102 protein-coding genes, 1 tRNA gene and 1 pseudogene (1 of these 104 running past the window's edge) are annotated in these 113,530 nt (G+C 69.2%); 51 read left to right on the top strand and 53 right to left on the bottom strand.

Features of this window, described 5'->3' with window-relative positions:
* On the bottom strand, positions 1-514 hold the 5' portion of the coding sequence (locus tag NUG20_RS07145) for a DUF2314 domain-containing protein (protein WP_263397682.1). Its footprint begins 302 nt before the window's first position; the window shows 514 of its 816 coding nt (coding positions 1-514); its start codon is at positions 512-514; the stop codon falls past the left edge of the window.
* Positions 515-654: 140 nt separating this feature from the next.
* Positions 655-2,034: a signal recognition particle protein gene (gene ffh / locus NUG20_RS07140; RefSeq protein ID WP_009583057.1), complete on the bottom strand. Its 1,380-nt coding sequence runs from the start codon at positions 2,032-2,034 to the stop codon at positions 655-657.
* A 232-nt stretch (positions 2,035-2,266) separates the two neighbouring features.
* Here ffh and ccsA point away from each other — a divergent pair, with 232 nt between their 5' ends.
* Positions 2,267-3,061 carry a cytochrome C assembly family protein gene (gene ccsA, locus NUG20_RS07135; RefSeq protein ID WP_263397681.1) on the top strand — a complete coding sequence of 265 codons (795 nt, stop codon included), beginning with the start codon at positions 2,267-2,269 and terminating at the stop codon, positions 3,059-3,061.
* Between the two features lie 150 nt (positions 3,062-3,211).
* On the opposite strand, the gene NUG20_RS07130 is transcribed toward ccsA, so the two are convergent.
* On the bottom strand, positions 3,212-4,264 hold the full coding sequence (locus NUG20_RS07130; RefSeq protein ID WP_263397680.1) for an aldose epimerase family protein: 1,053 nt from the start codon (positions 4,262-4,264) through the stop codon (positions 3,212-3,214).
* A gap of 599 nt (positions 4,265-4,863) precedes the next feature.
* Between NUG20_RS07130 and NUG20_RS07125 the strand changes: the two genes are divergently transcribed.
* Positions 4,864-6,456: an alpha-N-arabinofuranosidase gene (locus tag NUG20_RS07125; protein ID WP_263397679.1), complete on the top strand. Its 1,593-nt coding sequence runs from the start codon at positions 4,864-4,866 to the stop codon at positions 6,454-6,456.
* Between the two features lie 101 nt (positions 6,457-6,557).
* On the opposite strand, the gene NUG20_RS07120 is transcribed toward NUG20_RS07125, so the two are convergent.
* Positions 6,558-7,034 (bottom strand): hypothetical protein, encoded by a 477-nt coding sequence (locus NUG20_RS07120; protein ID WP_263397678.1) that lies wholly within the window; start codon positions 7,032-7,034, stop codon positions 6,558-6,560.
* A 129-nt stretch (positions 7,035-7,163) separates the two neighbouring features.
* Positions 7,164-9,227, bottom strand: coding sequence for an elongation factor G (gene fusA / locus NUG20_RS07115; protein WP_263397677.1), 2,064 nt, complete (start codon positions 9,225-9,227; stop codon positions 7,164-7,166).
* A gap of 710 nt (positions 9,228-9,937) precedes the next feature.
* Between fusA and NUG20_RS07110 the strand changes: the two genes are divergently transcribed.
* Positions 9,938-11,074 (top strand): DJ-1/PfpI family protein, encoded by a 1,137-nt coding sequence (locus NUG20_RS07110; protein ID WP_263397676.1) that lies wholly within the window; start codon positions 9,938-9,940, stop codon positions 11,072-11,074.
* Between the two features lie 76 nt (positions 11,075-11,150).
* Positions 11,151-12,242, top strand: a complete 1,092-nt coding sequence (locus NUG20_RS07105; protein WP_263397675.1) for a GlxA family transcriptional regulator — start codon at positions 11,151-11,153, stop codon at positions 12,240-12,242.
* A gap of 47 nt (positions 12,243-12,289) precedes the next feature.
* Here NUG20_RS07105 and NUG20_RS07100 read toward each other — a convergent pair whose 3' ends face one another.
* Positions 12,290-13,450, bottom strand: coding sequence for a dipeptidase (locus NUG20_RS07100; protein ID WP_263397674.1), 1,161 nt, complete (start codon positions 13,448-13,450; stop codon positions 12,290-12,292).
* Positions 13,451-13,689: 239 nt separating this feature from the next.
* Between NUG20_RS07100 and NUG20_RS07095 the strand changes: the two genes are divergently transcribed.
* Positions 13,690-14,958 (top strand): cation:proton antiporter, encoded by a 1,269-nt coding sequence (locus NUG20_RS07095; protein ID WP_263397673.1) that lies wholly within the window; start codon positions 13,690-13,692, stop codon positions 14,956-14,958.
* A 21-nt stretch (positions 14,959-14,979) separates the two neighbouring features.
* Here the strand turns inward: NUG20_RS07095 and NUG20_RS07090 are convergent, their stop codons facing one another.
* Positions 14,980-15,912 (bottom strand): LysR family transcriptional regulator, encoded by a 933-nt coding sequence (locus NUG20_RS07090; RefSeq protein ID WP_263397672.1) that lies wholly within the window; start codon positions 15,910-15,912, stop codon positions 14,980-14,982.
* Between the two features lie 142 nt (positions 15,913-16,054).
* On the opposite strand from NUG20_RS07090, the gene NUG20_RS07085 reads away from it, so the two are divergent.
* On the top strand, positions 16,055-16,321 hold the full coding sequence (locus tag NUG20_RS07085; RefSeq protein WP_263397671.1) for a DUF2798 domain-containing protein: 267 nt from the start codon (positions 16,055-16,057) through the stop codon (positions 16,319-16,321).
* Positions 16,322-16,428: 107 nt separating this feature from the next.
* On the opposite strand, the gene NUG20_RS07080 is transcribed toward NUG20_RS07085, so the two are convergent.
* The 10 genes from NUG20_RS07080 to araD1 all read right to left on the bottom strand — a co-directional run bounded on the left by NUG20_RS07080 (position 16,429) and on the right by araD1 (position 29,184).
* On the bottom strand, positions 16,429-17,148 hold the full coding sequence (locus NUG20_RS07080; protein WP_263397670.1) for a DUF4261 domain-containing protein: 720 nt from the start codon (positions 17,146-17,148) through the stop codon (positions 16,429-16,431).
* A gap of 97 nt (positions 17,149-17,245) precedes the next feature.
* Entirely contained in the window at positions 17,246-17,866 is a 621-nt protein-coding gene (locus tag NUG20_RS07075; protein WP_263397669.1) for a glutathione S-transferase family protein, read from the bottom strand.
* Positions 17,867-18,105: 239 nt separating this feature from the next.
* A complete protein-coding gene (locus NUG20_RS07070) occupies positions 18,106-20,097 on the bottom strand; it encodes a glycoside hydrolase family 97 protein (protein WP_263397668.1) in 1,992 nt (663 codons plus the stop codon).
* Positions 20,073-22,028 carry a glycoside hydrolase family 127 protein gene (locus NUG20_RS07065; protein ID WP_263397667.1) on the bottom strand — a complete coding sequence of 652 codons (1,956 nt, stop codon included), beginning with the start codon at positions 22,026-22,028 and terminating at the stop codon, positions 20,073-20,075. Before NUG20_RS07065 ends, NUG20_RS07070 begins: the two co-directional genes overlap by 25 nt.
* Entirely contained in the window at positions 22,025-23,053 is a 1,029-nt protein-coding gene (yjfF, locus tag NUG20_RS07060) for a galactofuranose ABC transporter, permease protein YjfF (protein WP_263397666.1), read from the bottom strand. Before yjfF ends, NUG20_RS07065 begins: the two co-directional genes overlap by 4 nt.
* A complete protein-coding gene (locus NUG20_RS07055; protein ID WP_263397665.1) occupies positions 23,050-24,105 on the bottom strand; it encodes an ABC transporter permease in 1,056 nt (351 codons plus the stop codon). Before NUG20_RS07055 ends, yjfF begins: the two co-directional genes overlap by 4 nt.
* Positions 24,102-25,616 carry a sugar ABC transporter ATP-binding protein gene (locus tag NUG20_RS07050; protein WP_263397664.1) on the bottom strand — a complete coding sequence of 505 codons (1,515 nt, stop codon included), beginning with the start codon at positions 25,614-25,616 and terminating at the stop codon, positions 24,102-24,104. Before NUG20_RS07050 ends, NUG20_RS07055 begins: the two co-directional genes overlap by 4 nt.
* 13 nt (positions 25,617-25,629) lie before the next feature.
* Positions 25,630-26,622 (bottom strand): ABC transporter substrate-binding protein, encoded by a 993-nt coding sequence (locus NUG20_RS07045; RefSeq protein WP_263397663.1) that lies wholly within the window; start codon positions 26,620-26,622, stop codon positions 25,630-25,632.
* A 97-nt stretch (positions 26,623-26,719) separates the two neighbouring features.
* Positions 26,720-28,159 carry an aldehyde dehydrogenase family protein gene (locus NUG20_RS07040; RefSeq protein ID WP_263397662.1) on the bottom strand — a complete coding sequence of 480 codons (1,440 nt, stop codon included), beginning with the start codon at positions 28,157-28,159 and terminating at the stop codon, positions 26,720-26,722.
* Positions 28,160-28,176: 17 nt separating this feature from the next.
* Positions 28,177-29,184: an AraD1 family protein gene (gene araD1, locus NUG20_RS07035; protein ID WP_263397661.1), complete on the bottom strand. Its 1,008-nt coding sequence runs from the start codon at positions 29,182-29,184 to the stop codon at positions 28,177-28,179.
* Positions 29,185-29,336: 152 nt separating this feature from the next.
* Here araD1 and NUG20_RS07030 point away from each other — a divergent pair, with 152 nt between their 5' ends.
* The gene (locus NUG20_RS07030; protein WP_263398408.1) at positions 29,337-30,332 is read left to right on the top strand and encodes a LysR substrate-binding domain-containing protein; all 996 of its coding nucleotides are present in this window, start codon (positions 29,337-29,339) and stop codon (positions 30,330-30,332) included.
* A gap of 384 nt (positions 30,333-30,716) precedes the next feature.
* Here NUG20_RS07030 and NUG20_RS07025 read toward each other — a convergent pair whose 3' ends face one another.
* Entirely contained in the window at positions 30,717-31,514 is a 798-nt protein-coding gene (locus NUG20_RS07025) for an SDR family NAD(P)-dependent oxidoreductase (RefSeq protein WP_263397660.1), read from the bottom strand.
* Between the two features lie 173 nt (positions 31,515-31,687).
* Between NUG20_RS07025 and NUG20_RS07020 the strand changes: the two genes are divergently transcribed.
* Positions 31,688-33,412, top strand: coding sequence for an IlvD/Edd family dehydratase (locus NUG20_RS07020; RefSeq protein WP_263397659.1), 1,725 nt, complete (start codon positions 31,688-31,690; stop codon positions 33,410-33,412).
* Positions 33,413-34,323: 911 nt separating this feature from the next.
* Here the strand turns inward: NUG20_RS07020 and NUG20_RS07015 are convergent.
* On the bottom strand, positions 34,324-34,710 hold the full coding sequence (locus NUG20_RS07015; protein WP_263397658.1) for a DUF805 domain-containing protein: 387 nt from the start codon (positions 34,708-34,710) through the stop codon (positions 34,324-34,326).
* Positions 34,711-34,822: 112 nt separating this feature from the next.
* On the bottom strand, positions 34,823-36,208 hold the full coding sequence (gene radA / locus NUG20_RS07010) for a DNA repair protein RadA (protein ID WP_263397657.1): 1,386 nt from the start codon (positions 36,206-36,208) through the stop codon (positions 34,823-34,825).
* 522 nt (positions 36,209-36,730) lie between these two features.
* On the opposite strand from radA, the gene NUG20_RS07005 reads away from it, so the two are divergent.
* The gene (locus NUG20_RS07005) at positions 36,731-37,156 is read left to right on the top strand and encodes a hypothetical protein (RefSeq protein WP_263397656.1); all 426 of its coding nucleotides are present in this window, start codon (positions 36,731-36,733) and stop codon (positions 37,154-37,156) included.
* A 202-nt stretch (positions 37,157-37,358) separates the two neighbouring features.
* On the opposite strand, the gene NUG20_RS07000 is transcribed toward NUG20_RS07005, so the two are convergent.
* Both NUG20_RS07000 and NUG20_RS06995 read right to left on the bottom strand, forming a co-directional pair.
* On the bottom strand, positions 37,359-39,245 hold the full coding sequence (locus NUG20_RS07000; protein WP_263397655.1) for a M61 family metallopeptidase: 1,887 nt from the start codon (positions 39,243-39,245) through the stop codon (positions 37,359-37,361).
* A gap of 291 nt (positions 39,246-39,536) precedes the next feature.
* Positions 39,537-40,034: a MarR family winged helix-turn-helix transcriptional regulator gene (locus NUG20_RS06995; RefSeq protein WP_263398407.1), complete on the bottom strand. Its 498-nt coding sequence runs from the start codon at positions 40,032-40,034 to the stop codon at positions 39,537-39,539.
* A gap of 60 nt (positions 40,035-40,094) precedes the next feature.
* Between NUG20_RS06995 and NUG20_RS06990 the strand changes: the two genes are divergently transcribed.
* Positions 40,095-40,976, top strand: coding sequence for an SDR family NAD(P)-dependent oxidoreductase (locus tag NUG20_RS06990; RefSeq protein WP_263397654.1), 882 nt, complete (start codon positions 40,095-40,097; stop codon positions 40,974-40,976).
* A 172-nt stretch (positions 40,977-41,148) separates the two neighbouring features.
* On the opposite strand, the gene NUG20_RS06985 is transcribed toward NUG20_RS06990, so the two are convergent.
* The 6 genes from NUG20_RS06985 to NUG20_RS06960 all read right to left on the bottom strand — a co-directional run bounded on the left by NUG20_RS06985 (position 41,149) and on the right by NUG20_RS06960 (position 47,346).
* The gene (locus tag NUG20_RS06985; RefSeq protein WP_263397653.1) at positions 41,149-41,835 is read right to left on the bottom strand and encodes a class I SAM-dependent methyltransferase; all 687 of its coding nucleotides are present in this window, start codon (positions 41,833-41,835) and stop codon (positions 41,149-41,151) included.
* Positions 41,836-42,277: 442 nt separating this feature from the next.
* Entirely contained in the window at positions 42,278-42,616 is a 339-nt protein-coding gene (gene cyoD / locus NUG20_RS06980) for a cytochrome o ubiquinol oxidase subunit IV (protein ID WP_263397652.1), read from the bottom strand.
* The gene (cyoC, locus tag NUG20_RS06975) at positions 42,616-43,239 is read right to left on the bottom strand and encodes a cytochrome o ubiquinol oxidase subunit III (RefSeq protein ID WP_263397651.1); all 624 of its coding nucleotides are present in this window, start codon (positions 43,237-43,239) and stop codon (positions 42,616-42,618) included. The genes cyoD and cyoC overlap by 1 nt, the downstream gene beginning before the upstream one ends.
* A gap of 3 nt (positions 43,240-43,242) precedes the next feature.
* Positions 43,243-45,243, bottom strand: a complete 2,001-nt coding sequence (gene cyoB / locus NUG20_RS06970) for a cytochrome o ubiquinol oxidase subunit I (RefSeq protein WP_263397650.1) — start codon at positions 45,241-45,243, stop codon at positions 43,243-43,245.
* Positions 45,243-46,184 (bottom strand): ubiquinol oxidase subunit II, encoded by a 942-nt coding sequence (gene cyoA / locus NUG20_RS06965; protein WP_263397649.1) that lies wholly within the window; start codon positions 46,182-46,184, stop codon positions 45,243-45,245. Before cyoA ends, cyoB begins: the two co-directional genes overlap by 1 nt.
* Positions 46,185-46,572: 388 nt before the next feature.
* Positions 46,573-47,346 (bottom strand): helix-turn-helix transcriptional regulator, encoded by a 774-nt coding sequence (locus NUG20_RS06960; protein WP_263397648.1) that lies wholly within the window; start codon positions 47,344-47,346, stop codon positions 46,573-46,575.
* A 259-nt stretch (positions 47,347-47,605) separates the two neighbouring features.
* On the opposite strand from NUG20_RS06960, the gene NUG20_RS06955 reads away from it, so the two are divergent.
* From NUG20_RS06955 to NUG20_RS06910, 10 genes are all read left to right on the top strand, one after another.
* Complete coding sequence (locus tag NUG20_RS06955; protein WP_263397647.1) at positions 47,606-49,198, top strand: S10 family serine carboxypeptidase-like protein; 1,593 nt, start codon at positions 47,606-47,608, stop codon at positions 49,196-49,198.
* Positions 49,199-49,201: 3 nt separating this feature from the next.
* Positions 49,202-50,716, top strand: coding sequence for a S10 family peptidase (locus NUG20_RS06950; RefSeq protein ID WP_263397646.1), 1,515 nt, complete (start codon positions 49,202-49,204; stop codon positions 50,714-50,716).
* 80 nt (positions 50,717-50,796) lie between these two features.
* Entirely contained in the window at positions 50,797-53,040 is a 2,244-nt protein-coding gene (locus tag NUG20_RS06945) for a TonB-dependent receptor (RefSeq protein ID WP_263397645.1), read from the top strand.
* Between the two features lie 58 nt (positions 53,041-53,098).
* Positions 53,099-54,583, top strand: a complete 1,485-nt coding sequence (locus NUG20_RS06940; protein ID WP_263397644.1) for a S10 family serine carboxypeptidase-like protein — start codon at positions 53,099-53,101, stop codon at positions 54,581-54,583.
* Positions 54,580-56,610 (top strand): amidohydrolase family protein, encoded by a 2,031-nt coding sequence (locus NUG20_RS06935; RefSeq protein WP_263397643.1) that lies wholly within the window; start codon positions 54,580-54,582, stop codon positions 56,608-56,610. The genes NUG20_RS06940 and NUG20_RS06935 overlap by 4 nt, the downstream gene beginning before the upstream one ends.
* The gene (locus NUG20_RS06930) at positions 56,607-57,131 is read left to right on the top strand and encodes a RidA family protein (RefSeq protein ID WP_263397642.1); all 525 of its coding nucleotides are present in this window, start codon (positions 56,607-56,609) and stop codon (positions 57,129-57,131) included. Before NUG20_RS06935 ends, NUG20_RS06930 begins: the two co-directional genes overlap by 4 nt.
* Positions 57,132-57,159: 28 nt before the next feature.
* Positions 57,160-58,437: an aminotransferase class V-fold PLP-dependent enzyme gene (locus tag NUG20_RS06925; protein WP_263397641.1), complete on the top strand. Its 1,278-nt coding sequence runs from the start codon at positions 57,160-57,162 to the stop codon at positions 58,435-58,437.
* On the top strand, positions 58,434-58,874 hold the full coding sequence (locus tag NUG20_RS06920; RefSeq protein ID WP_263397640.1) for a RidA family protein: 441 nt from the start codon (positions 58,434-58,436) through the stop codon (positions 58,872-58,874). The genes NUG20_RS06925 and NUG20_RS06920 overlap by 4 nt, the downstream gene beginning before the upstream one ends.
* Positions 58,871-60,574 (top strand): M61 family metallopeptidase, encoded by a 1,704-nt coding sequence (locus NUG20_RS06915; protein WP_263397639.1) that lies wholly within the window; start codon positions 58,871-58,873, stop codon positions 60,572-60,574. Before NUG20_RS06920 ends, NUG20_RS06915 begins: the two co-directional genes overlap by 4 nt.
* 33 nt (positions 60,575-60,607) lie before the next feature.
* Positions 60,608-62,335, top strand: a complete 1,728-nt coding sequence (locus NUG20_RS06910) for a M61 family metallopeptidase (protein ID WP_263397638.1) — start codon at positions 60,608-60,610, stop codon at positions 62,333-62,335.
* Between the two features lie 94 nt (positions 62,336-62,429).
* On the opposite strand, the gene NUG20_RS06905 is transcribed toward NUG20_RS06910, so the two are convergent.
* From NUG20_RS06905 to murJ, 8 genes are all read right to left on the bottom strand, one after another.
* Positions 62,430-63,728 (bottom strand): SMODS domain-containing nucleotidyltransferase, encoded by a 1,299-nt coding sequence (locus tag NUG20_RS06905; RefSeq protein ID WP_263397637.1) that lies wholly within the window; start codon positions 63,726-63,728, stop codon positions 62,430-62,432.
* Entirely contained in the window at positions 63,725-64,324 is a 600-nt protein-coding gene (locus NUG20_RS06900) for an SLATT domain-containing protein (protein WP_263397636.1), read from the bottom strand. Before NUG20_RS06900 ends, NUG20_RS06905 begins: the two co-directional genes overlap by 4 nt.
* Before the next feature lie 152 nt (positions 64,325-64,476).
* A tRNA-Thr gene (locus tag NUG20_RS06895) sits at positions 64,477-64,552 on the bottom strand.
* Positions 64,553-64,587: 35 nt separating this feature from the next.
* The gene (gene ispH / locus NUG20_RS06890; protein ID WP_263397635.1) at positions 64,588-65,538 is read right to left on the bottom strand and encodes a 4-hydroxy-3-methylbut-2-enyl diphosphate reductase; all 951 of its coding nucleotides are present in this window, start codon (positions 65,536-65,538) and stop codon (positions 64,588-64,590) included.
* Positions 65,539-65,545: 7 nt separating this feature from the next.
* Complete coding sequence (lspA, locus tag NUG20_RS06885) at positions 65,546-66,049, bottom strand: signal peptidase II (RefSeq protein ID WP_263397634.1); 504 nt, start codon at positions 66,047-66,049, stop codon at positions 65,546-65,548.
* Positions 66,050-66,146: 97 nt separating this feature from the next.
* Complete coding sequence (ileS, locus tag NUG20_RS06880) at positions 66,147-68,978, bottom strand: isoleucine--tRNA ligase (protein ID WP_263397633.1); 2,832 nt, start codon at positions 68,976-68,978, stop codon at positions 66,147-66,149.
* A gap of 6 nt (positions 68,979-68,984) precedes the next feature.
* Positions 68,985-70,013, bottom strand: a complete 1,029-nt coding sequence (locus NUG20_RS06875) for a bifunctional riboflavin kinase/FAD synthetase (RefSeq protein ID WP_263397632.1) — start codon at positions 70,011-70,013, stop codon at positions 68,985-68,987.
* Positions 70,014-70,230: 217 nt separating this feature from the next.
* Positions 70,231-71,823, bottom strand: a complete 1,593-nt coding sequence (gene murJ, locus NUG20_RS06870; RefSeq protein WP_263398406.1) for a murein biosynthesis integral membrane protein MurJ — start codon at positions 71,821-71,823, stop codon at positions 70,231-70,233.
* Positions 71,824-71,939: 116 nt separating this feature from the next.
* Here murJ and rpsT point away from each other — a divergent pair, with 116 nt between their 5' ends.
* Positions 71,940-72,212, top strand: coding sequence for a 30S ribosomal protein S20 (rpsT, locus tag NUG20_RS06865; protein ID WP_003469619.1), 273 nt, complete (start codon positions 71,940-71,942; stop codon positions 72,210-72,212).
* Between the two features lie 124 nt (positions 72,213-72,336).
* Here the strand turns inward: rpsT and cgtA are convergent, their stop codons facing one another.
* The 3 genes from cgtA to rplU all read right to left on the bottom strand — a co-directional run bounded on the left by cgtA (position 72,337) and on the right by rplU (position 74,239).
* Positions 72,337-73,407: an Obg family GTPase CgtA gene (gene cgtA / locus NUG20_RS06860; RefSeq protein ID WP_263397631.1), complete on the bottom strand. Its 1,071-nt coding sequence runs from the start codon at positions 73,405-73,407 to the stop codon at positions 72,337-72,339.
* Positions 73,408-73,630: 223 nt separating this feature from the next.
* Positions 73,631-73,906, bottom strand: a complete 276-nt coding sequence (gene rpmA, locus NUG20_RS06855; RefSeq protein WP_263397630.1) for a 50S ribosomal protein L27 — start codon at positions 73,904-73,906, stop codon at positions 73,631-73,633.
* 12 nt (positions 73,907-73,918) lie between these two features.
* Positions 73,919-74,239, bottom strand: a complete 321-nt coding sequence (gene rplU, locus NUG20_RS06850) for a 50S ribosomal protein L21 (RefSeq protein ID WP_145701260.1) — start codon at positions 74,237-74,239, stop codon at positions 73,919-73,921.
* Between the two features lie 294 nt (positions 74,240-74,533).
* On the opposite strand from rplU, the gene uvrA reads away from it, so the two are divergent.
* From uvrA to NUG20_RS06825, 5 genes are all read left to right on the top strand, one after another.
* Positions 74,534-77,500, top strand: a complete 2,967-nt coding sequence (gene uvrA, locus NUG20_RS06845) for an excinuclease ABC subunit UvrA (protein ID WP_263397629.1) — start codon at positions 74,534-74,536, stop codon at positions 77,498-77,500.
* Positions 77,497-77,928 carry an acyl-CoA thioesterase gene (locus NUG20_RS06840; RefSeq protein ID WP_263397628.1) on the top strand — a complete coding sequence of 144 codons (432 nt, stop codon included), beginning with the start codon at positions 77,497-77,499 and terminating at the stop codon, positions 77,926-77,928. The genes uvrA and NUG20_RS06840 overlap by 4 nt, the downstream gene beginning before the upstream one ends.
* Positions 77,929-78,230: 302 nt before the next feature.
* Positions 78,231-79,010: an enoyl-CoA hydratase/isomerase family protein gene (locus tag NUG20_RS06835; protein ID WP_263397627.1), complete on the top strand. Its 780-nt coding sequence runs from the start codon at positions 78,231-78,233 to the stop codon at positions 79,008-79,010.
* A gap of 72 nt (positions 79,011-79,082) precedes the next feature.
* The gene (gene tesB / locus NUG20_RS06830) at positions 79,083-79,994 is read left to right on the top strand and encodes an acyl-CoA thioesterase II (protein ID WP_263397626.1); all 912 of its coding nucleotides are present in this window, start codon (positions 79,083-79,085) and stop codon (positions 79,992-79,994) included.
* Between the two features lie 10 nt (positions 79,995-80,004).
* Positions 80,005-80,529, top strand: coding sequence for a putative signal transducing protein (locus NUG20_RS06825; RefSeq protein WP_263397625.1), 525 nt, complete (start codon positions 80,005-80,007; stop codon positions 80,527-80,529).
* A 473-nt stretch (positions 80,530-81,002) separates the two neighbouring features.
* Here NUG20_RS06825 and NUG20_RS06820 read toward each other — a convergent pair whose 3' ends face one another.
* Complete coding sequence (locus NUG20_RS06820) at positions 81,003-81,611, bottom strand: EF-hand domain-containing protein (RefSeq protein WP_263397624.1); 609 nt, start codon at positions 81,609-81,611, stop codon at positions 81,003-81,005.
* 217 nt (positions 81,612-81,828) lie between these two features.
* Between NUG20_RS06820 and NUG20_RS06815 the strand changes: the two genes are divergently transcribed.
* From NUG20_RS06815 to NUG20_RS06785, 7 genes are all read left to right on the top strand, one after another.
* Positions 81,829-82,590 (top strand): arginyltransferase, encoded by a 762-nt coding sequence (locus NUG20_RS06815; RefSeq protein WP_317852736.1) that lies wholly within the window; start codon positions 81,829-81,831, stop codon positions 82,588-82,590.
* Between the two features lie 141 nt (positions 82,591-82,731).
* Positions 82,732-83,973, top strand: coding sequence for an endonuclease/exonuclease/phosphatase family protein (locus NUG20_RS06810; RefSeq protein ID WP_263397623.1), 1,242 nt, complete (start codon positions 82,732-82,734; stop codon positions 83,971-83,973).
* A 131-nt stretch (positions 83,974-84,104) separates the two neighbouring features.
* Positions 84,105-84,488 (top strand): roadblock/LC7 domain-containing protein, encoded by a 384-nt coding sequence (locus NUG20_RS06805; protein ID WP_309912508.1) that lies wholly within the window; start codon positions 84,105-84,107, stop codon positions 84,486-84,488.
* A 10-nt stretch (positions 84,489-84,498) separates the two neighbouring features.
* Positions 84,499-84,999: a PAS domain-containing protein gene (locus tag NUG20_RS06800; protein ID WP_263397621.1), complete on the top strand. Its 501-nt coding sequence runs from the start codon at positions 84,499-84,501 to the stop codon at positions 84,997-84,999.
* Positions 84,996-85,751, top strand: a complete 756-nt coding sequence (locus tag NUG20_RS06795; protein WP_263397620.1) for a PhnD/SsuA/transferrin family substrate-binding protein — start codon at positions 84,996-84,998, stop codon at positions 85,749-85,751. Before NUG20_RS06800 ends, NUG20_RS06795 begins: the two co-directional genes overlap by 4 nt.
* Before the next feature lie 10 nt (positions 85,752-85,761).
* Positions 85,762-86,406, top strand: coding sequence for a hypothetical protein (locus tag NUG20_RS06790; protein ID WP_263397619.1), 645 nt, complete (start codon positions 85,762-85,764; stop codon positions 86,404-86,406).
* Positions 86,403-87,023, top strand: coding sequence for a hypothetical protein (locus NUG20_RS06785; RefSeq protein WP_263397618.1), 621 nt, complete (start codon positions 86,403-86,405; stop codon positions 87,021-87,023). The genes NUG20_RS06790 and NUG20_RS06785 overlap by 4 nt, the downstream gene beginning before the upstream one ends.
* A 66-nt stretch (positions 87,024-87,089) precedes the next feature.
* Here the strand turns inward: NUG20_RS06785 and purT are convergent, their stop codons facing one another.
* Positions 87,090-88,277: a formate-dependent phosphoribosylglycinamide formyltransferase gene (gene purT / locus NUG20_RS06780; RefSeq protein WP_263397617.1), complete on the bottom strand. Its 1,188-nt coding sequence runs from the start codon at positions 88,275-88,277 to the stop codon at positions 87,090-87,092.
* Between the two features lie 141 nt (positions 88,278-88,418).
* Between purT and NUG20_RS06775 the strand changes: the two genes are divergently transcribed.
* The 10 genes from NUG20_RS06775 (at position 88,419) to NUG20_RS06730 (ending at position 95,105) form a co-directional block, all read left to right on the top strand.
* The gene (locus NUG20_RS06775) at positions 88,419-89,303 is read left to right on the top strand and encodes an SPFH domain-containing protein (protein WP_263397616.1); all 885 of its coding nucleotides are present in this window, start codon (positions 88,419-88,421) and stop codon (positions 89,301-89,303) included.
* A gap of 58 nt (positions 89,304-89,361) precedes the next feature.
* On the top strand, positions 89,362-89,541 hold the full coding sequence (locus NUG20_RS06770; protein WP_263397615.1) for a type II toxin-antitoxin system antitoxin: 180 nt from the start codon (positions 89,362-89,364) through the stop codon (positions 89,539-89,541).
* Positions 89,538-89,714, top strand: a complete 177-nt coding sequence (locus NUG20_RS06765; protein WP_263397614.1) for a DUF4177 domain-containing protein — start codon at positions 89,538-89,540, stop codon at positions 89,712-89,714. The genes NUG20_RS06770 and NUG20_RS06765 overlap by 4 nt, the downstream gene beginning before the upstream one ends.
* Before the next feature lies 1 nt (position 89,715).
* A complete protein-coding gene (locus tag NUG20_RS06760) occupies positions 89,716-91,011 on the top strand; it encodes an alpha/beta hydrolase (RefSeq protein ID WP_263397613.1) in 1,296 nt (431 codons plus the stop codon).
* A gap of 5 nt (positions 91,012-91,016) precedes the next feature.
* Positions 91,017-91,574 carry a PH domain-containing protein gene (locus tag NUG20_RS06755; protein ID WP_263397612.1) on the top strand — a complete coding sequence of 186 codons (558 nt, stop codon included), beginning with the start codon at positions 91,017-91,019 and terminating at the stop codon, positions 91,572-91,574.
* A 15-nt stretch (positions 91,575-91,589) separates the two neighbouring features.
* Entirely contained in the window at positions 91,590-92,396 is an 807-nt protein-coding gene (locus tag NUG20_RS06750) for a M15 family metallopeptidase (RefSeq protein WP_263397611.1), read from the top strand.
* Positions 92,393-92,977: a hypothetical protein gene (locus NUG20_RS06745; RefSeq protein WP_263397610.1), complete on the top strand. Its 585-nt coding sequence runs from the start codon at positions 92,393-92,395 to the stop codon at positions 92,975-92,977. Before NUG20_RS06750 ends, NUG20_RS06745 begins: the two co-directional genes overlap by 4 nt.
* A 50-nt stretch (positions 92,978-93,027) precedes the next feature.
* The gene (locus NUG20_RS06740; protein WP_263397609.1) at positions 93,028-94,461 is read left to right on the top strand and encodes an FAD-binding oxidoreductase; all 1,434 of its coding nucleotides are present in this window, start codon (positions 93,028-93,030) and stop codon (positions 94,459-94,461) included.
* Between the two features lie 105 nt (positions 94,462-94,566).
* Positions 94,567-94,767, top strand: a complete 201-nt coding sequence (locus tag NUG20_RS06735) for a hypothetical protein (protein ID WP_263397608.1) — start codon at positions 94,567-94,569, stop codon at positions 94,765-94,767.
* Positions 94,746-95,105: a hypothetical protein gene (locus NUG20_RS06730; protein ID WP_263397607.1), complete on the top strand. Its 360-nt coding sequence runs from the start codon at positions 94,746-94,748 to the stop codon at positions 95,103-95,105. Before NUG20_RS06735 ends, NUG20_RS06730 begins: the two co-directional genes overlap by 22 nt.
* Positions 95,106-95,145: 40 nt before the next feature.
* Here NUG20_RS06730 and NUG20_RS06725 read toward each other — a convergent pair whose 3' ends face one another.
* From NUG20_RS06725 to NUG20_RS06700, 6 genes and pseudogenes are all read right to left on the bottom strand, one after another.
* Positions 95,146-95,826, bottom strand: coding sequence for a DNA-3-methyladenine glycosylase family protein (locus NUG20_RS06725; RefSeq protein ID WP_263397606.1), 681 nt, complete (start codon positions 95,824-95,826; stop codon positions 95,146-95,148).
* Positions 95,827-95,830: 4 nt separating this feature from the next.
* Positions 95,831-96,202 carry a DUF423 domain-containing protein gene (locus NUG20_RS06720; RefSeq protein ID WP_263397605.1) on the bottom strand — a complete coding sequence of 124 codons (372 nt, stop codon included), beginning with the start codon at positions 96,200-96,202 and terminating at the stop codon, positions 95,831-95,833.
* A 99-nt stretch (positions 96,203-96,301) separates the two neighbouring features.
* On the bottom strand, positions 96,302-97,474 hold the full coding sequence (locus tag NUG20_RS06715) for a polyketide cyclase (protein ID WP_263397604.1): 1,173 nt from the start codon (positions 97,472-97,474) through the stop codon (positions 96,302-96,304).
* A gap of 470 nt (positions 97,475-97,944) precedes the next feature.
* Positions 97,945-98,013, bottom strand: a pseudogene (locus tag NUG20_RS06710) (DNA-binding response regulator); the annotation flags it as partial.
* A gap of 236 nt (positions 98,014-98,249) precedes the next feature.
* The gene (locus tag NUG20_RS06705; RefSeq protein ID WP_003465620.1) at positions 98,250-98,891 is read right to left on the bottom strand and encodes a response regulator; all 642 of its coding nucleotides are present in this window, start codon (positions 98,889-98,891) and stop codon (positions 98,250-98,252) included.
* Positions 98,891-100,081 (bottom strand): sensor histidine kinase, encoded by a 1,191-nt coding sequence (locus NUG20_RS06700; RefSeq protein ID WP_263397603.1) that lies wholly within the window; start codon positions 100,079-100,081, stop codon positions 98,891-98,893. The genes NUG20_RS06705 and NUG20_RS06700 overlap by 1 nt, the downstream gene beginning before the upstream one ends.
* 139 nt (positions 100,082-100,220) lie before the next feature.
* On the opposite strand from NUG20_RS06700, the gene NUG20_RS06695 reads away from it, so the two are divergent.
* From NUG20_RS06695 to NUG20_RS06675, 5 genes are all read left to right on the top strand, one after another.
* Positions 100,221-100,814, top strand: a complete 594-nt coding sequence (locus NUG20_RS06695; protein WP_263397602.1) for a GNAT family N-acetyltransferase — start codon at positions 100,221-100,223, stop codon at positions 100,812-100,814.
* Between the two features lie 2 nt (positions 100,815-100,816).
* Positions 100,817-101,569, top strand: a complete 753-nt coding sequence (gene minC / locus NUG20_RS06690) for a septum site-determining protein MinC (protein WP_263397601.1) — start codon at positions 100,817-100,819, stop codon at positions 101,567-101,569.
* Between the two features lie 35 nt (positions 101,570-101,604).
* Complete coding sequence (gene minD, locus NUG20_RS06685) at positions 101,605-102,414, top strand: septum site-determining protein MinD (protein WP_185813539.1); 810 nt, start codon at positions 101,605-101,607, stop codon at positions 102,412-102,414.
* Between the two features lie 2 nt (positions 102,415-102,416).
* Complete coding sequence (minE, locus tag NUG20_RS06680; RefSeq protein WP_263110481.1) at positions 102,417-102,674, top strand: cell division topological specificity factor MinE; 258 nt, start codon at positions 102,417-102,419, stop codon at positions 102,672-102,674.
* Between the two features lie 259 nt (positions 102,675-102,933).
* A complete protein-coding gene (locus NUG20_RS06675) occupies positions 102,934-103,425 on the top strand; it encodes a hypothetical protein (RefSeq protein ID WP_263397600.1) in 492 nt (163 codons plus the stop codon).
* Between the two features lie 314 nt (positions 103,426-103,739).
* Here the strand turns inward: NUG20_RS06675 and NUG20_RS06670 are convergent, their stop codons facing one another.
* Positions 103,740-105,035, bottom strand: coding sequence for a sensor histidine kinase (locus NUG20_RS06670; RefSeq protein WP_263397599.1), 1,296 nt, complete (start codon positions 105,033-105,035; stop codon positions 103,740-103,742).
* Positions 105,025-105,726 carry a response regulator transcription factor gene (locus NUG20_RS06665; protein ID WP_263397598.1) on the bottom strand — a complete coding sequence of 234 codons (702 nt, stop codon included), beginning with the start codon at positions 105,724-105,726 and terminating at the stop codon, positions 105,025-105,027. The genes NUG20_RS06670 and NUG20_RS06665 overlap by 11 nt, the downstream gene beginning before the upstream one ends.
* A gap of 236 nt (positions 105,727-105,962) precedes the next feature.
* Here NUG20_RS06665 and NUG20_RS06660 point away from each other — a divergent pair, with 236 nt between their 5' ends.
* The 3 genes from NUG20_RS06660 to NUG20_RS06650 all read left to right on the top strand — a co-directional run bounded on the left by NUG20_RS06660 (position 105,963) and on the right by NUG20_RS06650 (position 110,506).
* Positions 105,963-106,739 carry a phosphatase PAP2 family protein gene (locus tag NUG20_RS06660; protein WP_263397597.1) on the top strand — a complete coding sequence of 259 codons (777 nt, stop codon included), beginning with the start codon at positions 105,963-105,965 and terminating at the stop codon, positions 106,737-106,739.
* Positions 106,736-108,424 carry a phosphoethanolamine transferase gene (locus tag NUG20_RS06655; RefSeq protein ID WP_263397596.1) on the top strand — a complete coding sequence of 563 codons (1,689 nt, stop codon included), beginning with the start codon at positions 106,736-106,738 and terminating at the stop codon, positions 108,422-108,424. The genes NUG20_RS06660 and NUG20_RS06655 overlap by 4 nt, the downstream gene beginning before the upstream one ends.
* A 108-nt stretch (positions 108,425-108,532) precedes the next feature.
* Positions 108,533-110,506 carry a M2 family metallopeptidase gene (locus tag NUG20_RS06650; RefSeq protein WP_263397595.1) on the top strand — a complete coding sequence of 658 codons (1,974 nt, stop codon included), beginning with the start codon at positions 108,533-108,535 and terminating at the stop codon, positions 110,504-110,506.
* 59 nt (positions 110,507-110,565) lie between these two features.
* Here the strand turns inward: NUG20_RS06650 and NUG20_RS06645 are convergent, their stop codons facing one another.
* The 4 genes from NUG20_RS06645 to NUG20_RS06630 all read right to left on the bottom strand — a co-directional run bounded on the left by NUG20_RS06645 (position 110,566) and on the right by NUG20_RS06630 (position 113,425).
* Positions 110,566-111,087: a tetratricopeptide repeat protein gene (locus tag NUG20_RS06645; RefSeq protein WP_263397594.1), complete on the bottom strand. Its 522-nt coding sequence runs from the start codon at positions 111,085-111,087 to the stop codon at positions 110,566-110,568.
* Between the two features lie 85 nt (positions 111,088-111,172).
* Complete coding sequence (locus tag NUG20_RS06640) at positions 111,173-111,703, bottom strand: GNAT family N-acetyltransferase (protein ID WP_263397593.1); 531 nt, start codon at positions 111,701-111,703, stop codon at positions 111,173-111,175.
* A gap of 4 nt (positions 111,704-111,707) precedes the next feature.
* Entirely contained in the window at positions 111,708-112,121 is a 414-nt protein-coding gene (locus NUG20_RS06635; RefSeq protein ID WP_263397592.1) for a hypothetical protein, read from the bottom strand.
* A 53-nt stretch (positions 112,122-112,174) separates the two neighbouring features.
* A complete protein-coding gene (locus tag NUG20_RS06630) occupies positions 112,175-113,425 on the bottom strand; it encodes a multidrug effflux MFS transporter (RefSeq protein WP_263397591.1) in 1,251 nt (416 codons plus the stop codon).
* Positions 113,426-113,530: the final 105 nt, after the last annotated feature.

Here is a 113,530-nt window from a genome sequence, read left to right as displayed (position 1 = left end):
TGCGGCCGAGCATGCCAGCGAACAGCCCGCGCTTGGGCGCCGGCACCAGCCGCACCTGCCCGGGCGTGCCGAATTCCAGGCCCCAGGCGGCGTCGTGCGCGGCGCGCTCGGCCGCCGACATGCCGCGACGCATCGCGTCGATGGTATAGCCGCCATAGACCTTGCCGTCGATGACGTACATCCAGTCCTCCAGCTCCGCGACCGGCGCGGCGACCGCGGCGCCGGCCTGCAGCGACGCGATGTGGTCCGGATCGTTGAGCAGCGTGCCGGAGACGGTGTCCCCGTCGAACTGCACATCGCCGACCCACATGTGTTCGACCGGCGGCGCGTCGTGGCCGGCGGCATCGGTCGCGAACGCCAGCTTCACCGCCGCCATGTCCAGTCCCGGCACGATGCGCCGGTATTCCCAGGACATCTCGCGCCAGAAGAACTTGAAGGTACCGCGCGCGGCGACGTACGCCGCCTGCATCGCGGCGTCTTCGCCGCCCACGAAATAGGCCGAATCCTCACTCATCGCACTGGTTTCCTCGTTGAGAACAGATCGCCGCCGACGCGGTCGCGGCGCAGCAACGGTTCGCCACGACGCGCCGGGCGCAGGAGCACAAGGCGCGACCGGGGGCGGAGCGCTGCGCGCATGCGCGCAGCAGGCCAGGCTTAGCGGAACGGCAGGCCGCCGCGGCCGCCCATGCCGCCCATCATGCCCTTCATGCCGCGCATCAGGCCCTTCATGCCGCCGCCGGCCATCTTCGACATCATTTTTTCCATTTGCTGGTACTGCTTCATCAGCTTGTTGACGTCGGCCGGCTGGGTGCCGGAGCCGCGCGCGATGCGGGCGCGGCGCGAGCCGTTGAGCAGGGTCGGATTGCGCCGCTCCTTCTTGGTCATCGAGCCGATGATCGCGATCATCCGCGGCACGTCCTTGTTGCCGGCGACCTGCTGCTTGAGGTGCTCGGGGATCTGGCCCATGCCCGGCAGCTTGTCCATCAGCCCGGAAATGCCGCCCATGTTCTGCATCTGCTCGAGCTGGTCGCGCATGTCGTTGAGGTCGAACTTCTTGCCCTTGGCGACCTTCTCGGCGAGCTTCTGCGCCTTGTCCTTGTCGACCTGGTGCTCGACCTGCTCGACCAGCGACAGCACGTCGCCCATGTCCAGGATGCGGCTGGCCAGGCGGTCGGGATGGAACACGTCCAGGCCGTCGGGCTTCTCGCCCACGCCGATGAACTTGATCGGCTTGCCGGTGATGTAGCGCACGCTCAGCGCGGCGCCGCCGCGGGCGTCGCCGTCGGTCTTGGTCAGCACCACGCCGGTCAGCGGCAGCGCCTCGCTGAACGCCTTGGCGGTGTTGGCCGCGTCCTGGCCGGTCATCGCATCGACCACGAACAGGGTTTCGGCCGGGTTGATCGCGGCGTGCAGCGCCTTGATCTCGGTCATCATCGCCTCGTCGATGGCGAGGCGGCCGGCGGTGTCGACCAGCAGCACGTCGACGAAGGACTTGCGCGCATCGGCGATTGCGGCACGGACGATGTCCACCGGCTGCTGCGAGGCCTCGGACGGGAAGAACAGCACCCCGACCTGCTCGGCCAGGGTCTTGAGCTGCTCGATCGCCGCCGGACGGTAGACGTCGGCCGAGACCACCATCACTTTCTTCTTGCGCTTTTCCTTCAGGTGCTTGGCCAGCTTGCCGACCGTGGTGGTCTTGCCCGCGCCCTGCAGGCCGGCCATCAGCACGATCGCCGGCGCCGGCACGTTGAGGTTGAGGTCGCTGGCGGCCGAGCCCATCACCGTGGTCAGCTCGTCGCGCACGACCTTGATCAGCGCCTGGCCCGGGGTCAGGCTCTTGAGCACTTCCTGGCCGACCGCGCGCACCTTGATGCGCTCGATCAGCGCCTGCACCACCGGCAGCGCGACGTCGGCCTCGAGCAGCGCAATGCGCACTTCGCGGGTGGCTTCGCGGATGTTCTCCTCGGTCAGGCGGCCGCGGCCGCGCAGGCGCTGCATGGTGCCGGAGAGGCGTTGGGTGAGGGATTCGAACATGCGGGCGGGTCGCAGACGGGAAACGGTCGTCGATTATAGCCGCGCCGGCCGGCGATCCCGGAGACGGCGGCCCGCCCCGGCGCCGGCGCGCCAGGCCGGCGCCCGACCTGGCGCCGCTGGCCGAAGGCGTCGCCGCGGACGCGCAGCGCACGCCGTGGACGCGGCGCCGGCAGCCGCGTCCGGCCAACCGGCCGCAAACACCAGCCCTGGCCCGATATGCGAAACTGGCCCGATGCTCCTGGTCCTCGTCGCCACCCTGCTGTACCTCACCGCCACCGGCCTGCTGGTCGGCTCGGTGGTGCGCGATCGGGTCGAGCGCAGCCGCGGCTGGCTGTGGGCGGCGTTGCCGGCGGTGGCGCTGCATGCCGGCTACCACGTGCAGGTGGCGCTGCACACCGCTGGCGGGCCGGACATGCACTTCTTCGCCGCGCTGTCGCTGGTCAGCCTGGGCATGGCGCTGATGACCGCACTGGTCGGCGCCAGCGGACGCATGGCGGCGCTGGGCGTGGTGGTGTTCCCGCTGTCGGCGGCGCTGCTGCTGGCCTACCACTCGCACGGCCACGAACCGGCGCCGATGCTGGACTGGCGGCTGCAGCTGCATGCGTGGATGGCGCTGCTGGCCTACGCCACGCTGGGCATCGCCGCGCTGCTGGCGGTGATGCTGTGGCTGCAGGAGCGCGCGCTGCGGCGCCGCGACTTCCACCCGTGGCTGCGCGCGCTGCCGCCGCTGACCGCGCTGGAGACGCTGCTGTTCCGCACCATCGTGGTCGGCTTCATCCTGCTGACCCTGACCCTGCTGACCGGGGTGCTGTTCGTGCAGGATTTCCTGGCGCAGCGGCTGGTGCAGAAGACCGTGCTCAGCGTGCTGTCGTGGATCGTGTTCGGCGCGCTGCTGTTCGGCCGCTGGCGCTACGGCTGGCGCGGGATCAAGGCAGTGCACTGGACACTGGCGGCGATGCTGTTGCTGCTGCTGGCGTTCTTCGGCAGCAAGTTCGTGATCGAACTGGTGCTCGGGCATCCGCAGTAACGATTGCGGGTTGGCCTTCGGGATGCCAATGCATCCCCTGTAGGAGCGGCTTCAGCCGCGACACCGGCGCCGAGGAAATGTCGGCTGCGGAAACATTCTGTCGCGGCTGAAGCCGCTCCTACAGGGATTGCGCTGTTTGCCCTGTATCGCTCAATCGGCCAGCGCCGCCTCCACCGCTTCCCAGTCGGCATCCGCGCCGACCTCGGCGAAGCGGTATTCGATGCGGTGCCGGTAGACCTGCCCGGGACGCAGGATGGTGTCGGGGAAGCCGGGCTGGTTCGGTGCGTCCGGATAGCCTTGCGGCTCCAGGCACACGCCGCGGCCCAGGCCCGGATGCTGGCGGTCCAGCCAGTGCCCTTCGTACAGCTGCAGCGCAGGCATCGCACTGGCGATGCGCATGGCCACGCCGCTGTGCGGCGAATACAGCACGGCGCTGCAGTCGCGCGGCTCGGCCAGCACCAGACAATGGTCGTAGCCGCCGCTCAGGCGCAGCTGCGGATCGGCCGCGTTGTCCTTGTCGGCGACCGCGCGCGGCGCGCGGAAGTCGAACGGCGTGCCGGCCACGCTGGCGATCTCGCCGCTCGGCAGCAGCGCCGCGTCGCTCACCGGCAGGTAGCGATCCGCCGGCACCCGCAGCCGCTGTGCGGCGGCGGCCACGCCGCGGTCGCCGGCCAGGTTGAAGTACGGATGGTGGGTGAGATTGAGCGGGGTCGGCGCGTCGGTCTGCGCGGCGAACTGCAGTTCCAGCGTGCGGCCGTGCAGGGTGAACTCGGCGCTGACCCGCACGGTGCCCGGATAGCCCTCCTCGCCGGCCGGCGAGTCGTACCCCAGCTGCAGGCTGTGCCCGGACTGCGCCTGGACCGTCCATACCCGGCGCCCGAATCCGAGCGCGCCGCCATGCAGGTGGTTGGCGCCCTCGTTGGCGGTCACCGCGTAGCGCTGGCCGTCGACGTTGAACGCCGACCCGGCGATGCGGTTGCCGAAGCGGCCGACCAGCACCCCCAGGTAGGCCGGATCGTGCAGGTAGGCGTCCAGCGTCGGCAGCCCGAGCACCAGTTCGGTGCGGCCTTGCGCGGTGTCCAGGCTGAGGCTGCGCAGCAGGCCGCCGTAGGTCAGCAATTCCGCGCGCAGACCTTCGCCGCTGTCCAGGACCAGGCGGTGGATGGCGGTACCGTCGGGAAGCTGGCCGAAGATCGATGACATGCGGGAAGTCCTGGTTGGGTGCGGTGGGCGGACGCGTTTTTTCGCACGGGCCGCGCAGCATAACCAGCGCAGCCGGTCGCAAGCCATCGCCGCGAAGCACCGCAGCGATGCGCTACCAAGCCACGCTGCGCTTACGATTGCACGACGCCGCGAAGAGCGTGCCGTGCAACACAGAATGCCTGGATCTGCGGCATCGCATCATTGCAATCCCCGTATCGATTCGCCCATTTAAATCATTGGTCGGCCATCCACCGCTCCCCTATCTTCGATCTGCGCATCGGGGAGCGCCACGGCAGCAGCAATGCGCATCGGCTATAGCAGCGAGGATTTACGTCATTGGTCGTACCGCACCGGCCCGCCTATGCTCGAACCGATGCCGGGGACCCGCGATCGGCCGCCGTGCCGCTGCATCACCACCGATCACAAGGACTGCGATCTGCGCCGATACCGCCACCTGCCGCGTCCCGCTACCGGCGATGCCGCTGGTGGCCATGTTCGTACCACCTTGCGACGTCCCGCCGCCGCATGCGGTCATGCTCGCTCCCACCGACACGGTGCCTGTACCCGCGCCGTCATCCCATCCGCCTAGGAGACCCTCGATGCTCTCGACCCGCTCACTGAAGAACGCTGCACTGCGCTGGCGGCACCGCCTGCCGCTGGCAGTCGCCGTGGCCGCGCTGACGCTCGGCGCCGGTCTGGCGCAGGCCGCCGACGTCGAGGTGCGCGGCACGCTGCGTGCCGACCAGCCGGGTCCGCAGGTCTCGCGCAACCTGTTCGGCCAGTTCGCCGAACACCTGGGTACCGGCATCTACGGCGGCGTGTGGGTCGGGCCGGACTCGAAGATCCCCAACACCCGCGGCTACCGCAACGATGTGGTCGCGGCGCTGAAGGCGCTGGAGGTGCCCAACATCCGCTGGCCCGGCGGCTGCTTCGCCGACGAATACCACTGGCGCGACGGCATCGGCCCGCGCGCCAAGCGCCCGATCAGCATCAACAGCCACTGGGGCGGCGTCGAGGAACCCAACAGCTTCGGCACCCACGAATTCATGGACTTCACCGAGCTGGTCGGCACCCAGGCCTACGTGGCCGGCAACGTCGGCGACGCCGCGCCGGACGAGATGGCGCAGTGGGTCGAGTACATGACCGCGCCGACCAAGTCCACGCTGGCCAACCAGCGCCGCGGCAACGGCCGCGATGCGCCGTGGAAGGTGCCGTTCTTCGGCGTCGGCAACGAACTATGGGGCTGCGGCGGCAACATGCGCGTGGAATACGCCGCCGACGTGTATCGCCGCTACCAGACCTTCGTCAAGGCGCCGGCCGGACAGAAGATCATGAAGATCGCGCCCGGCCCCAGCGATGCCGACTACCACTGGACCGAGGTGATGATGCGCGAGGCCACCAAGTTCATGGATGGGCTGAGCATGCACTACTACACCATCCCCGGCGGCTGGCCGCCGCGCGCCTCCTCCACCGATTTCGACGAGACCGCGTGGATCGAGACGCTGTCGCGCACGCTGCTGATGGACGAACTGATCAGCAAGCACAGCGCGATCATGGACAAGTACGACCCGGACAAGAGGGTCGCGCTGGTGGTGGACGAATGGGGCACCTGGTACAGCGGCCTGCCCAACGTCAACCCGGGCTTCCTGCGCCAGCAGAACACGCTGCGCGACGCGCTGGTGGCCTCGCTCAACCTGGATATCTTCGTCCAGCACGCCGAGCGCGTGCGCATGGCCAACATCGCGCAGATGATCAACGTGCTGCAGGCGATGATCCTCACCGACGGCGACAAGATGCTGCTGACCCCGACCTACCACGTGTTCGCGATGTACAAGCCGTACCAGGACGCGACCGCGCTGCCGCTGCAGATCAAGACGCCGGACTACAAGCACGGCGAGTACACGGTGCCGTCGGTGCACGGCTCGGCGGTCAAGGCGAAGGATGGCCATGTCTACGTGGCGCTGACCAACCTGGACCCGAACCGCGCCGCGGAGGTCGAGGTCAAGGTGGACGGCGTCAAGGCCAGCAGCGTCAGCGGCCAGATCCTCACCGCGCCGAAGATCACCGCGCTCAACACCTTCGAGCAACCGCAGGCGGTGAAGCCGGCCGCGTTCGGCGGCGCCAGCCTGCAGGGCGGCACGCTGAAGGTGGCGCTGCCGGCCAAGGCGATCGTGATGCTGAAACTGCAATAGTCGGCGGACGCCGTCGCGCCATCCCCTCCCGCTGCAGGCGCGGGCAGGTCGTCCGCACCACGCCGACGCAGGTCGGCGTGGTTTTTTTGCGCCTGCGCCCGCTAGTCCCGCGCTTCGGACAGCAGCGCGAACAGCGAGTCGCCGTCCGGGGAGATCAGGTCGCTGACCGCCCAGCAGCCGTTGCCGCGGCGCCGCAGTTCGATCTTCAGCGAACCCGGTTCGCTGGCCGCGCCCAGCGCCAGCCGGTAGTCCACGCGGACCTCGAGCACGGTGGCCAGCGAGCCGCCGGACACCAGGGTGAAGCGCGGCTTGCCCTGGATGTCGCCGTCCTGCGCATTGGTCCAGGGGTCGTAGTCCAGGCGGCAGATGCCCTCGCGCTCGGCGCAGGCGATCTCCGCCTGCACCGCATGCGCGAAGGCCGGGGTCAGCAGCCCGTCGAGGTTCTGCGGCCGCCAATAGAAATCGCGCGCCTGGTACAGCCGCTCGGCCACCTGCAGCGGCGTCGCGCACGGCGGCGCCTGCGCCGCGGCGAGCGCCGGCAGCACGGCGAGGATGGCAACGGCAACGAGTCGGCGCATGCACGATTCCTGGGTCGGAGGGCGCCTATGAAGCCCGGATCGCGGCCCGCGCGCAAGCGCCGGACAAAAAAAGAGGAGCCGGCGAACCGGCTCCTCGAGCGCGTGCAATGTCTTCCGCTGGCGGGCGGTCTACGCCGCCCTGACCGCTTCGTAGCCGTCGAAGGTCATGCTCGCCGACGCGCGTCCCTGGGTCAGCGAACGCAACGCGGTGGTGTAGGCCTGCAACTGCGCCAACGGCGCGTGCGCGACCACGTCCGCACGCGTGCCGTGTTCGGCGATCGCCACGACGCGCCCGTCGCGCCGCTGCAGGTCGCCGAGCACGTCGCCGACGCTGGCCGCCGGGGTGTCGATCGCCAGCGCCATCACCGGCTCCAGCAGCAGCGTGCCGGCCTGCGCCAGCGCCGCCTTCACCGCCTCCGACGCCGCGCGCTGGAACGCCATGTCCGACGAGTCCACCGCATGCGCCTGGCCATCGACCAGCGCGACCTCCACGCCGACCACCGGGTAGCCGAGCGGACCTTGCGCCAGCGCCGCGCGCACGCCCTTCTCGGTCGCGGCGACGAAGGCCTTCGGCACCACGCCGCCGCGGCTGCGGTCCACGAACACGACCTCGCCGTCCGCGCGCGGCACCAGGTCCAGCACCACCTGCGCGAACTGGCCATGGCCGCCGTTCTGCTTGGACAGCCGCCCGACCACGCCGGCCGCCGCCGCACGCAGCGTTTCCTGGTAGGCCACGCGCGGCGCGCCGGTGCGCACGTCCACGTGCCACTCGCTGCGCAGGCGCTCCACCATCACCTCCAGGTGCAGCTCGCCCATGCCCCAGACCAGGGTTTCGCCGGTCTCGGCATCGCTGTCGACGCGGAACGAGGGATCCTCCTGCGCCAGCCGCGCCAGTCCCTGCCCCATCCGCACCAGTTCCGCGGCATTGGCCGCGCCCAGCCGCCACGCCAGCACCGGCGGCTGCGTGCGGATGCTTTCCAGCACCCAGCGCGCGTCGCCGCCGCTGAGCGTTTCGCCGCTGGCCGCGTCCTTCCAGCCGAGAATGGCCACGATCTCGCCGGCAACGGCCTGCGTCACGTCGTGGGTGCGCTGCGCCTGCACCACCGCCAGCCGCCCGACCCGGCGCAAGCGCCGCGCCTGCGACGTCCACACCGTGTCGCCGACGCGCAAGGTGCCGGCATACACGCGCACGAACGCCAGCGGTCCCTGCGCGGTATGCGCGACCTTGAACACCAGCGCCGCCAGCGGAGCGGACGGATCCGGCGCCAGTTGCGTGGCGTGCGCGGCATCCGTGCCGCTGGCGTCATCTGCGTCGCGCGTCGCCGGCACCGGCGGGCGGTCCAGCGGCGACGGCAGCCAGTCGACGATCGCGTCCAGCAACGGCTCGATGCCCTTGCTCTTGAACGCCGAGCCGGCCAGTACCGGCACGCCGGCACCGGCCAGGGTGGCGCGACGCAGCGCGGCGCGCAGCGCGTCGTCGTCGATCGCCTGCTCTTCCAGATAGGCCTGGGCCAACGCGTCGTCGTGGTCGGCGACCGCGGCGATCAACCGCTCGCGCGCCTCGGCGAACGCGGCAGCGTCGTCCGTCGTCCACGCACGCGCGGACATGCGTCCATCGCCGTCCCACGCCAGCACGCGGCGGCCGACCAGGTCGACCCAGCCGTCGAAGCCGGACTCGCCCGGCAGCGGCACGCCGACCGCCCACACCGTGGCGTCGAGCTTGCTGCGCAGCTGCGCCAGCACGCCTTCGAACGAGGCGCCGGCGCGGTCCATCTTGTTGACGAACGCGAGCAGCGGCACGCCGTGCCGGCGCGCCTGGCGCCACACGGTTTCCGATTGCGGCTGCACGCCGTCGACCGCAGAGAACACCGCGACCGCGCCGTCGAGCACGCGCAGCGAGCGTTCCACCTCGATCGCGAAATCGATGTGCCCGGGAGTGTCGATCAGGGTCAACCGATGCGCCGGCTGCCCGCGCGCGGACCACTGCGCCTGCACCGCGGCCGCGCCGATGGTGATGCCGCGGGCGCGTTCGATGTCGGAGAAGTCGGTGGTGGCGGCGCCGTCGTGGACTTCGCCGACGCGATGGATCGCGCCGGTGGCCCACAGCAGGCGTTCGGTGAGGGTGGTCTTGCCGGCGTCGATGTGGGCGATGATGCCGAGGTTGCGCCAGCGGGAAAGGGTTTGGGTGTTCATGAGATGGGTTCCAGTGCCAACAACGGGGAGGCCGCATGCCCCGGTTGGCGCGTGGGCATGCGGCTAGGGTTTCGGTTCGGCGGCGTAGTGCATGGCACGTTCTCCTTCGCGTTTCGGAGGTGGGACAGCTGGAAAAAGGCAATAAAAAAGCACCCATCGGGTGCTTGTCTGCGCGGATCGGCGGCGGCGGAGCGCTACGGCTCGGCGTTGTCCATCCCATCAGGCAGGCGCACCCGGCCTGCGCTGGCGCGCAGGGTGTCGGTCGGCAATATCAGCAGCGGCGCGTGCGGCATGGGAGGGCGAGCGATACGGTGGATGAGGGCGCAAGTCTGGACCTGCTCCACAGCCGGGTCAATGCATTCGGCGCCACGCCACTGGAACACTCCGGCGCGGCGCGTGCAACGACGCGCCTGCCGCTTGCCAGTGTTGCCGCGGCGCGCGTCAGGCGGCCATGATCGGCCGGCTGCGCTGGCGGCGGTCCTCGATCAGAACGCAGCATGTCGATGTCCACCCCCGCCCTTGTCGGCCAACGCGGTCGCGCTTGCTGCCCGGATGCGCGAACACCGCGCTGCAGCCGGCATGGGCGACAGCCGGAAGGGAAAGAGTTCCGGCCCCTTGCTTCCCTTCTTGGCAGAAAATGAAGGAAGATCGACCTTTAAGCCAAGCGTGAATCCCGAGACAGTGGGAGCCCGACCACACCGGATCTCACCATGTCGCAACGTCTCCGTCTCCGCTTCCGCATCGCCCTTCTCGCCGTCGCCGGCCTCTTCGCTGTGTGCGGGTCGATTGCCGCCGCCGGCTCCCCGGCGACACGGCAGCCAGAGAATGCTCGGGTGACGGGCTTGCCTATCGTCCACATCCGCCAGCATCCGGACGCGCTCCCCGTGGTGGCCGTGGTCGCCCAGGACACGACCGTGCTGTCGGACTTCGTCGTGCCATACGGCGTGCTCGCGCAATCCGGCGCGGCAACCGTGATCGCCCTGAACATGACGGACCACCCGTTGAAGGCTGGCCCGCTCACGCTGTTGCCCGACATGACCGTTGCCGCGTTCGACAAGGTCTACCCCGATGGCGCCGACTACGTGATCGTACCGGCGACAGCGGACAAGCACGCCGAGGAAACGACCTGGTTGCGGGCGCAACGCGCGCACGGCGCCGCGTTGGTGTCGATCTGCGACGGCGTCGAGCTGCTGGCGGAGATCGGCGCGCTCGACGGTCGCCACGCCACGGGCCACTGGGCCTCGCTGGGCGATCGTCGCAAGCAATACCCGCAGGTCGCCTGGCTGACGAACCTGCGCTATGTGGCCGACGGCGACGTCGCCTCGAGCGCCGGGGTCTCTGCCGCGCTGCCGATCAGCCTTGCGCTGGTCGAGACGATCGCGGGACCGCAAACGGCGCACGCGACTGCCGACCGCCTGGGCGTTGCGTCATGGGAAGCCGCACACGACAGCGACATGTTCAAGGTTCTGCCGACGGACCGGGCGACGCACCGCGCCAACATGCGCGTCAAGCGCGAAGATGTGGTGGCGCTGCAGGTGCAAGACGATGACGACGAGGTGGCGCTGTCGCTGCACGCCGAGGCATGGTCGCGCACGATGCGCAACGAAGTACGCCTTGTCTCCGACACGGCCGGCCCGGTACGGCTGCGCGGCGGCCTGCGCGTGCAGGCACAGGCGACGTCGTCCTCGACTCCGGACGTGCGCATCGTAGTGGCCGAGGCCGCCCCTGCCGGCAAGGCGTTCCCTGCCGCGTTTGATCTGATCGCCCAGCGCTATGGCAGCGGCACCGCGCGTCTGTCCGCGCTTGGCATGGAGTATCCGTGGGGCGACCTGAAGGCGGCACGGTGACCTTCGCGCTTCCCTCCCTTGGCGCGATCCAATCCAGGGCACACAGTGGCCACATGCCGCGATCGGACGATAGCCCATGACGTCTTTGCCAGCTCGGTGTGTTCCAGCTTCCCTGGATGGAAAGCCCATCGGCATCGATCTCGCGCGACAGCCGCCGGGACCGCTGTGCGTGGTGCTTCTGGCCTACGACGGAATGAACCTGCTTGACCTCGCTGGTCCGTTGCAGGCGCTGGCCACGGCCAACCGGAGCGCGGAACCGGGGGCACCGGCACGGTATGACCCGATCGTGGCATCGGCACAGGGCGGCCCGATCGTCACCGGGTCGGGCTTGCCCGTGGTCACCGTCGCGGTCTCCGCGCTGGCGAACGTCGCGATCGACACGTTGATCGCACCGGGCGGCTGTGCGGGCGAGGAGTTCGAGGTCACGCCCGCGTTGCGCGATTTCATCGCCGCGCGCGCCGGATCGGTGCGCAGGCTCTGTTCCGTCTGTACGGGCGCGTTCCTTCTGGCAGCCGCCGGCCAGCTCGATGGCCGGCGCGTGGCGACGCACTGGGCCTGGCTCGATAAATTGAAGCGCCGGCATCCGCAACTGAATGTCGATCCGGACAGCATCTTCATCCGCGATGGCAATCTCTGGACCTCGGCCGGGGTGAGTTCGGGAATCGATCTCGCGTTGGCGCTGATAGAGCAGGACTATGGCCCGCGTATCGCGATCGATGCGGCCAGGCACATGGTGGTGTTCATGAAGCGCGCAGGCGGGCAATCGCAGTTCAGCGTGCCGTTGGCGGCGCAGACGCGGGATCATGCCTTCGTCGAGCTGCACGCGTGGATGGCTGCGAATCTGGGCGCGGACCTGTCGGTCCCGCGGCTCGCCGAGCATGCAAACATTGCGCCGCGAACCTTCGCGCGCATCTATGCTGCCAAGGTAGGGCGCACACCTGCCAAGACGGTCGAGCTGATGCGACTGGAGGCGGCGTGCCGCATGCTGGAGGAAACCGAGCTGCCCTTGAAGAGCATCGCCTTGCACGTGGGCTATGGCGACGAACAGAAGCTGCGACGCGCGTTTCGACGCCAGTTCGGCACCAATCCAGGCACGCATCGCGCGCGCTTCTCAACGCACCTCGTCGGCATCGAAGCGGAGGAACGCGGCAGTGTTGAGGAACGATGAGAGCAGGCACGAACGCCTGAAAGACGGCACATGCCTAGCGGCGCGCGTCAGGCCGCCCAGATCTCGCCGAACACCCGGTCGAAGTTCAGCCCCAGCACCTTCTCGGCCACCCGTGCGCCGTAGCCGTGGCGCAACAGCGCATCGGCCACGCGTTCGAGCTTGCGCGGGGTGTTGACGTCGGGCAGGTACGGCGTGCGGTTCTCGCCCGGCGCGCCGACGCCGTCGCGGCGGCGCTGCTGCATCAGCAGGTCCATGTCGCGCACGTCCTGCGCGGTGACCGGGAAGAACAGCGAATCGGTGCCGATGCCGACGTGATCCTCGCCGCACACGTCCAGCGCATGCCGCATGTGCTGGATGTAGTCGGCCAGCTGCGGCTGGCGGCGCTCCTCGGTCAGGAACGGCAGCATGTAGATGCCCATCACCCCGCCCTTGTCGGCGAGCGCGCGCATGTCGCGGTCGCGCTTGTTGCGCGGATGCGCGAACACCGCGCTGCAGCCGGCGTGGGTGATCACCGGCGGGCGCTGCGACAGCGCGATGCCGTCGCGGGTGGTCTGCGCATTGGCGTGGCTCAGGTCCAGTGCCACGCCGAGCCGGTTCATCCGCGCGATCGCCTCGCGCCCGAGCGCGGTGACGCCGCCGGTATCGCCGTCCAGGCAGCCGATGCCGAACGGCGAGGCGCGGTTGTAGGACAGCTGCATCACGCGCACGCCGAGGTGGCGGAACAGGTCGATGCGCTCGGGCTTGTCCTCCAGCATCGAGGCCGATTCGAAGGAAAAGATCAGCGCGATCCGGCCCTCGCGCTTGGCCCGCTGCAGGTCGTCGTGCTGCACTACCTTCAGGAAGTGCTGCGGCTGGTTCTCGACCAGCGCCTGCGCGGCGGCGATGTCGCGCACCGCCGCCTCGAAGTCGCCGTCGGCGTCGCCCAGCGTGGTCTTCAGCGCGCTCACCCCGGACGCGCGCAACTGGCGCAGCCGCGCGGTGTCGTCCGCGCTGCCGAACACCTGGCCGATCGACGCCAGGGTATTGGCGTCGAGCACCAGCGCGCGCCGGTACAGCGCCGCGGCCTCGCTCGCGTCCTCGTCCTTCGCCGCGGGTGCCGCGGCCGAGGCCGCAACCCGGCCTGCCGGCGCCGTGCCGGGCAGCAACCCGGCGAGCAAGGCGCTGCCGGAGAGCCCCAACCATCGCCGCCGCGTCCATGCCTCGCTCATCGCTCTCTCCTGCAATCGGGGTGGGTGAGTCGCCCCGCGGCCGCCACGGCCGGATGCGCCTGCGCGCATAGCACTGCATCCGGCGCGGCGCGATCAGTGCCGAAAGTACCGCCGCCGCCCGCCTGGACGCCCGCGCCGGCCCGCGGCCGCGCCAGCCGGTGTGCGGAGGGGGGCCGGCATGCGTGGATTTCCTGGCGCCGCGCTCCTATCATCCGCCGACCTATCAAGGATGTGCGCCCATGACCACCCCGCAGATGTCGGTGTATTTCTTTCTGCAGGCGGCGGCGATCCTGCTGGTGTGCCGGCTGGTGGGGCTGCTCGCCAAGCGCGTGGGCCAGCCGCAGGTGGTGGGCGAGATGATCGCCGGCGTGGCCCTGGGGCCGTCGCTGTTCGGCCTGGTGCTGCCGGACGTGCAGCAGGCCCTGTTCCCCAAACAGACCCTGGACATGCTGTACGTGGCCGCGCAACTTGGCGTGGGCCTGTACATGTTCCTGGTCGGCACCGACTTCCGCGGCGACCATTTCCGCGCCCGCTACCGCAGCGCGATGACCGTATCGCTGGCCGGCATCGCGGTGCCGTTCGTGCTCGCGTTCGCGCTGGTGCCGTGGCTGCTGCACACCCCCGGCCTGTTCTCGGCCAAGGCCAAGGTCCTGGAAGCCTCGCTGTTCCTGGGCGCGGCCATCGCCATCACCGCCTTCCCGATGCTGGCGCGGATCATCCACGAGCGCGGCCTCACCGGCAGTCCGCTCGGCACCCTGGCGCTCACCGCCGGCGCGGTCGACGACGCCGCGGCCTGGTGCATCCTGGCCATCGTGCTGGCCAGCTTCGGCGGCAGCTGGAACAGCGCCTATCTGGCGATCGGCGGCGGCGTGGGCTACGCGCTGTTCATGATGCTGGTCGGCCGCCACTGGCTGCGGCGCCTGGCCGACCACGTGCGTCCCGACCAGCCGCTCAGCGCCAGCGTGCTGGCGGTGGTGCTGATGCTGTTCTGCCTCAGCGCCTGGGCGATGGACGCGATCGGCATCCACGCGGTGTTCGGCGGCTTCCTGCTCGGCGCCTGCCTGCCCAAGGGCGCGCTGACCGAGAAACTGCGCGAACAGCTGCAGCCGTTCGTGGTGGTGTTCCTGCTGCCGATGTTCTTCACCTTCTCCGGGCTCAAGACCCAGCTCAGCGTACTGCTGGACCCGCAGATCCTGATCGCGGCGGTGGCGATCCTGCTGGCCTCGTTCCTGGGCAAGGGCATCGCCTGCTGGGCCGCGGCGCGCGCCAGCGGCGAGAACAACCGCGACGCGATGGCGATCGGCGCGCTGATGAACGCACGCGGGCTGATGGAACTGATCATCATCAACATCGGCCTGCAGGCCGGGGTCATCGAACAGGGCCTGTTCTCGATCCTGGTGCTGATGGCGATCGTGTCCACGCTGATGGCCACGCCGCTGTTCAACTGGGTGATGCGCCGCGCCGCGGCGCGCGAGGCGGCGCCGGCCGTGGCCGGCGGCAGGCCGTAACGCGCTGCCTGTCGCGCGGAGCTAGGCGCTCGCCACGCGCCATGCCGGCGGCAGGCCGGCGACGATGTGTTCCTGCAAGGCACGCACCTTCGGCGTGAAATCGCGGCGGTCGGCGACGCACAGGTACAGCCGCATCGGCTCGGGCGCGGCGTTGACCGCGCCGGTGGCGTCGTACTCGAACAGGGCGCGCAGCGCACCGCGCTGCAGGTAGGGCTCCGCCACGAACGCAGCCAGCCGGGTGATGCCGCCGCCGGCCGCGGCCATGCCGGCGAGCGCGTCGATGTCGTCGCCGACCAGCGCCGGCGTCACCTCCGCGTCGAACCGCACGCCGTCGCGGACGAAGCCCCAGCGCAGATAGCGGCCGTCCACCGCCCAGCGCAGCAGCAGGCAGGCGTGGCCCTTCAGTTGCTCCGGCGTCGTCGGCGTGCCGGCACGCGCCAGATAGTCGGGCGCGGCGCAGAACACGAACGGCACCGCGGCGATGCAGCGCGCGACCAGGCCGTCCTGCAGCTGCGGCGCGATGCGGATGCTGACGTCCACGCCTTCCTGCGCATGGTCGACGCGGTGATCGGCGCTCAGCAGCTCGATCGACAGGCGCGGATGGCGCGCCGCCAGCGCCGGCAGCAGCGGCGCCAGCACATGCCGGCCGAACGCGGCGGTGCTGGCCACGCGCAGGCGCCCTTCCGGCTCGGCATGCGGGTCGGCGACCGATTGCCGCGCGCGCTCCAGATCCTGCTCCACCTGCCTGACCTGCTCCAGGTACAGCGCGCCGCGCTCGGTCAGCGCCAGGCTGCGCGTGCTGCGGTTGAGCAGGCGCACGCCCAGGTGCGCCTCCAGCCGCGCGATGTTCTGGCTCACCGCCGCCGCGCTCACGCCCAGCGTCTTGGCGCCGCCGGCGACGCTGCCGGCCTCCACGGTGTGGATGAAGCTGCGGATGGACTGAAGGAGATTCACTGCGAGAGCCGATATACGCGATGCATTCGTAAGTTGCAGTTTACAAAGTCGCAAGCCGCCCTCGCCTACTGGCGCTGCGATCGGCTTGCTAACGTGCCGCCTCCCGAGCCGTTCGGCCGCAACGACCACCGAGGTATCGCCCATGCAGGATGTCGACATCGCCGCGCCACGCCGCCCGAAACTGGGCGTGCGCACCACCCCGTTCGTGTTCGCGTTCTACATGGCCGCGATCATGGCCATGCTGATGTGCCTGGTGATCACCGCGGCCAACGCCGGGCTCGGCGACGGCTATCTGCAGCGCGTGCTCGGGGCGTACCGGCTGGCGATGCCGACCGCGTTCTGCTGCATCCTGGTGGTGCGGCCGCTGGTGATGCGGCTGGTGGCAGCGACGGTGCATCCGTCGCGCTGAGGGTTTCGGGTGCTATAGCGCGTGATGCAGCAATGGCGGCGCTGGGCTCCCTGTCGCGGCTGAAGCCGCTCCTACAGGAGGGCGTGCACGGAGGCGAAGGTGCCGGCTCACAACGGCGTCAGCCGCCATAGCCCGTAGGGATTGGCGAACAGGTCGCCGGGCTGGAACTGGGCGCTGGGTTCGGCCTCGAGCCGATAGCGCGGCGCATCCTCCGCGACGGCGAAGGTGTGGCCCTCGCGTATCGGAGGCGCTTCGGTGAACAGATACCAGGTGAAGGTGTGCAGCAGCGCCACCGGGTCGTCTGCCGCTTGCGCAGCGACGATCGCGTCCTTCATGCCGAAATGGTGCATGCCGCAGGAATGCACCTGCTCGCCGGTGAGGTTCAATACATAGGCACGATGGGCGCTGAAAAAGCCCAGGTCCGCGCACAGCTGGCGCCATGCCCCTGGGCCGTGCGCGACGCCGCTGCTCTCGACCTTCACTCCGAGGCCGCCGGCGTCCAGCAGCGCCGCGGCCGCCAGCATCATCGCCTCGGCGCGCACCTTGGAACCGCCATCGCCGATCAGGTACACCACCGAGACATGCGCGTGGATGCGCGCCATCTCCTCGGAATCGAGCCAATGCGGCCCGGCGGCGACGAACGCCGCGGCCATGCGCGGGTCGTGCGGCTCGTATTGCAGCTCGAACGCGTCGCCGCTTTGCGTATGCAGCAGGACCCGCCCGGCGAACAGATACCCGCCGCTGTCGCGGACGATGCGCGCAACCAGATCCGAGCGGTCCTGCCACGGACCGGGAATGCACAACACGATTTTCGGGGTTTCGATCAAGCTGGCGGCTCCTTGCCGTCGGATGTCGGGAGTGCGCTACCGGAACGGCCGCCGCCGTGAACACGGCGCGGCGCGGCGGCCGCGGACGAGGCCATGCTCAGGTCAGCGGCGTCATCACGCCCTTGCGGTAGGCCGGACGCTGTTGCAGGCGCGCGTACCAGTCCTGCAGATGCGGCAGCGCGGGCCGCTCGATCGGCATCTCGAACCACGCGTAGACGAAACTGCCCAGCGGAATGTCGCCCATTGCGAACTGCGCGCCCGACAGCCACGGCTGCTGCGCCAGCGCCGCATCGGCGAGCGCCAGCAGTTCGCCCGAGCGCGCCAATGCGGCGGCGATCCTGGCTTCGTCGCGCGCTTCGGGCGCGGTGCGCAGCGTGCCCCAGAACAGATCGCGGAACGGGCCGGCGAAGGTCGAGGTGGTCCAGTCCATCCATCTGTCGCCGAGCGCGCGCGCGGCCGGATCGCCGGGGTACAGCGTGCCCGAGGCATAGCGCGCGGCCAGGTAGCGCACGATGGCGTTGGATTCCCACAGCGCCAAGCTGTCGTCCTCGATCGCCGGCACCAGGCCGTTGGGATTCATCGCGCGGTAGTGCGGATCGTCGGTCCCGCCGAACGCGCCGCCAACCTGGATCGACGCATAGGGCACCCCGGCTTCCTCGGCGCACCACAGCACCTTGCGCACGTTGCTCGAATTGTGTCGTCCCCAGATCTTCAGCATGGCAGCGCTCCTGTCGCGAGCGCCAATTCTATGCTGCCGCCTGCGTGCAGCGACGCCGATGCGTGCGATTGCGGCTGCGATGGCGCCAGCGCAACGGCGCCGATCCAGTCCGGGACCGGTTCGCATCGACAGCGGGCCTCCCTATCGGCAGCGCCAGGCGCCATTGCCGCCGTGCCCGCACGCAGATCGCCGGAGATTCCGGAATGCGCCGCTGCCGTGCACGGCAGCGGCAAGCGCGCTCAGTCGAACTGCAGCACGAAGCCGCCGCGCGCGGGCAACTGCAGTTCGACGGTCTGCGCCGGCGTCACCTCGATGCGGCGGCTGGCCAGGCCCAGCGGGCCGTCGCCATCGACGATCAGGCGCGCGCCGCGTCCGGCCACGCCGAGCTCGGCCAGGTTCAGCCGCAACGTGCGCGGTTGCGCATCGGCATTGATGCCGGCCACGTACCAGCGCGCGCCACCGCGCCGCGCGAACACCGCGAAGCGCCCGGGGTAGCCGTCCACATAGCGGCTGTCGTCCCACACCGACGGCAGTTCGCGCAGCAGCGCGCGCACCTCCGGCGCGGCCTTTTGCAGAGTCTCAGGCGTCTCGGCGTAATGCTGGATGCCGGACACGAACAGCACCGTCTCGGCCAGCTCGAATCCCGGCGTGGTGCGGCGCTGCACCTTGTCGTTGAGCTTGACCAGGGCCAGCGGGGTGAAGTCCATCGGGTCGAACACGTTGCGCGCGAACGGCAGCATCGCCGCATGCGCCGGCACCTGGTCGGCATTGGATTGCTCGAAGGTGGCGAATTCCAGGCCGCGCACCGCCTCCATCGTCATCAGGTCCGGCCAGGTGCGCTGCCAGCCGCGCGGCAAGGTGGCGCCGTGGAAGTTGAGCATCAGTCCGTACGGCGCGGCGTCTTCCATGATGTCCAGGTAATAGCCGATCATCGACTGCCCGTCGCCGCCGAAGAAATCGATTTTCACCCCGGCCACGCCCATCGCCTTGAGCCGCGCGAACTCGCGCACACGGCTGGCGTGGGTCAGCATGCGGTCGCGCGGGGTCTGCGGCGCTTCGTTCCAGCTGCCGGCCGAGTTGTACCAGAGCAGGATCGCGACCTGCTTGCCGCGCGCGTAGGCGATCAGTTCGCGCAGCTTGTCCTCGCCGATCTGCGTGTCCCACAGGGCGTCGATCAGGGTGTAGCGCCAGCCCATGCGCGCGGCGAAGTCGATGTAGCGCTTCTGCACCTCGAAGGTGGTGGCGCCGTCGCCGAGCAGCGGCCAGCTCCACGACGCCTTGCCCGGTTGCGGCGGCGCGATGGGCGGCGCCGCGGGCGGATCGGCCAGGTCGGTGCCGAGCGTGGACTCGGCGATGGTCTTCAGGCTGCCGACCGCGACGATGCGCCACGGCGAGCGCCACGGCAGCGCGAAGCGCGGATTGGCGGCGCCGCCGGGCAGCACCTCGCGCGGATCGGGCATGCCGATCGCGTACGCGCCGGACTCCCGCGCCACGTCGCGCAGGCGGCTGCCGGCATGGCCGCGGCCGAGCGAGCCTTCGCTGAGCAAGGCCCAGTCCTCGCCTTGGCGGAACAGCGCCGGATACACCCAACCGGCGGCGAGCGGCGAAGGCGTGCCGACCGCCACGTCCTGCAGGTAGTACTCCTCGTACGAGGGATTGGTGTTGCCGAATCCGGTCTTGGCCGGCGACATCGGCTGCAGCCAGGCGCGTGTCTGGGCCGCGAAACGGAACGTGGTGGCGTCCTCGCGCAGCTGGCGGATCTTCGCGTCGCGCTGCGGGAATTCGTAACGGAACGCGACGCCGTCGTCGGAGACCTGGAATTCGATCTGCAGGCGTTCGCCGCTGGCGCCGCGCCAGGAGAACACGCGGCGGTTGGCGCGGTACTCGTTGATGCGCCGCTTGCCGGTCAGCAGTTCGTAGCGATCGTGCACCGTCGCGACCGGCGAGACATCGAGCAGACGCAGGCCCCTCGAGAAATCGGCATCGTCGCGGACCAGGCCCAGGCGCGAGGGCAGCAGTACCTCGCGGCCTTCGCGCAGCACGCGGTAGTGGGCGGTGCCGGCCGCGTCCACGCTCACTTGCGCGCGCAGCGTGGCGTCCGGGCTGAGCACTTCGCCGACCATGCGCTCGGCGGCCAACGCCGGCAGCGCGCACAGCAGCAGCAAGCACGCTGCCGCGATCGCGGCCGACGACAGGCGCCAGCGGCTCAGAACTGCGGGTTCTTTTCCCATACCGGCCTCGCTCGGCAATAGACCGCGTAGCGCTCGTGGGCGATGCGGTAGAACGGCACCAGGGTGATCGGGCCCTGGATGCCATCGGCCTCGAACACCTGTTCCTGGCCCTCGCGCTTGCGCGCCCACAGCTGCTCCGGCGCGAAATACACCGCCGGCAACTGGCGGCCGACGATCCGGTTCAACGACGGCCGCTGGTCGGACACGTGCAGCTGCGCCGGATCGATGCCGTCGCTGCCCAACTGCGCGGCCAGCACCAGCGGGCCGTACATCATCGCCTGCAGGCTGGGTTCGTCGGGCAGCGGCGCGGCGTGCAGCGCCATCGGCAGGTCCAGTTCGATGCGGTCGCCGTCGGCGAAACGGCGCTCCAGCGCCAGATAGCTGCCAGGTGTCGCCTCGACCGCCTGCGCCTTGCCGTTGATGCGCAGGCGCACGCCTTGCGTGGCCCAGTACGGGATGCGCAGGCGCAGCGTCATCTGCTGCGCGCGCTTGCACTGGAACTCCAGCGCGGTGCCTTCCTGTTGCGGGAATCGCGTGCGCTGGACCACGCGCATGCCGCGCTCGGGCCAGTCCAGCTGCGAGGCGATGAACAGGTTGACGGTGAGCCCGGCATCGTCGCGGAAGTAGATGCTGTCGTTGCTCTTGGCGAACTCCTCCACACCGGTGCCGGTGCAGCACCAGAACGAGGCGAACGGGGTGTTGTAGAGCTTCCAGTAGCCGGCATCCATCGGCACGAAGTACATCATCATGCCGGCTTCGTCCTGGGTGCCCAGCCGCGCGTTGAACAGCACGCGCTCGTAGTAGTCCATCAGCGCCGCGTCCGGCTGCCAGGTGTACAGGTGCCGGGTCAGCTTGAGCATGTTGTAGCTGCAGCAGCACTCGTGGCTGTGCCCGCTCAGGCGCCCTGCGAAGTGGTCCGGCTTGCCGAACAGTTCGAAGTCGCTGGTGCCGCCGGTGCAGTAGGCATGGTGGCCGCTGACCGTGCGCCAGAAGAATTCGGCGACCTGGCGCTGGCGCGGCTCGCCGCCGATCTCGTAGGCGCGCGCGGCGGCGACGATCTTGGGGATCTGGGTATTGGCATGCAGCCCGGCCAGCACATCGCGGCCCTGCGCCAGCGGCTCGAGCAGCGAGGCCTGTTCGTAGCGCGCGGCCCAGCGCCGGTAGTTGTCGTCGCCGCTGAGCAGGTACAGCTCCAGCAGCGACTCGTGCACGCCGCCGAACTCCACGCCGAGGATGCGCTGCCACTGCGCGTCGTCGAAGCCGTCCATCCACGCGCCCAGCCAGTCGGCGAAGCGCTGCGCGGTGCGCAGCGCCTGCGCGTTGCCGGCATGGCGGGCCATGTCCAGGTGCCCGGCCAGGATCTTGTGCGCGGTGTAGATCGGCACCCACACCTCCTCGCGGCGGCCGAGCCGGTCGTAGAACGAGGACGGGTACGCGCCGATGTAGCCGTCTGCGCGCTGGCAGCGCGCCAGGTCGGCGACCAGCGCATCGGCCTTGTCCTTCAGCGCGGCGTCGCCGGTAGCTGCGTACAGCAGCGCGCAGGCCGACAGATAGTGGCCGCCGGCGAAATGCCCGCGGATCTCGCAATGCGGCGACTCCCAGCCGCCCAGCGGCTCGGCCTGCGAGTCCAGGCCTGCGGCGAGCCGGAAATTGTGCAACAGGCGGTCGTTGGGAATGGACATCAGGTAGCGGCGGTCGCGCTCGCGTGCCTGCAGGAACGGGCCGTCGAGCAGTTGCACCTGGCCCAGCGCGAACGGCTGCTCGCGCAGTTGCACGGCCGGCTGCCGTTTCGCGGCCGCTGCTACCTCCGCAGGCGGTGCGGCCAGCGCCTCGCCCTGCGCCAGCACACCCAGCGCGGCCAGCGAGGCGCCGCCGTACTGGAGGAAGTCGCGGCGTGTGCAGGCCAGGCCTGGATCTTCATGTTCCGTCATGCGTCCGCTCCCGATTCCGGCAGGCGCCGGGTCAACAGGCGCTGCAGCAGGCAGAACACCAACAGCAGCGCGCCGATCACGATGCGTGTCCACCACGAGCTGAGCGTGCCGTCGAACACGATCAGGGTCTGGATCACGCCCAGGATCAGCACGCCGAACAGCGTGCCGATCACGTAGCCGCTGCCGCCGGCCAGCAGCGTGCCGCCGATCACCACCGCGGCGATCGCGTCCAGTTCCAGACCCAGCGCATGCAGGCTGTAGCCGGACAGCATGTAGAACGTGCACACCACCCCGGCCAGCGCCGAGCAGAACCCGCTGAAGGCGTAGACCTTGACCTGGGTGGCGGCCACCGGCAGGCCCATCAGCCGCGCCGAGGCTTCGCTGCCGCCCAGCGCATACACGCAGCGGCCGAAGCGTGTGCTATGCGCCAGCCACATGCCCAGCGCCACCATGGCCAGCGCGACCAGCGCGCCGATCGACAGCGAGGCGCCGGCGCCGATCGGCACCCGCACCTGGGCGATGGCCACGTACAGCGCATCGTCGATCGGAATCGAATCGACGCTGATCAGGTAGCTGGCGCCGCGCGCCAGGAACATGCCGGCCAGGGTCACCACGAACGGCTGCAGCCGGTAGCGCTGGATCAGCACGCCCATGAACGCACCGAACAGCGCACCGAGCAGCAGCACCAGCGGGATCGCCGCCAGCGGCGACCAGCCGTGGCGCTGCACCAGCGAGGCCGACAGCACCGTGGTGAAGGCGATCACCGCGCCCACCGACAGGTCGATGCCGCCGCTGAGGATCACGAACGTCATGCCGACAGCGGCGATGCACAGGAAGGCGTTGTCGATCAGCAGATTGGCGAACACCTGCGGCGACAGGAAGCCGTCGTAGAGCACGCCGCCGGCGCCGGCCATGGCCACGAACAGGGCCACGGTGATCGCCAGCGGCAGGCGCGCGCCGTGCAGCAGCGTGCCGGCGCGGCGCAGGCCGCGCGCGTTCTGGATCGGCACGCCGGCCGCGCTCATCGTCCCGCTCCCGGATCCGGGCGCCGCACCCAGCCGCGCACGCTGGCGCGGAACTGCGGCGATTGCAGCAGCATCACCGCGAACACCAGCAGCGCCTTGATCAGCATGTTGACCTGCGCCGGCACGCCGATCGCGTAGATGGTCGCGGTCAGGGTCTGGATGATCAGCGCGCCGATCAGGCTGCCGGCCAGGCTGAAGCGGCCGCCATCGAGCAGCGTGCCGCCGAGGGTGACCGCCAGGATCGCGTCCAGTTCCATCAGCTGGCCGGCGTTGTTGGCGTCGGCGCTCTTGACGTTGGAGCTGATCAGCAGCCCGGCCAGGCCGGCGCTGAACGCGCAGAACACGTACAGCAGCACCGCGATCAGCCGCGCCTTGACCCCGGCCACGCGCGCCGCGCGCGGGTTGTGCCCGATCGCGCGCACGAACAGGCCCAGCGCGGTGCGCCCGAGCAGCAGCTGCAATACCACGAACACCGCCGCGACCACGAACAGCGCGAACGGCAGGCCGAACAGGAAGCCGTTGCCCAGATAGAAATACGGCGGGTAGTAGATGGTCAGGATCTGGCCGTCGCCGATCAGCTGCGCGACGCCGCGCCCGGCCACCATCAGGATCAGCGTGGCGATGATCGGCTGCATGCCGACCTTGACCACCAGCAGCCCATTCCACAACCCGCACGCGGCGGCGACCAGCAGCGGCGCCACGATCACCATCCACAGTGGGAAGCGGCTGTGCTCGCCGCCGCCGATCATCCACGCCGCCACGGTCGCGGCGATCGCCACCACCGCGCCGACCGAGATGTCCAGGCCGCGCACCGCGATCACCAGGGTCATGCCCATTGCGACCAGCGCCAGCGGCGCGGCGCGGTTGCCGATGTCGATCAGGTTGCCGTACAGATGCCCGTCGCGCCATTGCAGCGCCAGGAAGCCGGGATTCCACAGGCCGTTGCCGAGCAGCAGCAGCGCCAGCGTCGCCAGCGGCCAGAACAGCGGGTGGGCGACGATGCGCGCCGGCAGCCGCGGCGCGGTCGAAGACGGCGTGGCCGCCGCGCTCATGCCGCCGCACTCCCGGCGATCAGTTCGAACACCGCGCGCTCGCCGCATCCACCCGGCAGTTCGCCGACCAGGCGGCGTTCGCGCAGCACCGCGATGCGGTCGGCGATGCGCTCGATCTCGGCGACCTCGGCGGAAATGAACAACACCGCCATACCCTCGCGGGCCAGCGCCAGAATGCGGGTCATGATGTCCTGCTTGGCGGCGATGTCGATGCCGCGGGTGGGTTCGTCGAGGATCAGCAGCCGCGGCCGCGTCGCCAGCCAGCGCGCCAGCACCACTTTCTGCTGGTTGCCGCCGGACAGCAGGCCGACCGGGGTTTCCAGGCTCGCAGTCTTGATGCCCAGCACGTCCACGTAGCCCTGCGCGATGCGCAACTGCTCGGCCAGCGGCAGGAACCGGCGCAATCCCATGCGCGCCTGCAGCGCCAGCACGATGTTCTCGCGCACCGACAGCTCGGCGACGATGCCGTCGGTCTTGCGCTCTTCCGGGCACAGCGCCAGGCCGTGGCGGATCGCGTCGGGCGGGCCGCGCAGTGCGATCTCGCGGCCGTCGATGGACACGCGGCCGCAATCGGCGCGGTCCAGGCCGAACAGCAGCCGCGCCAGTTCGGTGCGGCCGGCGCCGAGCAGGCCGGCCAGGCCCAGCACCTGGCCGCGGCGCAACTGCAGGTCGACCGGATGCAACTGGCCGCGGCGGCCCAGGCCCTGCGCCTGCAGCAACACCGGCGCGTGTTCCGGCGCCGCGACGTGCACCGCGGCGGCGGCGGCCGCGGCCACGTCCACTTCGCGCCCGACCATCGCCGCGATCAGCCGCGGCGCCGGCAGCTCCGCCGCCAGGTACTCGCCGACCAGGCGCCCGTTGCGCAGCACGCTGATGCGGTCGGACACCGCGTACACCTGGTCGAGGAAATGGGTCACGAACAGGATCGCCATGCCCTGCTCGCGCAGCGCGCGCATGACCCGGAACAGTTCGGCGACCTCGCCTTCGTCGAGGCTGGAGGTCGGCTCATCGAGGATCAGCACCCGCGCCGACACGCTCAGCGCGCGCGCGATCGCCACCATCTGCTGCACCGCTACCGGATAGCTGGACAGCGCGCGGCGCACGTCGATGTCCACGCCCAGGCGCTGCAGGCCCGCGTGCGCCTCGCGCTCGACGCGGCGCCAGTCGATGCGCCGCGGCCAACCCTTCAACGGATAGCGGCCGGCGAAGATGTTCTCGGCCACCGACAGGTTCGGGCACAGGTTCACTTCCTGGTACACCGTGCTGATGCCCAGCTGCTGCGCCTGCAACGGCGAGCTCGGCGCGATCGCGTCGCCGCCCAGCGCCATGCGCCCGGCATCGGCCGCGACCACGCCGGTCAGCAGCTTGATCAGGGTCGACTTGCCGGCGCCGTTCTGGCCCATCAGCGCATGGATCTCGCCACGGCGCAGGCACAGCGCCACGTCGTCCAGCGCAGCGACGCCGGCGTAGGCCTTGCTCAGGCCCTGCGCGTGCAGCACGACCGGGTTCATCGGCGGCGCTCCGTCAGTACTTGCGATTGGGCAGCTCGGCGGCGGCCTGCTCCTGGGTGTACACCGATTCCTCGACCACGATGCGCTTGGGCAACGGCTTACCGGCCTTGACGTCGCGGATCGCATGCACCAGCTGCGGGCCGAGCAGCGGATTGCATTCGACGGTGACGTTGAGCTTGCCGGCCTGCATCGCCTCGAACGCACCCTTCACCCCGTCGATCGAGATCACCAGGATGTCCTTGCCCGGCTTCAGCCCGGCTTCCTCGATCGCCTGGATCGCGCCGATCGCCATGTCGTCGTTGTGCGCGTAGAGCACGTCGATGTTGCGCCCTTCCGACTTCAGGAACGCCTCCATCACTTCCTTGCCCTTGGCGCGGGTGAAGTCGCCGCTCTGCGAGCGCACCACCTGGAAGCGCGGGTTGGCGGCGATGATCTCCTTGAAGCCCTTCATGCGGTCGATCGCCGGCGCCGAGCCCACGGTGCCCTGCAGCTCGACGATGCGCACCGGCTTGTCGCCGTCCTTCAGCGGCGACTGCTCGAGCAGCCAACGCCCGGCCTTGCGCCCTTCTTCGACGAAATCCGAGCCGATCAGCGTGGTGTACAGCGTGTCGTCGGAGACCTTGACCGCGCGGTCGGTCAGCACCACCGGGATGTTCGCCGCCTTGGCCTCGCGCAGTACGGTTTCCCAGCCGGATTCGACCACCGGCGAGAACGCGATCACGTCCACGCGCTGGGCGATGAACGAGCGCAGCGCCTTGATCTGGTTCTCCTGCTTCTGCTGCGCATCGGAGAACTTCAGTTTCATCCCCGCCTGCTCGATCGCCTGCTTGACCGAGGCGGTGTTGGCGGTGCGCCACTCGCTCTCGGCGCCGACCTGGCTGAAACCCACCGTGATCTGGCCCGGCTTGCCGGCCGCGTCCTTGCCGCCGCCGGAACACGCGCTCAACGCCGCGCCCAGCAGCACCGCCATCCCCAGTACCGCCGCACGCACTGCCGACTTCTGCATAACCCTTCCTCGTTCGTTGCACGCTGGCGGTCGCGCGGCGCTCTGGCCGCGGCGGCCGCCCACCCTCCCAGGCAGGCGCGCGAGTGGATCGATCAGTTCATCCCGCGAATGTATAGGCCGTCTTGACCGTCGTATAGAACTCCACCGCATAGCGGCCCTGCTCGCGCGGGCCGTAGCTGGAGGCCTTGCGCCCGCCGAACGGCACGTGCGGATCGACCCCGGCGGTGGGCAGGTTGACCATCACCATGCCGGCCTGCGCATGCCGCTTGAAATGCGTGGCGTGCTTCAGCGAGCGCGTGGCGATGCCGGCGCACAGGCCGAATTCGGTGTCGTTGGCCAGCGCCAGCGCATGCTCGTAGTCGTCGGCGGGCATCACCGCCGCGACCGGCCCGAACACTTCCTCGCGCGCGATGCGGTGCTGCGGCTGCGCGGCGATCAGTGCCGGACGCATGTAGTGGCCCTGGTGCTCGCATTCCAGCGCGTCGCCGCCGTACACCAGCTCGGCGCCCTCTTCCTGCGCGATGCGCACGTAGTCGCGGTCCTGTTCGAACTGGCTGGCGCTGGCGACCGGGCCGATGTCGATGCCCGGGGTCAGCGCATGGCCGATCTTCAGCGTGGCCAGGCGCTTGCTCACCCGCGCGACGAAGTCGTCGTACACCGCGCGCTCGACGATCAGCCGGCTGGAGGCGGTGCAGCGCTGGCCGGTGGAGAAGTACGCGCCGTTGACCGCGATCTCCACCGCCAGGTCCAGGTCCGCATCGGCCAGCACCACGAGCGGATTCTTGCCGCCCATTTCCAGCTGGATCTTCAGCCCGCGCGCGGCGGCCTGCTTGAGCAGATGGTTGCCGGTGGGCACCGAGCCGGTGAAGCTCAAGGCGTCGATGCCACGGTCCTCGACCAGCGCCTGGCCGACGGTGCGGCCGCTGCCGATCACCAGGTTGAACGCGCCGCTGGGCAGGCCGGCGCGGCTGAGGATCTCGGCCAGCGCCCAGGCGCAACCCGGCACGATCTCGGCCGGCTTGAACACCACGGTATTGCCGTAGGCCAGCGCCGGAGCGATCTTCCACGCCGGGATCGCCAGCGGGAAATTCCACGGCGCGATGATGCCGACCGTGCCGACCGGCTCGCGGGTGATCTCCACGTCCACGCCGGGACGGGTAGAGGCGAGTTTCTCGCCGGGAATGCGCAGCGCCTCGCCGGCGAAGAACTTGAAGATCTGCCCGGCGCGCGCGGCCTCGCCGATGCTTTCCGGCAAGGTCTTGCCTTCTTCGGAAGCCAGCAGCGTGCCCAGCTCCTGCTTGCGCGCCAGGATCTCGCTGCCGACGAAGTCCAGCGCGTCGGCGCGCTGCTGTGGCGTGCTCGCCGCCCATTTGGCCTGCGCCGCATTGGCCGCGGCGATCGCGCCGCGCACCGCGTCGGCATCGACGCTGCCGACCTCGCCCACCGGCGCGGACAGGTCGGACGGATTCTCGTCCGCCGCGATGTCGCTGCCGGCCACCCACTGGCCGTCGATATAGCTCTGGAAACGCTGGCTCATGTCGTCCTCCTGTTCGGTTACAGCGCGCGCACGCCGCCCAGTGCGAACCCGGCCGCCACCCGCTGCAGCGGATTGACCAGGGCCGCGCCCAGCTCCGGCAGTTCGATCTCGAAGCGGTCGCCCGGCTCGGCCTGCACGCCGTCGGCGAAGCTCAGCGTGGCGGTGCCGAAGAAGTGCAGGTGCACGTCGCCGGGCACGCGATGCGCCGCGTACTTGAAGTGGTGGTATTCCAGATTGGCCAGCGAGTGGCACATGTTGGCCTCGCCGGTGACGAACGGCTTCTCCCAGATCACCGCATCGCCGCGGCGGATGCGGCTGCTGCCGCGCAGATCGCGCGGCAGCTCGCCGCTGCGCAACTCCGGCCCCACCGCGCAGGCGCGCAGCTTGGAATGGGCCAGGTACAGGTAGTTCTGGCGCTCAGTGACGTGGTCGGAGAACTCGTTGCCGAGTGCGAAGCCGAGCCGGTACGGCACGCCGTCGGCGCCGATCACGTACAGCCCGACCAGCTCCGGCTCCTCGCCGCCGTCCAGCGCGAAGTCCGGCGACGGCAACGGCGCGCCCGGCGCGACCAGGATGCTGCCATCGCCCTTGTAGAACCATTCCGGCTGCGCGCCGGGCTGGCCGTCGCGCGGGATGCCGCCTTCCACGCCGAGCTGGAAGATCTTCATCGAATCGGTGAGCGTGCCCTGGTCGGCCTGCTGCTGCAGGTTCTGGTGCATCGCGTCGCGGGTGGCGGCGCTGCCCAGATGGGTCAGGCCGGTGCCGGTGACGCGGCAGTGCGCCGGGTCCGGATGGGTCAGCGGCGACAGCACGCGGCCGTTGGCCAGCAGCTCGGCGTAGTCGAGCACGATGTCGCCGAGTTGATGCGTGGCGTAGTCGTCCAGCGTGGTGCCGGCGGCGAGCGCGGCGTTGGCCAGCGCATAGGTCGAGTCGACTTCGCGCAGCAGGCGCACCTGGGTGCCGGCCACGTCCACCACGCCCACGCTGGGGTTGCCGGACTCGTCGAGCAGTTGGATCAATCGCATGAATCGGTCGCCTGTCGGAATACGAAACAGCGGCGCGGCGGCAGGGAACGCCGACGCGGCGAATGCGGGTTCCATTCTGGCCGGGCGACCCATATGCAACAAATATCGTTTTTGGCTTAATGTATACGAACATTCATATGCATTGGGCCGCCATGCCTGCCGCCACGCCCTGGTTCGTCCGCGCCCGCCTGAAGACCCGGCAATTGATGCTGCTGCTGGCGATCGAGGAGGAAGGCAACATCCACCGCGCCGCCGAGACCTTGAACATGTCGCAGCCGGCGGCGTCGAAGCTGCTCAAGGACCTGGAGGACATGATGGCGGTGCCGCTGTTCGAGCGCCTGCCGCGCGGCATGCGCCCGACCTGGTACGGCGAGGCGATGATCCGCCATGCGCGCATCGCCCTGTCCAGCCTGGGCGAGGCCGGCGCCGAGATCGAGGCGCTGAAGGCCGGCTATTTCGGCAGCGTCAGCGTCGGCGCGATCGCCGGGCCGGCGATGACCCTGCTGCCGGCCGCGCTGGCCCAGGTCACCGAGCAGCATCCGCTGCTGCGCGTGGCCTTGCGCGTGGACGGCAGCGACGTGCTGCTGGAGCATCTGGCGCAGAACAAGCTGGACATCGTGGTGGCGCGGCTGTTCGCGCGCCACGACAAGCGCAACCTGCACTACCAGGCGCTGGCCGAGGAAGAGGTGTGCGCGATCGCCCGCCCCGGCCACCCGCTGCTGGCGATGCCGCGACCGGCACTGCGCGAACTGGCCGCCGCCGGCTGGATCGTGCCGCCGGACGGCAGCGTGCTGCGCCATCGCTTCGAACTGATGTTCCAGAACGCCGGGCTGGAGCCGCCGAAGCGGGTGGTGGAGACCTCGGCGCTGGTGGTGCTGCCGCAGCTGCTGCGCCACGGCGACTACCTGGCGGTGGTGCCGGTGGACGTGGCCCGGCATTTCGCCGACCACGGCAGCGTGGCGATCGTGCCGGTGGAACTGTCGTGCCGGATGGACGCGTTCGGCATCGTCACCCGCACCGACTGGCTGCTGTCGCCGGGCGCACGGATCATGCTGCAGGCGCTGCGCGATGCGGCCGGCCCGGCGTACGGCTATGTCGCGCCGGCCGAGGAAGCGCTGGCGCCGGAGGATGCGCAAACCGAAGGATGAGGTCGGGGCTGAAGCCCCTCCTACAGTGCACCCAGCCAGCCAACCGCAAGCCCCCTGCAGGAGCGGCTTCAGCCGCGACCGAACGCAGCGACAAGCACTCCGTCTTCGGACACCACTGGCGCTGATGCCCCACCCAAAGTGCACCCAGCCAGGCAACCGCAAGCCCCTTGTAGGAGCGGCTTCAGCCGCGACCGAACGCAGCGATGCGGGTTGCTGACCCTGGATACAGTCGGCGCTGAAGCCCCTCCCACAAGAGCATCCGGACAACTCGCCGTAAGTCCCTGTGGGAGCGACTTCAGTCGCGACGAGCGAAGCCGCGAGCCACGCACACGACCAAAGCATCGGCGCCCAAACCCTCCTGCATATCAGCGACGCACCCGCCGCTCACGTCCACCCCGCATCCACCACGAACTCCTGCGCCGTGATCGCGCGCGCCTCGTCCGAGGCCAGGAACAGCGCCATGCGCGCGATGTCCTCGGGCATCACCTTGTCCGGCAGGCACTGGTTGCGCGCCAGCTCGCGCTCGCCGGCCTCGTCCAGCCACAGCGTGACCTGGCGTTCGGTCATCACCCAGCCCGGGGTCAGCACGTTGACCCGGATCCGCGCCGCACCCAGCTCGCGCGCCAGGCCGCGGGTCAGCCCGTTCACCGACGACTTGGCGGTGGCGTAAACCGGATAGCCGCCGGTCTTGCTCTGCCAACCGGTGGAGCCGAGGTTGACGATCGCACCGCCGCCAAGCCGCTTCATGCCCGGCACCACCGCCTGGATGGCGAAGAACGCGGCGCGCTGGTTGATCGCCACGCAGCGCTCCCAGTATTCCGGGGTCACCGCGTCCAGCGCATGCCGGTCGTCGCTGCCGACGTTGTTCAGCAGCACATGGAAATCGCCCAGCTCGGCGGCGGCCTCGCCCAGCGCCGCCTGCAGCGCGGCCACGTCGGTGACGTCGCAGCGGCGCCACCACGGCCTGGCCAGGCCGGCCGCGGCCAAGCGCTCGGCCAGGGCCGCACTGGCCTCGGCCGCCACGTCGACGAAAGCGACCTGCGCGCCCTGCCCGGCGAAGGCTTCGACCAGGGCCGCACCGATGCCCGACCCGCCGCCGGTGATGAAGACGCGGCGCCCGCGCAGGCTGCCGTAGGTTGCGTTGCCGGTATTCGGAGCCGCCGCGCTTGCCGTGTTGTCCATGCCGTTTCGCTCTAGGTGGATAGGATTTTGATATACGAAAAGAAATATCTGAATTCAGATATTTGTTATTTTTCATGTATCAATATGCCCGCTAGCATCGCCGACGTAAAGCACCCGGGCGACGCCGCGCAGGCACCGATCCGGGCCGATCAGGTCTCGAGGATTCCGCCAGCATGGGCTCACCCACCAAACCGGTCCGCCGCAGCCAGGCGTGGTTCGGTCGCGAAGGCAAGCAGGGTTTCTACTACCGCAGCTGGCTCAAGAGCGCGGGCCACCCGCACGACATGTTCGACGGGCGCCCGGTGATCGGCATCTGCAACACCTGGTCGGAACTGACCCCGTGCAACGGCCACCTGCGCGAACTGGCCGAGCACGTCAAACGCGGCGTCTACGAGGCCGGCGGCTTTCCGCTGGAATTCCCGGTGATGTCGTTGGGCGAGACGCAGATGCTGCCCACCGCGATGCTGTTCCGCAATCTGGCCAGCATGGACGTGGAGGAGTCGATCCGCGCCAATCCGCTGGACGGCGTGGTGCTGCTGATGGGCTGCGACAAGACCACCCCGTCGCTGCTGATGGGCGCGGCCAGCGTGGACCTGCCGACCATCGGCCTGTCCGGCGGCCCGTCGCTGTCGGGCAACTGGCGCGGGCAGCCGCTGGGCTCGGGCACCGGCGTGATCCAGATGTCGGAGATGGTCCGCGCTGGCACCTTGAGCCAGGACGAGTTCGTCGAGGCCGAGGCCTGTATGCAACGCTCCAAGGGCAGCTGCATGACCATGGGCACCGCCTCGACGATGGCCAGCATGGTCGAGGCGCTGGGCATCTCGCTGCCGGAGAACGCCGCGATTCCGGCCGTCGATTCGCGCCGCGCGCGGCTGGCGCGGCTCAGCGGCCGGCGCATCGTGCAGATGGTCGAGGAAGACCTGCGCATGTCGCAGGTGCTGACCCGGCACGCGTTCGAGAACGCGATCAAGGTCAACGCGGCGATCGGCGGCTCCACCAACGCGGTGATCCACCTGCTCGCCATCGCCGGGCGCCTGGGCGTGCAGCTGAGCCTGGACGACTGGGACCAGCTGGGCTCGCGGCTGCCGTGCCTGGTCAACCTGAAACCGTCCGGCCAGTACCTGATGGAAGACTTCTACTACGCCGGCGGGCTGCCGGCGGTGATGCGCGAACTCGGCGAGGAGCTGAACCTGGACGCCCTCACCGTCAATGGCCGCACCCTCGGCGAGAACGTGACCGATGCGCCGTGCTGGAACCGCGAGGTGATCCACGCGCTGGACACGCCGTTCCGCGAGCAGGCCGGCATCGCCGTGCTGCGCGGCAACCTGGCGCCGGACGGCGCGGTGATCAAGCCCTCCGCCGCCTCGCCGCACCTGCTGCGGCACCGCGGCCGCGCGGTGGTGTTCGAGAGCATCGAGGACATGAAGGCGCGCATCGACGACGAAGCCCTGGACATCGACGCCGACTGCATCATGGTGCTGAAGAACTGCGGCCCGCGCGGCTACCCGGGCATGGCCGAGGTCGGCAACATGCCGCTGCCGCCGAAACTGCTGCGCGCCGGCGTCACCGACATGGTGCGCATCTCCGATGCGCGCATGAGCGGCACCGCCTACGGCACCGTGGTCCTGCACGCCTCGCCCGAGGCCGCCACCGGCGGCACCCTGGCGCTGGTGCGCGACGGCGACATCATCGAACTGGACGTGCCCGGGCGCTCGCTGCACCTGGAGGTCAGCGACGAGGAACTGCTGCGCCGGCGCAGCGAATGGACCCCGCTGCCGACCCCGCTGCGCGGCTGGAGCAAGCTGTACGTGGAACACGTGCAGCAGGCGCACCTGGGCGCAGACCTGGATTTCCTGGTCGGCGGCAGCGGCGCCGACGTGGCGCGCGATTCGCACTGAGCGTCTTCCACTCGGGCAAACCACCAAGCGAGCCGCTGCAAGAGCCTCCCTGCAGGAGCGACTTCAGTCGCGACGAACGAAGCGGTGAGCTCAACGGCTTCGGACAGCGTCGGGACTGAAGTCCCTCCCGCAATGCACCCAGCCAGCTCGCCGCAAGCCCCCTGTGGGAGCGACTTCAGTCGCGACGAACGAAGCAGTGAGTTCAACGGCTTCGGACAGCGTCGGGACTGAAGTCCCTCCCACAATGCACCCAGCCAGCTCGCCGCAAGCCCACTGTGGGAGCGACTTCAGTCGCGACGAGCGAAGCGGTGAGCTCAACGGCTTCGGACAGCGTCGGGACTGAAGTCCCTCCCACAATGCACCCAGCCAACTCGCCGCAAGCCCACTGCAGGAGCGACTTCAGTCGCGACGAGCGAAGCAGTGAGTTCAACGGCTTCGGACAGCGTCGGGACTGAAGTCCCTCCCACAATGCACCCAGCCAGCTCGCCGCAAGCCTACTGTGGGAGCGACTTCAGTCGCGACGAGCGAAGCGGTGAGCTCAACGGCTTCGGACAGCGCCGGGACTGAAGTCCCTCCCACAGTGCACCCAGCCAGCTCGCCGCAAGCCCACTGTGGGAGCGACTTCAGTCGCGACGAACGAAGCGGTGAGCTCAACGGCTTCGGACAGCGTCAGGACTGAAGCTCCTCCACGGTGCACTCAGCCGGTTCGCCGCAAATCCCTTGCGCGTGCGCAGGCGCGCGAACGTCGATGCATCGCGCCGCGCACCTTGCCCACGTATTGGTCGATCATCGAACTCGCGTTGCGGCAGCGCGGCAGCATCGGCACTCGATGCCGCAGCGCCCAGCATGCGCGCCGATGCGCCGGCAGCAGCCGGGCACAGGGCCCGGCTGCTGCACGCTCGGATCGCGCCTCAGACCTGCTTCGGATCCGGACCGTAGGCGTTGGCGCCCTTGGTGCCTTCCATGAACATGAAGACCAGGATCACGACGCCGCCCAGCCACGGAATCAGGCCCAGCAGCACGTACCAGCCGGACTTGCCCTGGTCGTGAAAGCGGCGCACCTGCACCGCGATCGACGGCACCAGCACCGCCAGCGAGTACAGGCCCAGCAGCACGACCGCCACCAGCGACAGCGTCCCGGTGCCGTTCTGGCCGCCGACGCCGCCGCCGACGCCCATCAACACCATCAGCACGGTGATCACCACGATGTTCAACAGCGTGAACATCCAGTACTCCTTGCGCCGCGAACGCCCGGAAAAATCCGCGTAGCGCTTGAGCGGCATCAACATCCATTCCATTGTGTTTCCCTTTTTTCTTGAACCGCTGCCTCACTGCAGCGGGCGGCATGGTGGCATAAACGCCGCCGCATGGAAACGCTTACATGCACACCTGCCGGCGGTCGTGGAGCGGCTACGCGCTCGCCGCCTCCAGCGCCTGCGAAAGGCGCTCCACCGCGATCACTTCCATGCCCTTGACCACGCCGGTCTTGGGCGCATTGGCCTTGGGCACGATGGCGCGCTTGAAGCCATGCGTGGCCGCCTCGCGCAGCCGGTCCTCGCCGTTGGGCACCGGCCGGATCTCGCCGGACAGGCCGACCTCGCCGAAGGCGATGGTCTTCTCCGCCAGCGGCCGGTCGCGCAGCGAGGACAGCACCGCCAGCAGCACCGGCAGATCGGCCGCGGTCTCCTGCACGCGGATGCCGCCAACCACGTTGACGAACACGTCCTGGTCGCCGACCACGATGCCGCCGTGCCGGTGCAGCACCGCCAGCAGCATCGCCAGCCGGTTCTGCTCCAGGCCCACCGCCACCCGCCGCGGATTGGACAGCGGCGAGGCATCGACCAGCGCCTGCACTTCCACCATCAACGGCCGCGTGCCCTCGCGCGTGACCATCACGCAGCTGCCGGGCTGGTTGGCACTGCTGCCGGACAGGAAGATCGCCGACGGATTGGACACTTCCTTCAGCCCCTTCTCGCCCATCGCGAACACGCCCAGCTCGTTGACCGCGCCGAAGCGGTTCTTGAACGCGCGCAGCAGGCGGAAGCGGCTGCCGCTCTCGCCTTCGAAATACAGCACCGCATCGACCATGTGCTCGAGCACGCGCGGGCCGGCGATGCCGCCTTCCTTGGTCACGTGGCCGACCAGGAACACCGCGGTACCGGTCTCCTTGGCGTAGCGCACCAGCCGCGCCGCGCTCTCGCGCACCTGACTCACCGAGCCGGGCGCGGCGGTCAGCGACTCGGTCCACAGGGTCTGCACCGAATCGGCCACGATCAGCTTGGGCCGCGCCGCGCTGGCGTGCTGGAGGATCTGCTCGATGCCGGTCTCGGCCAGCGCGTTGAGGCCCTCCAGCGGCAGGTCCAGGCGCACCGCGCGGCCGGCGACCTGGGCCAGCGATTCCTCGCCGGTCACGTACAGCACCGGCAGCGTACCGGCCATCTTCGCCAGCGCCTGCAGCAGCAGCGTCGACTTGCCGATGCCCGGGTCGCCGCCGATCAGCACCACCGCGCCTTCGACCAGGCCGCCGCCGAGCACCCGGTCGAACTCGCCGATGCCGGTGGATACGCGCGCCTGGTCGCGATGCTCCACGTCCTTGAGCGCGGTGATCTTCGGCGTCTCGGCCTTGCCGGCCCAGCCGCTGCGCCGCGCCGCGGCTGGCGCCTTGGCCGCCGACGCGCTCTCCAGCACGATCTCGCTCAGCGAATTCCATGCCCCGCACTCGGTGCACTGGCCTTGCCACTTGGTGTATTCGGCGCCGCAGTCGCCGCACACATAGGCCGTCTTCGCCTTCGCCATCTCGCTGTTTCCGGTTGCAGGGATGCGCCAGCATAGTGGCTGGCGGTCTCAGGTTGCGCGACAGGGTGCGGCTGCAGCCAGCATTGCCCGACGCGAGGCGCGCGCAGCGGCAGGCTACGCTCCGCTTTCGATGCCGACCGGGCTTGGCATCCCGATGCCGCGACGAAGCCACGACTGCGGAGGCCGCGAGTGCGGCGCGCCCGTGCGTCCGGAGCAGCGTGCCAGACGCCTCGCAGCACCGGCTGCAAGGGCGCAGGCGGCATCGGCCTTATCGATCGGCGCAGAAATCGCATCGGACGCGCCCCAGGATGCCCTGCCCCCGCACCGCGATCGCATGTCCTCGGCAACCGTTGCGTCGATAGCGCTCTTTCACGCGGCGCTGAACCCACCGCTTTAGCATCGGCCCTGGATCGGTGGTGACGTCACTGGATCGTGTCGGCATCGGCGCAAGGCACTGCCGCTCCGCTTCGCTCGCGCACCGCGGGCGCTGGATCGCACCTACCCCAACGGACGAGGCCACCCATGCGATATCCCACTCTGATGCTGTTCACCTTGCTCGCACTCGGCTACGCGGGCGCCGCGCGCGCGGACGGATGCGGCGGCAACCTCATCGATCACAAGCCGGTGCGCATCGGCGGCGAGAAAGTCGGCGAGTTGCAGCTGTACTACAACAGCGGCAACGGCAAGAACTGCGCCGTGTTCGCGCACGCCGGCCCGACCTGGGGCAAGGCCTTGACCACCAGCGTGGAGGTCTACGTCTGCAAGCCCAACAAGAACAACTGCGGCGTGTGGCAATGGGCTCCGTGGTGGGCGCGCGACGACGACACGTACTCCTATCAGGCCGGCCCGGTGCGCATCGATGGCCGCAACAAATGCGTGCAGTCGATCGGCTACATCGACTACAAGGGCCAGACCGGCATCGCCGTGTCGGATGTGCATTGCCGCTAGCGGGCTTTCCCGAATACCGGATGCCGTTCGCGCCCCCTGTAGGAGCGGCTTCAGCCGCGACGTGCGTTACCGATAGTGCCTGTCGCGGCTGAAGCCGCTCCTACAAAAAAGCAGTGCGCGCACATCAGCGCCTTTTTTCTCGCCATGTTTGAGCGGCGGCTGCGCGTTGCGATCGCGCGCAGCCGCTGCAGTCCACGACGGCTCAACGCGCCTTGTACAGCTCGCTCAGCCGGTCCGGCTTGCCGGCGATGCGCTCCAGGTGCGGATACTGCAGGCCGCCGTGGTAGTCGATGCGCAGCGTGTCATAGCGGTTGCCGCGCTTGACCAGCAGCTCGATCGGCGCGGTGCCGCCCTTCGCCGCGGTGATCGCGTCCTTGATGACGTCGGCGCTGTATTCGCGACCGTTGACCGCGACGATGCTGTTGCCGGCGATGATGCCGGCGGCGAACGCCGGGCCGTCCCACAGCACGTCCTGCACCGCGCCCTTGTCGTCCAGGCTCAGGCCCAGCGAATAGGTCAGGCCGACGCCCTTCTTGGTTGCCTCGTAGGCCTTGATCGCCTCGTTCGGCTGGTCGCTGTAGACCAGCTTCCAGCCGCTGGCCTCGATGCCGCCGACCAGCGGCCCGTGGCCGTCGACGCGGCTGCGCAGGAAGCTCGCCCAGTCGTACTTGGCGACGCCGTCGAGCGTGGCGACGATGTCGTCGAAGGTGTAGGGATTCACGTCCCAGGCGCCGTCGTGCATGCCGAAGAAGGCCTTGGCGAAGTCGTCGATCGAACGCTTGTTGCCGCTGAGCTCGCGCAGCTTGGCATCGGTCTCCAGCCACAGCATCTGCCCGCCGGAATAGTAGTCCTCGCTCATCTGGTAGCTGCGGTAGGCCCGCGGCCGGCGCATCGACATGGTCGGATCGTTGGTGGTGTCCTGCAGCGTGCGCCAGACCATGCCGGGGCGGCCGCGCTGGTAGGTCGCGGCGACCTCGGCGAGCATGTCGCGCGCCTGGACCTGGGTCCACAGGCCCGAACGCGCGGCCAGCACTTCGCCGAAGAACTGGGTCTGGCCTTCGTACAGCCACAGCAGGCTGTCGCCCATCGGCACGTTGAAGCTCGGCGTGGCCAGGTCGGCGCCGCGGCGGTACTTGCCGTTCCAGGAATGATTGAACTCGTGCGCGAGCAGGTCGCGTCCCGCCCAGCTCTTGTCCCACTCGGTGAAGTAGTTGGGCGGGCCGCTGTTCTCGCTGGAACGGTGATGCTCCAGGCCGATGCCGCCGAGCTTCTCGGTCAACGCCAGCAGGAACTCGTAGTGGTCGAAATGGCGCGCGCCGTACAGCTTGTCCATCTGCTGCACCAGCGCCGCATGCGCCTTGATCTGCTCGGGCTTGGCCTCCAGCGACTTGGCCTCGTCGGCGAACACGTTCAAATACACCGGCGCCTTGCCGCCGGCATCCAGCGCGACGCGCTTGTAGTACTTGCCGGCGAACATCGGCGAATCGACCAGGTCGTCGAAATCGATCGGCTTGAACGTCACCGTGTCGCCGACCCGGCCGGCGGTCTCCAGCGCGGTGGCGTAGCTCCAGCCCGGCGGCAACCTCACGCTGGCCTGGGCCTTGATGTTGCGCGCGTAGTAGCCGGCCGGATACAGCGCGGCGGTGTTCCACTGCAGGTTGAGCATCTCCGGGGTCATCATCACCCGACCCTGGCCGTCGCCCTGCGAGGACAGGAACTGGTACTCGGCGACGATCTCGCTCGCGCCTTGCGGCACCTCGACCTTGAACGCGAACACGTCGAACTGGTCGCGCGTCCACGGCAGCACCTGGCCGTTGGCCTTGACCACCAGGCCGGCCAGCTTGTCGATCGGCCCGGTCGGCGAATGGTTGCCGGGAATCCATTGCGGATACAGCAGGGTCATCGGTCCCGGCGTGGCCGGGATTGTGGTGCGCACGCGGAAGATGCGGCGCGCCAGGTCGGTCGCGTCGACGTCGATCTTCAGCGTGCCGGCGAACGGCACGTCCTGTGGCGGCGCGGTCTGCGCCGTGGCCTGGAAGGCGGTGGCGGCCAGCAACAACGGCGCCATCCAGGCGGTGGACTTGTTCATGGGGTCTCCAGTGGGGATACGGCGAGCGAGCAAACGTCGATGCTATGCCCACCACGCCGCAGCGCTCTATGCCATTGGTCATGCTCCGGCGCCGGGCGCGCCGATGCCTGCGCGCCCTGCAGAAGCGGTGCATGTTTCAGCGCCGGGAGCGGCCAGCTACCGCAGCACGTAGCGCCATGCCGATGCTGCCAGCAGCCGGCGATCCCTCCGCAAGCGGATCACGCGCTGCGGACAAGGGCGCAGACCATCCCGAGCCGCCCGCAGACGCCGCCTCGGACACGCGGCGGCAAATCAGCGGTTCCCTCGCGCGCGCTCGGCGGCGCTGCAAGGGCGATTGAACTTCCTGAGCAGGCCGACCAGCTGCGCCAGTTCGGCGGCGTCCCAATGCGCCAGGCGCGCGAGGAAGGCCTCGGTCTTGACCGCATCGGCGGCCTGCAGCCGCCGGCTGCCGGCATCGGTCAGGCGGTATACGGTTCCCCGTCCGTCGTCGGGATCGGCCGCCGCCTCCACCAATCGCTGCTCGATCAGCGACTTCGCCAGCCTGCTGACGGCGCTCTTGTCCATGCCGAGCGTCTCGGCCAGGTGCCCGGTCTTGCTGGGGCCATGGCGCGCGAGCGCGGCGGCGACCTGATACGCGGCAGGTTGCAGATCGGGATGGAAACGCGCGGCCGACGCGGCCATGACCGCGCGCGACGCCGCCAGCAAGGCGCCCAGTTCGCTGCCCAGTTCCCCGACAAGTGCCGCACGACGTCTGCCCATGTGTTCTCCGCCTGTCTCCAAAGTACGCATGGACAGCACGCGGCATTCGTGATTTAGTTGATATAGATCAACCAAATCACTGCCTGCGCCATGCCCACTCCTCCCACCATCCTCATCACCGGCGCGACCGACGGCATCGGCCAGCTGGCGGCCCTGGCGCTGGCGCGCCGCGGCGCACGCCTGGTGCTCACCGCGCGCAGCCAGACCAAGGCGGACAGGACCCGCGCCATCATCCTCGCCGCCGCTCCGGCTACGCCGATCGATGTGCATTATGTGGATTTTTCTGACCTTTCGGCGGTCGCCGCGACCGGCCGGGCCATCGCCAGGCAGCATCCGCGCATCGACGTGCTGATCAACAACGCCGGCCTGCATGCCTTCCGACAGCGCGTCAGCACGGACGGCTACGCGGAAATGATCGCGGTCAACTACTTCGCCCCGTGGCTGCTGACCCATGTCCTGCAGGCGACGCTGCTCCGTTCCGCTCCATCGCGCATCGTCACGGTCGGCTCGCAAGCCTCGCGCCAAAGCGGAGGCCTGGCCATCGCAGACGACCTGCGCGATGTCGCCCCTTTCAGCGCGCGCGGATCGTCGCGGATCTACGGCCGCAGCAAGCTGCTGGACATCATGTTTTCGCTGGAACTGGCGCGCCGGCTCGCCGGCACCGGCGTTGCGGCCAACTGCCTGTGCCCCGGCTTCAACGTCACCGGCCTCGGCCGGGAACTGGGCTTCGCACGTCCCCTCGCCCGGCTGCTGCAGGGGCTGGACATCGGCAACCCGCAGCGCGGCGCCGACGGCATCGTGCGGCTTGCCATCGACCCGGCGTTCGGCAGCCAGACCGGCGCCTACGTGACGGCGAATGCGCGCCTGCTGGCCCCGTGGGGACCGGCGAACAGCGACGCTGCGCGACGGCACCTGTGGGATGCGACGGCCGAGATCCTCTCCCGGTTCATCGCACCCGCTCCAGCGAACTGAAGCCGATGCCCATGATCGAGGTTGCGCGATCGACGCCGGCCTCGGCGCCGCAGGCTCGCGAACGAATGCGGGCAGGTGCGCAACAGGAAAGCCACCCGCAGGCAGCCTTCGCGAGTGCTTGCTCGTGCCAGGGCCGGCGGCAGTTTCATCCGTGTGCGGGCTTACCCGCTCTTCATGCCGGGACGTTCGCGACCCACCCGCGAAACGAAAAGGCGGCATAGAACAGGGCGATATCCACGAAACCAGCTTCGCGCAGCAGCGCTTCCTCCTCGGCCGGCGCCAGCAGCGGCAAGCGTTCGAGCAGCATCGCGGCGGTGGCCATCGCCTTGGCGGGTCCCGCGTCGGTGCGATCGCCGAAGGCCGCCGAGCGCGCCATCCAGCGCGCACGGTCGTCGCCGGGCGGCGCATGCTGCGCCAGCACGATGCGTGCGCCCGGGACGAGGCGGCGGCGGATTTCCCGCAGCGTGCGCAGCCGTTCGCTTCGATCGAGGAAATGCAGGGTGAGCAGGCAGGTCGCGCCGTCGAACGGGCCGGCCGGCGCCTGGTCGATCGTCCCTGCGCGCAGATCGACGCGCCCGGCGAAAGGCAAGACCGCCTGCCGCGCCAGCTCGAGCATGGGCGGCGCCGGATCGACGCCGGTGAAGCGCCAGTGCGGCCGCGCCTCCGCCATCGCCTTCAGCTCCAGCCCGCCGCCGGCGCCGACCACGAGGAGATGGGCCGCGCCCGCTGCGTGCTCGTCCAGCAGCAGCGTCGCCATGCGATGCAGGTCGGCCAGGCCCGGCACCCTGCGCAGCGCGTCCGCCGCGTAGGAAGCGACGGCAGCGGGGTCGGCGAACGGGGATGGCGTGTGCTGCATCATGGTGTGCTCCGAACAACGCAGCGCGATGTGTTGCCGCCGCGTCCGTCTCGCTCAGGCGGAATGGCGAAGGAGGCAGCGGCCGCATGCCGCAAGCGACGCCAGCGTGGCAAAGCAGGAGCATCGGCATGAAGCCCTCGGACGTGGAGCGGATCGAGCGACATGGCAGGATGCGATTAATGTAACTTCAAATGTTACGAATAGCGACCCAGCCTGTCAAACGCGGCCGGATCCTGGCCCGCGAGGTAAGTCAGGCGCGCGGGATACCCACCCCACCCTTGCGCCCATCGGCATCGCATTGATCCGTTCCAACGGCTCACAGCGGCACCAGAAACCAGGCAACGACGATCTGCCACCTCGGCGGCATCCGCGCCAATCGCGAGCGCAAACGAAAAAGGCCGCCCGAAGGCGGCCTCTCTCTCGGACGCGCAGACCGCGCCCTGCCTCAATGCATCATGTTGACGTTGAGGTTGTGCATGACCCACAGCGAGCCGATCACCACGATGCCGATGATCAGCAGCGAGAACAGCCCCACGTGCACGTTGGAGCGCTGCTCGGCGGAGCGGTCCATGTGCAGGAAGTAGATCAGGTGCACCAGCATCTGCACCGCGGCCAGCACCGCGATGACGATGACGGTCACGCCCTTCGGGAACGCGCCGCTCATGACCATGCCGAACGGGATCACGGTGAGGATCACCGCCATCACGAAGCCGATCAGGTACGACTTCAGGCCGCCGCCGTGCGAGGCCTCGGCGTGTGCGTCGGAAGAATGGTGGTTGGCCATTACAGCGCTCCCAGCAGGTAGACGATGGTGAACACGCCGATCCAGATCACGTCCAGGAAGTGCCAGAACAGGCTCAGGCACGCCAGGCGCGTGGCGTTGCGCGGGGTCAGGCCGTTCTTGGCGATCTGGATCACCAGCACCGCCATCCACAGCAGGCCCGAGGCCACGTGCAGGCCGTGGGTGCCGACCAGGGTGAAGAACGCGGACAGGAACGCGCTGCGGCCGGGACCGGCACCTTCGTGGATCAGGTGGTGGAACTCGTAGATTTCCATGCCCAGGAAGCCCAGGCCGAGGGCGGCGGTGACCGCCAGCCAGCCGTACAGGCCGCCCAGGCTGCGCTTGTGCGCGGAGATCATCGCCAGGCCGAAGCTCAGGCTGCTGAACAGCAGCAGGAAGGTTTCCACCAGCACGAACTTCAGGTCGAACAGTTCCTTGGCGGTCGGGCCGTCCACCGTCGCGCCGGCCAGCACCGCGTAGGTCGCGAACAGGCCGGCGAAGATGAGGCAGTCGCTCATCAGGTAGACCCAGAACCCGAACACGGTGTTGCCGCCGCTGTCGTGGTGCGCGTGGTCGTCGTGGCCGTCCGCGTGGACGGCGTGGTTCTCAATGGTCGTGGTGGACATGGTTCAGACCGCCTTTGCGGCATGCGCCGCCTGTTGCTGCTCCAGCAGGGCGAAACGCGCGTTCTCGATGCGTTCCACTTCCTCCGCCGGGACCCAGTAGTCGACGTCGTCGTCGAACGAACGCGCGATGAAGCTGCCGATCATGCCGACCAGGCCGATGATCGCCATCCACCAGATGTGCCAGATCAGGCCGAAACCCAGGACCACGCTGAACGCGCCGATCCAGAACCCGGCCGCGGTGTTGCGCGGCATGTGGATCGCTTCGTACTTGGCCGGACGCGGCCAGCCCTTGCCCTTGAGCTTGTCTTCCCAGAACTGGTCGCGGTCGTCGATGTGCGGCAGCACGGCGAAGTTGTAGAACGGCGGCGGCGAGGACGTGGCCCACTCCAGCGTACGGCCGTCCCACGGGTCGCCGGTCAGGTCCAGGTTGTCCTTGCGCTTCCAGATGCTGTAGCCGATCTGCACCAGGTTCAGGAAGATGCCGGTGCCGATGATCGCCGCACCCACCGCGGCCACCATCAGCCACGGCGCCCACTCCGGGTGGTTGTAGCTGTTCATGCGCCGGGTCATGCCCATGAAGCCGAGCACGTACAGCGGCATGAAGGCGACGAAGAAGCCGATGATCCAGCACCAGAACGAGGCCTTGCCCAGCGTCTCGTTGAGCTTGAAGCCGAACGCCTTCGGGAACCAGTAGGTCAGGCCGGCCAGGTAGCCGAACACCACGCCGCCGATGATCACGTTGTGGAAGTGCGCGATCAGGAACAGGCTGTTGTGCAGCACGAAGTCCACCGCCGGGATCGCCAGCATCACCCCGGTCATGCCGCCGATGGTGAAGGTGATGATGAAGCCGATCGTCCACAGCACCGGCGAGGTCATGTGCACGCGGCCGCGAAACATGGTGAACAGCCAGTTGAAGATCTTCACCCCGGTGGGGATGGAGATGATCATCGTGGTGATGCCGAAGAACGCGTTGACGTTGGCGCCCGAGCCCATGGTGAAGAAGTGGTGCAGCCACACGATGAAGGACAGCACGCCGATGCACGAGGTGGCGTAGACCATCGAGGTGTAGCCGAACAGGCGCTTGCGGCTGTACGTGGCGATCAGCTCGGAGAAGATGCCGAACGCAGGCAGGATCAGGATGTAGACCTCCGGGTGGCCCCAGATCCAGATCAGGTTGACGTACATCATGGCGTTGCCGCCACCGTCGTTGGTGAAGAAGTGCGTGCCCAGGTAGCGGTCGGCGCCCAGCAGCGCCAGCGCCACGGTCAGGATCGGGAACGCGGCGATGATCAGGATGTTGGTGATCAGCGCGGTCCAGGTGAAGATCGGCATGCGCATCAGGGTCATGCCCGGCGTGCGCATGCGCATGATCGTCACGAAGAAGTTGATGCCGGTCAGCAAGGTACCCAAGCCGGATATCTGCAAGGCCCAGATGTAGTAGTCGACGCCCACCCCGGGACTGTATTCGAGCCCCGACAAGGGCGGATACGCCAGCCAGCCGGTCTGCGCGAACTCGCCCACGCCCAGCGAGATGTTGACCAGCGCCGCGCCGGCCACGAACAGCCAGAAGCTCAGCGAGTTCAGGAACGGGAACGCCACGTCGCGCGCGCCGATCTGCAGCGGCACGATCAGGTTCAGCAGGCCGGTCATGAACGGCATGGCCATGAAGAAGATCATGATCACGCCATGCGCGGTGAAGATCTGGTCGTAGTGGTGCGGCGGGAAGATGCCTTCGTTGCCGCCGTGCGCCATCGCCTGCTGGGTGCGCATCATCGCCGCGTCGGCGAAGCCGCGCAGCAGCATGATCAGCGCCACCACGATGTACATGACGCCGATGCGCTTGTGGTCGACCGAGGTCAGCCACTCGTGCCACAGGTAGCCCCACTTCTTGTACTTGCTGATCGCCGCCACGACCAGCAGGCCGAGCAGGCCGGCGCCGGCGAGGGCGCCCATGATGATCGGCTCGTGGTACGGAACCGCCTCGAGCGTGAGTTTGCCTAGCATCACTTGTCTCCAGAAGTGCACATGGCGACCGGCTCAGCAGCCGATGCCGGATGGTCGTCGTGGCCTTCCATGTGGTGGCCCTTGCCCATCATGTATTTGTCGATCAACGACTTGAACATGCCGTCCTGCACCGACGAGTAGTAGGTCACCGGGTACTGCGCCTTGTCGTTGCGGTTCGCCGCCAGGACCTGGAACTCGGCCTGGTCCAGCGCCTTCGGCGCGGCCTTGACCTTGGCCACCCAGGCATCGAAGCCGGCCTGGTCGGTGGCGTGCGCGGTGAAGGCCATCTTCGAGAAGCCGTGGCCGCTGTAGTTCGCCGACAGGCCGAAGTAGTCGCCCGGCTCGTTGGCGATCAGGTGCAGCTTGGTCTCCATGCCGGCCATCGCGTAGATCTGCGTGCCCAGGTGCGGGATGAAGAACGAGTTCATCACCGTATCGGAGGTGATCTTGAAGTTCAGCGGCGTATCCACCGGGAACGCGATCTCGTTGACCGTGGCGATGCCCTGCTCCGGATAGATGAACATCCACTTCCAGTCCAGCGCCACCGCCTCGATGGTGATCGGCTTGACGTCCGACTCCAGCGGCTTGTACGGGTCCAGGGCGTGCGAGGAGCGCCAGGTCAGCACCGCCAGCACCAGGATGATCATGCACGGGATCGACCACACCACCACCTCGATCGCGGTGGAGTGCGACCAGTTCGGCTCGTAGCGGGCCTTGGTGTTGGACGCGCGATAGCGCCAGGCGAAGGCCAGGGTCATCACGATGACCGGGATCACCACCAGCAGCATCAGCACCACCGAGGTGATCAGCAACGTCTTTTCGTCGTGGCCGATCTGTCCCTTGGGGTTGAGGATGGCCGAGTCGCACCCGGCCAGCAGCAACGCGGGCAGGAGCAACAGACCGGAGCGCAGCGAGCGCCGGAGTTGTTTCAACGGAATCATCGAACGATCCAATTGCGTAGGGGATGCGGACCGCGCAGTGGCGAACGGGGGGCGGCGCAGACGGGCCTTTCCACGTTTCCTGCGGCATCCTGGCCGGCATGCGCGATCGACCACGCATTTTATGCTGCCGTGCGGCATCTCCGAAAGCCATTGACAAGGCCGAGCGTGCGCACGGGCGTGTTTTTGTGTGCGACACATTGCCGCACCTGCGTGCGACGGATCGCCGCAGCCGGCCTGCCGCGCGCGGAACACGCCCCTGGCTCGACGTCATTGGGATGTAACGGAGCGGCGATCGGCCACCGTCGACGGGCCTGCGCAACAGCCGGACGACACGCCCCTGGCGAGCGGCGACATCGCGCGCGGCGGCAGGCCGACCAAGCCCCCTGCGCTACGGCCGCGCCGCCGCCTTCTTCTGCTTGATCTGCTCGATGTAGTTGTAGATGGTGAAGCGGCTGACCCCCAGGGCCGCCGCCACCTGCTCCACGCTGTTGCGGATCAGGAACAGGCCGCGATGCATCATCGCCTCCACCGCGTACATCTTCTCTTCCTTGTTCATCAGCGCCGGCGGCTTCATGAAGCGCTTGACCGCGTCGTCGATGATCTCCTGCATCATCGCCTCCAGCCCGACCTCGCCGGCCGGCGCCTCGCTGCGCGGCGGCTTGGGCTTGCGGTGCAGCATCTGTTCCAGCCAGCCGTGGGCCATCTCGAACACGGTCATGTCGGCATTGAGGCACAGCGCGGCCACCGGCTGGCCGGCGCCGTCGCGGAACAGCAAGGTCGCCGAGCGCAGGTGGCGGCCGGCGGCATTGGTGGTCTGGTACTCGTCGACGATCGACCAGCTGATCGCGCCGGTGCCCTCGACGTCGCGGTAGAGCTCACTGAAGCCGGCGTCCTCGCGCGGGCCGCTGAGGATCGGGTCGCCGAGGTTGCGTCCGGACACGTGGCCGTTGGCGATCGCCCGCACCGACGCATCGGGCGCGGACAGGTCGTGCAGCACCACCTCGATGTTCTCGCCGATCACCGCGCCGAGCAGGGTCACCACCGGCTCGAGCAACGCGAACAGGTCGCGCACCTGCACGCCCGCCCCCAGTCCTTGCGCAGGCGCCGCCTGGCCGCGCTTGCGCTTGGCGGCGGGCGCCGCGCCCTTTTTCGCTGTTGCCATTGAATCGTCCCGTCCGAGGAAAGCCTGGCGAATGCGCACCGGCCATCTTGCCGGCTGCGCCCGCGGGCGTCGAGACAGCGGCGCATCGACGCAGACCGGCGCACAGGATCGTGACGCGGCCTTGACATACAAATTATTTTTCTATATCAACAAACTGTTGAAGCTACATCGCGCCGCGGCGAGGGGGCCGCCGCCGCCCATGCATCGGGCGCCCAACCACGCGTCACCAGGGGAACACCGAACTGCCATGCCGACGTCCATGCCGTCCGCCAGATCGTGCTGTCGCGCCACTGCCTGGCTGCGCCCGTTCGGGGCTGCGGCGGCGTTGTGGCTGGCCGCCGTCGCCGACGTGCCGGCGGCGGCGGTGCCGGTGCATGCCGACGTGCAGGTGCACTCGGCCGGCAGCGTCGCCGTCGCGGGCCATGGCACGCTCCGCTACGCCGCCGAGGCCGGGCTGCTGCCGATCCACGACGATCCGACCGGGCGGCTGATGGCGTCGGTGTTCTTCGTCGGCTACAGCGCCGCGGCCAGTGCCGGCGCCGCGCGGCCGCTCACCTTCCTGTGGAACGGCGGCCCCGGCTCCAATTCCGCGCAGCTGCACCTGGGTGTCGGCCCGCGCCGCCTGGACACCGCCGATCGCCTGCCGGACTGGATCGCGGCGCAGAGCGAGCGGCCGCTGGTCGACAACGCCGACAGCTGGCTGGGCGCCAGCGATCTGGTGTTCGTCGATCCGCTGGGCACCGGCTACAGCCGCGCGGTCGAGGCCAAGGACCTGCCGACGCTGTACACCGCGCATGGCGATGCGGAAACCATCGCCGAAGCGATCCGGGTCTACCTGACCCGCCACGACGCCTGGGACCGCCCGCTGTACCTGGCCGGCGAAAGCTACGGCGTGACCCGCGCGATGCTGGTCGCCGAAGCGCTGCAGCGGCGCGGCATGCCGGTGCGCGGCGTGGTGCTGGTGTCCTATGACTTCGACCTGGGCACGCCGCCAGCGGCGTATCCGGAAGACGCGTTGAACCTGCCGCAGTTCACCGCCGCGGCGCATTACCACCGGCGCCTGGACGCGACGCTGCAGGCGCTCGACGCAACGGCGGCGGTGGCCCAGGCGCAGGCGTGGATGCAGCAGGACTACCTGCCGTTCCTGGCCTCCCCCACGACGCAGACGCCGCAATCGCGGCGCCGGATCCTGGCCGGGCTGGCGCGCTTCAGCGGCCTGCGCGAGCAGGACATCGATGCCAAGCAACTGACCATTTCCACCGCCGATTTCGCCGATCGCCTGCTCGCCGACCAAGGCCTGGAACTGGGCCGCTACGACCTGCGCATGACCGCGCCACGCCGCGCCAAGGACACGCCCTGGATGCCAGGGATCGACCCGAGCCTGAAGCCGATGGCCGGCCTGATGAACGGCACCTCGCGCGTGTTCAACCGCTATCTGCGCCAGCAGCTCGGCTTCGAGAGCGACCTGCTGTATCGCGGCCCGTTCGGCAACGCCTTCCATCCGTCGCCGCGCTACACCGACCCAAAGACCGGCATGCCGGACGACTGGATGGCGCAACTGTGGGATTTCTCGCAGAAGGTTCCCGAAGGCGCCAACGCGCCGTTGCGCAAGGCGATGGACCAGGACCCGCAGCTGCGCGTGCTGAGCCTGCGCGGCCGCTACGACGGCTGGCCCTGCGAAAGCTCGGTGGAGACCGCCCGCGCCGCCGGCCCGCGCTACGCCGCGCGGGTGACCACCCTGTGCCTGCAGGGCGGGCACATGTGGTACTCCGAACGCGCCAGCCGTGCCCAGGGCCGCCGCGCATTCGAGGCCTTCCTCGCCGCCGCTTCCTCTCTTCCCAGCACGGACTAGCCCATGCGCTCCACGACCGCACGTCCCGGCCCCGTGCCGCCGAAGACCCGATTGTTGCAGCCGCTGCTGGCACTGGCCCTGGCGACGGCATTGCCCGCCGGCAGCATGCACGCCGCGGAGCTGGGCTTCGTCGATCCGGCCACGCTGGACCAGGTGACGCTGCCGACGCCGGTGACCACGCAACACCGCGGCGTGTTCAACGGCCAGCGCATCGACTACGCCGCGACGGTGGAGACCTACGCCACCAGTGGCGCCGACGGGCGCCCGGCCGCGCGGCTGGTCGCCACCGCCTACGTTGCCACGTCCGCCGACAGCGCCCGCCCGCTGATCTTCGCCTTCAATGGCGGCCCGATCGCCGCCAGCACGCCGCTGCATTTCGGCCTGCTCGGCCCGCAGCGGCTGGCCGTGCCCGACGACCTGCACGCCAACGCCGCCGGCTTCAAGCTGGTGGACAACCGCTACTCGCCGCTGGACGCAGCCGACATCGTCATCTTCGATCCGGCCAGCACCGGCTACAGCCGCGTCGCCGACGGCGTGGCGCCGGCCAGCCAGTTCTCCACCCGCGCCGACGCGCGCCAGCTCGCGCAGCTGGTGGCGGCGTGGCTGGACCGGCACGGCCGCCGCGGCGCACCGGTCTACCTGCTGGGCGAAAGCTACGGCACCTTGCGCGCGCCGGAAGCGGCCACGCAACTGAAGGCCGCCGGCATCGCGGTGGACGGCATCGTCCTGCTCGGCCAGGCCGCCAACATCCTCGAATACGCGCAGCGCCGCGACAACATCGTCAGCTACGCGGTCTCGCTGCCGACCCTGGCCGCGCTCGGCTGGTACCACGGCAAGGTCGATCGCAAGGGCCGCAGCCTGGCGCAATTCGTCGACGACGCCTCCACCTACGGCCGCGAGCGTTATCTGACCACGCTGTTCCTCGGCAACCGCGCCAGCGCGCAGCAACGCGAGGAGGTCGCGCAGGCGCTGCAGGGCTTCACCGGCCTGCCGGCGCAGGCATGGCTGAAGGCCGACCTGAAGGTCTCCAAGGTCGCCTACGCGCGGCAGCTGTTCCCCGGGCAGATCCTGTCGGCCAGCGACGGCCGCTACCTGCTCGATGCGCAGGGCAACTCGCGCAGCGTGCCCGACTACAACGCCGTCGCCGAACGCTATTACCGGCAGGCGCTGAAGGTGCCCGCGCAGGCCGGCCGCTACTCCACCGCGCTGCCGACCTCCGGCGACTTCAACGCCTGGGACTGGGACGCGAACAAGTCGCCGTTCGGCGACTACCCGTGGGTCGGGCAACTGCGCGAACTGCTGGTCTCCAACCCGCGCTGCCGGCTGCTGGTCGGCAACGGCTACTACGACAGCCAGACCACGATCGGCGCGATGGACTATCTCGCCGCGCAGTCCGGCTTGCCGATGGACCAGGTGCGCACCCGCTACTACGAGGGCGGACACATGATGTACACGGTCGAGCGCAGCGCCGCCGACCTCGCCCAGGACATCCGCCAGATGGTCCGCCGCACCTGGTGACAGTTACGCACTTCCCGCAGCACCCGCCGTTCGCGCTCCACCCACCCCACCCCGCCCACGCCAGCCAGCGAGTCCCGCCCATGTCATCCGTTGCCCGCAACCGTCTTTCCCAGGTCATTTCGCGCGTGCTGTGCTGCCCGGCCAGCGCGCTGTTGCTGTTGCCGTCCATCGCCATCGCCCAGCAGGACGACGGCGCCACCGCCGCCAAGCAGCTGGACACCATCACCGTGACCGCGCAGAAGCGCAGCGAGCGCCTGCAGGACGTGCCGATGTCGGTGCAGGTGCTCAACACCGAGAAGATGAGCAGCGAAGGCAACTACAAGCTGGCCGACTACTTCGCCCAGTTGCCCGGCCTGTCCTACATCCAGTCGCCGATGAGCAGCAACATCGTGCTGCGCGGCATCGCCACCGACTCCGGTCTCGGCAGCCGCCCGACCTCGGGCATCGTCATCGACGACGTGCCGTACGGTTCGGCGCTCAGCACCGGCGCGATTCCCGACCTGGATCCGTCCGACCTGCAGCAGATCGAAGTGCTGCGCGGCCCGCAGGGCACACTGTACGGCGCCAGCAGCATGGGCGGGCTGATCAAGTACGTGATGGCCGATGCCGACACCGGCGCGACCTTCGGCCACGTCGAGGCCGGCGGTTCCAGCGCCGCGCACGGCGGCTCCGGCTACAACGCGCGCACCTCGGTGAACCTGCCGTTCTCCGAGCGCTTCGCGCTGCGGCTCAGCGTGTTCCAGCGCCAGGACCCGGACTTCATCCACAACGCCAACGGCGGCGACGAGAACGACAGCCAGGTGCGCGGCGGCCGCGTCTCGGCGCTGTGGAACGTCACCGACACGGTGACGGTGCGCTCCTCGGCGCTGTTCCAGGACACCGAGACCGGCTCCAGCTCGGTGGTCGACACCGATCCCGAGCTGCATCCGCTGTTCGGCCAGTACAGCCACGACCGCATCCGCGGCGGCGATACCTTCAAGGGCCAGGTGCGCTTCTACACCACCAAGGTCAGCTGGGACCTGGGCTGGGCCACGCTGGACAGCATCAGCGGCTACGCCCAGCACCGCAGCCGCGCCTATCAGGACGTGGGCTACACCAGCATCGGCCGGCTCGCGCCGGTGTTCGCCGGCCTCTTCGGCCTGGACAGCGACAACCCCAGCTCGCTGATCGACAACCGCTACAACACCGACCGCACCACCCAGGAAGTGCGGCTGGTCTCGCAGGGCGAACGCGCCCTGGACTGGCAGGCCGGCGCGTTCTACAGCGACGAGGAAGCCAAGAGCACGCAGAACTTCTACATCGCCGACAAGACCAGCGGCACCATCTACCGCGACTTCCCGCTACTGGTCTCGCTGGGCGACAGCAGCTACCGCGAGAAGGCGGTGTACGCCGACGGCACCTACCACTTCACCCCGCAGTTCGACATCCAGTTCGGCGCCCGCTACGCGCGCAACAGCCTGCGCGAGAACAGCGACACCGGCGGCCTGCTGCAGGATCCGAACCAGAGCTTCGACAGCAACAAGGACAGCGCCACCACCTACCTGTTCTCGCCGCGCTACCGCTTCAACGACGAGCTGATGGCCTACCTGCGCGTGGCCTCCGGCTACCGCGCCGGCGGCAGCAACGGCACGCTGGTGGCCAACATCCCGTTCTCCTACGACTCCGACAGCCTGTGGAGCTACGAGCTGGGCCTGAAGACGCAACTGCTGGACCGCTCGCTCAGCCTGGACGCGGCGCTGTTCTACATCGACTGGAGCGACCTGCAGATCTCGCAGGTCGAACCGACCCTGGGCAGCAGCTACACCACCAACGCCGGCAAGGCGACCAGCCAGGGCCTGGAGCTGTCCGCCACCTGGGTGCCGTCGGCCGACTGGAAACTCACCGCCAGCTACGCCTACACCGACGCCACCCTGGCCGAGGACATCCCCGGCTACACCGAGGGTTCCTCTGCCTACGGCAAGGACGGCAATCGCCTGCCGTACTCGGCGCGCAACAGCGCTTCGGCCTCGCTCAAGCGCTATGTCGCGCTGGGCAACGACCTCGAAGGCTTCGTCGGGGCCGATGTGGCCTACATGGGCGCGCGCGACATGGAGTTCACCACCTCGGCCAGCATCCCGCGCATCCACCTGCCCAGCTACACCACGCTCGGCCTCAGCGCCGGCGTGCAGGGCCAGGCCTGGAGCGCCACGCTGTACGTGCGCAACCTCACCGACGAGGTCGGCTACATCAACGCCAACCGCCGCGGTTCGCTGGCCAGCTCGACGCTCGGCGCCACGCTGATCCAGCCGCGCACGGTCGGCCTGACCCTGGCCTGGGACTATTGATGTGCGCTGCCGGCCGCCGCGCGGCGGCCGGCCCTTGCCCCCGTTGCGGAATGTCCCGATGAACTGGATGCATGGCCTGGCCCTGCTGCTGGCGGCGGCGCTGCCGTTCGCCGCGGCCGCCGACGACGCGGCGCCGCTCGCCCACCCGACCTTGCTGTCCAGCCCGAAGCAGGCCCGCATCGGCGAGCAGCGGCTGCGCTACCGGGTCAGCTTCGACCAGCTCGACCTGGTCGGCGCCGACGGCGAACCGGCCGCCTCGATCAGCGCCATCGGCTATCTGGCCGAGCGCACCGATATCGGCACGCGGCCGGTGCTGTTCGCCTTCAATGGCGGGCCCGGTGCATCGTCGGTGCTGCAGGTCGAAGGCCTCGGCCCGCTGCTGCGCGTGCGCAACGGCACGCGGCAGACCCTGGTCGCCAATCCGCATAGCATTCTCGATGCCGCCGACCTGGTGTTCCTCGACCCGCCCGGCACCGGCTTCAGCCGGGCGCCTGCCGATGCCGCCGCACGCGCGCGCTACTGGTCCGACCATGGCGACGCCAAGGCCGTGGCAGCGATGATCCGCCACTGGCTCAAGACCCACCGGCGCGAACGCGCGCCGCTGTACATCGCTGGCGAAAGCTACGGCGGCTACCGGCTCGCCCTGCTCGCCGCCGACATCGGCGACCTGCGTCCGGCCGGGGTGCTGCTGGTGTCGCCGCTGCTCGATGCCACCAGCGGCGACGACAGCGCCGGCAACGACCTGCGCGCGGTGTTCGACCTGCCCTCGTTGATCGTCGCCGCCGCCGCGCACGGCAAGGGCGACCTGGCCGGGCAACCGGTCGAACAGGTCTATGCGCAGGCGCGTGCGTTCGCGCTCGGCGACTACGCGCAGGCACTGCTGCAGGGCAGCGCGCTGCCGGCCGATGCACGCAATCGCATGGCCGCGCGCCTGGCCGCGCTGCTGGGCCTGCCGCCGCAAGCGCTGCTGGCGGCCGACCTGCGTCCAGATGTCGAAACCTTCCGGCTCGGCGTGCTGGCCGCCGATGGCCAGCAGATCGGCCGGCTCGACAGCCGCATCGTCGCGCCGCTACCGGCACCACACGCGGACGACAACGGCCGGCCCTCGGCCGCCAACGATCCGGCGCTTGGGCTCGGCCGCAGCAACCGGATCAACTCCGTGGTGATGGCCGACTACCTGCACGGCCTGTTCGGCGCTGGGTTGCCGCAGGACTACGTGAGCCTGGACATCGACATCGCCATGGCCTGGCGCTTCGCCGCCGACGACGGCGCCGGCCCGCGCCCGGTCGGCAGCGCGATGCGCTTCAATCCCACGCCGAACCTGGCAAGGCTGGCGCAGGCCAATCCCCGCTTCCGGGTGCTGGCGCTCAACGGCTATTACGACCTGGCCGTGCCCGTGCTCGGGCCCTGGTATGCGCTGCACCACAGCGGAGTGGATCCGGCGCGCATCGATTTCCGCATCCTGCCCGGCGGCCATGCCGTGTTCGCCGACGAGGCGCTGCGCCCGCAGCTGCACACCCTGCTGAAGGACTTCCTGAAATGACCCGCACCCTGCTGCTGGCCACCGCCCTGGCCGCCTGCGCGTTCGCCGGCCACGCCGCGCCCGCCGCGACCCCGCCGCACTCGCTGGTGCTGATCGCCAACGGCGAGAACGTCGGTTATCTGAAAGCATCCGCCAACGGCGACACCTACGAGGTCGACTACCACGTCGACAACAACGGCCGCGGCCCCAAACACCACGAGACCATCGTGCTCGGCGAGCACGCGCTGCCGCTGGCCTGGTCGGTCGCCGGCACCTCGCTGATGGGCGGCCAGGTCGCCGAGCGCTACCAGTGGCGCGACGGCGTCGCCGAATGGAGCAGCCAGGCCGACAGCGGACGCAAGCAGCTGCCGCAACCGAAGCTGTACATCACCAACGACAGCAGCCCGTGGGCGATGTGGACCTACGCCAAGGCCTTGCTGGCCGCACCCGACCATGCCCTGGACGTGCTGCCCAGCGGCCGCATGCGCTTGGAACTGGTCGGCACGCTGGCGCTGGACGGCCAGGCCGGCGCGCCGCCGCTGCAGGCGCGGCTGCTGCGGCTGTCCGGGCTGGACCTGGAACCGCACTACCTCGCCGTCGACGCCGACGACGCCCTGCTGGCCGACCTCGACGACGACGCCGTGGCGATCCGCGAGGGCTACCAGGCGCAGGTGGCGAAGCTCACCGACGCGGTGAAGGCACAGCAGTTCGCGCATGCGCAGGCCTTGCAGCGCCAGCTCGCGCATCCGCTGGAGCGCGACCTGTGGCTGCGCAACGTGCATGTGTTCGATCCGGTCAACGGGCTGCGCAGCGACGCGCTGAACCTGCACGTCGCCGACGGGCACATCGTCTCGATGGACGCACAATGGCGGCCGGCGCCCGGCGATCGCGTCTACGACGGCAATGGCGGTACGGTGATTCCCGGCCTGCACGACATGCATTCGCACAGCACCCTGTCTTCGGGGCTGTGGTACCTGGCCGCGGGCGTCACCAACACCCGCGACATGGGCAACGACAACGCGTTCCTGCTCGATCTCGTCGCACGCATCGACCGCGGCGAGATCGCCGGCCCGCGCATCGTCCGCAACGGCTTCCTCGAAGGCCGCAGCGCGTTTTCGGCGCGCAACGGCTTCGTCGTCGACACGCTCGACGAGGCGCTGAAGGACGTCGCCTGGTACAAGGACCACGGCTACTGGCAGATCAAGCTGTACAACTCGATGAACCCGGCCTGGGTGGCGCCGATCGCCGAACGCGCGCATGCGCTGGGCATGGGCGTCACCGGCCACATCCCGGCCTTCACCAACGCCGACGCGATGATCGCCGCCGGCTACGACGAGATCACCCACATCAACCAGCTGATGCTCGGCTGGGTGCTGGCCCCCGAAGAAGACACGCGCACGCCGCTGCGGCTGACCGCGATGCAGCGCGTGGCCGATCTCGACCTGGACGCGCCGCAGGTGCGCCGCACGCTGGAGCTGATGCGCCAGCGCGACATCGCCCTGGACACCACCGAGGTGATCCTGGAGCGGCTGATGCTGAGCCGCGCCGGCAGCGTGCTGCCGGCCGATGCGCCGTACCTGTCGCACATGCCGATCGCCTACCAACGCTACCGCCAGCGCACCTTCGTGCCCGACCTCAGCGCGCAGAGCGACGCGCAGTACCGCCGCGCGCTGGACAAGACCCTGCAACTGATCGGCCGCCTGCACCGGCAGGGCACCGTGCTGCTGCCCGGCACCGACGACAGCACCGGCTTCACCGTGCACCGGGAACTGGAGCTGTACGTCGCCGCCGGGCTGACCCCGCAGCAGGCGCTGCGCGCCGGCACCTGGCAGAGCGAGCAGCATTTCGGCCGCACTGACCGCCTCGGCAGCGTGCACCCGGGCAAGCAGGCCGACTTCGTGCTGCTGCCCGGCGATCCCACCACCGACATCGCCGCGATCCGCCAACCCTCGCTGGTGGTCAAGGACCGCCAGCTGTACCTGCCCGCCGAGATCTATCGCGCCCTGGGCGTGACCCCGTTCGCGCCGGCCCCCAAGACACTTCAATGAACCCGATCCCCCATCCCATGCAGACCCCGCACGCCCTCCCCTCCGACACCGTCAGCGCGCGCCTGCGTGCGCTCGGCCTGGTGTTGCCGCCGCCGCTGCGCGTGCCCGACGGGGTGATCCTGCCGTTCGCCCCGGTGCACGTGATCGGCACGCGCGTGCTGATCTCCGGCCACGGCCCGCAACACCCGGACGGCAGCATGGCCGCCGGCGGCCGCATCGGCGACGACCTGGACGAGGCGCAGGGCTATGCCGCCGCGCGGCAGACGGCGCTGTCGATGCTGGCCAGCCTGGAACGCAGCCTGGGCAGCCTGGACCGCGTCAAGCGCTGGGTGCGCGTGTTCGGCATGGTCCGCTGCGCGCCCGGCTTCCAGCGCCTGCCGAACGTGATCAACGGCTGCTCGGACCTGCTGCTGGCGCTGTGGGGGCCGGAACTGGGCCAACATGCGCGCAGCGCGGTCGGCATGGCCGAGCTTCCGTTCGGCATCCCGGTCGAGATCGAAGCCGAAGCCGAACTGCACTGAACCGACCGTCGCCTGCCGGAACGCTCCCATGGACACTCGCTCGCCCCGTTTCGATCCCACCCGCCGGCAACTGCTGGCGGCGGCCGGCGCACTGCCGCTGTCGGCCGCGCTGTCCGGCATCGCCGGCGCCACCAACGCGACCACGGCCGCCACGTCCACGCCCGCACGCGGCCTGCAAGGCCTCGGCAATGCCTTCGAGATCGCCGGCTGCTATCTCAACGGCGCCTACATGCATCCGATCGCCCGCGCCGCCGCGCAGGCGCAGCGCGGCTTCCTCGACGCGCGGCTGATGAACGGCAACGCCGACAAGGTCGACATGGGCGGCGACCGCGAACGCGCGATGGCCGCACTGGGCCGGCTGCTGCATGCCGACCGCGACGAACTGGCGTGGATTCCCAGCACCATGTTCGGCGAGAACCTGGTGTTGAACGGCCTCGGCATCCCGCACAGCCGCCAGCGCGTGGTCACCGATGCCTACCACTTCAATGGCTCGCTGTTCATGTACATGGAACTGGCCAAGCGCGGCCTCGACGTGCAGGTGGTGCGCCCGCGCGACAACCGCATCCGCCTGGAGGACCTGGACAAGGCGATCACCCCGGGCACGCGGCTGGTCGCGCTGACCCTGGTGTCCAGCGTCAACGGCTTCCAGCACGACCTCAAGGCGGTCTGCGAGCTGGCCCACAGCCGCGGCGCGCTGGTCTACGCCGACCTGATCCAGGCCGCCGGCAACACCCCGATCGACCTGCACGGCAGCGGCGTGGATTTCGCCGCCAGCTCCACCTACAAGTGGCTGATGGGCGATTTCGGCCTGGGCGTGCTGTACGCGCGCCGCGCCAGCCAGGAGGCGCTGCGGCAGACGGTGTGGGGCTACCGCCAGGAAGGCGAGACGGTCTCGCACATCCTGCCGTTCGACCCGCCCGGCGAACCGCCGCTGGAGACGCAGGCGATCGACGGCCTGGCCGGCAAGATCGAAGTCGGCACGCTCAACAACGCGGCGGCCGCCGCACTGGCGACGTCGCTGGAACTGATCGAACGCATCGGCGTGGACACCATCGCCCAATGGCGGCAACCGCTGCTGGCGCGCCTGCACGACGCGATCCCGCGTCTGGGCTTCGAACCGATGACCCCGCCCGACTCCCGGTCCGCGCTGGTGTCCTTCGCCCAGCGCGACGTCGGCAAGCGCCTGGCGCCGAAGCTGAAGGCCGCCGGCGTCGCCGTCACCCTGTACCGCAACTACGTTCGCGTCTCGCCGTCGTTCTACAACGACAGCGACGATGTCGAACGCCTGATAGAGGCCCTGTCATGAAACGACTCCCGCTGCTGCTGTGCGCCCTGCTGCCATGGACCGCGCAGGCCGCACCCGCGCCGCTGCGCCACTACGGCACCGCGCCCGGCGCACCGTTCTCGGCCGCGGTGCGCGCCGGCGACACGCTCTACGTCTCCGGCCAAATCGGCAGCGCCGCAAAGGGCGGGTTGCCCGAAGAGTTCAGCGCCCAGGCCAACAACGCCCTGGACAACGTCGCCAGTGCGCTGGCCCTGGCCGGCGCCGGCATGGACGACATCGCCAAGTGCACGGTGATGCTGACCGACATGGCGCAATGGCCCGCGTTCAACGCCCTGTACGTGCGCCGCTTCAAACCCGGCCACCTGCCCGCACGCAGTGCTTTCGGCGCCAACGCCCTGGCGCTGGGCGCCAAGGTGGAAATCGAATGCATCGCCTACCTGCCCCAGGCCCGACCATGAGCGCACGCACGTCCCGCTGGCTGCACCTTGCCCTGTTGCTGATGCCGGCCTGCGCCGCGCTCGCCGCCGAACCGCCGGCGGCCCCGGTCCCGCTGGACGTGGTGCTCACGCCCAGGGCCGACGCCGGCCAGATCGGCGCGCTGCAGGTGCAACTGCACCTGCCCGCGCCCAAGGTCGCCGCCGGCGCGCCGTTGCTGCGCATGCCGGTGGAACTGGTATCCACCCCGACCGCCGCCTACAGCGCCGAACAGATCAACGTGCGCGACGCGCGCGGCACCTTGCCGCTGCGCGCCGTCGACGAAGCGCCGGACCCGTCCGGCAAGTACCGCAACTACCTCGCCACCCGCGCCAGCGTCGGCGACGTCGACGTGGACTACGCCACGCCGCCGCGCGCGGTCGATGCCGACACCCGCAACGGCCCGCTGTTCGACCTGCGCGCGCAGGATGGCGGCCTGATGGGCGCCGGCGTCTATTTCATGGCGCTGCCGCCGGGCGAAGCGCCGCGCCAGATCCACCTGCGCTGGGACCTGAGCGCACTGCCGGCCGGCGCGCGCGGCGTGTGGAGCGTCGGCGAAGGCGAACAGCGCACCACCGCGCCGACCGACCTGCTGCGCTTCTCCTACTATGCCGTCGGCGCGATGCAGCGGGTGCCGGAAAACGACGACGACGTCTTCCACTTCTACTGGATGGACACCCCGCCGTTCGACGCGCAGCGGCTGGCCACCCAGACCGGCCAGCTGTACCGCTACATGGCGCGCTTCTTCGGCGACGACGGCTCGGCCTATCGCGCCTTCGCCCGCCGCAACCCGTATCCGGCCGGCGGCGGCACCGGCCTGGCGCACTCCTTCATGTTCGGCTACGGACCGCAGGGCCAGACCATCGCCGAAGGCCCGCAGGCGCTGCTGGCGCACGAGATGGCCCACACCTGGCCCAAGCTCGACGGCGAAGAGCACGCGCTCACCGCCTGGTACACCGAAGGCACCGCCGAGTTCTACTCGCTGCTGCTGTCGCTGCGCGCCGGCGTCTATGACAAGAACGCCTTCCTGCAGGCGATCAACCATCGCGCCGACGGCTACTACGACAACCCGTTCCGCGCGCTCGACAACAACGCCGCCGGCGAACGCTTCTGGAAGGACGCGCGCGCCCAGCGCGTGCCGTACGGCCGCGGCTTCATGTACCTGGTGAGCGTGGATGCGCAGCTGCGCCAGCATGGCCGGCAGGCGCATTCGGTGGACGACCTGGTGCTGGAAGTGCTCAAGCGCCAGCGCGCCGGCGAAACCATCGGCGTGCCCGAATGGCGCGCGATGGTGGTGCGCGAACTCGGCGCGGGCGCCGGCAGCGAGTTCGACGCGATGGTCGCCGGCAAACTGATCGTGCCGGCCGCCCCGGCGTTCGGCTGCTACCGCGTGGTACCGGCGCCGCACCAGCCGTTCGAACTCGGTTTCGATCGCATGCGCATGGGCGTGGTCAAGAACCTGCTGCCCGATTCCGCCGCCGCCCGTGCCGGCGTGCAGGAAAACGACCGCATCGTCGAATACACACCGCTGGAACGGGCGATGGCCGACGAGCACACCCGCATGCAGCTGAAACTGGAACGCGACGGCAAACCGTTGCAGCTGGAGTACCTGCCGCGCAACGCGCGCGTTGACGCCTGGCGCTTCGCCGTCGATCCGGCGCTGGCCGCCCGCTGCTCGCCCTGACTTCCCTTCCCTGCCGCGCCCTTGCCGATGAAGATGCCACGCCACCTCCCACTGTTCCTGGCCCTCGCCGCATTCCCGGCCCTGGCCGCGACCGATACGCCGTACGCGATCACCATCCACGCGCAGGCGAACGCTGCCGATAGCCGGATCGAGGCGCTGCTGGTGGACGAAACGATCCCGCTGCAGCCCACGCCGGCCGGCAGCGTCCTGCTGGCGATGCCGCACGTGACCAGCAACGTGCCCACCATCGCCGCCAGCGTCGGCGAACTGGCCGCGCGCGACGACCGCGGTCCCGTGCAGCTGCGCTATCGCGACCAGGGCGAAGGCCCGGCCCGGCAGCGCGAATGGTTCGCCGACCGCGCCGTCGCCGGCACCCTGCGTTTTTCCTATCGCGCGACGATGACCGAAGCGCTGGCCGCGCGCGGCGCCGCGCCGCCGATCGAACTGCGCAGCGAGGAAGGCGCCTTCTCCGGCGCCGGCGCCACCTTCCTGCTGCATCCGCCCAGCGGCCGCCACGACATCGCCCTGCAATGGGACCTGTCCGCGCTGGGCGCAGGCGCGCATGCCGTGAGCAGCCTGCAGGACCGCAACGCCCGCGACGTCGACATGGACGCGCTGGACAGCAGCTACTTCATGGCCGGCAAGATCGGCCTGTACCCGCCCGCGCCCGACGCCACCGGCTTCTTCTCCGCCTGGCAGGGCCACACCCCGTTCGACGCGGAAAAACTGCTGGCCTGGACCCGGCAACTGCGCCAGCACTACCAGGCCTTCTTCGCCGTGCCGGCCACGCCGTACGGCGTGTTCCTGCGCCGCAACCGGGTCAACCCCGGCGGCGGCATGGGCATGTACAACTCCTTCGTCGTCACCTACGACGACGACCGCGGCAACGACCCGGAGCAGCTGGAACTCACCCTCGCCCACGAGATGTTCCACACCTTCCAGCCGCGCATGAGCGCGCAGTACGACGGCGAAACCCTGGCCGACGCCTGGTTCAACGAAGGCATGGCCGTGTTCTACCAAGCGCGCCTGCCGTTCCGCTACGGCATGATCGATGCCGACGCGTTCCTGAAGGACCTCAACTACACCGCCGCCCGCTACTACACCAACCTCCTCGGCAACGCCCCGAACAGCGACGTCCCGGCGAAGTTCTGGCAGGACACCCGCATCCGCACCCTCCCCTACGACCGCGGCTTCCTGTACTTCGTCACCGTCGACGACGCCATGCGCAAGGCCAGCAACGGCCGCGAATCCCTGGACGACCTGATGCTGGCGATGCTGCAACGCCAGCAAGGCAACAAACAGCTCGGCATCGCCGACTGGGAAGCGCTGCTGCGCGACAACCTCGGCGAAGACGCGGTCCGCCAACTGCACGCCATGCTCGACGGCGCCGCACCGCTACCGGCCAGCGACGCCTTCGGCCCCTGCTTCGAACGCATCTCGCAACCCATGCGCCGCTACGAACTCGGCTTCGCCCCCGCCGTACTGACCGAATCCCCGCGCATCGTCCGCGACCTGATCCCCGGCTCGGCGGCCGCCAAAGCCGGCGTGCAAAACGGCGACGAAATCACCCGCCCGGTCGGCCAGGACCAGTTGCAGGGGGAACAGGATGGCGTACTCACCTTGCAGCTGCTGCGCGGCGGCAAGCCGTTGACGGTCTCGTACAAGCCGCGCGGGGAAACCGTGGCGACGTGGCAGTGGAAGCGCAAGCAAGGGGGCGCGGAGACGGCTTGTTCGCTGCCAGCCACCGCGCACGCGCAATGATCGATCGTGCGCTGATTGAGCCGGCGGCTGACGCAGTTGCAGCTACCAGAGACCTTCTCAGTCGACGGTATGACTCAGAGTTCTTACTTTTGAGTTAGAGAGCTACTCTAACCTTCCCTCGCGCGACGCACACACCATCTTTTATGGCGTATACCTCAACGTAGTGGTCGCCACTGAAGTCGGTTGTCTCGTACTTTTGCTTGAGTCCGTCCGCGTCCGGCGTGATCTCTCCGCGCAGCATCTTGCGCTCAATGGCGACTGTACCTTGATTCCGGACCTTCCACCAAATCGCGTAAGGCTCAGGAACGTCGCATTCAGATACGTAGAACCTCAAGTGTCGACCGAGAGGAACACGGTCCCTCCTGCGCAACGCTTGTCGAATCTTGTCCTGTACAGCATTCCCGACACGGACCTCCCCCTCTACCTCGATGTGGTAGCCAATATCAACCGGAACGCTGTCCTCGATGAACTGCTCGCGGTCAAAAGAGAGAACGAGAGCCGACCGATCGAAAGCAGCAGTCGTTGCAACCGAAGAGGGAAACTTTCGGCCAAATACTTTTTTCCAATGTGCTACCTTCTTTGATTCTTCAGCCGCATCAATTGCTTCCTGGCAGCGTTTCGCAGCCTTCTTCGCTTTTGGCTGGAACTTGGTCTTGCATTTGACTCGCTGATTGCTTCCTGGAGCCCACCAGTAGTCCTGTTCAGCCAAGCCACCTAGATAGGTGAAAAGGTCAACAAACATTTGGGGATAGTCCTTAAATGTCGCATCTTCGTATGCGCTGTGCTCATCAAAGAATTTGTAACTGAGCGTATCAATAAGGAGCCCACCCATCTTCAGACCAACGTGATTCCGCCACGCGCGCAGCATCTTGCACGCGTTCTTGAGATTCCAATTGGTTTCAGAATTGAGCTTATTTACTGCTTCAATCTCGGGACGAGGCTTCGTTAGCTTCCACGTGCCTGTGTTCGTGTCTCCATGCGTAAAATTTCCATCAGAATCTTCATAGGCAGGCAAAATTTCAACGTGGTAGCTCGAGAAGAACACACCGACGACTTGGCCATCGGCTTTGATCTTCGTTCCATTGTCGTAGCGTTTCCTGAGCGAAGCTTTGACATCATCGAGCATCGTCTTCGGACCATCGCCCCCCAAGCTCTTGTAATGATCAAATTTGGCCTTCGGAATAGAAAAAGCCATGTCCAAGTCGCTTACGCCATCGATGGCGGTCCGACGACCGTAGGAGCCAATCTGAAGGGTGTGTGCGGCGTCCGAATCGGAGCCCCAAAAGTCCTTGTTAAGCCGGGTCGTGATGCTGGCGTATTTCGTCGAAATGTCCGCCGCATTGCCTACAGCGATATTATCTCGGAATTCACTAAAAAGAGAGGCATTGCTCATGCGCAGAACCCCTTACTAATCCAGTATGCGACACCACAGACGACGACAATCAACAAGACAACCCCGGCAATCGTGGCAGACAATGGAACCTTATCCCGCCAGAAGGTAAAAGGGCGATACTCCTCCAACCAGCATCGTTCTGCTTGCCAGAAGAATTTGTAGTGCGCATACCAGTCGCTCAAGAAAATCTGCTTACTAATCCCGATGCTTTGCGACTCATTGAGCAGTTCACGATAGCGCGCCTCAAGATCATCGAAATTAGCCGCATCATCTCGACTCTTTGTCTCATAGAGCAAAGATCGGAGGGTAGTAAAGATGGTCGTCAGACGGCTTCCAACCCTGGAGTATTCCAGCCTGCCATCTTGGTATGAATTAAAGTAAAAGACCGCGTAGGCAACAATCAGTAAGAACGCAGCTAGGATGCTGTTGTTGAGCTGCGGAACGACAAGTGCTAGAACGCCGAACGCGAAGCTAAGGATGCTGATCCAGCCAGGAGCTTTCTCGACGATGTCATAGGTCGCTAGGTGCTTCTTCGCTGCGTAACCGATGTTGTAGCCGCTCTCAGCAATGTCTTTGAGCAACAGGTTCTTGTTCACTCGCTTCCCCTGTGATTAACGGATAAGCCCCACTCCCACCTGGGGGCATTCTCATAGATGTCAAGGTAAGCGGTCACAGTCTCATGCAATGAGACGCAGAGCCAAGGCAGCAAAAAGGCCGCCTTTTTAAAGGCGGCCTTACTGTTGCATCCTGGTGCCGGAAATAGGAATCGAACCTACGACCTACGCATTACGAATGCGCCGCTCTACCAACTGAGCTATTCCGGCTGAACCGCAAATTCTAGGGGGCCGCGGGCGTCCGGTCAATTGACCAGGCGCAGGCGCAGTTCCTTGGGCAGGGCGAACACCATCGACTCCGGTTCGCCAGCCAGTTCGCCGACGCCGTCGGCGCCCAGTTCGCGCAGCCGCGCGATGACCCCGTCCACCAGCACCTGCGGCGCCGAGGCGCCGGCGGTCAGGCCGATGCGGCGCTTGCCGACGATCCAGGCCGGGTCGATCTCCTCGGCGCCGTCGATCAGGTAGGACTCCACCCCGTCGCGTCGCGCCAGCTCGCTGAGCCGGTTGGAATTGGAGCTGTTCGGCGAGCCGACCACCAGCACCAGGTCGCACTGCCGGGCCAGGTCGCGCACTGCGTCCTGGCGGTTCTGCGTGGCGTAGCAGATGTCGTCGTTCTTCGGCCCCTGCATCGCCGGGTAGCGCGCGCGCAGCGCGTCGATGATGCCGCGGGTGTCGTCCACCGACAGCGTGGTCTGGGTGGTGTAGGCCAGGTTCTCCGGCTGCTGGATGTCCAGCGTGGCGACCTGTTCGATGTCCTCGACCAGATAGATGCGCCCGGCGCCGCGTTCGCGGTTCCACTGGCCCATCGTGCCCTCCACTTCCGGGTGGCCGGCATGGCCGATCAGCACCACATCGCGGCCGGCGCGGCAGTGCCGGGCCACTTCGAAATGGACCTTGGTGACCAGCGGGCAGGTCGCGTCGAACACCTTCAGCCCGCGCCGCTCGGCCTCCTGGCGCACCGCCTGGGACACGCCGTGGGCGCTGAAGATGACCGTGTTGCCGTCGGGCACCTCGTCCAGTTCCTCGACGAAGATCGCGCCGCGCTGCTTCAGGTCGTCGACCACGAAGCGGTTGTGCACCACCTCGTGGCGCACGTAGATCGGCGCGCCGAGGGTCTCGATCGCGCGCTTGACGATCTCGATCGCGCGGTCGACACCGGCGCAGAAACCACGGGGATTGGCGAGCAGGACGTCCATGGCCCGATTATCCCGCTTTTCGCTTCGACTTGCCGTCGAACACGCCGAACAGGGCGATGCCCACGGCGCCGGCGACGATCGCCGAGTCGGCGATGTTGAACGAGGGCCAGTAGTGCTCGCCCACGTACCACTGGATGAAATCGACCACGTGGCCGTGCATCAGCCGGTCGATCACGTTGCCGATCGCGCCGCCGATGACCAGGGCGTACGGCATCGCGCTGCGCCAGTCGCGGCGCGGCGTGCGCGCCAGCCACCAGGCCAGCAGGCCGCTGATGCCCACCGCCAGCGCGGTGAAGAACCACAGCTGCCAGCCGCCGGCCTGGCTCAGGAAACTGAATGCGGCGCCGGTGTTGTAGGTGCGGTACCAGTTCCAGAAGCCGGGGATCACCGGCACCGCGGTGAACTCGGGCAGGCTGGACAGCACCCAGGCCTTGCTCCACTGGTCCAGGCCGATCACCAGCGCGGACAGCAGCAGCCAGATCAGGGCGGAGGGTTTGGGTCGTACGGTCATGCGTGGGGTCCGCCTTGGGCGAAGAAAGGTTGGGTAGGACAGCGACGTGCGCGGCGCGGCGGCGACGCCGGACGCGCCGCCGCCGCGCAGGGGCGGATCAGAACCAGCTGCGCTCCTCGCCCGGCCCGGCGATGTTGCTGACGCAGCGGCCGCACAGTTCCGGGTGCGCCGGATCCACGCCGATGTCGGCGCGGTGGTGCCAGCAGCGCACGCACTTCTGCTTGGTGGTGGCCTGCGCGCTGACGAAGATCTCGTCGGTGCTGGCCTCGCGCACCACCACGTCGCCGCTGATGAACAGGAAGCGCAGTTCCTCCTGCAGCGGCTGCAGCCTGGCGGCGGTCGCGGCATCGGCGGCGACGGTGATCTCCGCCTCCAGCGCGGCGCCGATCACGCCGTTGCCGCGCATCGGCTCCAGCACCTTGGCCACCTGCTCGCGCAGCGCCAGCAACTGGTCGAAATCGGCCGCGCTCAGCGCCGCGTCCTCGGGCAGCGGCGCCAGGCCTTCGTACCAGGTCGCGAACAGCACATTGCCGACGTGCGCGCCGGGCAGGTAGCCCCACAGTTCGTCGGCGGTGAAGCTCAGGATCGGCGCGATCCAGCGCACGAACGCTTCGGCGACATGGAACATCGCGCTCTGCGCCGAACGCCGACCGCGCGAGTCCTCGGCCATCGTGTACAGGCGGTCCTTGGTCACGTCCAGGTACAGCGACCCCAGGTCCACGCTGCAGAAGTTCAGCAGCGCCTGCACGATCGCGGCGAAGTCGTAGCGCTCGTAGGCGGCCTTGATCTGCTCCTGCAGCTCGTAGGCGCGATGCACGATCCAGCGGTCCAGCGCCACCATCTCCGCCAGCGGCAGCAGGTGCGTGCCCGGCGCGAAGCCGTGCAGGTTGCCGAGCAGGAAACGCGCGGTGTTGCGCAGGCGCCGGTAGGCGTCGGCGTTGCGCTTGAGGATCTCCTGCGACAGCGACATCTCGTTGCTGTAGTCGGCCGCGGCGATCCACAGGCGCAGGATGTCCGCGCCCAGCGTCTTCATGATGTCCTGCGGCTCGATGCCGTTGCCCAGCGACTTGGACATCTTGCGGCCGTGCTCGTCCACGGTGAAGCCGTGGGTCAGGCACTGCCGGTACGGCGCGGCGTGGTCCAGCGCCACACCGGTCAGCAGCGAGGACTGGAACCAGCCGCGGTGCTGGTCCGAACCTTCCAGGTACAGGTCGGCCGGCTTGGGAATGCCGCGCTCGGCCAGCACCGCCTCGTGGGTGATGCCCGAGTCGAACCAGACGTCGAGGATGTCGGTGATCTTGTCGTAGTCGGCGGCCTCTTCGCCGAGCAGTTCGGCGGCGTCGAGCGTGTACCACACGTCCACCCCGCCCTCCTCGACCAGGTCGGCGACCTGGCGCATCAGCTCGGTGCTGCGCGGATGCGGCTCGCCGGTCTCGCGGTGCACGAACAGCGCGATCGGCACGCCCCAGGTGCGCTGCCGGGAGATGGTCCAGTCCGGGCGCCCGGCGACCATGCCGGCGATGCGCGCCTGGCCCCAGGACGGATACCAGTGCACGCCCTCGATCGCCTTCAGCGCGTCGGCGCGCAGGTTGGCCTGCTCCATCGAGATGAACCACTGCGGGGTGGCGCGGAACGCGATCGGGGTCTTGTGCCGCCAGCAGTGCGGGTAGCTGTGGGTCATCGTCGCGTGCGCCAGCAGCGCGCCGCGCGCGGCCAGCACCTCGGCGATGGTGTCGTTGGCCTTCCAGATGTGCAGCCCGGCCAGCGCCACGCCGTCGGCCGGCGGGGTCGACGGCAGGTACACGCCGCGGCCGTCGATCGGGTTGATCTGCGCGGCGGTGTAGCGATCGATCAGGCCGTACTGCTTGGCCGCCACGTAGTCTTCCTGGCCGTGGCCGGGCGCGGTGTGCACCGCGCCGGTGCCGTCCTCGTCGGAGACGTGGCTGCCCAGGATCAGCGGGATGTCGCGCTCGTCATAGAACGGATGCGCCAGCAGCTGGTTCTCCAGCGCCGCACCGGCGACGCGGCCGTGCACCACCACCTCGGTCACGCCGTAGCGCTGCAGCGCGCGCTCGGCCAGCGCATCGGCCAGCACCAGCCAGCGGCGGCGGCCATCGTGCGCCGGGCCTTCGACCAGGGCGTAGCTCAGGTCCGGCCCCAGCGACACCGCCAGCGACGCCGGCAGCGTCCACGGCGTGGTGGTCCAGATCGGCACCGCGACCTCGACATCCTCCGGCAGCTCCACCCCGAACGCGGCAGCCAGCGCCGCGCCGTCGCGCGCGGTGTAGGCCACGTCCACGGTCGGCGACTGTTTGTCGGCGTACTCGATCTCCGCCTCGGCCAGCGCCGAGCCGCAATCGAAGCACCAGTGCACCGGCTTCACGCCGCGGGTCAGGTGGCCGTTGTCGACGATCCGCGCCAGCGCGCGGATCTCGTTGGCCTCGAAATGGAAGTCGAGCGTGCGGTACGGGTTATCCCAGTCGCCGATCACGCCCAGGCGCTTGAAATCGCGGCGCTGGATGTCGATCTGCTCGTTGGCGTACTCGCGGCACTTCTGCCGGAACTGCGCCGCATCCAGCTTGACCCCGACCTTGCCGAACTTCTTCTCGATCGCGATCTCGATCGGCAGGCCATGGCAGTCCCAGCCCGGGATGTACGGCGCATCGAAGCCGGCCAGGTACTTGGACTTGACGATGATGTCCTTGAGGATCTTGTTGACCGCATGGCCGAGGTGGATCGCACCGTTGGCGTACGGCGGGCCGTCGTGCAGCACGAACAGCGGCCGGCCCTGGGCATTGTCGCGCAGCTGCGCGTACAGCCCCTCGCTCTCCCAGCGGGCCAGCGTGTCCGGCTCGCGCTTGGGCAGATCGCCGCGCATCGGGAAGTCCGTCGCCGGCAGGTGGAGGGTGGCTTTGTAGTCCTGGGTCACGGGGATTTACCGGTCGGTGGTCTTCATGGGGGAGTCCGCGCGGGAAGGCGCGGGCTGGTGCGCGCGACTGGCGCCATCGGCGTCCGCGCGCGGCGGTGGGGAGTCCTGCGCGGACGCGAGCAGGCGGCGGGCCAGTGCGGCGTCGCGGTGCATCTGTTCGGTCAGCGCCGCCAGATCGGAGAACTTTTCCTCGTCGCGCAACTTGGCGACGAATTCCACGGCGATGTGGCGCCCGTACAGGTCGCCCTGGAAATCGAACAGATGCGCTTCCAGCAGCGGCTCCACGCCCTGCACCGTTGGCCGCGTGCCGAAGCTGGACACCGACGGCCACGGCTGCTCGGTCACGCCGTGCACCCAGGTGGCATAGATGCCCGACAGCGCCGGGGTGCGGTTGAAGCGCAGGTTCGCGGTGGGATAGCCGAGGGTGCGCCCGAGCTGTTTGCCGCGCACCACGCGGCCGTCGATCGCGTACGGGCGGCCGAGCAGTTCGGCGGCGTGGGCGAATTCGCCGGCCACCAGCAGTTCGCGGATACGGGTGCTGGAAATGCGTTCTTCGCGCAGGTGCACCGGCTCGATCTCGCCGGCGGAAAAGCCCAGTTGCGCGCCCATCTCGCGCAGCAGCGCGATGTCGCCGCCGCGCTTGTGGCCGAAGCGGAACGCCGGCCCGATCCACACCTCGCGCGCCTGCAGCCGCTCGACCAGGGTGCGCTGCACGAACTCCTGCGCGCTCATCGACGACAGGCGCAGGTCGAAACGCAGCAGGCCCACGCTGTCCACGCCGAGCGCGTGCAGGCCTTCGATCTTGGCCCGCGCCAGGGTCAGCCGCGGCGGCGGCGCGGCCGGCGCGAAGAACTCGCGCGGCAGCGGCTCGAAGCTCAACGCCACCGCCGGCACGCCCAGCGCGCGGGCACGCGCCAGCGCATGGCGCACCAGCGCACGGTGGCCCAGATGCAGGCCATCGAAGGCGCCGATGCAGACCACGCTTCCCTGCGGGAACAAAGTCCCGCCCTCGACGTCTCTAAACAGCCTGCTCATTCCTCGGTCCGAAGCGCCGGCGCTGGAGTGCGCCGGCCGATGATGGGTAACTCGTGAGTATAGCCGGGACCGGGGACCGGGGACCGGGGACCGGGAGAAGCCTATCGCTGCAACACTACGAGCAGGCCAGTAACCGGCTACACCCTCAGCGCCCACGATCCCTCAACTTCAGCGCGAACCACACCGGGTCCCCGGTCCCCGGTCCCCGGTCCCGGCTCTAATGCTCCCGCAAATCCCGCGGCCGGAACCCCAGCGCCAGCAGCGCCAGCAGATACACCGCGCCGCCGCCGCCGACCAGCGCCAGCAGGCTGCCGATGCGGTGCCACTTGTCCATCGTGGTGAAGCCCGGCAGCCAGTGCAGGCCCAGCGCCAGCACCGCGGCCATTGCCGTGCAGGCCAGGCCCAGCCGCAGCAGGTAGCCGGCCCAGCCCGGCCGCGGCCGGTACACCTCGGCGCGGCGCAGCCAGCGCCACAGCAGCGACAGGTTGATGTAGCTGGCCACCGCGCTGGCCAGGCCCAGCGCCAGGTGCAGGCCCGGCACTGCCTCCAATGCCGCGCGCACGCCCTGCGCGCGCAGCTCGGCCGGCACCCACAGCTGGTACAGGATCGCCAGGAACAGCAGGTTCAGCACCATGTTGGCGACCAGCGCGACCACGCCGGCGCGCACCGGGGTGCGCGTGTCCTGGCGCGAATAGAACGCCGGCAGCAGCACCTTCAGCAGCGCGAACGCGGGCAGGCCGAAACTCAGCCCGAACACCGACATCGCCGCCATGCGCGTGTCTAACGCGGTGAACTTGCCGTACTGGAACAGCGTGGCCACCAGCGGCTGGCTCAGCAGCATCAGCCCCAGCATCGCCGGCACCGCGATCAGCAGCGTGGTGCGCAGGCCCCAGTCCAGCGCATTGGAGAAGCCAGCATGGTCGGTCTTGACGTGGTGCCGCGACAGCGCCGGCAGGATCACCGTGCCCAGCGCCACGCCGAACACGCCCAGCGGCAGCTCCAGGAAGCGATCTGCCTGCGACAGCCAGCTCTGCGAGCCGGCGAACAGGAACGAGGCGATCACCGTGTCCAGCAGCAGGTTGATCTGCGCGATCGACGAACCGAACAGGGTCGGCACCATCAGCGTCAGCACCCGGCGCACGTCCGGGTGGCGCCAGCCCCAGCGCGGCAGGGTCAGCAGGTCGATGCCGCGCAGCGCCGGCAGCTGGAACAGCAGCTGCAGCAGGCCGGCGACCAGCACCGCCCAGCCCATCGCCAGGATCGGCACCTCCAGCTTCGGCGCCAGCCACAGCGCGCCGGCGATCATGCACAGGTTGAGGATCACCGGGGTCAGCGCCGGCAGGCCGAAGCGGTTGAAACTGTTCAGCGCACCGCCGGCCAGCGCGGTCAGCGACACGAACAGCAGGAACGGGAAGGTCAGCCGCAGCAGATCCACGATCAGCCCGAACTTGGCCGGGTCGTCGCTGGCGCCGGGATTGAACACCAGCGCCACCTGCGGGGTGAAGATCAGCCCCAGCGCGGTGACCAGCAGCAGGATCCCGCCCAGGGTGCCGGACACCCGCGACATCAGCGCGCGCAGGTCGGCATGCGGCCGGGTTTCCTTGACCTCGGTGAACACCGGCACGAACGCGGTGGCGAACGAGCCTTCGGCGAACAGCCGGCGCAGGAAGTTGGGAATGCGGAACGCGACCCAGAAAGCGTCGGTGGTCGCGTTGGCGCCGAACGAAATGGTGATAGCCTGATCGCGTACCAGCCCCAGCACGCGCGAGACCATGGTCATGCTGCTGAACGAGAGTAGCCCGCGGAGCATGCGCGGCGTGCTCATGCAGCGACCCTCTTGACAATTGGCTTGACGCAGTTGTTTAGAACCTTCATACTCTCCCGCTTGTTTTTATCCACCACACAGCTTTCCAGGAAACCACCACCGTGGCCAATATCAAGTCCGCCAAGAAGCGCGCCAAGCAGACCGTCGTGCGCAACGCGCGCAACACGGCTCAGCGTTCGATGCTGCGCACCGCCGTCAAGAAGGTCATCAAGGCCCTGGACGCCAACGACGCCGCCGGCGCCGAAGCCGCTTTCGCCGTTGCCCAGCCGATCCTCGACCGTTTCAGCTCGCGCGGTCTGATCCACAAGAACAAGGCTGCGCGCCACAAGAGCCGCCTGACCGCCCGCATCAAGGCGATCAAGACCGCCGCCTAACCGGCTGCGGTTGTTGCCGGAGGCGCCAACGCTTCCGGCACTACGAAAAAGCCCGGCCTCGGCCGGGTTTTTCGTGTGCGTGCGATCCGCTGCGGACCGCTGCGCGCCGGACCGGCCGCTGCGCTCAGAGCGCATCGGCATCGGGCGCATTGGCGGCCGCTTCCAGCGCATCCTCGCGCTGGCGATCGAAGAACGCCATCACGTCCTTCATGATCGGCCAGGTGCCGTCGCGGCCCAGTGCCGACACCAGGTACCACGGCTGGGTCCAGCCCAGCTCGGCGACCACCTGCTCGGCCAGCGTGCGCGCCTCGTCCTCGAACATCAGGTCGGCCTTGTTCAGCACCAGCCAGCGCGGCTTGGCCAGCAGCTCGGGATCGTGCTTCTCCAGCTCGCGCTCGATCGCGCGCACCTGCTCGATCGGCGCCACGCCATCCACGCCGCCTTCCATCGGCGCCAGATCCACCAGGTGCAGCAGCAGACGCGTGCGCTGCAGGTGGCGCAGGAACTGCGCACCCAGGCCGGCGCCGTCGGCCGCGCCCTCGATCAGGCCCGGGATGTCGGCGATCACGAAGCTGCGGTAGGCCTCGACGCTGACCACGCCCAGGTTCGGATACAGCGTGGTGAACGGATAGTCGGCGACCTTCGGCGTGGCCGCGGACACCGCACGGATGAAGGTGCTCTTGCCGGCGTTGGGGAAACCCAGCAGGCCGACGTCGGCGAGCAGCTTCAGCTCCAGCTTCAGCGTGCGCTCCTCGCCCTCCTCGCCCGGGGTCGCCTTGCGCGGCGCGCGCGTCACCGAGCTCTTGAAATGCATGTTGCCCAGGCCACCCTTGCCGCCCTGCGCGACCAGCAGCTTGTCGCCATGCGCGACCAGGTCGCCGATGGTCTCGTCGGTGTCGACGTTGATGACCACGGTGCCGACCGGCACGGTGATGACCAGGTCTTCGCCGGCCTTGCCGTACATCTGCCGGCCCATGCCGTTCTCGCCGCGCTGCGCGCGGAACGAACGCTGGTGGCGGAAATCGACCAGGGTGTTGAGGTTCTCGTCGGCGACCAGCCACACGCTGCCGCCGTTGCCGCCATCGCCGCCGTCCGGCCCACCGAGCGGGATGAACTTCTCGCGGCGGAAGCCGATGCAGCCGTTGCCGCCATTGCCGGCACCGACCTGGATTTCTGCTTCGTCTACCAACTTCATGATTTGAGATTCGCGATTCGGGATTCGGGATTGGAAAAACACCGGCCACCGCAGTTTAGCGGCCCCGATAGACCGAGGTGACGGCAAGGACTTGAAGCGATCCGCCGTTGCGAATCCCCAATCCCCAATCCCGCCATCCCGGCCCTCCAACGAAAAACCCCGCCGAAGCGGGGCTCTCGTCAGCAAGCCTGCGCCATCGGCACAGGCCCTGGAGGCGAAACGCTTACGCCTCGACGGCGGCCGCTTCGGCAACCACGCTCACGGTGCGACGCTTCTTGGCGCCCTTCACCGAGAACTCGACCTTGCCGTCGACCAGCGCGAACAAGGTGTGGTCACGGCCCAGGCCGACGCCCGAACCCGGGTGGAACTGGGTGCCGCGCTGACGCACGATGATGTTGCCGGCCTCGATCGCCTGGCCGCCGAACATCTTCACGCCCAGGTATTTCGGGTTGGAGTCGCGGCCGTTGCGCGAGGAACCTACGCCTTTTTTGTGTGCCATGACTGCTGCTCCTTACTTCTTGTCGCCACCGGCAATGCCGGTGATCTCGATTTCGGTGTAATGCTGACGATGTCCCTGACGCTTCATGTGGTGCTTGCGGCGACGGAACTTGATGATGCGCACCTTGTCGGCGCGGCCATGGGCCACGACCTTCGCGGTGACGGTGGCGCCCTTCAGCGCGTCACCGAGCTTGATGCCGTCGCTGTCGCCCAGCATCAGGATGTTGTCGAACTTGATCTCGTTGCCGGCTTCGACTTCGAGCTTTTCCACGCGGAGCGTTTCGCCCTGCGCGACGCGGTATTGCTTACCGCCGGTTACCAGTACTGCGTACATGACCAGACTTCCTCTGTAGTTATTGTGGTCGCCCCTGCCGTGCCTCTTCGGGCAGACAGGAGCGGAATTGTAATGGCTTCAGCGGGTTAGGGTCAAGTCCCCAGCCCGGCGCGGCTGCGGCCCCGGCGCCGCGCCGCGATTGGCTGAACCGGCCAGCCGCGTGCCCGCCCGGATCCTGGCAAATCCGGCAATTGCCCCCACCTGACAAGCTGGGTACGCTGATCGATTGCCGTCCCCTCTCCGCCCCCACGCTGGCCCTGGGCTGTCGCCCGGCCGGCACAACACGGACTCCTCATGGCGATGGATTTCATCCGCATCCGCGGCGCGCGGACGCACAACCTCAAGAACCTCGACCTCGACCTGCCGCGCGACAAGCTGATCGTGATCACCGGCCTGTCCGGCTCGGGCAAGTCGTCGCTGGCGTTCGACACCATCTACGCCGAAGGCCAGCGCCGCTACGTGGAGTCGCTTTCGGCGTACGCGCGGCAGTTCCTCAGCGTGATGGAAAAGCCCGACATCGACCACATCGAAGGCCTGTCGCCGGCGATCGCGATCGAGCAGAAGTCGACCTCGCACAACCCGCGCTCCACGGTCGGTACCATCACCGAGATCTACGACTACCTGCGCCTGCTGTACGCGCGCGTCGGCCAGCCGCGCTGCCCGGAACACGGCTATCCGCTGGAAGCGCAGACGGTCAGCCAGATGGTCGACCACATCCTGACCCTGGACCCGGAGCAGCGCTACATGCTGCTGGCGCCGGTGATCCGCGAGCGCAAGGGCGAGCACGCGCAGGTGTTCGAGCAACTGCGCGCGCAGGGCTTCGTGCGCGTGCGCGTGGACGGCGAGCTGTACGAGATCGACGCGGTGCCGGCGCTGGCGCTGCGCCAGAAGCACACCATCGAGGCGGTGATCGACCGCTTCCGCCCGCGCGAGGACATCAAGCAGCGCCTGGCCGAGAGCTTCGAGACCGCGCTGAAGCTGGCCGACGGCATGGTCTCGGTGCAGTCGCTGGACGACACCGCGGCCGCGCCGCACCTGTTCTCGTCCAAGTACAGCTGCCCGGTCTGCGACTACTCGCTGCCGGAGCTGGAGCCGCGGCTGTTCTCGTTCAACGCGCCGATGGGCGCCTGCCCGAGCTGCGACGGCCTGGGCGTGGCCGAGTTCTTCGATCCCGAGCGCGTGGTGGTGCATCCGGAGCTGTCGCTGTCGGCCGGCGCGGTGCGCGGCTGGGACCGGCGCAACGCCTACTACTTCCAGCTGATCGCCTCGCTGGCCAAGCACTACAAGTTCGACGTGGACGCGCCGTGGCAGTCGCTGCCGGCGAGCGTGCGCCAGGCGGTGCTGTACGGCAGCGGCGACGAGACCATCACCTTCACCTACTTCACCGACGCCGGCGGCCGCACCCAGCGCAAGCACCGCTTCGAGGGCATCATCCCCAACCTGGAGCGCCGCTACCGCGAGACCGAATCGCCGGCGGTGCGCGAGGAACTGGCCAAGTACATCAGCCAGCGGCCGTGCCCGGAGTGCAAGGGCGCGCGCCTGAACAAGGCCGCGCGCAACGTGTTCGTCGCCGATCGCCCGCTGCCGGACCTGGTGGTGCTGCCGATCGACGATGCGCTGCGCTTCTTCCGCCAGCTCGACCTGCCCGGTTGGCGCGGCGAGATCGCCACCAAGATCGTCAAGGAGATCGCCGAGCGGCTCGGCTTCCTGGTCGACGTCGGCCTGGATTACCTGACCCTGGAACGCAAGGCCGACACCCTGTCCGGCGGCGAGGCGCAGCGCATCCGCCTGGCCAGCCAGATCGGCGCCGGCCTGGTCGGAGTGATGTACGTGCTCGACGAACCGTCGATCGGCCTGCACCAGCGCGACAACGAGCGCCTGCTCGGCACGCTCACGCGGCTGCGCGACCTGGGCAACACGGTGATCGTGGTCGAGCACGACGAGGACGCGATCCGCCTGGCCGACTATGTGCTGGACATCGGCCCCGGCGCCGGCGTGCACGGCGGCGAGATCGTCGGCCAGGGCACGATCGAGGACCTGCTGAAGGCGCCGCGCTCGCTGACCGGCCAGTACCTGTCGGGCAAGCGCCGCATCGAGATCCCGGCCAAGCGGCACAAGGCCAACCCGAAGATGACCCTGCACCTGCGCGGGGCCACCGGCAACAACCTCAAGAACGTGGACCTGGACATCCCGGCCGGGCTGCTGACCTGCGTCACCGGCGTATCCGGCTCGGGCAAGTCGACGCTGATCAACGACACCCTGTTCACCCTGGCCGCCAACGAGATCAACGGCGCCTCGCATGCGGTGGCGCCGTACCGCGAGATCGAGCACCTGGATCTGTTCGACAAGGTGGTGGACATCGACCAGTCGCCGATCGGCCGCACCCCGCGCTCCAATCCGGCCACCTACACCGGCCTGTTCACGCCGCTGCGCGAGCTGTTCGCGCAGGTGCCCGAATCGCGCGCGCGCGGCTATTCGCCGGGCCGTTTCAGCTTCAACGTGCGCGGCGGCCGCTGCGAGGCGTGCCAGGGCGACGGCCTGATCAAGGTCGAGATGCATTTCCTGCCCGACGTGTACGTGCCCTGCGACGTGTGCCACGGCAAGCGCTACAACCGCGAGACGCTGGAGATTCTGTACAAGGGCTTCAACATCAACGACGTGCTGCAGATGACCGTCGAGGATGCGCTGCGCCTGTTCGAGCCGGTGCCGACCATCGCGCGCAAGCTGGAGACGCTGGTCGACGTCGGCCTGAGCTACATCAAGCTCGGGCAGAGCGCGACCACGCTGTCCGGCGGCGAGGCGCAGCGGGTGAAGCTGTCCAAGGAACTGTCGCGCCGCGATACCGGCCGCACCCTGTACATCCTCGACGAGCCGACCACCGGCCTGCACTTCCACGACATCGAAGCGCTGCTGGGCGTGCTGCACAAGCTGCGCGACGAGGGCAACACCGTGGTCGTGATCGAGCACAATCTGGACGTGATCAAGACCGCGGACTGGGTGGTGGACCTGGGTCCGGAAGGCGGCCATCGCGGCGGCACCATCCTGGCCACCGGCACGCCGGAGGAGATCGCCGCGCATCCGGATTCCTACACTGGCCAGTTCCTGGCCAAGCTGCTGCCCGTCGGCACCGTGGCCAAGCCGACCAAGCCGGCGGCGATGGCCAACAAGCCAGACGCGCTGCCGCCGCGCAAGAGCAAAGCCGAAAAGGCCGCCGCCAAGAAGGCGGCCAAGAAGACCACGACCAAGAAGGCCGCACGATGAGCACAACCCCCGCCGATTCCGCTTCCCCCTCGCACAAGCCGCTGGCGCGCGTGCCGATCAGCGTGCGCTGGCGCGACATGGACAGCATGGGCCACGTCAACAACGCCAAGTACATCTCCTACCTGGAGGAGGCGCGCGTGCGCTGGCTGCTGAACGTGGAGGGCTTCTCGATGCGCAACCGCATCGCCCCGGTAGTGGCCGCGACCAACGTCAACTACCGGCGCCCGATCGTGTGGCCGAACGACGTCGTGGTCGAGCTGTTCGTCGAACGCATGGGCAGCAGCAGCATCACCGTCGGCCACCGCATCGTCGACCAGAAGGACGACAGCGTGCTGCACTCCGACGGCAACGTGGTGGTGGTGTGGATCGACACCCAGACCGGCAAGAGCGCGCCGCTACCGGACGAGATCCGCGCAGCCTGCGGCTGATTGAAAAGCCGGGATTGGGGATGACCAGCCGTTCGGCTGTGGAAAGCAGGAATTCGGGATTGGCCAACCCAGTCCCACGCAAGGTCGCTTTTGCGAATCCCAAATCCCCAATCCCGAATCCCAGCCCTTGTAGGAGCGACTTCAGTCGCGACGCGCAGAACCCACAGGCTGCAGGCAATGCGGCCCGGGCGCCAACACGGCCAGAGACGCCAGCCCGATGGTCAGCCGCCGTACGCCTGCGGATGGTTTGAGCTTCGTGGCTCTATGATAGCCATCCCGCACCGCGCCTCCGGACGTTCCGCATGACCTCGCTGATCCAGGTTCTCGATCACGGCCCCATCCGCCAGCTGCGCCTGGCGCGCGCGCCGGTCAACGCGCTGGACACCGCCCTGTGCACCGAACTGGCCGCGGCGATCGCGCAGGCGCAGGCCGACGCGGTGCACGCGCTGGTGCTGTCCGGCAGCGAGCGCATCTTCTCCGCCGGCATGGACGTGCCGCACCTGCTCGGGCACGGCAACGACCGCGCCAAGCTGCTCGACAGCTGGCAGCAGTTCTTCGGCGCGGCGCGCGCGCTGGCCGACAGCGCCATCCCGGTGGTGGCGGCGCTGACCGGCCATGCGCCGGCCGGCGGCTGCGTGCTGGCGCTGTGCTGCGATTACCGGGTGATGGCGCGCAGCCCGGAGCCGGCGCACCCGGTCAGCATCGGCCTCAACGAGACCCAGGTCGGCCTGGTCGCGCCGGAAGGGATCCAGCGCCTGCTGCGGCGCGTGGTCGGCGCGCACCGCGCCGAGCGGCTGCTGGTCGGCGGCGAACTGGTCAGCGCCGAACGCGCGCTGGAGATCGGCCTGGTCGACGAACTGGCCGACGCGGAACTGGTGGTCGCGCGCGCGGTGGCGTGGCTGCAGGATCTGCTGCAGCGGCCGCGGCAGCCGATGCTGCAGACCCGTGCGATCGCCCGCGCCGACCTGCGTGCGGCGCTGGCCGACGAGCACATCCAGCTCGAGCGCTTCGTCGATGGCTGGCAGGCACCGGACACCCAGGCCGCGCTGCACGCGCTGGTGGCACGGCTGGGCAAACGCTGAGCGGCGCAGGCACACAGGCCGGCGCAGGCGGCCCGGTATAATCGTGGACACCCCTCGCCCAGGCCCCGCCTCTTGTCCGCCAAGCCGCCCGCCCCCGTCGTGTCCGAACTGATCGAACTGCTGTCGCTGGAACGGCTGGAGGACAACCTGTTCCGCGGCCAGAGCCGCGACATCGGCACCAAGTACGTGTTCGGCGGGCAGGTGCTGGGCCAGGCGCTGTCGGCGGCGCAGGCGACGGTGGACAACGGGCGTCGCGTGCATTCGCTGCACGCCTATTTCCTGCGCGCCGGCGACATCGACCATCCCATCGTCTACGACGTGGACCGCACCCGCGACGGCGGCAGTTTCTCGGTGCGCCGGGTCACCGCGGTCCAGCACGGCAAGGTGATCTTCTTCTGCGCCGCCTCGTTCCAGGAGCAGGAAGACGGCGCCACCCACCAGCTGAAGATGCCGGAAGTGCCGCAGCCGGAAGACATCGAGCCGACCCCGGCCGCGCGTCCGGAGGTGCTGGCGACGCTGCCGACCAAGGTGCAGCGCTGGCTCTCGCGCGGCGGCCCGTTCGAGTTCCGCCACGTGTATCCGCGCGACGAACTGAGCCCGCCCAAGCGCCCGCCGTTCCAGCAGATGTGGTTGCGCCTCAGCGAGCCGGTCGGCGACGCGCCGGAACTGCACCAGGCGCTGCTCGCCTACGCCTCGGATTTCCACCTGCTCGGCACCGCGACCTTTCCGCACGGCATCAGCTACTACACGCCGAACGTGCAGATGGCTTCGCTCGACCACGCGCTGTGGTTCCATCGCCCGTTCCGCGCCGACGACTGGCTGCTGTATTCGCTGGACAGCCCCAGCGCGCAGGGTTCGCGCGGCCTGGCGCGCGGCCAGTTCTTCACCCGCGACGGGGTGCTGGTCGCCAGCACCGCGCAGGAAGGCCTGATCCGCGTGGTGCCCGAGGCCGGCGCCGCGGCGCAGGTCCCGGCCAAGCACTGAGACGACGACGATGCGGCAGATCTTCAGCAGTCAGCGCGTGGAAACCGCCGAAGGCGTGGCCAAGCTGCTGCGCGAGCACGGCATCGAGGTACGGCTCAGCAACGGCCGCTCCTACCGCAGCCGGCGCAGCGGCCAGTTCAGCTACATCGAGCCGATGGCGACGCAGGTGCAACCCACGGTGTGGGTGGTGCACGCCGACGACCAGCCGCGCGCGCGCGCCTTGCTGCGCGAGTCAGGCCTGATCGACAGCACCCGCCAGGACCCGGCGCAGACGCTGCCGTACCTGAGCGAATTCCGCTCGCAGGCGGTGCCGGACACCGGCAAGCGCTGGGCGTGGCGCATCCGCGTCGCGCTGCTGCTGGCGATCGGCGCGGTGGCGCTGGTGACGGTGTTGCGCCATCGCGGCAACCAGGCTGCGGTGCCGGCAGCGGCGCCGGTCGCAGCGCCGGCCAACGCGGCGGCGCCGCAGCCCGCGCCGAGCGCCGACGACGACGAAGTGCGGGTGCGGGTGCAACCGGCGCAGCGCGGGAACTGAGTCGCCATCGGCAAGGGCATCGCGTTTCTTGCAGGGTTTGGGGTGGCCGCTGACGATCGACGGCCGCCGAAGCCGGCGATTTCGCCACCGCGCCTGTGGCGGTTGAAGCCGCTCGCGATCGACTGACTGGCGGCACTGCTGGCTGCACTTTAGGAAGGGCTTCAGCCCCGACAGGCTGCCGAAGTTCGCCACTGGGCCAATGGGCCTGTCGCGATTGAAACCGCCTGCGATTGGCTGGCTGGATGCACTGTAGGAGGGGCTTCAGCCCCGACAGACCGCCGAAGTTCGTCACTTCGCCAATGTACCTGTCGCGGTTGATGGTCCGAGGCCACCCGGAACCGCTCCTACAGGAGCATGGCGATTGAACCGGTGTGCTGCGGTAGCGCTGCGTGGACAAACAAAAACGCCCCTGCGCATCGCTGCGCAGGGGCGGGTGTCGATCGGCGCCTTGTTGCTTGTTACGGAGTGGACGCTCAGTTCGCGTCGGCCGCGGCCGGCGCCGGCTTCGGCCCCTGCTTCTGGCCGGGCTTGTGGTCGGGCTTGTGCATCCGCATCGACTGCGCCGCATCGAACTCGGCACGGCTGAGCATGCCGTCCTTGTTGGTGTCGGCCTTGGCGAACCATTCGTCGCGATGCTGCTTGGAACGCAGCTCGAAGTCGGCGCGATCGGCGAAGCCGTCCTTGTTCGCGTCCATCTTGTCGAAGCGCGCGGCGAACTTCGGATCGGCCTTGGCCTCGTCGCGGCTGATGCGGCCGTCCTTGTTGGTGTCCAGCTTGGCCAGCATCGCGCCATGCTCGCCGCGTCCGCCGCGCTCGCCGTGACGGCCATGGCGCGGGAACTCGTCGGGAGTCAGCTTGCCGTCGTGGTTCTTGTCGAGCGCATCGAAATGCTCGGCCAGGCGCGGGTTGGCCGCGGCCTCGCTGCGATCGACGACGCCGTCGCCGTTCTTGTCGAGCTTGGCGAAGCCGCCGGCATCGGCCGGCGCGGCGGGATCCGACGGCGGCGGCGGATTGGCGGCGTAGGCGCCGGCGGACAGCACGGCGAGCACGGCCAGGGCGAGCAGCGGATTGCGGTAATTCATGGAAAAACTCCCTGAGGGAAAAGGAAGGAACCGTGCCGACGCGACACGCGCGTACGGCAGTCACCAGCGCAGAACGGACGGACCGCGGAGCGGGCCGGCGCATCGGCGCCTTCAGTGCAATCAACGCCCCGGCGCCGGCGCGGTTGACCCGCGCCGGGGCGCATTCATGCGGCGGACAGTCGCGGCCGCTGCGATCGCGAAGCGCTATGCTGACCGCATGGCCATCCATACCGACGTCAGCGACGACCTGCGGCTGTTCCAGACCGGTCAGCACGCGTGCGGCTATTGGCCCGAACGGCAGGCGCGCGACCTGGTGCTGGACCCGCACGACCCGCGCCTGGGCGCGCTGTATCCGTTGGCGCTGAGCTGGGGCTTCCGCCGTTCCGGCGATCTGGTCTACCGGCCGCATTGCGACCACTGCCGTGCTTGCGTGGCGGTGCGCATCCCGGTCGCCGAGTTCGTGCCCGACCGCAGCCAGCGCCGCTGCCTGGCGCGCAATGCCGACATCGACGTGCGCATCGTCGCCGCCGAACGCAGCGAGGAGCAGCTGGCGCTGTACCAGCGCTACCTGCGCATGCGCCATCCCGGCGGCGGCATGGACCAACACGGCGCGCACGAGTTCGACCAGTTCCTGATCGGCCGCTGGTCGCACGGGCGCTTCCTGGAAATGCGCCAGAAGACGGCGGACGGTGCGCGCGGGCCGCTGCTCGGCGTGGCGGTGACCGACATCGCCGAACAGGCGCTGTCGGCGGTCTACACTTTCTACGATCCCGACGCCGCCGGACGCGGCCTGGGCACGCTGGCGATCCTGCACCAGATCGAATGGGCCAGGCGCGAAGGCCTGAGCTATCTGTACCTGGGCTACTGGATCCGCGGCCACCAGAAGATGGACTACAAGCGCCGCTTCCGGCCATTGCAGGCCTACGACGGACGCAGCTGGCGCACGTTCGACGAGGACGCCGGCCGCCTCGGCGACTGAGCGCGGCGGCGTTCGCGCGCGCCGCGCCCGCACCTGCTGCCTGCGCCTACCCGGGCATCGCGCTCCAGCTTCCGCAAGCGGCGATCCGCGCGCCGCCGCGGCGCCATCGTTCGGACATGCGCCGCGTGCCAAACTGCGCGCATGAACCCACGCGCCCTGTTGCTTGCCCTGACCCTGCTGTGCGGCGCCTGCGCGCACACCGGCCCCGCCCCGACCGCCGCCACGCCCGCCGCACCCGCGAGCGCGCCGCTGCGCCTGGCCACCTACAACACCTCGCTGTACTCGGACGAGGACGGCGGCCTGATCGCCGAACTGCAGGGCGACAGCGCGCACGCGCGCAAGATCGCCGCGGTGCTGCAGCAGGTGCGCCCGGACCTGGTGCTGCTCAACGAGTTCGACTACGACGACGCGCACCGTGCCGCCGACCTGTTCCAGCAGCGCTATCTGGACGTGGCACAACCCGGCGGCGGCGCCGCGCTGCGCTATCCGTACCGCTACCTGGCGCCGGTGAACACCGGCGTGCCCAGCGGCCTGGACCTGGACAACGACGGCCACGCCGGCGGCCAGGGCCGTGCGCGCGGCAACGACGCCTGGGGCTACGGCCTGCATCCGGGCCAGTACGGCATGCTGCTGCTGTCCAGGTACCCGATCGACGCCGACGCGGTGCGCAGCTTCCGCCTGCTCAAGTGGAGCGCGATGCCCGGCGCGCTGCGGCCGATCGATCCGGCCAGCGGCCGCACGTTCTACAGCGACGCGGTGTGGGCGCAGCTGCGGCTGTCGTCGAAGTCGCATTGGGACGTGCCGGTGCGCACCCCGCTGGGCGTGGTGCACGCACTGGTCGCGCATCCCACGCCGCCGGTGTTCGACGGCGCGGAGAAGCGCAACGCGGCGCGCAACCACGACGAGCTGCGGCTGTGGCGCGAATACCTCGGCGGCACCGGCAGCGCGTCCTGGCTGTGCGACGACGCCGGCCGTTGCGGCGGCCTGGCCGCCGACGCGCGCTTCGTGATCCTCGGCGATCTCAACAACGATCCGGTCGACGGCGATGGCCGCCACGACGCCATCGTCGAACTGATCGAACATCCGCGCGTGCTGCGCTACCCGACCCCGCGCAGCGCCGGCGGCGAGGAAACCGCGCGCGCCTACGCCGCGCAGGGCATCGTCCGGCGCGGTTCGCCGGCGCAGGTCACCGGCGACTTCGGGCCCAAGTCCGGCGCGATGCGGCTGGACTACGTGCTGCCGTCGGTCGGTTTCCGCTACCTGGACAGCGGCGTGTTCTGGCCGGCCTCCGGCGCGCCGGCCGCGGCGATCGCCGACGGCAGCGACCATCACCTGGTGTGGGTGGATGTGGCGGGGGAGTCGGGATTGGGGAGTCGGGATTAGGGATTCGTAGCGCTGGCGGTCGCCGGCGACTGAGCTGATCCGGACTTTGGGGGTCGCCGCGCCGCGGCCTTGATCCAGATCAAGGGCAATGGCGCGCAAACGCTATCCAATGCATTCCGCACCCCGTCGGGATGCGTCAACGGATAGCGAGCATGCGAACGCAACAGCTGCAACAGGCGCTGGAGGGACTCAACGGCGCCACCGCCGACATCGAGGCCTCGGCGCTGATCTCCCTGGATGGACTGACCATCGCCTCGGCGATGCCGCAGGGCATGGACGAGGATCGCGTCGGCGCGATGTCCGCCGCGCTGCTGGCGCTGGGCGAGCGCAGCGCGCGCGAGCTGGCGCGCGGGCCGCTGGAACGGGTGCTGATCCAGGGCGAACTCGGCTACGTGATCATGAGCGCGGCCGGGCGCGAAGCGGTGCTGACCGTGCTGGCCAAGCCCAGCGCCAAGCTCGGCCTGGTGTTCCTGGACATCAAGCGCGCCGCCCAGGCGCTGCAGCAGATTCTCTAGGGCCGCCGCCATGCCGCTGCCGCCGATGGATCCGCCGCACGAGCCGCACCGCAGCGCCGAGCTGCGCTATCACGACGGCAGCCGCCGCCTGGTGTACTGGAGCGAACGCGAAGTGGCCTACCCGGACGGGCGCCTGATCGTGTCGCGCACCGACCTGGACGGCGTCATCACCCATGCCAACGACGCCTTCGTCGAACTCAGCGGCTGGCCGCGGGCGACGCTGATCGGCGCGCCGCACTGCATCCTGCGCCATCCGGACATGCCCAGGCGCGCGTTCGCCGACCTGTGGGACACGGTGCTGCGCGGCGAGAAGTGGCACGGCTATGTCAAGAACCTGCGCCGCGACGGCGCCTGCTACTGGGTCTACGCCACCGCGCTGCCGAACGTGCGCGATGGCCAGGTGGTCGGCTTCACCTCCGTGCGGCGCAAGCCCTCGCGGCGGCGCATCGACGCGCTGCTACCGCTGTACGCGCAATGGCTGCAGGACGAACGCGCGCAGGCGCCGGCATGAGCCTGGACTTCCTGGTCGCGCCGGATTTCGCGCCGGAGAACTTCGGCGGCTGGTACCTGCTCAGCACCGTGCTGCAGCGCCGCGCCGGCGTCGGCCTGCACCTGCTGATGCCGGCCGATGCCGCCGAGCAGAAGCAGGTGCTGGACGCCAGCGTGGTCGACCTGGTGTACGCCAGCCCGTTCGATGCCAGCGCGCTGATTCGCACGCGCGGCTACCTGCCGGTCGCACGTCCGCGCGGGCATGCCGACGAGGTGGTGATCGCCGCGGCCATGGACGCGCCGGCGCGCTGCGTGGAAGACCTGTCCTATGGCTGCCGCATCGCGCTGACCGACAACCACGACGTGCGCCTGATCGCGCTGCGCCTGCTGGAGCCGGCCGACCTCGACCCCGAGCGCATCGCCTGGCGCCCGGCCAGCAGCTATGCCGCGGTGGCGCGGCTGCTGCTGGAAGGCGAAGCCGATGCCGGCCTGTTCCTGGCCGATGCCTATCGCCGCCTGTCGCGGCTGACCCGGGAGCGGCTGCGGCCGCTGGTGGAAAGCGCGTTGTGCGACATCGGCCACGTGCTGCTGGCGCATCCGCGCATCGCCGCGCAGCTGCCTGCGTTGCAGGCGGCGTTGCTGGCGCTGGGCGACGCCGCGCACCGCGAGGACCAGGGCGTGCTCGACGCGCTGGGCCTGGAACAGGGCTTCGAAGCGATGGGCATGGAGGAGGCGCAATTCATGATCGACCTGATCGACACCCTGCTGGACTGAGCGCATCGCCATGGCCACCCGCCCCGCTCCCGATCCGGCCCGCCTGGTGATGCGCACGCATGCGCGCGCGCTGCTGCGCGATCCGCGCGACGCCGCCGCACATCTGGCGCGCCTGCATGCGGCGCTGCAACTGCACGACAACGAGCCGGCGCAAGGCGTGCTCGCCGACCTGTTCGTGGCGCTGCCGCGGCACGACACGGCGTTGCGCCAGGTCGCGCTGCAAATGGCCGCCGCGCACCTGCCGCCGCACGTGGCCGAGGCCTTCCAGCGCCACAGCCATGGCCACGCGTTGCTGCCGATCAATGCTCTGGCCACGCGCTGGAGCGTGCTGGCGCGACCATCGGCGGACGTGCCGGCGCGGGTCCGCCGGGCCAGCCCCGACCATTCGCGGCGCATGGTGCGCGAGGTGGTCGAGGCGCTGTGCGAAGGCGCGCCGCTGACCGCCGCGCGCTGCGAGCGCGAGTTCCTCGACTACTGCATCAGTTGCCAGGACAAGCTGGCCTTCATGCTCGCCAGCCGCGAGCTGCGCCGCCATGCGCTGGCGCTGGGCGATCGCTGGGACCGCACCGCACGCTGGCTGCAGCAGCGCGACCTGCTCGGCGGCCGCAACATCGCCGCCGACCTCCCTCTTTCCATCGCAGAGCATCGGCCATGAACGACCAAGACCCGACCTGGCTGATGCCGACGCCGCACGGCGTGCTGCACGGTTTCGCCAGCGCCGCGCCTGACCGCATGCAGCGCGCGCTGCAACTGCTGCTCAGCGCGCACGGCGCGCTGTCGCTGCCGGAATGGCGCACGCGCGTGGACGGCGATGCGCAGCGCCTGCTGACCGAGGCGCGCGAGCGGCAATGGATCCAGTTGCTGCGGCGCCCGCTGCCCGGCCCGGAGATCCGCCTGGACGATTTCGCCCAGCACGTGATCGCGCCGCTGTCGGCCGAACGCCGCGCCGTGCTCGCCTCCGATGGCGGCTTCCGCCTGGGCCATGCCGGACTGAGCCAGGACGAGGCCGACACGCTGAGCGTGGCCGCAGCCGACTTCTCCGGCTTCGCCCAGCGGCAGAGCGCGCGCGGCTGGAGCGGCGCGCAGCGCTACGTGTCGTTCTACAGCGAACCGCAACTGTTGCTGCCGGACTGGTCGTTCGTGCCGTTCTGGGTCGACGGCGCCGGCTATTGGCTGGTGCTCGGCGGCGAGGCGCTGCTCAACAACCTGGCGATGGTGGAACTGGTGTGGAGCATCCGCCTGGCGGCGGCGCGGTTCGCGCCGCCGGGTTGAGGAGTGGCCGGGATTTGGGATTCGGGATTGGGAACGGCGTGACTAGCGCGTCACTTTTCCGTGCCGTCAGGCCTTCAGTTCGATGGTCAGCGCGGCTGCCGCATCACGGGCGGTCTGGCGCGCTTCGTCGATGCTGGCGCCGCGCGCCAGGGTCACGCCGACGCGGCGGTGGCCGTGCACGCTGGGCTTGCCGAACAGGCGCAGCGCGGTGTCCGGGGCCTGCAGCGCGGCGGCCACGTTGCCGAACAGCGGCACGCCTTCGCCGTGCGCCAGCAGCGCGCACGAGGCCGACGGCCCGCTCTGGCGGATGACCGGGATCGGCAGGCCCAGGATCGCGCGCGCATGCAACGCGAACTCGCTCAGTTCCTGCGAGACCAGCGTGACCAGGCCGGTGTCGTGCGGCCGCGGCGAGACTTCGCTGAACCACACCTCGTCGCCCTTGACGAACAGCTCCACGCCGAACAGGCCCCAGCCGCCGAGGTCGTCGGTGACCGCGCGCGCGATCTCCTGCGCCCGCTGCAGCGCCAGCGCCGACATCGGCTGCGGCTGCCAGCTCTCGCGGTAGTCGCCATCCTTCTGCCAGTGCCCGATCGGATCGCAGAACGCGGTGCCGGCGGCATGGCGCACGGTCAGCAGGGTGATCTCGTAGTCGAAGTCGATGAAGCCCTCGACGATGCAGCGGCCGGCGCCGGCGCGGCCGCCGGTCTGCGCGTATTCCCAGGCGGCGTCGATTTCGGCTTCGCTGCGCAGCGTGCTCTGGCCCTTGCCCGAGGACGACATCACCGGCTTGACCACGCACGGCAGGCCGACCGCGGCGATGGCCTCGCGGTATTCCTGCGGCGTGTCGACGAAGCGGTACGGCGAGGTCGGCAGGCCCAGGGTCTCGGCGGCCAGGCGGCGGATGCCCTCGCGGTCCATGGTCAGCCGCGCCGCGCGCGCGGTCGGGATCACCCGCTGGCCGTGGTCGCGCTCCAGCGCCACCAGCGTCTCGGTATGGATCGCCTCGATCTCCGGCACGATCAGATCCGGCTGTTCGCGCGCGATCAGCTCGCGCAGCGCCATCGCATCGAGCATGTCCAGCACGTGCGAACGGTGCGCGACCTGCATCGCCGGCGCATCGGCATAGCGATCGGCGGCGATCACCTCCACGCCGAAGCGCTGCAGCTCGATCGCCACTTCCTTGCCCAGTTCGCCCGAGCCCAGCAGCAGCACGCGGGTGGCGGAAGCGGACAGCGGGGTTCCCAGGGTGGTCATGGCGGCGGTGCCTGCGCGGAAAGAGGGGCGCCATTCTAACGGCCCGGCGCGCCCGCCCCACCGCGAAGGGGCCGAACACCCCCTCTTGCAAACAGATATCAAAGTGATATCGTTTGTTCACACACCTGGGGGAACACCGCAATGAAAGAACGCACGCTTCGCTCGCTCTCCGGCATCCCGGCCCTGCTCGGCCTCCTGGCGCTGGCAGGCGTGGCGCTGTGGCTGTTCGTGATCGGCATCATCAAGGACCCGGTCGGCGGCGGTCCGACCTCGCTGCCGCTGGTGCTGTTGGCGCTGCTGATCGGCGCCGCGACCCTGCTCGGCCTGTGCGGGCTGTACACGGTGCAGCCGAACCAGGCCGCGGTGCTGAGCCTGTTCGGCAAGTACGTGGGCACGGTCAAGGACAACGGCCTGCGCTGGAACAACCCCTTCTATTCGAAGAAGAAGGTCAGCCAGCGCGTGCGCAACTTCGAGAGCGGCCGGCTCAAGGTCAACGAGCTGGACGGCAGCCCGATCGAGATCGCCGCGGTGATCGTGTGGCAGGTGATCGATGCGTCCGAGGCGGTGTACAACGTCGACGACTACGAGAGCTTCGTGCACATCCAGTCCGAATCGGCGCTGCGCGCGATGGCCACCAGCTATCCGTACGACCAGCACGAGGACAGCCAGATCTCGCTGCGCAGCCATCCGGCCGAGATCAGCGAACAGCTCAAGCGCCACCTCGACGAGCGCCTGACCCAGGCCGGCGTGGACGTGATCGAAGCGCGCATCAGCCACCTCGCCTACGCGCCGGAAATCGCCCAGGCGATGCTGCAGCGGCAGCAGGCCAACGCGGTGATCGCCGCACGCACGCGCATCGTCGCCGGTGCGGTGGGCATGGTCGAGATGGCGCTGGCCGAACTGCAGAAGAGCGGCGTGGTGCAACTGGACGAGGAGCGCAAGGCGCACATGGTCAGCAACCTGCTGACCGTGCTGTGCTCGGACCGCGGCGCCCAGCCGATCGTCAACGCCGGTTCGCTGTACTGATGCACCAGCCGCTTCCCCTCCGCGCGGTCGTCGCCGCGCGGACGCAATGGATCCCCGCATGAGCGAGAAGAAGGCCTATCCGCTGCGCATCAACGCCGACGTGCTGGCGGCGGTGCAGCGCTGGGCCGACGACGAACTGCGCAGCCTCAACGCGCAGATCGAATACGTGTTGCGCGACGCGCTGCGCAAGGCCGGCCGGCTGCCCAAGCCCGGCGACGACAAGGCGCCGGAATCATGAGCAAACGCTGGGAATATCTCACCGTCGAAGCCAAGACCAATCTGATGCTGGGCCTGAAAATGGAGGAACTGCAGGCCGAACTGAGCAAGCAAGGCAAGCTGGGCTGGGAACTGGTCAACGTCCTCACCCTGCCAGGCACCAAGCCGCTGCTGATGTTCAAGCGGGAACTCTGACATGCGCCCGCGCAGCGCGTGGCGCCTCGCGCTGCCGTTGTTGCTGGCGTGCTCCTGCGCGCTGGCGGCCACGCCGCGACAGGCCGCCGACACGCTGTTGGACCGCCTGCAGGCCGGCGACATCGCCGCGGCCGAACGCGACTTCACGCCGGCGATGGCGCAGGCGGTGCCGGCCGAGAAGCTGGCCGAGGTCTGGCGCTCGATTTCCGCGCAGATGGGCGCGTTGCAGCAGCGCGGCGCGGCCACCGAACGCCGGCAGCAGGGCCTGAGCCTGATCGAGCGACGCCTGCAGTTCGAACGCGGTGCGCTGCTGGCGCACGTCTCGGTGGACGCGCACGGCAAGATCGCAGGCCTGCTGCTGACCCCGGCGCCGCCACCGGCTCCGCCGCCGCCCGCCGCCGATGCCGGCTTCGCCGAACAGGCATTCGCGGTCGGTCCGCTGCCCGGCACCCTGGCGCTGCCGGCGGGCAAGGGACCGTTCCCGGCGGTGGTGCTGGTGCAGGGCTCCGGCCCGCTCGACCGCGACGAGACCATCGGCCCGAACCGGCCGTTCCTGGACGTCGCGCGCGGCCTGGCCGCGCAGGGCATCGCGGTGTTGCGCTACGACAAGCGCACCTACGCGTTGCCCGAGAGCTTCGCTGGAAACGCGAACTTCACCATGGACGACGAGACCACCGACGATGCGGTCGCCGCGGTCGCGGCGCTGGCGCGCACGCCGCGCATCGATCCCAAGCGCATCTTCGTGATGGGCCACAGCCAGGGCGGCATGCTCGCCGCCCGCATCGCGCGCCGCTCCGGCAAGACCGCCGGGATCGTCCTGTGGGCGGCGCCGGCGCGCTCGCTGCTGGACCTGCTGCTCGACCAGAACCGCTACCTGCTCGGCCTGCAAGGCACGCCATCGGCGCAGGGCCAGGCACGCCTGGCCGACATCGAGCGCCGCGTCGCCAACGTGCGCGGCACCGGCGCGGTGGCCCGCACCGACGCGCCGCTGGACATGCCGGCCGCGTACTGGCGCGCGTTCGACCAGGTGGATCCGGTCGCAGACGTGCGGGCGCTCGGACAGCCGGTGCTGTGGCTGCAGGGCGAGCGCGACTTCCAGGTCACCGCGCCGGACTGGCAACGCTGGCAGCAGGCGCTGGGCGACGCTCCGTGGGCGACGCTGCACCGCTATGCGCAGCTCAACCACCTCGGCATCGCCGGCAGCGGCGCGCCGTCGCCGGCCGAGTACGCGCAACCCGGCCATGTCGCCGCGCAGCTGATCGACGCTACCGCTCAGTGGATCCGCGCGCAGCGATGAACGGGATGCAGCGCCCTTCCCGCCCGCTGCCCGCCGCGCGCGACTACAACGTCGCCACGCCCGGCGGCCTGCCGCTGCTGGCGCTGTGGCTGCCGCTGCTGGGCGTGGCCGGCGCGATCGTCGCCGTCATCCTGGCCGACTCGGGCCCCGCGCATGGCGCGCATTGGATCGGCCCGTGCGTCCTGGCCGCGACCGGCGCGGTCATGCACGCGCTGTACCTGCGGCGCTGCATCCGCCTGCAGGGCAGCGCGCTGCGGATCCGCTCGACCATGTTCAACGCCTGCACCGAGATCGCATCGATCGACCTGGCGCATGCGCGCGTGGTCGACCTGGCCGAGCACACCGAACTGGCGCCAGGGCGCAAGTTGTTCGGCTACGGCCTGCCCGGCTTCAAGTCCGGGCATTTTCGCATGCGCAACGGCCAGCGCGCGTTCTGCCTGCTCACCGACGCCAGCCGGGTGCTGGCGCTGCCGCTGCGCGACGGGCGCTGGCTGCTGCTGAGCCCGGAACAGCCGCGGCAACTGCTGCAGGACCTGCAACGGCTGGCCGCGCGCAGCGCTTAGCCCTACCCTGTGCGGATGCGCCCCGCTCCCGCCCTGCTGCTCAACACCGAATGCATCGAACTGCTGCCGGCCAGGTTGCTGCGCGCGCGCAGCAACCTCGATGCGCGCCTGCTCGCGCAGGCGACCTGGCTGTTGCAGCGCAAGTGCGACGGCCGCTACCTGGCGGCCGCCTCCGCGCACGGCCTGCACGCGCTGCTGCCGCGGCTGATGCACGAACCCGGCATCGAGGCGGCGCTGGATCGCCTCGACGCCCTGCCCCTGCGCCGGCAACCCGGCGACGCCGGACTGCTGCCGCTGAGCGCCTTGCACGAACGCCTGGCCGGCCTCGGCCTGGACGCCGAGGACTATGCGCGCAGCACCGGCCTGCCGCTGCAGGCCGAGCCCGCCACCCTGCATACCGCCGGCCGCGACCGCTACCGGCGCCCGCTGTGGCTGACCGCCGGCGCCGCACGCGCCTGGCAGGCACTGCAACGCGCCGCCGCGCGCGACGGCGTGGTGCTGGAGGCGATCTCCGGCTACCGCAGCCACGACTACCAACTGGGCATCTTCGCGCGCAAGTTCGCGCGCGGGCAGACCCTGCAGCAGATCCTGCAGGTCAATGCTGCGCCCGGCTACAGCGAGCATCACAGCGGCGAGGCGCTGGACATCGGCACGCCCGGCGAGGCGCCAGCCGAGGAGAGCTTCGAGCGCACGCCGGCCTTCGCCTGGCTGCGCGCGCACGCCGCCGGCTTCGGTTACCGGATGAGCTATCCGCGCGGCAATCCGCACGGCATCGTCTACGAACCCTGGCATTGGCGCTGGCATGCGGGAGCGTCGGCATGAGGCAGCGCGTCGCGGGCGTGTCGCGCGGCAGCCTGGCGGGTTGCGCCCTGGGCCTGCTGGCGCTGTCGTTTGCCGCCTGCGCACAGTGGCACGACCGCCAGGGCACGCCAGTCGCCGACAGCGCCGGGCGCGCGCACGACAAGAATTTCGCGGCGACGGTCCACGTCGCCGACGAGGCCGCGTTCGCGCGTTTCGGCAAAGAGTGGACCGAGACCGACAGCCGCCACGGCCCGCAACTGCGCACGACCGAGCGCGTGCGCCGCGGCAAGCCGATCCGCGTGGTCGTGCTGTATTCGGGCTGCGCGCCCAGCCCCAACAACGACGGCGCCTGCGACGCGCAACTGCGCCTGCGCATGCTCGGGCCGGATGGCCACGTCGCGCTGCAGGAACCTGCGCGGCCGCTGACCACCGGCGGCAAACCGGCCGCGCCAGGCATGCTGGAACTGGCGCCGCTGTCGCTGCAGATCCGCTTCGAGCCGGCGGATCCGCTCGGCACCTACACCCTGCATGCCACGCTCAACGATCCCAGCCAGGACGCCTGGGTGCGCGTGCAGACCCAGGTGGAATTGGTCGCCGATTGACGCGCTGCCGATGACCTGCAACCGCCACCACCACTGAGAACACCGCGCTTATGGACGAGCACATCGACACCCGGCGTCGCGCCGCAACCGCCGCCCTGTTCGGCGCGGGCGCCGCATTGGTGCTGCCGGGATGCCGGCGCGACAGCGCCGACCCGCCGCAGGTCAGCGACATCGCCGGCATCGACCGCACCGCGGTCGCGCGCATCGCGCGGCCGCGCAGCGTAGCCGAGGTCGCCGCGCTGCTGCGCGACAGCCAGGGCGCGGTCTCGATCGGCGGCGCGCGTTACAGCATGGGCGGGCAGATCGGCGCCGCCGGCTCGCTGCACCTGGACCTGCGCGAACTCGTCGGCCTGGTGAAGCTGGATCCGGCCGCGCAGCGCATCCGTGTGCGCAGCGGCATGCGCTGGCGCGACCTGCAGGACCTCATCGACCCGCACGATCTGGCGATCGCGGTGATGCAGAGCTACAGCAACTTCAGCGTCGGCGGCTCGGTCGCGGTCAACTGCCATGGCCGCTACCTGCATGCCGGGCCGATCGCGCACACCGTGCAGGCGCTGCAGCTGGTCGATGCGCAAGGCCAGGTGCACGAACTCGACCGCGAGCGCGACGCCGAGCTGTTTTCGGCGGCGATCGGCGGCTACGGCGGGCTGGGCGTGGTCACCGAAGTGGAACTGGCGCTGGCCCGCAACGACATGCTGGAACGGCACGCGCAGCACGTGGCGCTGGCGGACTATCCGGCCTTCTTCGCCGAACGCATCGCCGCCGACCCGCGCGCGGTACTGCACAACGCCGACCTGCTGCCGCCGCAGTTCGACCGCCCGCTGGCGGTGACCTGGCTGCGCAGCGACGCCACGACCACCGACACGCGCCGGCTGGTGCCGCGCGGACAGGACTACGCGCGCGAACAGAACCTGATCTGGGCGGCCTCGGAACTGCCGCTGGGCGAGTCGTTGCGCGAGCGCTACCAGACCGCACCGCTGCTGCACACGCCGTCGGTGATGCGCCGCAACTGCCAGGCCAGCCTGGATGCGCGCTCGCTGGAACCGCGCACGCGGCGCATGTCCACCTATCTGCTGCAGGAGTACTTCCTGCCGCTGCCGGCCTTCGCCGCCTTTGCGCGCGAGATGAGCGCGATCCTGCGCCGCCACGACGTCAACGCGCTCAACATCTCGATCCGCCACTCGCCTGCCGACACCGTGTCGTTGCTGCGCTGGGCGCCGCAGCCGGTGTTCTCCTTCGTGCTGTACTACAAGCAGCGCAGCGGCGCCGCCCCGGACCGGGCCGCGGAGGTGTGGACCCGGCAGCTGATCGACGCGGCGCTGGCGCACGGCGGCCGCTACTACCTGCCGTACCGGCTGCATGCCACCCCGCACCAGTTCGCCGCGGCCTATCCCGAAGCCGAGGCGTTCGCGCGGATCAAGCGCCGCATCGATCCGCAGCACCGCTTCCGCAACCGGCTGTGGGACAAGTACCTGCCGGCGTGAAGCCAGGGGCGATGGCGCTTGCGGCGAGCATCCGCTGCGGCCAGGCGCTCAAGTTGCCGCGCTTGCAACCGATATCGCGGCGTCCCCTCCAGGAAATCCACGCTGATGGAACAGAACCCCTACTCGGCGCCGGCCGCCGACGTGCAGGCCAGCCCCGCCGCGCCGCTGGGCAAGGCACCGGACGATGTGCTGCGCAGGATCACGGTCGGCTGGATCGTGGCCGCGTTGTGTGCGGCGCTCAGCCTGTTCCTCGGGCTGGCGGCGCTCAAGAGAACGGCAACACCGTGGCCGGTATCGCCGGCGTGATCGAAGCCGTGTTCATCGCAGCGCTGGCCTACGGCTTGCAGCGCAAACACCGGGTGGCGGCCTGCGTACTGCTGGCCTATTACGCCCTCATCCGCATCACGTTCCTGCTCACCGGCCATCTCGATGGTGCGGTCCTCGGGGTGATCGTGATCCTGGTCTATTTGAGCGCGGCGCGCGCCACCTTCCAGTATCACCGCTGGCTGCAGCAGGAACGGCGCTTCCCGTCCTCGCAGCGGCCGCGGTTGAGCGACGATCCGCTGTTCCGGACGCCGCCGCCGCCGGCTACATCGGCAGTGGACGGGCTACTGCACGAGCAGACCGCTTCGCCGTCGCCCTGACCGCCGCCGCCCGGCACGCGGCAGCGCGGCGTCGGCTCGCCTACTCCTGCGAGCGCGGCGTCGGCGTCTTGGTCATCGCCGCCAGCTCCACGTGGGCGATGCGCCACAGATAAAAGCTGGCGTAGCTGCGGTACGGCGCCCAGCGCTCGCCGCGGGCCAGCAGGGCCTTCGGGGTCGGCGGCAGTTCCAGCTTGTCCACGCGCTGGGCGCCCTTGCGGATGGCTAGGTCATCCACCGGCAGCAGGTCGGGGCGGCCGAGGCGGAACATCAGCATCATCTCGACCGTCCAGCGCCCGATGCCGCGGATCGGCAGCAGCGCCGCCACGATCGCGTCCTGGTGCATCGTCGCCATCTGCCGCAGGCCGGGAATCTCGCCGGCCGCCTCGCGCCGCGCCAGGTCGCGCAGCGCCAGGGCCTTGTTGCCGGATACGCCGCAGGCGCGCAGGCCGGGATCGTCGATCCGCGCCAGCGTGTCGGCGTGCAGCCGGGCACTGCCGATCGCCGCCTCGACGCGGCCGACGATGCTGGCCGCGGCCTTGCCGCTGAGTTGCTGGAACAGGATCGCGCGCGCCAGCGCATCGACCGGATCGAAGCGCTTGGACCAGCCCGGTTGCGGCGCGATCGGGCCGATCCGGCGCATCCACGCGCCGAGCTTGCGGTCGCGCCGGCTCAGGTGCTCGTAGGCGGCCTGGGTATCGAACCCGCGCGGATAGCTGGGCACCGCGCTACCGCCTCAGCGCATCCAGCGCCCACAGCACCCAGCCCAGCATCAGCGTCGTCCCGCCGACCGGGGCCAGCTTGGTCGGCCATTGCGCCAGCGCGTTGCCGGCCAGGCTGCCGGAGAACAGCAGCGTGCCGAGCAGCAACAGCGCCAACGCGGCGCGGCCGAGCAGGCGTTCGCTGCTGCGGGCCAGTGCCGCCAGCGCCAGGCCATGGCCGAACGCGTACAGCGCCGCGGTCTGCAGGTGCGACTGCGCCAGCGGCTCGGCCACGCCGTGCGAGGCGTAGGCGGACAGGCCGATCGCGGCAGCCGCCAGCAGGCCGCCGGCGCAGGCCAGCCAGGAGCGTTTGCGCGCACGACGATCGAAATTCAGCATGACGATGCTCCGTTGCGGCCGGGTTTCCGGCACCCCATAAACGAAACGCGCCGCAAGATGCGGCGCGTTTCGTGGTCACTCATCATCCAGGCGACTGGCTTACTTGATCGCCCAGTAGATGTCGTACGTGCCTTCCGGCGTGAACGACTTGTCCACGCCGCCCTTCCAGGCCTCGTACGGACGGTCGGTCACGTCGTAGCCGCTGGTCGCGGCCCAGGCGCGGACCGCGTTGCGCGCCGCATCCAGGCCCGCCATGTGGCCGGCGTAGCCGGCGAACGCGGAACGGTGCGCTTCGGTACGCAGGTAGGTGACCGGCGCGCCCTGCGGGATGGTCAGCTTCAGCGGCTCGCCGCTGGCGGCGACCGGGGTCGCGTCGACCGGGGCCGCAGGAGCCGCCGCCGCCGCGTCGTCCTTCTTCTCTTCCGGCTTGGCCGCCGCATCCGGCTTCGGCGCGCCACCGGCACGCTTGCGCACCGGCTGGCTGACGTCGAAGGCGTACTTGTCGGAACCGAAGTCGGTGGTGACGATGCGCACCGGACCGGCCGCTTCCAGGCCGTTGGCGTCCATCACCCGCTTGATCCACTCCTGGTTGTCCTTGATGGACTTCTTGATGGCCTCGTTGTCGCGGTCGATGTTGCCGGCGTTGACCACCAGCAGATCCTCGGCCGGAACGTCGACGATCTTCAGGTCCTTCAACGGGGTTTCCTCGGCGCGGTAGTCGACGTTCGGCACGGTGGCCAGCACGTTGCTCAGCCGCGACAGGCCCAGCTTGATGTCGTCGCCGACATGGCGGCTCACGTACAGGCCGGCGTAGCGACCGAACAGGTCCCAACCGTACTTGACCGTGTAGTCCTGGGTGATCTTGACGTTGCGGCCGCTCTTGCCGGTCGGCTCGAGCTTGAACGACGTGGACTTGTCGGTGCCCTTGCTCTCGTCTTCGATGCCGATGACGACCTGCTTGTTCTTCTCGGTCGAGGTGATGGTCCAGCTGCCCTTGCCGATGTAGCCCTCGTTGGAGGCGTAGTCGAGACGGGCGCCGACGCCAGCTTCGGGGCCGGAAAGCTTCAGTTGGATACGCGGATCGCGCAGCACCAGAGGGTTCCAGTCCTTGAACCGACGCAGGCTGTTAACCGTGTCATAGACGATGGTCATGCGCCGGTTGGTCTCGACGCTCTCGGACATGTGACGCTCCGAGGGCAACACCAGGCCAACGAGGACGAACAGGCCAGCCACGATCCCCAGTGCGATCAGGAATTCGATAATACGGGTCATTCAGGAGGTCTCCGGGGCCGATCCCACGGCCGGGTTAATGAAGCGAAGCGGCCATCCTAGCAGGCTTCGCGGTTCGTGGTCATGCAGATCGCGGCGCGGAATTCGGCACAGTGGCCAATTCCCCGCGAAGGCGCCGTGCACAGCGCCGCCGCGCTGAGCTGCGGGCGACCATACCATTGTCGCCGGGGCAGCGGCGGACAGGCCTGGGGCGGGGTCGCAGCGCTGCGGCGGCCCCGCTTCGGCGACGCGTTTGCGCCTGCGCGCGGGCCATGCCGCCGGGCTGGCCGGCCAGACCAATGCATCCGCAGCAGTGTAGCGTCGGGCCAGCGGTTCGGACCTTCTCCAGCCGTTGCTCGGCGGGCCTGCGGCTTCGTTCGTCGCGACTGAAGTCGCTCCCGCAGGGGGCCGCGCCATCGGCTCGCGCGCCGGCGGTGCCCGGCGCGCTGCGCCGGGCCGGGCATCCTGTCCCGTCAGACCAACTGCAGCTCGAACGCCTTCAGTACCGCCCGGGTGCGGTCGCGCACGCCCAACTTCGACAGGGTGAGCGGGCGCCGTTTGCGAGCCACTGGCTCGCGCGCCCGCGAACGCCCGGCGCGCTGCGCCGGGCCGGGCATCCTGTCCCGTCAGACCAACTGCAGCTCGAAGGCCTTGAGTACCGTCCGGGTGCGGTCGCGCACGCCCAACTTGACAGGGTGAGCGGGCGCCGCTTGCGAGCCACTGGCTCGCGCGCCCGCGAACGCCCGGCGCGCTGCGCCGGGCCGGGCATCCTGCCCCGTCAGACCAACTGCAGCTCGAACGCCTTCAGTACCGCCCGGGTGCGGTCGCGCACGCCCAGCTTGGACAGGATGTTGGACACGTGGTTCTTGATCGTGCCCTCGGCCACGCCCAGCGAATTGGCGATCTCCTTGTTGGAGAAGCCGCTGGCCATCAAGCGCAGGATCTCGGTCTCGCGGTCGGTCAACGGGTCCGGCCGGTCCAGGCTGACGAAGTCGTTGCGCATGTGCTCCAGGCCCGACAGCAGGCGCTGGGTCACCGCCGGCTGCACCAGCGAGCCGCCGGCGGCCACCGCGCGGATCGCGCCGACCAGTTGTTCCAGCGACACGTCCTTGAGCAGGTAGCCCTTGGCCCCGGCCTTGAGTCCGGCCAGCACCAGCTGGTCGTCGTCGAAGGTGGTCAGGATGATGGTCGGCGGCAGCGTGCCGTTGCGCGACAGCATCTGCAGCGCCTCCAGCCCGGACATCGCCGGCATGCGCATGTCCATCAGCACCACGTCCGGCTTCACCTGCGGGATCAGCTCCACCGCCTGGCGGCCATCGTTGGCCTCGGCGATCACCTCGATCCCGCCGTCCAGCGCCAGCAGCGAGCGGATCCCCTGCCGCACCAGGGTTTGGTCGTCGACCAGGCAGACACGGATCATCACAGCACTCCTTGTGGAACGGCGGACGGCAGCAACGCGGCCGCGCTCGGAACCGCGGCACGCAGGCGAAAGCCCGCGCCCTGCGGCGCATCGATCTCCAGGCTGCCACCATACTGGCTCAGCCGCTCGCGCATGCCGCGCAGGCCGTTGCCCGGCAGCAGGGCCTCGCAGCCGCGGCCATCGTCGTGGGCGTGGATCACCACCAGCGGGCCGTCGCGACGCACCTGGATCCACAGGTTGTCGGCGTGGGCGTGGCGCACCGTGTTGGTGATGATTTCCTGGGTGCAGCGCAGCAAGACATGCGCGCGCTCCGGGTCCTCGACGGTCAGCGGCTCGTCCACCTGCAGGTGGATCTGCAGCGACGGCACCCGCTCGGCCAGCGGCCGCAGGGCGGCGGCCAGGTCGATCGCGCCGCTGTCGCGCAGCTGGCTGACCGCTTCGCGCACGTCGGTGAGCAACAGCTTGGCCAGGGTATGCGCCTGGTGCACGTGCTCCTGGGCGCGGCCCTCGGTGATGTGGCCGGCCACTTCCAGGTTCAGGCTCAGCGCGGTCAGGTGGTGGCCGAGCAGGTCGTGCAACTCGCGCGAGATGCGGGTGCGCTCGTTGATGCGGGCGCTTTCGGCCAGCAGCGCGCGGGTGGCGCGCAGCTCGGCGTTGAGCTGGCGCTGCTCCTCGCGGGCCTGGACCTGCTGCCGCGCGACCAGGCTGGTGACGAAGATGAACATCGAGAAGCCGCCGTACAGCAGCGACTGCATCAGCGCCTCGAACACCGGGAAGCCCATCACCAGGTACACCGGCAGCACCGCCAGTTGGCTCAGCAGCAGCCAGGCCACGCCGGCGCGCACCGGCAGCAGCCACGGGATGACCCCGGCTGCCACCATCATCAGGATGCTGCCCAGCCCGGAACGGTGCAGATAGCCGACCGCCAGCGCGCACACGGTCAGCAGCACCAGCACGCCGCGGCCGTACCAGCGCGCGCCGGCGCCGCTGTGCAGGCGCCAGGTCAGCAGGAAGTAGCCCAGGCCGAAGCCCAGGTAGCTGGCCAGCAGCAGCCACACCTCGCCGCTGGGCATCCGGCTCGATTCCTCGACCGGCTCCCAGTACAGGTACAGCAACGGCATGCAGATGACGGCCCAGGTGAACAGGCCGGCATAGCGCAGGACGCGGGCGTGACTGAGAGACTCCAACATGCACGCATCTTAGGATGAACGGCGCGCATTGCACTCCCACGGAAGTCATGCATGCGCGGCTCGCCGCCCCGGGTCCCGCGTGCGATAATCCCGCAGGCGGTCCGCATCTGGCCGCGCGCGCATCAGCAACGGAGTCCCAATGTCGATCGTCATCCGCGACGTGCGCGAGCACGAGCTCGATTCGGTCCTGGCCCTGAACAACAACGCCGGACTGGCGATCCTGCCGCTGGATTCGGCCAAGCTGCACCGCTTCTACGAGACCGCAGAATACTTCCGCGTCGCCGAGCGCGACGGCAACCTGGCCGGCTTCCTGGTCGGTTTCGGCGGCGATGGCGATCACGACAGCAGCAATTTCGCCTGGTTCCGCGAACGCTACCCGGCGTTCTTCTACATCGACCGCATCGTGGTGGCCAGCCGCCGCCGCGGCGGCGGTGTCGGCCGGGCGTTCTATGCCGACGTGCAGAGCTATGCCGAACTGCGCTACCCGCAGCTGGCCTGCGAGGTTTTCCTGGACCATGGCGCGGATGCGGCGCTGCTGTTCCATGGCAGCTTCGGTTTCCGCGAAGTGGGCCAGAACACGATGAACGAGGTGGAGGTGCGTGCCAGCATGCTGTTGAAAGATCTGTGCAGTTACGCCTGGGTCCGCGAGACCTACGGCGAGCAGTTGCCCGACCTGCCCTGGGTCGGCCATGCCCGCCGCCTGCAACGGGCCCAGCGCCCGACCGGGACCTGAGCGTGTCGTCGGTGACCCTGGATTTCGAGCAGGCGGGCGAACTGAAGATCGGCCAGGTCGGCATCGCCAACCTGCGCATCCGCACCCTGGACGTGGCGCGCCTGACCCAGGAGATGCGCGAGCGCGTGCAGCGCGCGCCCAAGCTGTTCGGCCGTGCCGCGGTGATCATCGATTTCGGCGGCCTGGCGCAGGCGCCGGACACCGCCACCGCCCGCGCGCTGCTGGAAGGCCTGCGCGAGGCCGGCGTGCTGCCGGTGGCGCTGGCCTACGGCACCCGCGAGATCGAGCAGCTGTCCGAAGCGCTGGGCCTGCCGCTGCTGGCCAAGTTCCGCGCCCAGTACGAACGCATCGAGGGCGGCGCCCCCGCGGCGGCGCCCACCCCGGTCTCGCCGCCCCCGCCCCCGCCCGCCCCTGCGGCGCGCCCGCAGCCGGGGCGCATGCAGAAGACCGCGGTGCGCTCGGGCCAGCAGCTGTATGCGGAGAACTGCGACCTGACCGTGGTGGCCACGGTCGGCGCCGGCGCCGAGGTGATCTCCGACGGCAGCATCCACATCTACGGCAGCCTGCGCGGACGCGCGCTGGCCGGCGCCCAGGGCAACACCGAGGCGCGGATCTTCTGCCGCGATTTCCACGCCGAACTGGTCGCCATTGCCGGCCATTACAAGGTGCTGGACGATATTCCCAAGGAACTGCGCGGCAAGGCCGTGCAGGTCTGGCTGGAGCAGGACCAGATCAAGATCGCCGCGCAAGACTGACGCGGCCCTATCACTGAACATCAGGAGACATTCCTTTGGCTGAAATTATCGTAGTCACCTCCGGCAAGGGCGGCGTCGGCAAGACCACCACCAGCGCGAGCCTGGCCTGCGGGTTGGCGCGACGCGGCAAGAAGGTCGCGGTGATCGACTTCGACGTGGGCCTGCGCAACCTCGACCTGATCATGGGCTGCGAGCGCCGGGTGGTGTACGACTTCGTCAACGTGGTGCACGGCGAGGCCACGCTCAAGCAGTCGCTGATCAAGGACAAGCGCTTCGACAACCTGTACGTGCTGGCCGCCTCGCAGACCCGCGACAAGGACGCGCTGACCCAGGAAGGCGTGGAGAAGGTGCTCAAGGACCTGGTCGCAGAGGGCTTCGAATACATCGTCTGCGATTCGCCGGCCGGCATCGAGAAGGGCGCGTTCCTGGCGATGTACTTCGCCGACCGCGCGGTGGTCGTGGTCAACCCGGAAGTGTCCTCTGTGCGCGACTCCGACCGCATCATCGGCCTGCTCGACTCCAAGACCCGCAAGGCCGAGGAAGGCCAGACCGTGCCGGCATTCCTGCTGCTGACCCGCTACAGCCCGGGACGGGTGGAAGGCGGCGAGATGCTCAGCATCACCGACGTGGAGGAAGTGCTGGGCCTGAAGGCGATCGGCGTGATCCCCGAGTCCGGCGACGTGCTCAACGCCTCCAACAAGGGCGAGCCGGTGATCCTCGACGGCGAATCCCCGGCCGGCCAGGCCTACGACGACGCCGTGGCCCGGATCATGGGCGAAGAGCGCCCGATGCGCTTCATCTCCGTGGAGAAGAAGGGCTTCTTCACCAAGTTGTTCGGAGGGTGAGCATGGGACTATTCGACTTCCTCAAGGCCAAGAAGACCACTGCCGAGACCGCCAAGAACCGCCTGCAGATCATCATCGCGCAGGAACGCAACCACCGCGGCGGCCCGGATTACCTGCCGCTGCTGCAGCGCGAACTGCTGGAAGTGATCAAGAAGTACGTCAACATCGACGCCGACGCGGTCAAGGTGGACCTGGTCAAGGACGGCGAACACGACGTGCTCGACATCTCGGTGGCGCTGCCGGAAGGCCCGACGCCGTAAGCGGTGCAGCGCGCTACGGCCGCTGACGGCGGCCGCGACGCGCAGGCTGCCGCATGCGCCGCATGGCGGCGTGGTGCGGCGCAAGGTCCTGGCGAGGATGCAATGCGGCGCCTGCGATTCGTAGGGCGACGTGCACGACGCCAGCTGCGCCCATCGAACGCACGATCTTCAGCGGCGCGGTGGTCGCGCCATCCGCAGCAAACCGCCCGCCAACGCGTTGCGATCGCGTCACGCGCCGCTCCTCCTTCCCGACCTCCCGATGCAGACCGACGATTCCCGCTCCGCACCCGCTGCCGAGGTACTGACTGTCGGCGCCATCGGCCTGGACGCGCCGCGCGCGCTACTGGCCCGCCATGGGCTGACCCTGCACAGGGTCGCCGACGGCGCCAGCATTCCCGGCAGCTACTGGGGCGAGCCGGAAGCCGGCGTGATCGCCAGCGACGTGTACGTGCGCGACGACACGCCGGTGCATTCGCTGCTGCACGAGGCCTGCCACCTGATCGTGCTGCCGCCGCAACGGCGCGCGCTGGTGCACACCGACGCCACCGACTCGGTCGAGGAAGAGGACGCCACCTGCTACCTGCAGATCGTGCTGGCCGACGCGCTGCCCGGCGTCGGCAGCGCACGGCTGATGACCGACATGGATGCATGGGGCTACACCTACCGGCTGGGCTCCACCCGCGCATGGTTCGAACAGGATGCCGAGGACGCGCGCGCCTGGTTGCTGCAGCGCGGGTTGTTGCCGCAATAAGGGAACTGCCGAGGTGTTTCGTCCTAACCGTTGCACCCAGCGCACTCGCCGCTAGCCCCTGTAGGAGCGACTTCAGTCGCGACGAACGAAGACGGATGGTTTCCAGTCTTCGGATACCGTCGAGGGCTGATGCCCCTCCCACAATGCACCCAGCACGCTCGCCGCAAGTCCCTGTGGGAGCGACTTCAGTCGCGACGCGCGGAGACGGGTGGCGTCCTGGCTTCGGACGCCGCCGCGACTGAAGCCGCTCCTACAGTGCGCAGTCGACCTTCCGCTGCTTCTGCGCAACAGCGGCGCCCTCGCAGCACCGCGGGTTACGCCACGCGTGAATCCTTCAATGCCGGCCTCAGGTCCAATGTCGCGCGCGTGCCCTGGCCCGCGTCCGAATCCAGTTGCAGCGACCAGCCTAGGTGCTCGCACAGGCGTGCGATCAGATCCAGGCCGATGCCGCTGCCCTCGCGACCGCCGCCGCCGCGGGCCATGCGCATGTAGATGGCGCTGATCTCCTCCGGCGCCATGCCGTGGCCGGGGTCGTCGATGCGCACCACGCCCGGCGCCGGCATCGCGATCTGGATGACGCCCTGGTCGCTGTTCTCGATCGCGTTGCGCAGCAGGTTGCCGATCGCCGCCTGCACGATCGTCAGCGGCGCCAGCACTTCGCACGGCGGCAACGGCGCCAGCACCAGTTGCAGGCGCTTGTCGGCGCACAGGTGGCGATGGTCCTCGACGATGTCCGGCAGCAGCTGATCCAGCCGCACCAAGTCGCTGCCGCGTGCCAGCCGCGCCGGGTCCTTGGCCAGCACCAGCAGCAGCGAGATCAGCTGGCCGACGCCGCTGGCGGTGCGGCGGATGCGCAGCAACTGGTTGCGCGCGCTGGGCGGGATGTCGGGCTGCTCCAGCGCCAGTTCGGCGGCGCCGCCGATCACCGCCACCGGCGTGCGCAGTTCATGGCTGGCGCTGTCGATGAAGGCGCGCTCGCGCTCGACGAACAGGTCGTTGCGCAGCAGGTAGTCGTTCAACGCATCGGCGATCACCACCTGCTCGGCGCTGGCGCGCGGATGCACCTCGATGCGCTGGCCCGGCCGGTCCGGACGCAGACTGCCGATGCGCTGCGCCATGTCGGTGAGCGGCTGCACCACGCGGCCCAGGCCCCAGGCCACCAGCGCGCCGAGCAGCAGCACCGCGATCACGTTGGACAGCAGCATCCACAGCGCCAGGTTCTCTTCGTGCTTCTGCAGTTCGGTGATGTCCAGCGACAGCGCCAGGCGGCGGCCGTGCACGTCCTGCACCAGCACCACCTTGTCGCGGCCTTCCAGCGGCACGTCGTCGTGCAGGCCCGGCGCCAGGGCCGCCACCGTCGGCGGCAGCGGCTCGCCGCCTTCGTCGCCGTACAGGCTCACGGTGCGGGTGTCGATCCAGCGGTAGTCCGGATCGACCGCGCTGCGCGCCAGGAAATGCTCCAGTTCCGAGCTCAGCAGCGAGCGCCAGGTCAGCTGCTCGGCCTGGTCGTTGACGATGTAGCCGTGCACGAACACCGCCAGCGACAGCAGCGCCGCATAGCCGACCAGCCACAGGGTGATGCGCTGCCGCAGCCCGGTCCTACGCGGCATGCGCGTCCTCGTGCGGTCCCACCACCGCGAGCCGGTAGCCGATGCGCGGCAGGGTGTGGATCAGCTTGTCGGCGAACGGGCCGTCGACGCTGCGCCGCAGGTCGTAGATATGCGAGCGCAGCATGTCGCCGTCAGGCGGCTCGTCGCCCCACAGCGCATGTTCCAGCCGATCGCGGGTGACCGCGGCCGGGCTGGCCTGCATCAGCACTTCCAGCAGCTTGCGGCAGGCCGGGTACAGGTGCAGCGTGCGGCCGCCGCGGGTCGCCTCCAGCGTGCCCAGGTCCAGTTGCAGGTCGCCCACGCGCAGCAGCTTGCTGTGGCCGCGGCCGTTGGCGCGCAGCAGCAGCGCCTCCAGCCGCACTTCCAGTTCCGGCAGCGCGAACGGCTTGGTCAGGTAATCGTCGGCGCCGGCGCGGAAGCCGGCGATCTTGTCCGGCAGCTCGTCGCGCGCGGTCAGCATGATCACCGGCACTTCGGCGTGATGCTGCTCGCGCAGCGCGCGCAGCACCTGCGGCCCGTCCAGGCGCGGCAGCATCCAGTCCAGCACCACCGCGTCGTAGCGCTGGGTGGTGGCCAGGTGCAGACCGGTGACGCCGTCCGGCGCCGCATCCAGGGTGTGGCCGCGAACCTCGAAGTAATCGAACAGGTTCGCGACCAGGTTCTGGTTGTCTTCTATGACCAACAGCCGCATGGCGCTCGCATTCCGGGACGACGGGATGCCGCCCATGCTAGCGGATGCGCGTCGGAGCGCGGTCGGAACGCTGCGTCTTGACCGAATCTCGATGGAACCTGGACGCAATCCGAAAACGGCGCCGGCAACCTGGGCTGAAGCGCGCACACCGTCGCGGCGAAATCCGACCAGTCTCCGACACACCGCGCAACACCATGACATTCGCAACCGTCCGCACGCCTCGACCGACCGCGCCCATGCACAGCCCGTCCCTGCCCCTGCCCGCCGTCTCCGCCCTGCCCGTGCCGGCGGCCTTCTACCGTGGGCACCTGTGGCTGCCGCTGGCCGCGGCCCTGCTGGCCAGCGGCGCGCTGATGGGCCTGGGCGGGGATTTCTGGTTCGCCGACCTGCTGTACCGCTGGGAAGGCGGCCACTGGGCGCTGAAGAACGCGGCGCTGACCCGCGGCCTGATCCATCACGACGGCAAGCTGCTCAGCACCGTGGCCTGGGCGGTGACGGCCGGCCTGGCGGTCTGGGCCTGGCGCCGCGCCGATGGCCGGCGCTACCGGCTGCCGCTGCTGTACCTGGCGCTGGCGGTGGCTTTGAGCACCGGGGTGGTGTCGCTGCTGAAGTCGCTGACCCACATGGACTGCCCGTGGGACCTGAGCCGCTACGGCGGCCACCTGCCCTACATCGGCCTGTTCGAGCCGCGCCCCGCGGAGATGCCGCATGCCGCGTGCTTCCCGGCCGGGCATTCCAGCGCCGGCTACGCCTGGGTCGCGCTGTACTTCTTCGCGCTGGCGCTGAAGCCGTCCTGGCGCTGGCCGGCGCTGGCGGTCGGGCTCGGCGCCGGGCTGCTGTTCGGCCTCGGCCAGCAGCTGCGCGGCGCGCACTTCCTGTCCCACGACCTGTGGACGCTGACGCTGAGCTGGGGCGTGGCCCTGGGCCTGTACCGCGCTTTGCTGTGGCGGCCGCAGGTTTCGGCCCGGTCCATGCATGCCCCAGTAGTTATCGTGAAGGAACGTCGCGCATGAGCGTTTCGCTGCCGCAACTCCGCACCCGCTCCAAGGCCGGCTGGTGGCGCTACCGCCCGCTGCTGAGCAACGAGACCCTCGCGCTGGCGGCCAGCGCGTTCTTCGCCCTGGTCTGCAACGGCATGTTCTGGCGCAGCGCGATGAGCGGCCACCCGGGCGACCTGCGGCTGGCGTTGTCGCTGTTCCTGCTGCTGCTGTCGGTACACGGACTGCTGCTGGGCCTGCTGCTGTGGCGCGGCGTGGCCAAGCCGCTGCTGGCCGTGCTGCTGCTCACCACCGCGTTCGCCGCGCACTACATGAACAGCTACAGCGTCTACCTGGACGCGGACATGCTGCGCAACGTGCTGGCCACCGACCACAAGGAATCGCGCGAACTGATGACCCCGGCGCTGATCGCGCCGCTGCTGTTCTACGCCGCGCTGCCGATCCTGGCGCTGTGGCGGCTGCGGCTGGTCCGGCGCCCGCCGGGCCGGGCGCTGGCGATCCGCGCCGGCTTCCTGCTGGCGATGCTGGCGCTGGGCGGCGTCGGCGCGATGCTGTCGTTCCAGGACCTGTCGGCGATGATGCGCAACCACCGCGAGATCCGCTACCTGGCCACGCCGATCAACTACATCGTCGCCCTGCGGCAGACCCTCAAGTCCGACAACCCCGCGCGCAAGGCGCCGAAGCTGCCGCTTGAACACGACGCCATCGCCACGCCGCGCGCGCCGGGCAGCAAGCCGCGCTTGCTGGTGGTGGTGCTGGGCGAAACCGCACGCGCGCAGAACTTCGGCCTGAACGGCTACTTCCGCCAGACCACCCCGCAGCTGGCACAGCTGGGCGTGATCAACTTCCCCGACATGCACTCGTGCGGCACCAGCACCGAGGTCTCGGTGCCGTGCATGTTCTCCCCGTTCGGCCGCCACGACTACAACGAGGACAACATCCGCAGGCACCAGTCGCTGCTGCACGTGCTCGAGCACGCCGGCATCGCCACGCTGTGGCGCGACAACCAGTCCGGCTGCAAGGGCGTGTGCGAGGGCCTGCCGATCCAGCGCCTGGACGACGCCAAGGATCCGCAACTGTGCAAGGACGGGCGCTGCATGGACGAGATCCTGCTGCAGGACCTGGCCGCGCAGGTGCGCGCCAAGCCCGGCGACCGCGTGGTCGTGCTGCACCAGCTGGGCAGCCACGGTCCCAGCTATTTCGAGCGTTATCCCGCCAGCTTCCGCCGCTTCACCCCGACCTGCGACACCGCCGACCTGGGCGACTGCGACCGCGAGCGGATCGCCAACGCCTATGACAATTCGCTGCTGTACACCGACCACCTGCTGGCGCGCACCGTGTCCACGCTGGAGGCGATGCCCGACTACGACACGGCGATGATCTACCTGTCCGACCACGGCGAGTCGCTGGGCGAGAAGGGCCTGTACCTGCACGGTGTGCCGTACGCGATCGCGCCGCAGGAACAGACCCACGTGCCGATGGTGATGTGGTTCTCGCCCGGTTTCGCCAGCGACCGCGGCCTGGACCTGTCGTGCCTGCGTGCGCGTTCGCACCAGTACGCCGACCAGGACAACCTGTTTCCGTCGGTACTGGGGCTGATGCAGGTCAAGACCGGGGTCTACGAGCGTTCGCGCGACCTGTTCGCGCAGTGCGCGCCCGCGGGTGCCGCCGCGAGCGCCGCCGGCGCCGCAAACCGATAGCCCATCGCGGGCGCCATCGCGCCTGCCACCGGTACCGCGGCGGGCGGCCCTTGCGGCCGGCGGGGCGGACCACTAGCCTTCGTCGCATTCGCCACCGAAGGATCTGCCGTGAACCACCGCCCCCTGCTGCTTGCGCTGTGCATCGGCGCGAGCGTGCTTGCGCTGTCCGCGTGCCGCAAGGAAGCCGCCCCCGACAGCGCCGCCGCGCCGGCACCGGCCGTGCCCGGCGAGAGCGCCGACCAGTTCGTCGCCCGCATCAACGAGGAATACCGCGCGCTGCTGCCGGAGCTGACCTCGGCGCAGTGGCTGTCGATCACCTACATCAACGGCGACTCCGAACGGCTGGCGTCCAAGGCCAACGAGCGCTGGCTGACCACGCTCAACGGCTGGATCGCGGAGGCCAAGCGCTACGAAGGCAAGCCGATGTCCGCCGACAGCGCGCGTGCGCTGCAGCTGCTGAAGCTGATGACCGCGATGCCGGCGCCGCGCGATGCGGTCAAGCTGGCCGAACTGGCGTCGCTGGCCTCGAAGATGGAAGGCGCCTATGGCGCGGCCACCTATTGCACCGGCGAGGGCGACGCGCGCCGCTGCCGGCAACTGGGCGAACTGGAGGACGTGCTGCGCCGCAGCCGCGACTACGACCAGCAGCTCGACGCCTGGCAGGGCTGGCACGGCACCGCGCAGCCGCTGCGCCAGGACTACCAGCGCTTCGTCGAACTGGTCAACGAAGGCGCGCGCGACATGGGCTACGCCGACACCGGCGCGATGTGGCGCAGCGGCTACGACATGCCGCCGGCGCAGATCGCCGCCGAGACCGACCGGCTGTGGACCCAGGTCAAGCCGCTGTACGAGCAACTGCACTGCTACACCCGCGGCAAGCTCGACGCCGAGTACGGCAAGGACAAGGGCGAGGTCGCCGGCGGCCTGCTGCCGGCGCACCTGCTCGGCAACATGTGGCAGCAGGACTGGAGCAACCTGTGGGACCTGCTGCAGCCCTACCCCGGCGCCGGCAGCCTGGACATCACCGACACCCTGGAAAAGCAGTACCAGAGCAACCTCGGCGCGGCGCTGGCGCGGCGCAATGCCGACACCTCGCCGGAAGCGCGGTTCATGGCTCAGCGCGACGCGCAGCTGCAGAGCGCCAAGCAGATGACCGAGCGCGCGCAGGACTTCTACACCTCGCTGGCGATGCCCAAGCTGCCGGACAGCTACTGGGCACGCAGCCAGTTCATCAAGCCGCTGGAGCGCAACGTCGTGTGCCACGCCAGCGCCTGGGACATGGACATGGCTGGCGACGTGCGCACCAAGATGTGCATCAAGCCCAACGAGGAAGACTTCACCACCATCTACCACGAGCTCGGCCACATCTATTACGACCTCGCCTACAACCCGTTGCCGCCGCTGTTCCAGGGCGGCGCCAACGACGGTTTCCACGAGGCGATCGGCGACACCATCGTGCTGGCGATGACCCCGCAGTACCTGCATTCGATCGGCCTGGTCGAGGCGCCGCAGCTCAGCCGCGAGGCGCTGATCAACGCGCAGATGCGCATGGCGCTGGCCAAGGTGTCGTTCCTGCCGTTCGGGTTGATGATCGACCGCTGGCGCTGGGGCGTGTTCGACGGCTCGATCGCCCCGGACCATTACAACCAGGCGTGGTGGGAGCTGAAGGCCAAGTACCAGGGCGTGGCCCCGCCGACCCCGCGCGGCGAGGACTTCTTCGACCCCGGCGCCAAGTACCACGTGCCCGGCAACACCCCGTACACGCGCTATTTCCTGTCGCACATCCTGCAGTTCCAGTTCTACAAGGGCCTGTGCGACGCGGCCGGCTACAAGGGCCCGCTGTACGAGTGCACCTTCTACGGCAACAAGGAGGCCGGACAGAAATTCTGGTCGATGCTGCAGCGTGGCGGCAGCCAGCCGTGGCAGCAGACGCTGAAGGAGCTGACCGGCAACGACAAGCTCGACGCCGCCCCGCTGCTGGAATACTTCGCGCCGATGCAGGAATGGCTCACGCAGCAGAACCAGGGGCAGATGTGCGGCTGGGAGGCGCCGAAGGCGGTGCAGACATCAGATCAAAAGTAAATATTGCTCGAAATATCCTGACATTAAACGACAAGGCCCGCTGATGCGGGCCTTGTGCGTCATGGGTGAAGGTAATTTCCGTCCCCGTTAGCCTGAAAGTTCAGAAGTTCCTTAGCGATGCCTCGATTTTCTGGAACGCCAATCCCCCAATAAAACAGTCGCCCAACTTCGGCGATCGATTGCTTCTCTCCCAACATCATGGCCCTGAAGTAGTAAACGCCGGCCTTCTTTAAGCTCTTCCTGACGCCTTTTCCCGTTTCATAGCTAACAGCCACGTCGAAACAAGCATCTGGAACAAAACTTTCAGCAGCTTCCAACATCAAGAAAAAGCCTCTCTTTTCATCCTTCTTGAAGAACTGGCCATGAAAGTGCCAAGTACCAAGCGCATAGGTAGCGCGCTTGTCGCCATGTCCATGCGCCTCCTCAAGCAACTTGGCGACTGGAGCAAGGTCTCCTCGGTCGCTGTCAGACCTCACCGATCTAGCCGCACGCAAAGCAGCGTTGTATTTCTTATTATTTTCTTGGCGGCCAAGGACCTTTGTGGCCTGGCGGCCTCTTACCGTACGGGTCTCTATTGTCATCACCCTTCTCTCCGCCAGATTTGTCTGGTTTTACTCTTGCCCTTCCCTTCTCACGCTTTTCCTCTGTGCTAAGCCTTGCGCCGACTCAATCGTCGGCCAGCCGCGCCCAGCGCTCGTGGTCGCGCCAGATGCCGCCGATGCGCAGATAGCGCGGCGAATAGCCTTCGTGGCGGAACCCGGCGCGTTTGACCAACGCCAGCGAACGCGCGTTGTCCGGCTGGATGTTGGCCTCCACGCGGTGCAGGCCCAGCTCGGAAAACGCATAGGCCACGCACAGCCGCAGCGCGTGGGTCATCAGCCCGCGGCCTTCGCAGCCGGCCATCGCGTGGTAGCCCAGGTAGGCGCTCTGGAAGCAGCCGCCGACGATCTGGCTGAAGGTGAACAGGCCGGCGACCTCGCCGCTGTCGCGCGCGCGCGCCAGCAGCGCGACGTTGCTGCCGTCCAGGGTCTGCGCGTACCAGGCGTTGAAGCCGGGCACGTCGGTGAACGGATACGCCCACGGATGATGCAGGTCGACGCTGGCGCGGTGCGCTTGGATCAGCGCCAGGCCGTCGCGGCGCCGCACCCGCGCCAGCGACACGGCGGCGTCCGCGGCCTGGCTCGCGCTCAGACCCATGGCCTCAGCCCGGCAACGCCGCGCTGTCGCCGCGCTGCATGACCTGCGCGTGGCGGTCCTTGAACTCGTCGAAGCTCAGCCCCTGCGCCAGCGCATCGGCGTGCGCGGCGTCCTTCAGCGCATCCGAATACACCAGCCGCACCGGCGTGCCGGCGCGTTCGTGCATTTCCGCCGCCTGCATGATCAGCGACAGCACCTGCGCGGCGCTCTCGCTCTGCCCGGCGATGCGCCCGTCCATGCCCAGCACCCACTCGCCGTCGCGGCGCACGATGCCGGCCAGCAGCGTGCGTTGCTGGTCGCGCAGTTCGGCGTGCGGTTCGATCGAGGTGGCCGCCGCGGCGGCGGCCTCGCTGCGGTGGCGCAGGCGTTCTGCAAGCTTCTTGCGCACGTCGCGGCGCTGCTTGGACTGGATGGACATGCGGTTTCCTCAACGATGACGCGACGACGATAGCCCAAGCGCGCAGCCGATGCTCATACCGGATCGGCCGGTTCCAGCTGCGGCACCTGCGAGCCCGGGCGCGGCAGGCGCCGGCCGCTGCGCCGCTCCCAGCGCCAGAACGCCCAGCCGAGCAGGAAGAACGCGCCCGAGCCCAGCGCCAGGTGGATCGGGCGGCCGCTGAGCAGCGGCGACAGCACCCCGGCCACCACCGCGTTGACCATCAGCTGGGTGAAGGCCTGCAACGACGAGGCCAGCCCGCGCTGGCGCGGGTACATGTCCAGCACCGCCAGCGCCAGGATCGGGAAGATCAGCGCCATGCCCACCCCGGCGACGAAGATCGGCAGCACCGCCCACGGCAGCGCGATCTGCGGCGCGAGCGCGGTGTAGGCGATGTTGCCGACCATCGACACGCCGCAGCAGATGAAGCCGATGCGCACCTGCCGCGTCGGCCCGATGCGCCCGGCCATGCGCCCGGACAGGAACGAGCCCAGGGTCATGCCGCCGATGGTGGGGATGAACAGCCAGGCGAAGTCGCGCTCGGTCAGGTGCAGCAGGTCGATGACGAACACCGGCGCCGAGGCGATGTACAGGAACACGCCGCCGAAGTTGAACGCGCCGGCGGCGGCCAGGCGCTGGAAGCGCGCGTTGAACGCGATCGCGATGTAGTCGCGCAGCAGCGTGCGCGGCGCCAGCGGAGTGCGCGCCTGCGGCGGGTGCGTCTCCGGCATCCAGCGCAAGGTGGCGACCAGCAGCAACAGCGAGAACCCGACCAGGAACCAGAAGATCAGCGGCCAGCCGGCGCCGGTGGCCAGCAGCCAGCCGCCGATGATCGGTGCGATCGCCGGGGCGATGCCGAAGATCATCGACACCTGGCTCATCAGCCGCTGCGCGTCGTGGCCGTGGTACAGGTCGCGGATCACCGCGCGGCCGACGATCATGCCCACGCCGGCGGAGAAGCCCTGCAGCGCGCGGAACGCCAGCAGCGTGTCCAGATCGCGCGACAGCGCGCAGCCGACCGAGGCCAGGATGAACACCACCAGCCCGCCGACGATCACCCGCTTGCGCCCCCAGGCATCGGACATCGGCCCGTGCGCCAGGCCCATCAGCGCGTAGGCCAGCAGGTACACGCTGACCGTCTGCTGGATCGCCACCGGATCGGCGCGCAGGCGCTGCGCCAGCTGCGGGAACGCCGGGAAGATGGTGTCGATCGAGAACGGGCCGAACATCGCCAGCCCGGCCAGCAGCAGTGCCAGGCGGCGGGTCGAGATCGTCGGGAGCGTCATGCGGGGATCCTGGAAGGCCGGTCGCGCCAGGCGGCGAACGCGCGACGGCACCGCCCGACGGTGGGCGGCGCTTGGGGAAAAAGGAGAGTGCCCATGATAAGCCCT

The organism is Xanthomonas sp. CFBP 8443 (assembly GCF_025666195.1).
In the GTDB taxonomy this organism is placed as follows: domain Bacteria; phylum Pseudomonadota; class Gammaproteobacteria; order Xanthomonadales; family Xanthomonadaceae; genus Xanthomonas_A.
Note: the sequence above shows the minus strand (reverse complement) of the source record. Positions and strands in the feature narration are given on the sequence as shown.

Coding starts and splice junctions, on each gene's coding strand:
- ffh (WP_009583057.1), bottom strand. CDS start 2,034: ATGTTCGAATCCCTCACCCAACGCCTCTCCGGCACCATGCAGCGCCTG.
- ccsA (WP_263397681.1), top strand. CDS start 2,267: ATGCTCCTGGTCCTCGTCGCCACCCTGCTGTACCTCACCGCCACCGGC.
- NUG20_RS07130 (WP_263397680.1), bottom strand. CDS start 4,264: ATGTCATCGATCTTCGGCCAGCTTCCCGACGGTACCGCCATCCACCGC.
- NUG20_RS07125 (WP_263397679.1), top strand. CDS start 4,864: ATGCTCTCGACCCGCTCACTGAAGAACGCTGCACTGCGCTGGCGGCAC.
- NUG20_RS07120 (WP_263397678.1), bottom strand. CDS start 7,034: ATGCGCCGACTCGTTGCCGTTGCCATCCTCGCCGTGCTGCCGGCGCTC.
- fusA (WP_263397677.1), bottom strand. CDS start 9,227: ATGAACACCCAAACCCTTTCCCGCTGGCGCAACCTCGGCATCATCGCC.
- NUG20_RS07110 (WP_263397676.1), top strand. CDS start 9,938: ATGTCGCAACGTCTCCGTCTCCGCTTCCGCATCGCCCTTCTCGCCGTC.
- NUG20_RS07105 (WP_263397675.1), top strand. CDS start 11,151: ATGACGTCTTTGCCAGCTCGGTGTGTTCCAGCTTCCCTGGATGGAAAG.
- NUG20_RS07100 (WP_263397674.1), bottom strand. CDS start 13,450: ATGAGCGAGGCATGGACGCGGCGGCGATGGTTGGGGCTCTCCGGCAGC.
- NUG20_RS07095 (WP_263397673.1), top strand. CDS start 13,690: ATGACCACCCCGCAGATGTCGGTGTATTTCTTTCTGCAGGCGGCGGCG.
- NUG20_RS07085 (WP_263397671.1), top strand. CDS start 16,055: ATGCAGGATGTCGACATCGCCGCGCCACGCCGCCCGAAACTGGGCGTG.
- NUG20_RS07075 (WP_263397669.1), bottom strand. CDS start 17,866: ATGCTGAAGATCTGGGGACGACACAATTCGAGCAACGTGCGCAAGGTG.
- NUG20_RS07070 (WP_263397668.1), bottom strand. CDS start 20,097: ATGGGAAAAGAACCCGCAGTTCTGAGCCGCTGGCGCCTGTCGTCGGCC.
- NUG20_RS07065 (WP_263397667.1), bottom strand. CDS start 22,028: ATGACGGAACATGAAGATCCAGGCCTGGCCTGCACACGCCGCGACTTC.
- yjfF (WP_263397666.1), bottom strand. CDS start 23,053: ATGAGCGCGGCCGGCGTGCCGATCCAGAACGCGCGCGGCCTGCGCCGC.
- NUG20_RS07055 (WP_263397665.1), bottom strand. CDS start 24,105: ATGAGCGCGGCGGCCACGCCGTCTTCGACCGCGCCGCGGCTGCCGGCG.
- NUG20_RS07050 (WP_263397664.1), bottom strand. CDS start 25,616: ATGAACCCGGTCGTGCTGCACGCGCAGGGCCTGAGCAAGGCCTACGCC.
- NUG20_RS07045 (WP_263397663.1), bottom strand. CDS start 26,622: ATGCAGAAGTCGGCAGTGCGTGCGGCGGTACTGGGGATGGCGGTGCTG.
- NUG20_RS07040 (WP_263397662.1), bottom strand. CDS start 28,159: ATGAGCCAGCGTTTCCAGAGCTATATCGACGGCCAGTGGGTGGCCGGC.
- araD1 (WP_263397661.1), bottom strand. CDS start 29,184: ATGCGATTGATCCAACTGCTCGACGAGTCCGGCAACCCCAGCGTGGGC.
- NUG20_RS07030 (WP_263398408.1), top strand. CDS start 29,337: ATGCCTGCCGCCACGCCCTGGTTCGTCCGCGCCCGCCTGAAGACCCGG.
- NUG20_RS07025 (WP_263397660.1), bottom strand. CDS start 31,514: ATGGACAACACGGCAAGCGCGGCGGCTCCGAATACCGGCAACGCAACC.
- NUG20_RS07020 (WP_263397659.1), top strand. CDS start 31,688: ATGGGCTCACCCACCAAACCGGTCCGCCGCAGCCAGGCGTGGTTCGGT.
- NUG20_RS07015 (WP_263397658.1), bottom strand. CDS start 34,710: ATGGAATGGATGTTGATGCCGCTCAAGCGCTACGCGGATTTTTCCGGG.
- radA (WP_263397657.1), bottom strand. CDS start 36,208: ATGGCGAAGGCGAAGACGGCCTATGTGTGCGGCGACTGCGGCGCCGAA.
- NUG20_RS07005 (WP_263397656.1), top strand. CDS start 36,731: ATGCGATATCCCACTCTGATGCTGTTCACCTTGCTCGCACTCGGCTAC.
- NUG20_RS07000 (WP_263397655.1), bottom strand. CDS start 39,245: ATGAACAAGTCCACCGCCTGGATGGCGCCGTTGTTGCTGGCCGCCACC.
- NUG20_RS06995 (WP_263398407.1), bottom strand. CDS start 40,034: ATGCGTACTTTGGAGACAGGCGGAGAACACATGGGCAGACGTCGTGCG.
- NUG20_RS06990 (WP_263397654.1), top strand. CDS start 40,095: ATGCCCACTCCTCCCACCATCCTCATCACCGGCGCGACCGACGGCATC.
- NUG20_RS06985 (WP_263397653.1), bottom strand. CDS start 41,835: ATGATGCAGCACACGCCATCCCCGTTCGCCGACCCCGCTGCCGTCGCT.
- cyoD (WP_263397652.1), bottom strand. CDS start 42,616: ATGGCCAACCACCATTCTTCCGACGCACACGCCGAGGCCTCGCACGGC.
- cyoC (WP_263397651.1), bottom strand. CDS start 43,239: ATGTCCACCACGACCATTGAGAACCACGCCGTCCACGCGGACGGCCAC.
- cyoB (WP_263397650.1), bottom strand. CDS start 45,243: ATGCTAGGCAAACTCACGCTCGAGGCGGTTCCGTACCACGAGCCGATC.
- cyoA (WP_263397649.1), bottom strand. CDS start 46,184: ATGATTCCGTTGAAACAACTCCGGCGCTCGCTGCGCTCCGGTCTGTTG.
- NUG20_RS06960 (WP_263397648.1), bottom strand. CDS start 47,346: ATGGCAACAGCGAAAAAGGGCGCGGCGCCCGCCGCCAAGCGCAAGCGC.
- NUG20_RS06955 (WP_263397647.1), top strand. CDS start 47,606: ATGCCGTCCGCCAGATCGTGCTGTCGCGCCACTGCCTGGCTGCGCCCG.
- NUG20_RS06950 (WP_263397646.1), top strand. CDS start 49,202: ATGCGCTCCACGACCGCACGTCCCGGCCCCGTGCCGCCGAAGACCCGA.
- NUG20_RS06945 (WP_263397645.1), top strand. CDS start 50,797: ATGTCATCCGTTGCCCGCAACCGTCTTTCCCAGGTCATTTCGCGCGTG.
- NUG20_RS06940 (WP_263397644.1), top strand. CDS start 53,099: ATGAACTGGATGCATGGCCTGGCCCTGCTGCTGGCGGCGGCGCTGCCG.
- NUG20_RS06935 (WP_263397643.1), top strand. CDS start 54,580: ATGACCCGCACCCTGCTGCTGGCCACCGCCCTGGCCGCCTGCGCGTTC.
- NUG20_RS06930 (WP_263397642.1), top strand. CDS start 56,607: ATGAACCCGATCCCCCATCCCATGCAGACCCCGCACGCCCTCCCCTCC.
- NUG20_RS06925 (WP_263397641.1), top strand. CDS start 57,160: ATGGACACTCGCTCGCCCCGTTTCGATCCCACCCGCCGGCAACTGCTG.
- NUG20_RS06920 (WP_263397640.1), top strand. CDS start 58,434: ATGAAACGACTCCCGCTGCTGCTGTGCGCCCTGCTGCCATGGACCGCG.
- NUG20_RS06915 (WP_263397639.1), top strand. CDS start 58,871: ATGAGCGCACGCACGTCCCGCTGGCTGCACCTTGCCCTGTTGCTGATG.
- NUG20_RS06910 (WP_263397638.1), top strand. CDS start 60,608: ATGCCACGCCACCTCCCACTGTTCCTGGCCCTCGCCGCATTCCCGGCC.
- NUG20_RS06905 (WP_263397637.1), bottom strand. CDS start 63,728: ATGAGCAATGCCTCTCTTTTTAGTGAATTCCGAGATAATATCGCTGTA.
- ispH (WP_263397635.1), bottom strand. CDS start 65,538: ATGGACGTCCTGCTCGCCAATCCCCGTGGTTTCTGCGCCGGTGTCGAC.
- lspA (WP_263397634.1), bottom strand. CDS start 66,049: ATGACCGTACGACCCAAACCCTCCGCCCTGATCTGGCTGCTGCTGTCC.
- NUG20_RS06875 (WP_263397632.1), bottom strand. CDS start 70,013: ATGAGCAGGCTGTTTAGAGACGTCGAGGGCGGGACTTTGTTCCCGCAG.
- murJ (WP_263398406.1), bottom strand. CDS start 71,823: ATGCTCCGCGGGCTACTCTCGTTCAGCAGCATGACCATGGTCTCGCGC.
- cgtA (WP_263397631.1), bottom strand. CDS start 73,407: ATGAAGTTGGTAGACGAAGCAGAAATCCAGGTCGGTGCCGGCAATGGC.
- rpmA (WP_263397630.1), bottom strand. CDS start 73,906: ATGGCACACAAAAAAGGCGTAGGTTCCTCGCGCAACGGCCGCGACTCC.
- rplU (WP_145701260.1), bottom strand. CDS start 74,239: ATGTACGCAGTACTGGTAACCGGCGGTAAGCAATACCGCGTCGCGCAG.
- uvrA (WP_263397629.1), top strand. CDS start 74,534: ATGGCGATGGATTTCATCCGCATCCGCGGCGCGCGGACGCACAACCTC.
- NUG20_RS06840 (WP_263397628.1), top strand. CDS start 77,497: ATGAGCACAACCCCCGCCGATTCCGCTTCCCCCTCGCACAAGCCGCTG.
- NUG20_RS06835 (WP_263397627.1), top strand. CDS start 78,231: ATGACCTCGCTGATCCAGGTTCTCGATCACGGCCCCATCCGCCAGCTG.
- NUG20_RS06825 (WP_263397625.1), top strand. CDS start 80,005: ATGCGGCAGATCTTCAGCAGTCAGCGCGTGGAAACCGCCGAAGGCGTG.
- NUG20_RS06820 (WP_263397624.1), bottom strand. CDS start 81,611: ATGAATTACCGCAATCCGCTGCTCGCCCTGGCCGTGCTCGCCGTGCTG.
- NUG20_RS06815 (WP_317852736.1), top strand. CDS start 81,829: ATGGCCATCCATACCGACGTCAGCGACGACCTGCGGCTGTTCCAGACC.
- NUG20_RS06810 (WP_263397623.1), top strand. CDS start 82,732: ATGAACCCACGCGCCCTGTTGCTTGCCCTGACCCTGCTGTGCGGCGCC.
- NUG20_RS06805 (WP_309912508.1), top strand. CDS start 84,105: ATGCGTCAACGGATAGCGAGCATGCGAACGCAACAGCTGCAACAGGCG.
- NUG20_RS06800 (WP_263397621.1), top strand. CDS start 84,499: ATGCCGCTGCCGCCGATGGATCCGCCGCACGAGCCGCACCGCAGCGCC.
- NUG20_RS06795 (WP_263397620.1), top strand. CDS start 84,996: ATGAGCCTGGACTTCCTGGTCGCGCCGGATTTCGCGCCGGAGAACTTC.
- NUG20_RS06790 (WP_263397619.1), top strand. CDS start 85,762: ATGGCCACCCGCCCCGCTCCCGATCCGGCCCGCCTGGTGATGCGCACG.
- NUG20_RS06785 (WP_263397618.1), top strand. CDS start 86,403: ATGAACGACCAAGACCCGACCTGGCTGATGCCGACGCCGCACGGCGTG.
- purT (WP_263397617.1), bottom strand. CDS start 88,277: ATGACCACCCTGGGAACCCCGCTGTCCGCTTCCGCCACCCGCGTGCTG.
- NUG20_RS06775 (WP_263397616.1), top strand. CDS start 88,419: ATGAAAGAACGCACGCTTCGCTCGCTCTCCGGCATCCCGGCCCTGCTC.
- NUG20_RS06770 (WP_263397615.1), top strand. CDS start 89,362: ATGAGCGAGAAGAAGGCCTATCCGCTGCGCATCAACGCCGACGTGCTG.
- NUG20_RS06765 (WP_263397614.1), top strand. CDS start 89,538: ATGAGCAAACGCTGGGAATATCTCACCGTCGAAGCCAAGACCAATCTG.
- NUG20_RS06760 (WP_263397613.1), top strand. CDS start 89,716: ATGCGCCCGCGCAGCGCGTGGCGCCTCGCGCTGCCGTTGTTGCTGGCG.
- NUG20_RS06755 (WP_263397612.1), top strand. CDS start 91,017: ATGCAGCGCCCTTCCCGCCCGCTGCCCGCCGCGCGCGACTACAACGTC.
- NUG20_RS06750 (WP_263397611.1), top strand. CDS start 91,590: ATGCGCCCCGCTCCCGCCCTGCTGCTCAACACCGAATGCATCGAACTG.
- NUG20_RS06745 (WP_263397610.1), top strand. CDS start 92,393: ATGAGGCAGCGCGTCGCGGGCGTGTCGCGCGGCAGCCTGGCGGGTTGC.
- NUG20_RS06740 (WP_263397609.1), top strand. CDS start 93,028: ATGGACGAGCACATCGACACCCGGCGTCGCGCCGCAACCGCCGCCCTG.
- NUG20_RS06735 (WP_263397608.1), top strand. CDS start 94,567: ATGGAACAGAACCCCTACTCGGCGCCGGCCGCCGACGTGCAGGCCAGC.
- NUG20_RS06720 (WP_263397605.1), bottom strand. CDS start 96,202: ATGCTGAATTTCGATCGTCGTGCGCGCAAACGCTCCTGGCTGGCCTGC.
- NUG20_RS06715 (WP_263397604.1), bottom strand. CDS start 97,474: ATGACCCGTATTATCGAATTCCTGATCGCACTGGGGATCGTGGCTGGC.
- NUG20_RS06705 (WP_003465620.1), bottom strand. CDS start 98,891: ATGATCCGTGTCTGCCTGGTCGACGACCAAACCCTGGTGCGGCAGGGG.
- NUG20_RS06700 (WP_263397603.1), bottom strand. CDS start 100,081: ATGTTGGAGTCTCTCAGTCACGCCCGCGTCCTGCGCTATGCCGGCCTG.
- NUG20_RS06695 (WP_263397602.1), top strand. CDS start 100,221: ATGTCGATCGTCATCCGCGACGTGCGCGAGCACGAGCTCGATTCGGTC.
- minE (WP_263110481.1), top strand. CDS start 102,417: ATGGGACTATTCGACTTCCTCAAGGCCAAGAAGACCACTGCCGAGACC.
- NUG20_RS06675 (WP_263397600.1), top strand. CDS start 102,934: ATGCAGACCGACGATTCCCGCTCCGCACCCGCTGCCGAGGTACTGACT.
- NUG20_RS06670 (WP_263397599.1), bottom strand. CDS start 105,035: ATGCCGCGTAGGACCGGGCTGCGGCAGCGCATCACCCTGTGGCTGGTC.
- NUG20_RS06665 (WP_263397598.1), bottom strand. CDS start 105,726: ATGCGGCTGTTGGTCATAGAAGACAACCAGAACCTGGTCGCGAACCTG.
- NUG20_RS06660 (WP_263397597.1), top strand. CDS start 105,963: ATGCACAGCCCGTCCCTGCCCCTGCCCGCCGTCTCCGCCCTGCCCGTG.
- NUG20_RS06655 (WP_263397596.1), top strand. CDS start 106,736: ATGAGCGTTTCGCTGCCGCAACTCCGCACCCGCTCCAAGGCCGGCTGG.
- NUG20_RS06645 (WP_263397594.1), bottom strand. CDS start 111,087: ATGACAATAGAGACCCGTACGGTAAGAGGCCGCCAGGCCACAAAGGTC.
- NUG20_RS06640 (WP_263397593.1), bottom strand. CDS start 111,703: ATGGGTCTGAGCGCGAGCCAGGCCGCGGACGCCGCCGTGTCGCTGGCG.
- NUG20_RS06635 (WP_263397592.1), bottom strand. CDS start 112,121: ATGTCCATCCAGTCCAAGCAGCGCCGCGACGTGCGCAAGAAGCTTGCA.
- NUG20_RS06630 (WP_263397591.1), bottom strand. CDS start 113,425: ATGACGCTCCCGACGATCTCGACCCGCCGCCTGGCACTGCTGCTGGCC.